Annotated in this window: 105 protein-coding genes and 1 pseudogene (1 of these 106 only partly in view); 59 read left to right on the top strand and 47 right to left on the bottom strand. The window is 64.7% G+C overall.

Features of this window, described 5'->3' with window-relative positions; translation table 11 throughout:
- The 8 genes in view from ACOJB8_RS26435 to ACOJB8_RS26400 are tightly spaced (at most 24 nt apart) and all read left to right on the top strand, a layout consistent with a single transcriptional unit that may run on beyond the window.
- Positions 1-139 carry the 3' portion of a hypothetical protein gene (locus ACOJB8_RS26435; RefSeq protein ID WP_475015086.1) on the top strand. The gene continues 752 nt to the left of window position 1, outside the view, so the window shows 139 of its 891 coding nt (coding positions 753-891); its start codon lies beyond the left edge, outside the window; it ends in the stop codon at positions 137-139.
- A complete protein-coding gene (locus ACOJB8_RS26430; RefSeq protein WP_069267143.1) occupies positions 136-666 on the top strand; it encodes a hypothetical protein in 531 nt (176 codons plus the stop codon). The genes ACOJB8_RS26435 and ACOJB8_RS26430 overlap by 4 nt, the downstream gene beginning before the upstream one ends.
- A complete protein-coding gene (locus ACOJB8_RS26425; RefSeq protein WP_368729522.1) occupies positions 663-1,229 on the top strand; it encodes a hypothetical protein in 567 nt (188 codons plus the stop codon). The genes ACOJB8_RS26430 and ACOJB8_RS26425 overlap by 4 nt, the downstream gene beginning before the upstream one ends.
- Positions 1,226-1,831, top strand: coding sequence for a hypothetical protein (locus ACOJB8_RS26420; RefSeq protein WP_475015083.1), 606 nt, complete (start codon positions 1,226-1,228; stop codon positions 1,829-1,831). The genes ACOJB8_RS26425 and ACOJB8_RS26420 overlap by 4 nt, the downstream gene beginning before the upstream one ends.
- Positions 1,832-4,075, top strand: a complete 2,244-nt coding sequence (locus ACOJB8_RS26415) for a secretin N-terminal domain-containing protein (RefSeq protein WP_475015081.1) — start codon at positions 1,832-1,834, stop codon at positions 4,073-4,075. It begins immediately after the preceding gene.
- A gap of 24 nt (positions 4,076-4,099) precedes the next feature.
- Positions 4,100-4,627: a type II secretion system protein gene (locus ACOJB8_RS26410; protein WP_069267139.1), complete on the top strand. Its 528-nt coding sequence runs from the start codon at positions 4,100-4,102 to the stop codon at positions 4,625-4,627.
- A 9-nt stretch (positions 4,628-4,636) separates the two neighbouring features.
- The gene (locus tag ACOJB8_RS26405) at positions 4,637-5,026 is read left to right on the top strand and encodes a type IV pilin protein (protein ID WP_069267138.1); all 390 of its coding nucleotides are present in this window, start codon (positions 4,637-4,639) and stop codon (positions 5,024-5,026) included.
- Positions 5,023-5,661 carry a type II secretion system protein gene (locus tag ACOJB8_RS26400; protein ID WP_475015079.1) on the top strand — a complete coding sequence of 213 codons (639 nt, stop codon included), beginning with the start codon at positions 5,023-5,025 and terminating at the stop codon, positions 5,659-5,661. Before ACOJB8_RS26405 ends, ACOJB8_RS26400 begins: the two co-directional genes overlap by 4 nt.
- A 97-nt stretch (positions 5,662-5,758) precedes the next feature.
- Here the strand turns inward: ACOJB8_RS26400 and ACOJB8_RS26395 are convergent, their stop codons facing one another.
- The gene (locus ACOJB8_RS26395) at positions 5,759-6,601 is read right to left on the bottom strand and encodes an alpha/beta fold hydrolase (RefSeq protein ID WP_475015077.1); all 843 of its coding nucleotides are present in this window, start codon (positions 6,599-6,601) and stop codon (positions 5,759-5,761) included.
- Positions 6,602-6,680: 79 nt separating this feature from the next.
- On the opposite strand from ACOJB8_RS26395, the gene ACOJB8_RS26390 reads away from it, so the two are divergent.
- Complete coding sequence (locus ACOJB8_RS26390) at positions 6,681-7,109, top strand: winged helix-turn-helix transcriptional regulator (RefSeq protein ID WP_368729519.1); 429 nt, start codon at positions 6,681-6,683, stop codon at positions 7,107-7,109.
- A 19-nt stretch (positions 7,110-7,128) separates the two neighbouring features.
- Here the strand turns inward: ACOJB8_RS26390 and ACOJB8_RS26385 are convergent, their stop codons facing one another.
- On the bottom strand, positions 7,129-7,995 hold the full coding sequence (locus ACOJB8_RS26385) for a LysR family transcriptional regulator (protein ID WP_475015075.1): 867 nt from the start codon (positions 7,993-7,995) through the stop codon (positions 7,129-7,131).
- Positions 7,996-8,162: 167 nt separating this feature from the next.
- On the opposite strand from ACOJB8_RS26385, the gene ACOJB8_RS26380 reads away from it, so the two are divergent.
- On the top strand, positions 8,163-8,723 hold the full coding sequence (locus ACOJB8_RS26380; protein ID WP_475015073.1) for an NIPSNAP family protein: 561 nt from the start codon (positions 8,163-8,165) through the stop codon (positions 8,721-8,723).
- 51 nt (positions 8,724-8,774) lie between these two features.
- On the opposite strand, the gene ACOJB8_RS26375 is transcribed toward ACOJB8_RS26380, so the two are convergent.
- The 3 genes from ACOJB8_RS26375 to ACOJB8_RS26365 form a co-directional block, all read right to left on the bottom strand.
- Positions 8,775-10,052 carry an SUMF1/EgtB/PvdO family nonheme iron enzyme gene (locus tag ACOJB8_RS26375; protein WP_475015071.1) on the bottom strand — a complete coding sequence of 426 codons (1,278 nt, stop codon included), beginning with the start codon at positions 10,050-10,052 and terminating at the stop codon, positions 8,775-8,777.
- A 134-nt stretch (positions 10,053-10,186) separates the two neighbouring features.
- Positions 10,187-10,939, bottom strand: a complete 753-nt coding sequence (locus ACOJB8_RS26370) for a helix-turn-helix domain-containing protein (RefSeq protein WP_083245469.1) — start codon at positions 10,937-10,939, stop codon at positions 10,187-10,189.
- A 185-nt stretch (positions 10,940-11,124) separates the two neighbouring features.
- Positions 11,125-11,586 (bottom strand): universal stress protein, encoded by a 462-nt coding sequence (locus ACOJB8_RS26365; protein WP_069267133.1) that lies wholly within the window; start codon positions 11,584-11,586, stop codon positions 11,125-11,127.
- 335 nt (positions 11,587-11,921) lie between these two features.
- Between ACOJB8_RS26365 and ACOJB8_RS26360 the strand changes: the two genes are divergently transcribed.
- Positions 11,922-13,484, top strand: coding sequence for an MFS transporter (locus ACOJB8_RS26360; protein ID WP_342946637.1), 1,563 nt, complete (start codon positions 11,922-11,924; stop codon positions 13,482-13,484).
- A 137-nt stretch (positions 13,485-13,621) separates the two neighbouring features.
- On the opposite strand, the gene ACOJB8_RS26355 is transcribed toward ACOJB8_RS26360, so the two are convergent.
- Positions 13,622-14,212, bottom strand: coding sequence for an acyl-homoserine-lactone synthase (locus ACOJB8_RS26355; RefSeq protein ID WP_069267131.1), 591 nt, complete (start codon positions 14,210-14,212; stop codon positions 13,622-13,624).
- A gap of 168 nt (positions 14,213-14,380) precedes the next feature.
- Here ACOJB8_RS26355 and ACOJB8_RS26350 point away from each other — a divergent pair, with 168 nt between their 5' ends.
- Positions 14,381-14,695: a helix-turn-helix domain-containing protein gene (locus ACOJB8_RS26350; protein ID WP_035514098.1), complete on the top strand. Its 315-nt coding sequence runs from the start codon at positions 14,381-14,383 to the stop codon at positions 14,693-14,695.
- On the opposite strand, the gene ACOJB8_RS26345 is transcribed toward ACOJB8_RS26350, so the two are convergent.
- Positions 14,679-15,383 carry a helix-turn-helix transcriptional regulator gene (locus ACOJB8_RS26345; RefSeq protein ID WP_028206371.1) on the bottom strand — a complete coding sequence of 235 codons (705 nt, stop codon included), beginning with the start codon at positions 15,381-15,383 and terminating at the stop codon, positions 14,679-14,681. The genes ACOJB8_RS26350 and ACOJB8_RS26345 overlap by 17 nt on opposite strands.
- 462 nt (positions 15,384-15,845) lie before the next feature.
- Positions 15,846-16,304 (bottom strand): DUF3005 domain-containing protein, encoded by a 459-nt coding sequence (locus ACOJB8_RS26340; protein ID WP_083245468.1) that lies wholly within the window; start codon positions 16,302-16,304, stop codon positions 15,846-15,848.
- A gap of 307 nt (positions 16,305-16,611) precedes the next feature.
- Between ACOJB8_RS26340 and ACOJB8_RS26335 the strand changes: the two genes are divergently transcribed.
- Both ACOJB8_RS26335 and epsC read left to right on the top strand, forming a co-directional pair.
- Positions 16,612-16,845, top strand: coding sequence for a hypothetical protein (locus ACOJB8_RS26335; RefSeq protein ID WP_069267130.1), 234 nt, complete (start codon positions 16,612-16,614; stop codon positions 16,843-16,845).
- Positions 16,846-16,970: 125 nt separating this feature from the next.
- Positions 16,971-17,900 (top strand): serine O-acetyltransferase EpsC, encoded by a 930-nt coding sequence (gene epsC, locus ACOJB8_RS26330; protein WP_254355650.1) that lies wholly within the window; start codon positions 16,971-16,973, stop codon positions 17,898-17,900.
- A gap of 47 nt (positions 17,901-17,947) precedes the next feature.
- Here the strand turns inward: epsC and folE are convergent, their stop codons facing one another.
- Positions 17,948-18,640, bottom strand: a complete 693-nt coding sequence (folE, locus tag ACOJB8_RS26325) for a GTP cyclohydrolase I FolE (RefSeq protein ID WP_342946275.1) — start codon at positions 18,638-18,640, stop codon at positions 17,948-17,950.
- A 90-nt stretch (positions 18,641-18,730) separates the two neighbouring features.
- Complete coding sequence (locus ACOJB8_RS26320; protein WP_342946274.1) at positions 18,731-19,654, bottom strand: LysR family transcriptional regulator; 924 nt, start codon at positions 19,652-19,654, stop codon at positions 18,731-18,733.
- 311 nt (positions 19,655-19,965) lie between these two features.
- Here ACOJB8_RS26320 and ACOJB8_RS26315 point away from each other — a divergent pair, with 311 nt between their 5' ends.
- The 5 genes from ACOJB8_RS26315 (at position 19,966) to pcaC (ending at position 24,054) form a co-directional block, all read left to right on the top strand.
- Entirely contained in the window at positions 19,966-20,673 is a 708-nt protein-coding gene (locus ACOJB8_RS26315; protein WP_028206365.1) for a 3-oxoacid CoA-transferase subunit A, read from the top strand.
- A 17-nt stretch (positions 20,674-20,690) separates the two neighbouring features.
- Complete coding sequence (locus ACOJB8_RS26310; RefSeq protein ID WP_042260188.1) at positions 20,691-21,350, top strand: 3-oxoacid CoA-transferase subunit B; 660 nt, start codon at positions 20,691-20,693, stop codon at positions 21,348-21,350.
- A gap of 129 nt (positions 21,351-21,479) precedes the next feature.
- Positions 21,480-22,832, top strand: coding sequence for a 3-carboxy-cis,cis-muconate cycloisomerase (locus ACOJB8_RS26305; protein ID WP_342946273.1), 1,353 nt, complete (start codon positions 21,480-21,482; stop codon positions 22,830-22,832).
- Between the two features lie 44 nt (positions 22,833-22,876).
- On the top strand, positions 22,877-23,665 hold the full coding sequence (pcaD, locus tag ACOJB8_RS26300) for a 3-oxoadipate enol-lactonase (RefSeq protein ID WP_342946272.1): 789 nt from the start codon (positions 22,877-22,879) through the stop codon (positions 23,663-23,665).
- A complete protein-coding gene (gene pcaC / locus ACOJB8_RS26295; protein WP_069267124.1) occupies positions 23,665-24,054 on the top strand; it encodes a 4-carboxymuconolactone decarboxylase in 390 nt (129 codons plus the stop codon). Before pcaD ends, pcaC begins: the two co-directional genes overlap by 1 nt.
- 37 nt (positions 24,055-24,091) lie before the next feature.
- Here pcaC and ACOJB8_RS26290 read toward each other — a convergent pair whose 3' ends face one another.
- The 3 genes from ACOJB8_RS26290 to aptA form a co-directional block, all read right to left on the bottom strand.
- Complete coding sequence (locus ACOJB8_RS26290) at positions 24,092-25,159, bottom strand: NAD(P)/FAD-dependent oxidoreductase (RefSeq protein WP_254315518.1); 1,068 nt, start codon at positions 25,157-25,159, stop codon at positions 24,092-24,094.
- 44 nt (positions 25,160-25,203) lie between these two features.
- Entirely contained in the window at positions 25,204-25,452 is a 249-nt protein-coding gene (locus ACOJB8_RS26285; protein ID WP_069267122.1) for a hypothetical protein, read from the bottom strand.
- 226 nt (positions 25,453-25,678) lie between these two features.
- A complete protein-coding gene (aptA, locus tag ACOJB8_RS26280; protein WP_342946271.1) occupies positions 25,679-27,007 on the bottom strand; it encodes an omega-aminotransferase AptA in 1,329 nt (442 codons plus the stop codon).
- Positions 27,008-27,178: 171 nt separating this feature from the next.
- Between aptA and ACOJB8_RS26275 the strand changes: the two genes are divergently transcribed.
- A complete protein-coding gene (locus tag ACOJB8_RS26275; RefSeq protein ID WP_342946270.1) occupies positions 27,179-28,582 on the top strand; it encodes an aminotransferase-like domain-containing protein in 1,404 nt (467 codons plus the stop codon).
- A gap of 21 nt (positions 28,583-28,603) precedes the next feature.
- On the opposite strand, the gene ACOJB8_RS26270 is transcribed toward ACOJB8_RS26275, so the two are convergent.
- The 6 genes and pseudogenes from ACOJB8_RS26270 to ACOJB8_RS26245 all read right to left on the bottom strand — a co-directional run bounded on the left by ACOJB8_RS26270 (position 28,604) and on the right by ACOJB8_RS26245 (position 35,912).
- Positions 28,604-30,979: a DNA polymerase II gene (locus tag ACOJB8_RS26270; RefSeq protein ID WP_342946269.1), complete on the bottom strand. Its 2,376-nt coding sequence runs from the start codon at positions 30,977-30,979 to the stop codon at positions 28,604-28,606.
- A 72-nt stretch (positions 30,980-31,051) separates the two neighbouring features.
- Positions 31,052-31,669 (bottom strand): LysE family translocator, encoded by a 618-nt coding sequence (locus ACOJB8_RS26265; RefSeq protein WP_475015063.1) that lies wholly within the window; start codon positions 31,667-31,669, stop codon positions 31,052-31,054.
- Positions 31,670-31,868: 199 nt separating this feature from the next.
- The gene (locus ACOJB8_RS26260; protein WP_083245467.1) at positions 31,869-33,323 is read right to left on the bottom strand and encodes a DUF2252 domain-containing protein; all 1,455 of its coding nucleotides are present in this window, start codon (positions 33,321-33,323) and stop codon (positions 31,869-31,871) included.
- Between the two features lie 57 nt (positions 33,324-33,380).
- The gene (locus ACOJB8_RS26255) at positions 33,381-33,902 is read right to left on the bottom strand and encodes an STAS domain-containing protein (RefSeq protein ID WP_475015150.1); all 522 of its coding nucleotides are present in this window, start codon (positions 33,900-33,902) and stop codon (positions 33,381-33,383) included.
- Between the two features lie 160 nt (positions 33,903-34,062).
- Positions 34,063-34,977 (bottom strand): annotated as a pseudogene (locus ACOJB8_RS26250) (SulP family inorganic anion transporter); the annotation flags it as partial.
- A 134-nt stretch (positions 34,978-35,111) separates the two neighbouring features.
- Positions 35,112-35,912, bottom strand: coding sequence for a potassium channel family protein (locus ACOJB8_RS26245; RefSeq protein ID WP_342946266.1), 801 nt, complete (start codon positions 35,910-35,912; stop codon positions 35,112-35,114).
- Between the two features lie 640 nt (positions 35,913-36,552).
- Between ACOJB8_RS26245 and ACOJB8_RS26240 the strand changes: the two genes are divergently transcribed.
- From ACOJB8_RS26240 to ACOJB8_RS26175, 14 genes are all read left to right on the top strand, one after another.
- Entirely contained in the window at positions 36,553-37,053 is a 501-nt protein-coding gene (locus ACOJB8_RS26240) for an outer membrane lipoprotein (protein ID WP_475015060.1), read from the top strand.
- A 58-nt stretch (positions 37,054-37,111) separates the two neighbouring features.
- The gene (locus ACOJB8_RS26235) at positions 37,112-37,354 is read left to right on the top strand and encodes a hypothetical protein (RefSeq protein ID WP_406952401.1); all 243 of its coding nucleotides are present in this window, start codon (positions 37,112-37,114) and stop codon (positions 37,352-37,354) included.
- 163 nt (positions 37,355-37,517) lie between these two features.
- The gene (locus ACOJB8_RS26230) at positions 37,518-38,591 is read left to right on the top strand and encodes an efflux RND transporter periplasmic adaptor subunit (protein WP_342946636.1); all 1,074 of its coding nucleotides are present in this window, start codon (positions 37,518-37,520) and stop codon (positions 38,589-38,591) included.
- Positions 38,588-41,665, top strand: coding sequence for an efflux RND transporter permease subunit (locus ACOJB8_RS26225; protein WP_475015058.1), 3,078 nt, complete (start codon positions 38,588-38,590; stop codon positions 41,663-41,665). The genes ACOJB8_RS26230 and ACOJB8_RS26225 overlap by 4 nt, the downstream gene beginning before the upstream one ends.
- A gap of 81 nt (positions 41,666-41,746) precedes the next feature.
- Positions 41,747-42,274 carry a Na+/H+ antiporter subunit E gene (locus tag ACOJB8_RS26220; protein WP_069267112.1) on the top strand — a complete coding sequence of 176 codons (528 nt, stop codon included), beginning with the start codon at positions 41,747-41,749 and terminating at the stop codon, positions 42,272-42,274.
- Complete coding sequence (locus ACOJB8_RS26215; protein ID WP_069267111.1) at positions 42,267-42,551, top strand: MrpF/PhaF family protein; 285 nt, start codon at positions 42,267-42,269, stop codon at positions 42,549-42,551. Before ACOJB8_RS26220 ends, ACOJB8_RS26215 begins: the two co-directional genes overlap by 8 nt.
- Entirely contained in the window at positions 42,548-42,841 is a 294-nt protein-coding gene (mnhG, locus tag ACOJB8_RS26210) for a monovalent cation/H(+) antiporter subunit G (RefSeq protein WP_069267110.1), read from the top strand. The genes ACOJB8_RS26215 and mnhG overlap by 4 nt, the downstream gene beginning before the upstream one ends.
- Positions 42,838-43,782 carry a hydrogenase subunit MbhD domain-containing protein gene (locus ACOJB8_RS26205; RefSeq protein ID WP_406952403.1) on the top strand — a complete coding sequence of 315 codons (945 nt, stop codon included), beginning with the start codon at positions 42,838-42,840 and terminating at the stop codon, positions 43,780-43,782. Before mnhG ends, ACOJB8_RS26205 begins: the two co-directional genes overlap by 4 nt.
- Positions 43,779-44,129 (top strand): NADH-quinone oxidoreductase subunit K, encoded by a 351-nt coding sequence (locus ACOJB8_RS26200; protein ID WP_133184712.1) that lies wholly within the window; start codon positions 43,779-43,781, stop codon positions 44,127-44,129. Before ACOJB8_RS26205 ends, ACOJB8_RS26200 begins: the two co-directional genes overlap by 4 nt.
- Positions 44,126-45,640 (top strand): complex I subunit 5 family protein, encoded by a 1,515-nt coding sequence (locus tag ACOJB8_RS26195; RefSeq protein ID WP_475015054.1) that lies wholly within the window; start codon positions 44,126-44,128, stop codon positions 45,638-45,640. Before ACOJB8_RS26200 ends, ACOJB8_RS26195 begins: the two co-directional genes overlap by 4 nt.
- Positions 45,637-47,277, top strand: a complete 1,641-nt coding sequence (locus ACOJB8_RS26190) for a proton-conducting transporter transmembrane domain-containing protein (RefSeq protein ID WP_475015052.1) — start codon at positions 45,637-45,639, stop codon at positions 47,275-47,277. Before ACOJB8_RS26195 ends, ACOJB8_RS26190 begins: the two co-directional genes overlap by 4 nt.
- 70 nt (positions 47,278-47,347) lie before the next feature.
- A complete protein-coding gene (locus ACOJB8_RS26185; protein WP_475015051.1) occupies positions 47,348-48,814 on the top strand; it encodes an efflux transporter outer membrane subunit in 1,467 nt (488 codons plus the stop codon).
- Between the two features lie 119 nt (positions 48,815-48,933).
- Positions 48,934-50,505, top strand: coding sequence for an alpha/beta hydrolase (locus ACOJB8_RS26180; RefSeq protein ID WP_342946259.1), 1,572 nt, complete (start codon positions 48,934-48,936; stop codon positions 50,503-50,505).
- Positions 50,506-50,718: 213 nt separating this feature from the next.
- Positions 50,719-51,501 carry a hypothetical protein gene (locus ACOJB8_RS26175; RefSeq protein WP_342946635.1) on the top strand — a complete coding sequence of 261 codons (783 nt, stop codon included), beginning with the start codon at positions 50,719-50,721 and terminating at the stop codon, positions 51,499-51,501.
- Positions 51,502-51,599: 98 nt separating this feature from the next.
- Here the strand turns inward: ACOJB8_RS26175 and ACOJB8_RS26170 are convergent, their stop codons facing one another.
- Positions 51,600-52,556, bottom strand: coding sequence for a cation diffusion facilitator family transporter (locus tag ACOJB8_RS26170; RefSeq protein WP_342946258.1), 957 nt, complete (start codon positions 52,554-52,556; stop codon positions 51,600-51,602).
- Between the two features lie 98 nt (positions 52,557-52,654).
- Positions 52,655-54,070: a basic amino acid/polyamine antiporter gene (locus tag ACOJB8_RS26165; protein WP_069267102.1), complete on the bottom strand. Its 1,416-nt coding sequence runs from the start codon at positions 54,068-54,070 to the stop codon at positions 52,655-52,657.
- A 293-nt stretch (positions 54,071-54,363) separates the two neighbouring features.
- On the opposite strand from ACOJB8_RS26165, the gene ACOJB8_RS26160 reads away from it, so the two are divergent.
- From ACOJB8_RS26160 to ACOJB8_RS26145, 4 genes are all read left to right on the top strand, one after another.
- Positions 54,364-54,825, top strand: coding sequence for an outer membrane lipoprotein (locus tag ACOJB8_RS26160; protein ID WP_254315497.1), 462 nt, complete (start codon positions 54,364-54,366; stop codon positions 54,823-54,825).
- Between the two features lie 89 nt (positions 54,826-54,914).
- Entirely contained in the window at positions 54,915-56,339 is a 1,425-nt protein-coding gene (locus ACOJB8_RS26155) for a basic amino acid/polyamine antiporter (RefSeq protein ID WP_069267100.1), read from the top strand.
- 174 nt (positions 56,340-56,513) lie between these two features.
- On the top strand, positions 56,514-57,704 hold the full coding sequence (locus ACOJB8_RS26150; protein WP_475015146.1) for an arginine deiminase: 1,191 nt from the start codon (positions 56,514-56,516) through the stop codon (positions 57,702-57,704).
- A 187-nt stretch (positions 57,705-57,891) separates the two neighbouring features.
- Positions 57,892-58,743 (top strand): mechanosensitive ion channel family protein, encoded by an 852-nt coding sequence (locus ACOJB8_RS26145; RefSeq protein ID WP_475015047.1) that lies wholly within the window; start codon positions 57,892-57,894, stop codon positions 58,741-58,743.
- Positions 58,744-58,763: 20 nt separating this feature from the next.
- Here the strand turns inward: ACOJB8_RS26145 and ACOJB8_RS26140 are convergent, their stop codons facing one another.
- Both ACOJB8_RS26140 and shiA read right to left on the bottom strand, forming a co-directional pair.
- Complete coding sequence (locus tag ACOJB8_RS26140) at positions 58,764-59,534, bottom strand: IclR family transcriptional regulator domain-containing protein (RefSeq protein WP_475015045.1); 771 nt, start codon at positions 59,532-59,534, stop codon at positions 58,764-58,766.
- A 97-nt stretch (positions 59,535-59,631) separates the two neighbouring features.
- A complete protein-coding gene (gene shiA / locus ACOJB8_RS26135; protein ID WP_069267097.1) occupies positions 59,632-60,939 on the bottom strand; it encodes a shikimate transporter in 1,308 nt (435 codons plus the stop codon).
- A gap of 327 nt (positions 60,940-61,266) precedes the next feature.
- Here shiA and ACOJB8_RS26130 point away from each other — a divergent pair, with 327 nt between their 5' ends.
- Complete coding sequence (locus ACOJB8_RS26130) at positions 61,267-62,394, top strand: 4-hydroxyphenylpyruvate dioxygenase family protein (RefSeq protein WP_475015043.1); 1,128 nt, start codon at positions 61,267-61,269, stop codon at positions 62,392-62,394.
- 179 nt (positions 62,395-62,573) lie between these two features.
- On the opposite strand, the gene hutC is transcribed toward ACOJB8_RS26130, so the two are convergent.
- The 7 genes from hutC to ACOJB8_RS26095 form a co-directional block, all read right to left on the bottom strand.
- Positions 62,574-63,323: a histidine utilization repressor gene (hutC, locus tag ACOJB8_RS26125; RefSeq protein ID WP_069267095.1), complete on the bottom strand. Its 750-nt coding sequence runs from the start codon at positions 63,321-63,323 to the stop codon at positions 62,574-62,576.
- 13 nt (positions 63,324-63,336) lie between these two features.
- On the bottom strand, positions 63,337-64,950 hold the full coding sequence (locus ACOJB8_RS26120) for an HAL/PAL/TAL family ammonia-lyase (protein WP_475015040.1): 1,614 nt from the start codon (positions 64,948-64,950) through the stop codon (positions 63,337-63,339).
- A 19-nt stretch (positions 64,951-64,969) separates the two neighbouring features.
- Positions 64,970-65,761, bottom strand: a complete 792-nt coding sequence (locus ACOJB8_RS26115; protein ID WP_069267093.1) for an ABC transporter ATP-binding protein — start codon at positions 65,759-65,761, stop codon at positions 64,970-64,972.
- Between the two features lie 25 nt (positions 65,762-65,786).
- The gene (locus tag ACOJB8_RS26110; protein WP_342946249.1) at positions 65,787-66,533 is read right to left on the bottom strand and encodes an ABC transporter permease; all 747 of its coding nucleotides are present in this window, start codon (positions 66,531-66,533) and stop codon (positions 65,787-65,789) included.
- 17 nt (positions 66,534-66,550) lie between these two features.
- Complete coding sequence (locus tag ACOJB8_RS26105; RefSeq protein ID WP_475015037.1) at positions 66,551-67,282, bottom strand: ABC transporter permease; 732 nt, start codon at positions 67,280-67,282, stop codon at positions 66,551-66,553.
- Between the two features lie 71 nt (positions 67,283-67,353).
- Positions 67,354-68,205: a transporter substrate-binding domain-containing protein gene (locus tag ACOJB8_RS26100; protein ID WP_342946248.1), complete on the bottom strand. Its 852-nt coding sequence runs from the start codon at positions 68,203-68,205 to the stop codon at positions 67,354-67,356.
- A 391-nt stretch (positions 68,206-68,596) separates the two neighbouring features.
- Complete coding sequence (locus ACOJB8_RS26095; RefSeq protein ID WP_368729456.1) at positions 68,597-69,331, bottom strand: ArsR/SmtB family transcription factor; 735 nt, start codon at positions 69,329-69,331, stop codon at positions 68,597-68,599.
- A 142-nt stretch (positions 69,332-69,473) separates the two neighbouring features.
- Between ACOJB8_RS26095 and ACOJB8_RS26090 the strand changes: the two genes are divergently transcribed.
- The 3 genes from ACOJB8_RS26090 to ACOJB8_RS26080 all read left to right on the top strand — a co-directional run bounded on the left by ACOJB8_RS26090 (position 69,474) and on the right by ACOJB8_RS26080 (position 72,932).
- On the top strand, positions 69,474-70,904 hold the full coding sequence (locus ACOJB8_RS26090) for an MFS transporter (RefSeq protein ID WP_475015034.1): 1,431 nt from the start codon (positions 69,474-69,476) through the stop codon (positions 70,902-70,904).
- Positions 70,905-71,021: 117 nt separating this feature from the next.
- Positions 71,022-71,426 (top strand): DUF302 domain-containing protein, encoded by a 405-nt coding sequence (locus tag ACOJB8_RS26085; RefSeq protein ID WP_069267088.1) that lies wholly within the window; start codon positions 71,022-71,024, stop codon positions 71,424-71,426.
- Positions 71,427-71,600: 174 nt separating this feature from the next.
- Positions 71,601-72,932, top strand: a complete 1,332-nt coding sequence (locus ACOJB8_RS26080) for a multidrug efflux MFS transporter (protein ID WP_368619064.1) — start codon at positions 71,601-71,603, stop codon at positions 72,930-72,932.
- A gap of 106 nt (positions 72,933-73,038) precedes the next feature.
- On the opposite strand, the gene ACOJB8_RS26075 is transcribed toward ACOJB8_RS26080, so the two are convergent.
- Complete coding sequence (locus ACOJB8_RS26075; RefSeq protein WP_368729459.1) at positions 73,039-73,296, bottom strand: hypothetical protein; 258 nt, start codon at positions 73,294-73,296, stop codon at positions 73,039-73,041.
- Positions 73,297-73,956: 660 nt separating this feature from the next.
- Here ACOJB8_RS26075 and ACOJB8_RS26070 point away from each other — a divergent pair.
- Positions 73,957-75,390 (top strand): cytochrome-c peroxidase, encoded by a 1,434-nt coding sequence (locus tag ACOJB8_RS26070; protein ID WP_475015031.1) that lies wholly within the window; start codon positions 73,957-73,959, stop codon positions 75,388-75,390.
- Positions 75,391-75,483: 93 nt separating this feature from the next.
- Here the strand turns inward: ACOJB8_RS26070 and ACOJB8_RS26065 are convergent, their stop codons facing one another.
- The 8 genes from ACOJB8_RS26065 to ACOJB8_RS26030 all read right to left on the bottom strand — a co-directional run bounded on the left by ACOJB8_RS26065 (position 75,484) and on the right by ACOJB8_RS26030 (position 81,526).
- A complete protein-coding gene (locus tag ACOJB8_RS26065) occupies positions 75,484-75,822 on the bottom strand; it encodes a cupin domain-containing protein (protein ID WP_475015029.1) in 339 nt (112 codons plus the stop codon).
- 9 nt (positions 75,823-75,831) lie between these two features.
- On the bottom strand, positions 75,832-76,260 hold the full coding sequence (locus ACOJB8_RS26060; RefSeq protein ID WP_042260258.1) for an OsmC family protein: 429 nt from the start codon (positions 76,258-76,260) through the stop codon (positions 75,832-75,834).
- A gap of 79 nt (positions 76,261-76,339) precedes the next feature.
- Entirely contained in the window at positions 76,340-77,137 is a 798-nt protein-coding gene (locus tag ACOJB8_RS26055) for a c-type cytochrome (RefSeq protein WP_368603544.1), read from the bottom strand.
- The gene (locus tag ACOJB8_RS26050) at positions 77,134-78,759 is read right to left on the bottom strand and encodes a b(o/a)3-type cytochrome-c oxidase subunit 1 (protein WP_342946242.1); all 1,626 of its coding nucleotides are present in this window, start codon (positions 78,757-78,759) and stop codon (positions 77,134-77,136) included. Before ACOJB8_RS26050 ends, ACOJB8_RS26055 begins: the two co-directional genes overlap by 4 nt.
- Positions 78,749-79,324, bottom strand: a complete 576-nt coding sequence (locus ACOJB8_RS26045) for a cupredoxin domain-containing protein (RefSeq protein WP_342946241.1) — start codon at positions 79,322-79,324, stop codon at positions 78,749-78,751. Before ACOJB8_RS26045 ends, ACOJB8_RS26050 begins: the two co-directional genes overlap by 11 nt.
- Positions 79,325-79,352: 28 nt before the next feature.
- Entirely contained in the window at positions 79,353-79,535 is a 183-nt protein-coding gene (locus tag ACOJB8_RS26040) for a hypothetical protein (RefSeq protein ID WP_028206326.1), read from the bottom strand.
- Positions 79,536-79,542: 7 nt separating this feature from the next.
- Positions 79,543-80,826 (bottom strand): c-type cytochrome, encoded by a 1,284-nt coding sequence (locus ACOJB8_RS26035; protein WP_475015143.1) that lies wholly within the window; start codon positions 80,824-80,826, stop codon positions 79,543-79,545.
- Positions 80,827-80,920: 94 nt separating this feature from the next.
- Positions 80,921-81,526, bottom strand: a complete 606-nt coding sequence (locus tag ACOJB8_RS26030) for a c-type cytochrome (protein ID WP_475015141.1) — start codon at positions 81,524-81,526, stop codon at positions 80,921-80,923.
- A gap of 532 nt (positions 81,527-82,058) precedes the next feature.
- Between ACOJB8_RS26030 and ACOJB8_RS26025 the strand changes: the two genes are divergently transcribed.
- Positions 82,059-82,799, top strand: coding sequence for a FadR/GntR family transcriptional regulator (locus ACOJB8_RS26025; protein ID WP_069267080.1), 741 nt, complete (start codon positions 82,059-82,061; stop codon positions 82,797-82,799).
- Between the two features lie 78 nt (positions 82,800-82,877).
- Here ACOJB8_RS26025 and ACOJB8_RS26020 read toward each other — a convergent pair whose 3' ends face one another.
- Positions 82,878-84,461: an aldehyde dehydrogenase (NADP(+)) gene (locus tag ACOJB8_RS26020; RefSeq protein WP_475015026.1), complete on the bottom strand. Its 1,584-nt coding sequence runs from the start codon at positions 84,459-84,461 to the stop codon at positions 82,878-82,880.
- A gap of 280 nt (positions 84,462-84,741) precedes the next feature.
- On the opposite strand from ACOJB8_RS26020, the gene ACOJB8_RS26015 reads away from it, so the two are divergent.
- The 4 genes from ACOJB8_RS26015 to kdgD all read left to right on the top strand — a co-directional run bounded on the left by ACOJB8_RS26015 (position 84,742) and on the right by kdgD (position 89,585).
- Positions 84,742-86,073, top strand: coding sequence for an MFS transporter (locus ACOJB8_RS26015; protein WP_475015023.1), 1,332 nt, complete (start codon positions 84,742-84,744; stop codon positions 86,071-86,073).
- 39 nt (positions 86,074-86,112) lie between these two features.
- On the top strand, positions 86,113-87,201 hold the full coding sequence (locus tag ACOJB8_RS26010; RefSeq protein ID WP_475015022.1) for a lactonase family protein: 1,089 nt from the start codon (positions 86,113-86,115) through the stop codon (positions 87,199-87,201).
- Positions 87,202-87,266: 65 nt separating this feature from the next.
- Positions 87,267-88,616 (top strand): glucarate dehydratase, encoded by a 1,350-nt coding sequence (gene gudD / locus ACOJB8_RS26005; protein WP_475015020.1) that lies wholly within the window; start codon positions 87,267-87,269, stop codon positions 88,614-88,616.
- A 51-nt stretch (positions 88,617-88,667) separates the two neighbouring features.
- Positions 88,668-89,585: a 5-dehydro-4-deoxyglucarate dehydratase gene (gene kdgD, locus ACOJB8_RS26000; protein WP_028206318.1), complete on the top strand. Its 918-nt coding sequence runs from the start codon at positions 88,668-88,670 to the stop codon at positions 89,583-89,585.
- A 103-nt stretch (positions 89,586-89,688) separates the two neighbouring features.
- Here the strand turns inward: kdgD and ACOJB8_RS25995 are convergent, their stop codons facing one another.
- Together ACOJB8_RS25995 and ACOJB8_RS25990 are read right to left on the bottom strand one after the other, a co-directional pair.
- On the bottom strand, positions 89,689-89,940 hold the full coding sequence (locus tag ACOJB8_RS25995; protein WP_475015018.1) for a hypothetical protein: 252 nt from the start codon (positions 89,938-89,940) through the stop codon (positions 89,689-89,691).
- An 85-nt stretch (positions 89,941-90,025) separates the two neighbouring features.
- Positions 90,026-90,730, bottom strand: a complete 705-nt coding sequence (locus tag ACOJB8_RS25990) for a cytochrome b/b6 domain-containing protein (protein ID WP_368729466.1) — start codon at positions 90,728-90,730, stop codon at positions 90,026-90,028.
- A gap of 174 nt (positions 90,731-90,904) precedes the next feature.
- Here ACOJB8_RS25990 and ACOJB8_RS25985 point away from each other — a divergent pair, with 174 nt between their 5' ends.
- A complete protein-coding gene (locus ACOJB8_RS25985) occupies positions 90,905-91,504 on the top strand; it encodes a TMEM175 family protein (RefSeq protein ID WP_475015015.1) in 600 nt (199 codons plus the stop codon).
- A 54-nt stretch (positions 91,505-91,558) separates the two neighbouring features.
- Here the strand turns inward: ACOJB8_RS25985 and ACOJB8_RS25980 are convergent, their stop codons facing one another.
- Complete coding sequence (locus tag ACOJB8_RS25980) at positions 91,559-92,128, bottom strand: DUF4142 domain-containing protein (protein ID WP_342946234.1); 570 nt, start codon at positions 92,126-92,128, stop codon at positions 91,559-91,561.
- A gap of 406 nt (positions 92,129-92,534) precedes the next feature.
- On the opposite strand from ACOJB8_RS25980, the gene ACOJB8_RS25975 reads away from it, so the two are divergent.
- Entirely contained in the window at positions 92,535-93,863 is a 1,329-nt protein-coding gene (locus ACOJB8_RS25975; RefSeq protein WP_368729468.1) for an MFS transporter, read from the top strand.
- An 86-nt stretch (positions 93,864-93,949) separates the two neighbouring features.
- Here the strand turns inward: ACOJB8_RS25975 and metE are convergent, their stop codons facing one another.
- On the bottom strand, positions 93,950-96,244 hold the full coding sequence (metE, locus tag ACOJB8_RS25970) for a 5-methyltetrahydropteroyltriglutamate--homocysteine S-methyltransferase (protein WP_475015013.1): 2,295 nt from the start codon (positions 96,242-96,244) through the stop codon (positions 93,950-93,952).
- 127 nt (positions 96,245-96,371) lie between these two features.
- On the opposite strand from metE, the gene ACOJB8_RS25965 reads away from it, so the two are divergent.
- From ACOJB8_RS25965 to ACOJB8_RS25955, 3 genes are all read left to right on the top strand, one after another.
- Complete coding sequence (locus tag ACOJB8_RS25965) at positions 96,372-97,280, top strand: LysR family transcriptional regulator (RefSeq protein ID WP_368603534.1); 909 nt, start codon at positions 96,372-96,374, stop codon at positions 97,278-97,280.
- Between the two features lie 218 nt (positions 97,281-97,498).
- Positions 97,499-98,449 carry a choline ABC transporter substrate-binding protein gene (locus ACOJB8_RS25960; RefSeq protein WP_368603533.1) on the top strand — a complete coding sequence of 317 codons (951 nt, stop codon included), beginning with the start codon at positions 97,499-97,501 and terminating at the stop codon, positions 98,447-98,449.
- A gap of 99 nt (positions 98,450-98,548) precedes the next feature.
- Positions 98,549-100,195 carry an APC family permease gene (locus ACOJB8_RS25955; protein WP_475015010.1) on the top strand — a complete coding sequence of 549 codons (1,647 nt, stop codon included), beginning with the start codon at positions 98,549-98,551 and terminating at the stop codon, positions 100,193-100,195.
- Between the two features lie 185 nt (positions 100,196-100,380).
- Here the strand turns inward: ACOJB8_RS25955 and betA are convergent, their stop codons facing one another.
- From betA to betI, 3 genes are read right to left on the bottom strand one after another with little or no spacing between them, the layout of a single operon-like run.
- Positions 100,381-102,114 carry a choline dehydrogenase gene (gene betA, locus ACOJB8_RS25950; protein ID WP_475015008.1) on the bottom strand — a complete coding sequence of 578 codons (1,734 nt, stop codon included), beginning with the start codon at positions 102,112-102,114 and terminating at the stop codon, positions 100,381-100,383.
- 11 nt (positions 102,115-102,125) lie between these two features.
- A complete protein-coding gene (gene betB, locus ACOJB8_RS25945; RefSeq protein ID WP_475015006.1) occupies positions 102,126-103,595 on the bottom strand; it encodes a betaine-aldehyde dehydrogenase in 1,470 nt (489 codons plus the stop codon).
- 19 nt (positions 103,596-103,614) lie between these two features.
- A complete protein-coding gene (gene betI / locus ACOJB8_RS25940; RefSeq protein WP_069267065.1) occupies positions 103,615-104,229 on the bottom strand; it encodes a transcriptional regulator BetI in 615 nt (204 codons plus the stop codon).
- A 346-nt stretch (positions 104,230-104,575) separates the two neighbouring features.
- Between betI and ACOJB8_RS25935 the strand changes: the two genes are divergently transcribed.
- The 6 genes from ACOJB8_RS25935 to ACOJB8_RS25910 all read left to right on the top strand — a co-directional run.
- The gene (locus ACOJB8_RS25935) at positions 104,576-105,718 is read left to right on the top strand and encodes a porin (RefSeq protein ID WP_475015004.1); all 1,143 of its coding nucleotides are present in this window, start codon (positions 104,576-104,578) and stop codon (positions 105,716-105,718) included.
- A gap of 203 nt (positions 105,719-105,921) precedes the next feature.
- Positions 105,922-107,307 (top strand): L-serine ammonia-lyase, encoded by a 1,386-nt coding sequence (locus tag ACOJB8_RS25930; protein WP_368684810.1) that lies wholly within the window; start codon positions 105,922-105,924, stop codon positions 107,305-107,307.
- Positions 107,308-107,345: 38 nt separating this feature from the next.
- On the top strand, positions 107,346-108,590 hold the full coding sequence (locus tag ACOJB8_RS25925; protein WP_042260300.1) for a sarcosine oxidase subunit beta family protein: 1,245 nt from the start codon (positions 107,346-107,348) through the stop codon (positions 108,588-108,590).
- Positions 108,591-108,603: 13 nt separating this feature from the next.
- Positions 108,604-108,906: a sarcosine oxidase subunit delta gene (locus ACOJB8_RS25920; RefSeq protein ID WP_368619081.1), complete on the top strand. Its 303-nt coding sequence runs from the start codon at positions 108,604-108,606 to the stop codon at positions 108,904-108,906.
- On the top strand, positions 108,903-111,911 hold the full coding sequence (locus ACOJB8_RS25915; protein WP_342946222.1) for a sarcosine oxidase subunit alpha family protein: 3,009 nt from the start codon (positions 108,903-108,905) through the stop codon (positions 111,909-111,911). Before ACOJB8_RS25920 ends, ACOJB8_RS25915 begins: the two co-directional genes overlap by 4 nt.
- The coding region (locus tag ACOJB8_RS25910; RefSeq protein WP_475015000.1) for a sarcosine oxidase subunit gamma at positions 111,901-112,434 on the top strand (534 nt) is incomplete at its 3' end. The genes ACOJB8_RS25915 and ACOJB8_RS25910, both read left to right, overlap by 11 nt.

The raw sequence follows: 112,434 nt of genomic DNA, 5'->3' as shown, positions 1-112,434 counted from the left end.
AGAGGACTGCACGATCTATCTGTTCGGCAACGACACCGACCCGGCGCCGTTCGAAGCGCGTTTTGCGGCCGCGGTTCGGCCGGCACAGCCGGCGACGGACAACTCGCCCGCGCGCCGGCTCATGGAGTATGCGCAATGATCCAGGTCCTCGATATCGACTTCGGCAGACGGCGTGCGCGCACCGGGACGAGCGGCCTGATCCTGCTGTGTGTCGCCGTTCTGCTGCTGCTCGGATGCGGCGCGCGGCTTTGGCGTGCCTATGCCGAGAGCGATCGCGTGCAGGCGCAGCTCGACGCCGTGCGCCATCGAACGTTCGCGCAAAGGCACGCGGTGAAGCCGCCGCCTACGCTGGCTGCGAGGCTCGCGGAAAAGCAGAGCCTGTCGATACTGCGAGAACTGACCGTACCGTGGCAGGACCTCTTTTCGATCGTGGAAGATTATCCGGACCATGACGTCGCGCTGATCGGCATCGACCAGAACCCGGCGCAGAGCCAGATTCGTATCACCGCCGAAGCGAAGAATGTCGACGCGATGATTGCGTATCTGAAGTATCTGCAGACGAGCGTGTTGCTGCGCGAAGCGGTACTCAACGACCATCTGGTGGAGAACAACGTGCCGGGCAAGCCGGTTCGTTTCCAGATCACCGCCGTCTGGAGGAAGTCATGAATGCGGCTCCGTTGCGCGACCGGCTACTGACACTGCGATTTGAGCTGCGGCGTCTGTTCGGCCTGCCTGGATTGATCGGCGTCCTGATGATTGGCGCGGCGGTACTCATGTGCGCCGAGATTGCCAGCGTGGAAGCCGATACGAAGGAGATGCAGGCCCCGGCCCATGTCGTCGAGGCGGCCCAGACGCGTCATGCAATCGGCAAGCACGATGCGCAGGTCGATGCGGTCGCGCTCGAGGCGTTGCCCGAACTGTTTCCGCGCTTTTCGCAGAGTGCGGATGATATCGCGTCCATCTTCGAACAGGCGCGCGGCAGCAAACTGACGCTAGGGTCTGCCGAGTATCAGGTGAGCACGGACGCGGGCGCGCGCTTCACACGCTACCAGGTGATGCTGCCCGTCAAGGATCAGTACAGCGCAATCCGGCATTTTCTCGCGTTGGTGCTCAACAACGTGCCGAATGCAGCGCTGCGGGAAATCCATGTCGAACGTCCCGCGGTGGACGGCAATATTCTCGATGCGCGGGTGCGCTTCGAACTGATTTACCGGAGCGCCCAGCCATGAAACCCGCTCTGCCCATGCGTGTGCTGTTGGTGTTTTGCGCAATCGCGGCCGCCGGGGCAGGGTATCGCGTGCTGGTCGCGGCGCGCCAGATGCCGGCGCAGGTCGTTGCGCTCGACAGCCAGCGTCGCATCGATATGCATGCGAGGCTGGATGCCAGGCGTCATACGCATGCCACCGAGGCGGCCGCGAAGGCAGCGGCGACTGCGACTGCGTCTGCGGCGCAGGCGTCGGCGTCGGCGTCGTCGGCGGCCCGTGCGAAGCTCGTCTCGTTGCGCGCGCCGCTTTCGCTCGAATCGGCCCACGATCCCTTCACGGCGTCATCGTGGCTTCCGCCGCCGCCCGTCGAAGTGCCGGCCGCGCCGGTGCGGCCCGCGCCGCCCACTGCGCCGCCCGTGCCTTTCGCCTACGTGGGGCAACTCGATGCCAAGGCGGCGAAGCCGCAAGTCTTTCTCAGCAACGCAGACCAGTTGCTGATCGTGTCGCCGGGCGACGTGATCGACAACCAGTACCGCGTCGAGTCCGTGTCGGAGTCGGACGTCGTGTTGACCTATCTGCCGCTGCACGAAAGACAGGTGGTCGCCATTCCACGAGAGGACAAGTAAATGAAAACCTCACGCACACGGGGTGCGGGCCGCGACTCAGGCAGCGGCCCAGCAAGACGCCTCTCGCCAGTCATCTGGCACCCTGTTCCTCGCCCGGACGCGATTCAGGTCGCGAGAAGACGAGCGCTTGCCATTGCGGTGTCCGTGCTCGCCTTTAGCGGCTGCATGCACGTGCCGAACGTGCATGACGATCCGACCGACGCCCAGGCGAAGGTCGACTATCTGAACCAGCGCAACGCCCAGGTCAACACGCTGCTCGACCAGGCCGATCAGTACCGCAAGAACTATCAGTACGACGAATCGATCCGCAATCTCTTCCAGGCGTACGACATCGACCCGACCAATGAGCGTATCCGCAAGATCGGCCTGCAGATCGATCAGGACCGCAAGGACCTGGCCATCCTCCAGGAGGCCCAACGCATGATGAAGCGCGGCGCGTATGCGCAGGCGGCCGAGCGGGTGCACCGCGTGCTGGTGGAGAACCCGACCAACACCCTTGCGCAGCAGATGCAGACTGAACTCAACGCCAAACTCAGCCAGCAGCGCGCGGATCGCGATGACAAGCTTGCGGCTTCGTCGATCATGCAGAAGCCCGTGACGCTGCAGTTTCGCGACGCGAACGTGCGCATGGTGTTCGAAGCGTTGTCGCGCACCACTGGATTGAACGTGATCTTCGACCGTGACGTCCGCGCCGATCTGAAGACAACGATCTTCGTGACGAACGCGTCGGTGCAGGACACGGTCGACATGATTCTGATGCAGAACCAGCTCGACAAGAAGCAACTCAACGCGAACACGCTGTTCATTTATCCCGCCACGCCTGCCAAGCAGCTCGAATATCAGGAGCTCAAGGTTCGCACGTTCCAGTTGTCGAACGTCGACGCCAAGCAGATCCAGCAGTTGCTCAAGAGCATTCTGAAGGTCAAGGAAGTCGTGATCGACGAGCGTGCGAATACGGTGACGGTTCGCGGCACACCCGACACGATCAAGGTGGCCGAGGAGATGATCGCCGCGCAGGATTTGCCGGACCCCGAGGTGATGATGGAAGTCGAGGTGCTGGAAGTGTCGCACGAGCGCCTCACCGATCTGGGTATCGACTGGCCCAATTCGTTCACGATGTCGACGCCGAGCACCGCGACGACATGGGGCTTGCTGCATCATCTGACGATCAATGAACTGAATGTCAGCAGCCTCTCGGCCACGGCGAACTTCAAGCTCACCGATACTGACGCGAATCTCCTCGCGAGCCCGCGTATCAGGACGCGCAACAACGAGAAGGCGCGCATCATGATCGGCGACAAGGTGCCGGTGATTTCGAGTTCCAGCACGCCGAGCACGAGCGGCCCGTCCTATACGCAAATGATTCAGTACCTCGATGTCGGCATCAAGCTCGAGGTGCAGCCACGGGTTTATCGCGACGGCGACGTCGGCATGCAGCTGAATCTCGAAGTCAGCAACATCACGAATACGATTTCGAGCAGCAATTCGAACGGCTTGAATTCGCTCGCTTATCAGATCGGCACGCGCAGCGCCTCGACGAGTCTGCGCTTGCGCGATGGCGAAACGCAGATTCTCGGCGGCCTCATCTCGGACGAAGACCGCAGGAACGCCAACAAGGTGCCCGGTCTTGGCCAGTTGCCGGTGCTGGGGAGGCTGTTCTCCAACCACCAGGGCGACCACGTCAAGACGGAGATCGTGTTGCAGATCACACCGCACATCGTCCGGCCGCAGCTTGCCGCCGATGCGGATACGCAGGAGTTGTGGTCGGGCACCGATGTCAACGTGCACGCCGATCAGCTCCGGCTGGACCCCGTCGTGGCGAACGCGGCAACGTCCATGGCGCCTGCGGTGAAGCCGATGCCGGGCATGGTCGGCGGCGGTACGGTTGGAGGCGCGTCGTCGCGAGGCGGCGCCGAGGCGTACCCCGCGCTGCCGTCGCCTTCGAACGGCGCGTTCGGGCAAATGGCCCCGCCGCCGCGCACGACGCCGCCCCCCGAACCGTACGGCGGACGCTTCTCGCGAACACCCACGCCGCAAGCGGCTCCCGCGCCGCAGTCCGGCCAGGGCGCGGCGCCGGCATCGGCCGAACCAACGGCCGCGGAGCAGGCGGGTGGCGAAGCTGCGGCCGCCGCGGCGCCACCGCCCGCAGCGCCTGCGCCCCCCGCACCGCCGCCGATGCTGACGATGCCGCCTGGGACGATGCCGAGCGATAACCCGCTTCGCCCCGTCGAGGGTGGGTACTGAGCCGTGGCTACCGGAACGGCCACGATGCGCCTGCGCGCCGCACGCCAGTTCGAGCAGCGTGGATTTACGCTGATCGAACTGGTCGTCACGCTCGCGCTCGTCGGCATTCTCGCGCTAGCAATCATGCCGTTTTCGGAGCTGATGGTGCAGCGTCAGAAGGAGCAGCAGCTAAGCGACGCATTGCGCGAGATCCGTACCGCGCTCGACGCCTACAAGGAGGCGAGCGATACCGGTCTCATCGACAAGGACGCCGAAGCATCCGGCTATCCGCCGACGTTGAGCGTGCTCGTGACGGGTGTGAAGAACGCCAGGGATCCGAAAGGCGGGCTGCTGATGTTCCTGCGTCACGTGCCGCGCGATCCTTTCTTTAGCGGCGACCCGGACACGCTTGCCGAGGATACATGGAGCGTGCGGTCTTATGGAGAGCCGCCGGATCAGGCAGCGGGCGGCGATCCGGGCATGAGCAGCGAACAGGCTGGCAAGGATGTGTTCGACGTGTCGTCGAAATCCGATCGCGTCGGCATTAACGGCGTCCCGTACAAACAATGGTGACGATGCATCATGAAACCCGCTCGCACTCACAAGGCCCGTGGCTTCACGCTGATCGAACTCGTCGTCGTAATGGCCATCATCGGGCTGCTTCTGACAATCGCGGTGCCGCGCTACATGCACAGCATCGAACGCGGCAAGGAGCAGGTCAGGCAGCAGAACGTCGCGGTGATGCGCAATGCGATCGATCAGTACTACGGAGACAACGGCCAGTATCCCGAGACGCTCGACGAACTGGTGGCGAAGCATTACTTGCGCGCCGTTCCTGTCGATCCGGTCAATGGCGACGAAAAATGGGCGGTAATCGCTTCGCCGGACGAAAACAAGCCGGGCGTCTACGACGTGGCGCCGGCGAGTGCTCCTCAGGGAGCGCCACCGCGCGCAGAAGGGAGCGCCAAATGATCCGCGCGGCCTGCACGGCACGTGTCGCCTCGCGCGCAAGAGCGCGGGTGAGGCGACGCTCGCGGCCGCGTGCCGCGCGTGAGGGCGGGCTGGTGCTGCTGACGCTCCTGATCGCGCTGATGCTGATGTCGATTGCCTTGGCGGGGGCGCTCGACGTGTGGTCGCTGCAACGCCGCCGCGAGCAGGAGAAGCAACTGCTGTTCGCCGGCAACCAGTACCGGCTCGCGATTCTGAGGTACTACCGCGTCGGCCGGGCTTATCCCGCATCGGTCGACGAACTGCTCGACGACCGACGATTTCCCAAGCCCTTGCATCATCTGCGCTTTGCCTATCCGGATCCGGTCACGGGCAAGAACGACTGGGTGCCCATGCTGCAGGGCGATCGCTTCTACGGGGTGTTCAGCCGCTCAGACGAGGCCACGATCAAGCGCGCCGGATTTCCGCGGCAGTACGAGGATTTCGAGGGGGCGCAGACCTACGACGGGTGGAAGTTCCTGTTTCTGGCCCCGGGCCTGCGAACCACGCAGAGCAATGCCGGCGGCCTTGCCGCGCCCAGTAAATCGACCGGCTTTCCTGCGCTTTCTGGCTTCGATGGCGGCTTCCTGCCGGGGCAGCGGGTGCCCGGGTCAAGGTAAACCGATCTTGCTCGCCATCGTGTCGCGACGGCGCTCATCCCGATAACCGGGATCACGCCGAAGCGGTGTGCCCCTGGCGAAAACCAATGGCGACCGGCTAAAGCGAATCGATCCATGAAGCCACGGCGGCGTTCACGTCATCGGGGCGGTCCTGCATGATCCAGTGACCCGCATTGGACCATGCTTGCACTTTCGATTTTGGGTGCGAGAACCACGGCCGCATCCTGTCGGCCTGGACTGGGTCGACACACAGGTGATAGAAGGGAACCTGCAAGCCCGCGCAGAATCGCGCGCTCGCGTCTCCAATGCCTGTCTGATCGTCGCCGAAGAACAAAGGGGCGAAGGATTCCCGTATGACGTGCAGCGGCATGGCTTGCAGCCGGCTCGCGTGCCGACGCTTGTGAGCCGGATCGGTCGCGGGCCCGTAGACGTGCTCGAACAACGCGGCGACGACCGCGCGAGGATCGCCTGTGTTCAATTCACGCGCAGTTTTCTCGAAGACCTCAGCGGCCTCGCTTGAAAATCCGAGAGCCCCGTCAACGGAGACGACGGCGCTGACCAGATCGGGCCGGCGTGCCGCGAGACGGGCTGCGACCTGGCCGCCCATCGAATGTCCCACGACGATGAAGCTCTCGTTCGGGTAGCGCGTCGCAATCAGCGCCTCGATGTCGGCTACATAGTCCTTCGGCGAATACGCGCCGGACGGCGGGACCTCGGACGCGCCGTGTCCGCGCAGGTCGACGGCGACGACGTGATACCTGCTCGCGAAGACGGGTAATTGCGCACTCCAATCCTGCGAATCGCAGGTCCAGCCGTGCAAGAACATCACGTTCTTCCCAGTGCCGCGATCTGATACAGAAAGTCGTGCTATGGATACGTCCGTTGGAGTGGCGAAATCGGCTACGTCGAGTAATGTTGAACTGCCCGGATCTGCTTCCATTCTGTATTCTCCGTGGTGATCGAGCGAAGCCATTCAGACTCAGGGCCCGAAGCAATTTGCGTGATAGTCATGGTATACGTTGGAGATCTACGGTCAACGCACCACGAAGTGCGTAGATATACAGGAGGATATCTGTATGGCTTGCGAGGTTGACGCCGTATTCTTTGCGGACTGTGCCGCGCGTTCGTTTTTCGATCAGGTGGCCAACAAGTGGTCGGTGATGATTCTTACGCTGCTCACGGAGAAGCCGACACGGTTCAATGAAATCAAGCGGCGCCTGGAAGGCATCACACACAAGGCGCTCACGCAGGCCCTGAGGCGTCTCGAGCGCAATGGTCTGATTGCGCGCGAAGTGATCAATGCTTCGCCGGTGGCGGTCGAATATTCGATTACCGAATTGGGGCGCACGCTGCAAGTTCCGTTCGGCGCCGTATATGATTGGTCGATCAAGCATCTGGACGAAATCGAGCAGGCTCAGAATGCCTACGACAGAAGGGAAGGTCAGTGACGTCGATTCGGCAGGAGGTTCAGGAATCTGCAAAATGCGGTTCGCGGCTAACACATTCCACCAGAAACGCCATCACGGCCTTGACGGCCGGCGTGCGACGGAGGTCGGGATAGGTCACGAGCCAAAGCGGTGTTTCCGGCGGCGCTGTTTTTTCGTCGACCCTGACCAGTGCCGTGTCGCCATCGCCGATCATCGTCGGCAGGAGCGCGACGCCGACACCGTTTCGAGCCGCCGCCTGCTGGCCGATCACATCGCCTGTTTCGAATACGATGGGCCGCCCTTCGAGATAGGCGCGCAGCCAGCGTTGATGACTCACATGGTCCAGTGATGCGTCATTGGCGATGAACTCCCATTGTGCCGCGGAGCGCGTGGCGTAATCATGGCTGGCATACAAGCCGAAGCGGATCGCCCCGATCCGCCGCGTGACCAGACTGGCCTCCCTGGGCTCGACCATCCGGATGGCAATGTCGGCGACACCGCGATCCAGTGGCGCGATGCCGGCGGCGCCTTCCATGACGATCTTCACCGTTGGGTTGGCTTCGCGGAACCCGCGCATGTGCAGTGCGATGCAATGGCTGCCGAGAGTGGGCGGCACGCTGATGCGTATCTTCCCGGACAACGAGGCGGAAGCACGCAACGCATAAGCCTCGATCGCCAGCGCGCCTTCGGTCATCGGCGCGGCCAGCGCGGCGATGGCCTTGCCGTCCTCGGTCAGGCGAACGCTGCGAGGCAACCGATAAACGAGCTTCAACCCGAGTGCCGCTTCCAGCGACGCGACACGCCGGCCGATGGTCGCGTGTTCGACCGACAGCGCGCCCGCGGCACCGGAAAGCGTTCCCACGCGCGCGAGCACGACAAAATAGCGTAGATCCTGCCAGTCGAACATGGCGATTTTCCGACAGAGTGTGTGAGAAAAGAGGGAATTCTCTTCCGGATGGGACCAGTCTAATCTCGTTCGTCAAGGACGTCCGAAGGGGCGTTCATGGACTCAGGAGATTCGCTATGCATTACGAACTAACTACGCTGTCGTCCCACATTCTGATGCTCCCCCATGTGATCGCGAATGCGCAGACGTGGCTCGATCGTCCGGTGGCCACGGGGCGCAGGCTCGGGATCTGGACCTCGGAAAACGGCCGGCTCGGAAGCGTGCGCGTTCTGCGCGGCTTCGCCGATGCGGAAGAACTGGCGCGCGAACGCCACCGCGAGTTGCACCATCCCGATCCGTTCGGGGCCGCCAGCAGTGCCTGTATATTCGAGAGCGAGAGCTACGCCGGTTTTCCGTTTCTCCCGGCCGTTGAGCCGGGAGTCTTCGGCAAGTACTACGAGTTCCGCACCTATTGGCTCAAGCCAGGCGGACTGACGCCGACCATCGAGGCTTGGGAGGCGGCGATGCCCGAGCGCTCAAAACGGTCGCCGCTGACGCTCAACATGTATGCGCTCGATGGCGCGCCGCGCATCACGCATATCTGGCCCTGGAACAGCCTCGATGAGCGCATCGCGATTCGCGCAAAATCGTATGCCGACGGCATCTGGCCGCCGAAGGGCGGGCCGGAGCAATTTTACGAAGCGACTTCCACGATCTGGATTCCAACTGTCGACTCGCCGCTTCGTTGACTGCGTCCGGTAGCTTGCCGATCGCGTTCTGCCGCGTGTTCGATTGGCGAATCAGTTGCGCACGCAACGAAAACCCGCATACACATACTGATAACGCGGCTGAAACCAGTTGCGGAACGTCGGCCGCAACATGCACTGGGCCGTGCGCGGCGAGCCGCCTTTCATTGTGTAGTGCTGACCGTCGAAGAAGTTTGCCGAATACCCTTCATAGAACGGGAACGCCTTGAAGCCCGGCAGCGGACCGAAGAGCGTGGAGGTCCATTCCCAGCCATTGCCGTACAGGCCTTCCACGCCCCACGTGCTGGCGCTGTCCGGCGTGGTGTCGACGGCCACCGGGTTCCAGTCGCGGAAATCGAAGTTGTCGCTGCGACCGGGCAGCGCGCCGTGCGCCGCGCGCTGCCACTGTGCCTCGCTTGGCAGCGCCATGCCGCGCCAGCGCGCAAAGGCGCTGGCTTCGGCGTGGCTCACATACACGGGCCACGCAAGCGGCAATGCGATGTCTTCGAACATCGTGCGCAGCGTCCAGCCTTCGGCGCCGCGCGACCAGAACACGGGGTGCGCCACGCGTGCGCTTTCCTTCCAGGCCCAGTCTTTGTCGTTCCAGAGTTCGCGCGTGTCGTAGCCGCCGTCGTCGATGAATTCGAGAAATGCGCCGTTCGTCACCATGTAGCGGTCGATCTCGAAGGCCGGCACGTCGACCTGCTGCTCGCCGAACTCGTTGTCCCAGCCGAACAGGCCGCGCTCGGCGGTCATGCCGAGTTCGGTGCGGCCCGCGGGCACCTGCACCGTTCCGGCCTTGACCGTACGGAGCGGGTCGGTGCGCGCGCCCGTAGCGGCGGGCGCCTGCTTTTGCTCGAACGGCAGCTGGTGGAGCATGTAGGCGAGCGTTTCGACGTGCATGAGTCGATGTTCGATTGCGACGTTCAGCAACTGGCCTGGCGTGTCGTGATTCGAGGCATCGGGCGGCAGGTCGAGCGTCGAGAGCTGCGCGTCGATGCGGTTGCGTGCATCGCGTCCGTAGGCCAGGACTTCGGCGAGGTCGGGCCAATCGGCGCGCACGTCGGTCGGCAGGCCGCCATCGACAGGATCGATGCCGAACGCGAACAGCTGGTCGAGGCGCGCATCGACGGAGGGCAGGTCGAACAGGCGCTTGTCGAAGAGGTTACGGTCAAATGCTTCCAGATGGCCGATATAGAAGACGATACGGTGCCGCTCCCGAATGGGCCGCTCGTACAGAAACTCGGGCTTGACGACGTTGAAGAGCGCGTCGCTGGCGCTGCGCGCCGCTTCGAGACGGGCTGCGAGCGTGGGGGATTGCGGGAGATGCATTTCGGCGATTCTCCTTGCGTGGGCGTAGTACGAAACTTTAACCCTGCGCAGGAGTTGTGCCAACGGCGTTGCCGCGCCAACGAGGGGCGGCGCGGGCGCCCCGGGCTGGCCAGCCGCCCGGGGTTTGCCGCGAATTACAGATGCCGCAGACCTTCGATATCGATGATACGGATCAGCTTGCCCTGTGCGTCGATCAGGCCGCGCTTTTGAAATCTCGACAGGGTGCGGCTCACGGTTTCGAGCGTCATGCCGAGATAGCTTCCCATGTCCTCGCGGGTCATGCGCAGGTTGAACTCCGCATGCGAATAGCCGCGCTGGCCGTTGCGTTCGGAAACGTCCAGCAGGAACGCGGCGACGCGTTCGTCGGCGGAGAGCGAGCCGAGCACCATCATTTGCGACGATTCGCGAATGAGCTGCTCGCTCATGAGGCGGTGCAGCCGGTCTTGCATGGCGCCGGTTTCGCGGCACAAATGCTTGAGGGCCGAGTAGGGGATGAGGCAGACCGAGCTGTCTTCGAGCGCCACGGCGCTGCAGGTGTGGAAGCCGGTGCTGATGCCGTCGAGGCCGAGCGGGTCGCCGGCCAGACGCAGGCCGGTGACCTGCTCGCGGCCGTCGCGGTGTGCCATGACCGTTTTGAGCGAGCCGGAGCGCGCGACATAGAGGGTGTCGAATGCGTCGCCGGCGCGATACAGGGCTTCGCCGCGCCGCACGCTGCGCGCGGAGCAGATCAAGGCTTCGAGCTTTGGCAGGTCGTCGAGCGTGAGGCCCTGGGGCATGCACAGGTGCCGCATGGCGCAAACCGAACAGCGCGTTGACGTGCGCGGCGCCGTTAGCGGCGCGCGATTGCTGCGGCGCACGGTGGTTTGAGAAGCGACGGTATGGTTCATCGTGGACAATGCTCCTTTGATTTCTGTCCAGGCATTGTCTACCGGGGTCGAATCTCAGATTAGTGGCAAAGCGACGCGCATTTAAGATGAATCGTTTTGAGGCTTGTCAGAAGCCGCTCGCGCGGCGTCTGACGGCGCGCAAGCGACTTTTCGATAACACGCAAAACCGCGTGCGCTCGACGCGACTACTCGCCGGCATTTCCGGCGGCCGAGGGGATGAGCAGGACAGGCAGCGTGGATTGCCGCACGCAGCGTTCGGCAACGCTGCCGAGGATGAGGCGCTGGAAGCCCCGGCGGCCGTGCGTGCCCATCACGATCAGGTCGGCGCCCGCGGTCTTCGCGGCGCTGAGCACGAGCGTCGGCACGTCGTCGAGCGAGGACGCTTCGCCCGTGACCATGGCGCCTTGCACGCCAAGCTCGCCCATCGCCTTGTCCATTTCTTCCGCGAGTTCGTTGCCCTGCGCAATCATCTGGTTGCGCAGGATCGACGGGTCGTAGCCGGGCGCGTCGAAATACATCGGCGTGTTCTCGATCACGTAGTACGGCTGCAGGGTCGCGCCCATCGCCTTCGCCAGGTCGAGCGCGGCTTCGAAGGCGCGGCGCGACGTGGCGCTGCCGTCGACGGCGACAAGGATGCGTTTGTACATAAGACCTCCTCTTTGAGTGGGATCGAGAATCGCGCGGCCTCGGGCGAAGCTGTGAGGAGGCGGGCGCGGCGTGTTGTGTCGTAACTGGCGAGAAGCTTAATGGATCGCAAGTAAAAACGCAGTCGGACTGTATGAAATGTGGAAGGTACTGGAAGGAAGATCAAGTGCCTTGCGTCGGAATACCGCAGCGCCGCCAGGTTTTCGTTTGCTATGCCGTTATGTTGCACGCGCACCGGCATCCCGCTATTGTTGCCTCTTTTTCGCTCCGCGCAGTCTCTTCCCCTCCCGTGAAACCTTCCTCCGCTAACCTGCCGTTTCGCGACGCGCTGCTGGCCATGCTCGGCATCGGCCTCGTCAACATGCTCGTCGCACTCGATCAAACCGTCGTCAGCACCGCTTTGCCCTCGATCGTCGCCGAACTGCACGGTTTCGAGTTCTACGCGTGGATCGCGAGCGCCTACCTGCTGGCCTCGGTCGTGACGGTGCCCGTGTTCGGCCGGCTCGGCGACTACTTTGGCCGCAAGCGCTTCGTGATCGCCGCGGTGATCGTATTTACGGTGGCCTCCGTGCTGTGCGGGCTCGCGACCGACATGCGTTTTCTGGCGGCGGCGCGTGCGCTGCAAGGCGTTGGAGGCGGGATGATGGTGGGCACGGCGTTCGCCTCGATTCCCGATCTCTTTCCCGACCCGCGCGCCCGGGTGCGCTGGCAGGTCGTGATGGCGGCCGCCTACGGCATCGGCACGGCAGCGGGGCCTTCACTGGGCGGCTGGCTCAGCGAGCACTTTGGCTGGCGCTCGACCTTTCTCGTCAATCTGCCGGTCGGCGCGCTGGCGCTCTATTTCATCTGGGCGCATCTGCCGCGCTATCAGCCGGCGCGTACCGGCGAGGTGCGCATCGACTGGACGGGCGCCGCGCTCGTCGCGCTGGTGCTGGGCGGTTTCCAGACCCTGATCGAGGCGGTGCCCAAAAGCGGCCTGACGCCCGGCAACGGCGCGCTCGCGCTGGCGGTCCTCGCCGGCGCGGCGGCGCTGCTGGCCTGCGAGCGCCGCGCGACGCACCCGATCATCCCGCTCGACCTGTTTCGCGACCCGCAGCTCGTCACCCTGTTTACACTCTCGACGCTTTCGGGCTTCGTGATGTTCTCGCTGATCTTTTTCGCGCCGCTCCTGCTACAGGGCGGCTTCGGGCTGTCGCCCCAGGAGGCGGGCCTGCTCGCCACGCCGATCGCCGCCTGTATCGCGCTAGGCAGCCTGATCAACACGCGCATCGTGATCCGGCTGCGCAAGCCCACGACCATTCTCACGGCCGGCTTCAGCCTGCTGGTCGCGGCTTCCGCCGGTCTTGCCTTCGCGTCCCGCCACACGGCGCACCTCTGGCTCGAACTGGCGATGTCGGCGGTGGGCATCGGGCTCGGCTTCATCCTGAACAACCTGAATATCTTCGGCCAGGAGATCGCCGGGCGGGAGCGTTTCGGCATCACGACTGCCTTGTTGCAATCCACGCGCATGGTGGGCGGCATGCTCGGCACCAGCGTCGTCGCGACCATCGTCAACCATCGCTATGCGGCCGGGGTGGGGGACGCGCTGGCGGTGATCGGCGCGCCGCTGCAGCAGCGCTGGCAACCCCAGCTCGCCGATCCACGCGTGCTGATCGACCCGTCGCTGCGCGAGGGTCTCGTCGCGCAGATGAAGGCGGCGGGGCTCGACGGCGCGGCGCTGATCGATGCGGTGCGCCACGTACTGGTAGATGCGATCCATCTGGGGATCGGCCTGACGGGCTGCGCGGCGCTCGCGGCGGCCCTGTGCGTGGGTCGGATTTCCCACATCCGCTTCCGCCGCAGCGCGTCGGCGGCGCAGAAAAGCGCGGAGGCGCGCGCCGACGAGGTCAAGGCCGATTAGGGCGCGCAGCGTTCGGGTGTAGGCCGCCGGCGCAGGTTTCGGTAATATTTGTCTGACAAAAACAACAATATGCCTGGCTGAGCGAGAAAGGCCGCGGCGCCCAGCCAGTGCGTATTTGTACCTGCGCGGCGTCGCCCTCAGGCGGCGTGGGCCATTGCCCCGAATAGCGCGTGGTGCGTTTGCTCGCTCATCGCGATTTCGAGCGCGACGGCGTTCTCCACGCCGATGCGCATCGGCGCGCCAAGCCGCGTCAGCTCGATGCCCGTGCGGCGCAGCAGGCGCTCCATCGGCGTCGTGGTCACCGTCACATAGCTGTTGATGCCCGCCCGGTCGGCGAACGAGACGACCGCGCGCATTGCGCTCATGGTCACGTCGGCGAAGCCGAACGCCTGGTCGTTGCCGGATTCGATGGCGAAGCGGCTCAGTTCCCAGATGTTGCGCGACGTAGGCGCAGCTTTGCCCTGCAGCAGTTGCGGGAACGTGTCGCGCAGCATGTTGGGGCCTTCGGTGGGCATCAGGCGCCAGCAGCCGCGCACGTGGCCCGCGCCGTCCTGGATCAGCATGTAATGAGGCCCGAGCGCGTCGTAGCCGTCGATTTCCATCCCCGCGATGGTGGGAATGTCCCAGCCGAGGCGGTCGCGGAACACGCGCGCGCGCAGCCGGTACATCTCGTTGATGTCCTCGTTGTCGAAGTCCTGTCTCAGTCCGATCCGTATCGCAGCTTGCATGACAACTCTCCCGATTTGTGTGGAGGCGCGGCAGTACGGTTCGAAAGCTATGCGTTATGAATATAAAAAAACACCTATCTAGATAGGTAGGTGCGCAGATAGGGCCTCTTAAGGAGAATCACTTCCGCGGCAGTCACTCATCAGGCATATCTGACAGCGAGAGTCATCATGGAACTTATGGGCAATCAATGGCACTCGGGTGCGAATACCATGTCGTCCCCGGGGGATCTGTCCTCGGTCGTCGACCGCGTCCTGATCATTGCGTATCGGAAGAAGAAGAAAGAGAGCCAGCGCCGCTTCTGGGCGCGCTTCGGCGTGACGCAGTCGCGCGGCAGCCGGTTCGAGTCGGGCGCGGAGATTCCGCCGCCGGTGTCGATCCTGCTCGGGCTGTATTTCAACAAGACGATTTCGGACGGCGACCTTGGCCGTGCCGAGCGCGTGCTGCGCGGCGAAGCACCGATGGTGCTTAGCCCGGGTCAATAAGACCCATCTGGGTTGCAATCACGGCTGCCGCTCGCCGTGAGTTCACGCCGAACTTCCCGCGAATGTTCTTCATGTGGAAGTTCACGACGGCCTCAGAGCAATTCAGGATGTGAGAAATTTCCCAAGTGGACTTGCCTAGTGCAGTCCACTTGAGGCATTCCTTTTCCCGTGGCGTGAGCTTGGGAATCAGCGACTGGACATGGTCGTTCAGATGCCGCTGGCTCGTGTCCAGCACGAGGTCGCGCAGCAGGACGAGATTCGGCAAGGCGCGGTTCACGTCGTCCCAGAATTTGTCCGTGGGATTCGCGTCGTTGACGAAGCAGAGCATGCCGATTTCCTGGCGCGGGCCATGGATCGGCAGGGTGATGCCTGCGCGCAGCCCGTACGAGCGGGCCTCCTCGTACATCGATTGTTGCTGTTCGGTCGCGAACAGCTCCGGCGACCAGATGAGCGGCGCCGAGCGCGTTGTGCAGTGCGACACGGTCGGGTCGAAGTAGGCCATCCCGTGGTCGTTGTACGTCTGCCGCCAGGCGGCCGAGTAGTTCGTGCGGATGAACGCATCCTCGAGCCTCATGCCCGGGCGCGGCAAGATAGCCAGCATGAGCTGGCTGAATCCCCACGAGCTGGCGAGCTTCGCCACCGCGTCGAACCACGCTGCCTCTTCGGGCGCGTCGAGTACGGGCGACATCTGCTCAATAAAATGTAGAGGCACGTTCAACACTCTCCATCAGCGCTGGGCGAGATCGCGGGGCAAGCCCTCAGACACTCGCTCCTCGCTTCTTATGATGTAAGAATTTATCACTAAATTCCTATCCGATCCCACCTCGTCTGCAATCCTCCCGCTTTGCCGGGGTCATTTCTGTCAGATTTCGGTGACATCGGAGAGAATTCTGCGTCTCCTGAACAAGCGCACGGGCCTGCACGAAAAAAGTGCATTGCGGAGCCGAAATAAAGCCGGACGCCATTTCGAAGGCAAAAGCGCGCAGCTCGCCGGGATAATGCCGGCGATTTATCGGCTTTCATTATTTTTCAGGCTTTTCATTGCGAGTTTTAACTGCACTCGACTGGATACTGTCTGTATCCGCCATTGCTGCGATTTCGCCTGGATAATCGCAAACGATTCGCCGCATGGTGAGCGGCGAACCGTTGTTCAGGGCTTGCGCTGCAACTCGATCACGCGGGTCGGCCGCAGGTGGTTCAGCGCGAAGTGCAGCCGTCCAGGGCTGCGGCGCACGCCCTCTTCGCGCGCGGCGTTGCGCTGCCACTCGGCGTCTTCGGGCTCTTCGGGTGCGCTCATGCCGAGGTCGACGACCTCGTAGCCGGACTCCAGCGCGATAGGCAGCCGGTGCACGCCCTTGCGGCTGTCGAAACCCGCCAGCCCGTCATCCGCTTCGGCCACGCTGTTGACGAGCGTCGCATTGCTGGTCGTCACTTCGTCGGGGCCGATGCAGCCTTCGCCCGCCAGGCGTGCCGCCTCGCGGTTCTTGCCGTCCGTGTCGACCGAACTGTCGTGTGTGCGGTCGTTATGGAGTTCGGCGCTGCGCGGCCGCGACGGCGACGCGCTCACATCTCCCGCATTCGGTTTCTGCATGTCGTCGGGACGATTCATGATGCTTCCTCCTTGGAAGATCTGGGTGCCTGCGTTCAGCAGGCCATTCCGCAAGCGCCGTTCCGCTGCAGCGCCGCGCCCTTGAATCGGGGTGAAAAGCAAGCCGGTTCGCCAGGAGAACGCCTCCAGCGATGTTGCATTTTTTTCGTTGGTTTGGGCTTTTTCCCAGGAGTATGATCCTCTTTCAACGAGTTGGCGCGCTTTCGATTAATGGGCCGGGCGAGGGCTCATGCTGTGGCTTTGCCGCACGATCCTGAATGCACGCGCCAAATAAAATGGACGAGGCAGTCAGGGGCGGGTGACACACATGCACTTCGACGCTGCATTTACGCATCGTGGCTATTTGCTGAATTGCGCACCGGCGCGTGCCGGTGACGGCACGTATCAGCCGTATGTGGTGATTTCGCGCTCGAGCGACGGCGAACTCGTTGCCAACCGATTTTTCCCTGCCGAATTGCGCTTTTCCGATGAAGGGGCCGCCATCGCTCATGCGCGCGACTGGGCCGTGCGCTGGATCGACGCGAGCACGGTCACGCTGTGAAGGCGCGCGCCTCGCGTGCGTGGATCGGCGCCGAGGGCGCTTCGGCGAACTCCGGCAAAACGCGGTAATCTCTGGGGTCGATACACTCACTCCTGCGGAGACTCTGCGTCTGCTGCCGCATCACCATGTCCAAAGCTGCTTCCCCCGACTGGGGTCTCGAACAGATCGTCGCCGATCTGCGTGCGTCGCGTGAAGAGCGGCACCGCACGCGCCATCCGCTCGGCATCCGCGAACTGCCGTCACGCGATGCGGTCGTCAACATCGTGGCGGGCCTGCGCGCCGCGCTCTTTCCCACGCATTACGGCGCGCCCGATCTGACCGACGAGAGCATCGATTACTACGTCGGCCATACACTCGACAGCACGTTGCGGCTGCTTGCCGAGCAGATTCGCCGCGCGCTGCGCTTCCTGCCGGAAAGCTCGCAGGCGAGCGACGACGAACTGCGAGCGCGTGCATTCGACGTGGCGCGCGAGTTCGGCCGGCAACTGCCCGATATTCGCGCGCTGCTCGTGAGCGACATTCAGGCGGCGTTCACGGGCGACCCGGCCGCGCAGCACATCACCGAGATCCTGCTGTGCTATCCGGGCGTGTGGGCCATGACGCATCATCGGCTCGCGCATGCGCTGCACCGCCTCGGCGTGCCGCTGCTCGCGCGCTTCATCAACGAGATCGCGCATTCGGCAACGGGCATCGACATTCACCCGGGCGCACAGATCGGTTCGAGCTTCTTCATTGACCACGGCACGGGCGTCGTCATCGGCGAGACGGCGATCATTGGCGAGCGCGTGCGCGTGTATCAGGCCGTGACGCTCGGTGCGAAGAGTTTCGCGGCCGACCTCGACGGTACGCTCGTGAAGGGCAATGCGCGCCATCCGATCGTCGAGGACGACGTGGTGATCTACGCCGGCGCGACGATTCTCGGCCGCGTGACGATCGGGCGCGGCTCGGTAATTGGCGGGAACGTGTGGCTCACGCATAGCGTGCCGCCGGGCAGCAGCGTGCGCCAGGGCAAGATTCGCGAGATCGAGCGAGGCGACGAAGGTCCGCTCAAGTAAGGAGGGGAACGGGACACGCGGTCCCGTTCTTTATCTGTGCGTTGCGATCAGGTATTCGAGACGCTCATTGCGCTCGGATTGCCGACGATCGCGAGAAACTCGCGGCGCGTGGAGGGATCGGTGCGGAACGTGCCGAGCATGCGCGACGTCACCATCGCCACACCCGCCTTGTGCACCCCGCGCGTGGACATGCATTGATGCGCCGCTTCAAGTATCACGCCCACCCCCTTGGGCTGCAGGATTTCATTGAGCGTGTCGGCAATCTGCGCGGTCATCTTCTCCTGGATCTGCAGGCGCTTCGCGAATGCGTCGACGAGACGCGCGAGCTTCGAGATGCCCACCACGCGATGCTCGGGCAAATACGCCACGTGCGCGCGTCCGATGATCGGCACCATATGATGCTCGCAGTAGCTCTCGAAGCGGATGTCCTTCAACACGATCATTTCGTCGTAGCCATCCACCTCCGAGAAGGTGCGCGACAGGATTTCGCGCGGATCGACCTCATAGCCCGCGAAGAATTCCTCATAGGCGCGCACGACGCGGCCCGGCGTATCGAGCAGCCCTTCGCGAGCGGGGTCGTCCCCGGCCCAGCGCAACAGCACGCGCACGGCGTCCTCGGCTTCGGCGCGTGACGGACGCGCGACGGTCGCGCTCGCTGTGTTCTTGCGTTGCTTCGCGCTTTGGGTCGCGCTTTGCTTCGCGAGTTGCTTCGATTTCCCGGCCTTTTTTTCTTCGCTCATGCATGGGCTCCTGTCATGTGGGAGTACGCCGCTTTGGCGTGCACCACGAGCGCCCATTGTTTCATGTTTTGCCGTGCTTGGCGCGAGGGGTCATTTGGGCCATTCGTCCATGGCGTCGTTGAACAGTTCCGCCACGATGCTGCGCAGCCATTCGCCACGCGGCGCATTGTGATACTTGCGATGCCAGTGCTGCTTGAGATCGAAACGCGGCAACTGCAGCGGCGGCTCGACGAGCGTGATCGATGCATGCTCGGACACGTAGGCGAAGCCGATTGCATGCGGCACGGTGGCGATGAGATCGGAGCGCGTGAGAATGAACGGCAGGCTCATGAAGTGAGGCGTTTCGAGCACGGCGCGTCGGCGCATGCGCCTTTTCTCCAGATACTGCTCCAGCACTTCCTGGCTGCGTCCTTCGGCGCGCACGACGGCATGGCCCATGGCAAGGAACTGCTCGATCGTCATGGCCTTGCCCGCGAGCGGATGCCCGCTGCGCATCATGCAGATGAAGCGGTGCGTGAAGAGGCGCTGCTGAAAGAAGTTGTTGCCGCCGAGGTCGGGGAAATAGCCGACCGCGAGATCGATGTCGCCCGATTCGAGACCGCGCTCGACCTGGTTAGGCGGCAGCGACACCGAACGCAGGTTCGCGTTGGGCGCGCGCTCGGAGAATACCTGCAGGAGGCGCGGCAGAAACACGATCTCGCCGACGTCGGAGAGCGCAATGGAGAACGTGTGCGTGCTCGTGACGGGATCGAAGTCCTGCGCCTGCAGCATGCCTTTCTCGATGTGCACCAGCGCGTCGCGCGCGGCGGGAATGAGGGCGAGCGCGCGCGGTGTGGGCTCCATGCCGCGCGAGGTGCGCACGAAGAGCGGATCGCCGAAGAACTCGCGCAGCTTGCCGAGCGCCGTGCTCACGCGCGGCTGGCTCACGCCGAGCCGCTCGGCGGCGCGGCTCACGTTGCGCGTTTCCTCCATGGCCACGAGATAGGGGATGAGATTCAGATCGAGGTCTTGCATGAAGGCGGGCGCGGCGGCGCTGACTATGTCGAAATCGAATAAAGACTAGACGATGAATCGCAATTCCGGATACTGGGGTATGTGCCCACGGGCGCGCGTGGCCTGAAGGGCGGGCGGTGCGTGCGGTCGAGCGCGCATCGGCGTCGACATGAAGTAGATTGCCTGTGTGGGTAGACCCGCCTTGACAAGCGCTTGAATCCACTCCGATAATGCGCTGGACGTTCGCTAAACGAATCAGTGTTCGTATATAGAACTTTTCGCGATCGAGTGACGTGGACCTTCCGCGATGCGCATCGCTTTCAGGAACAGGCATGATCAACAAGATTTTCGACTCGCTTCAAGCCGCCGTGGCCGATGTGCATGACGGCGCCACGGTGATGATCGGCGGCTTCGGCACGGCCGGTATGCCCGCCGAACTGATCGACGCGCTCATCGAGCAGGGCGCGCGCGACCTCACCATCGTCAACAACAACGCAGGCAACGGCGACATCGGCCTGGCCGCGCTGCTCAAGGCGAAGCGTGTGCGCAAGATCATCTGCTCGTTCCCGCGCCAGACCGACTCGTATGTGTTCGACGCGCTCTATCGCGCCGGTGAAATCGAACTCGAACTCGTGCCGCAAGGCAATCTGGCCGAGCGCATCCGCGCCGCCGGCGCCGGCATTGGCGGCTTCTTCACGCCCACGGGCTACGGCACGAAGCTGGCCGAAGGCAAGGAAACGCGCCTGATCGACGGTCGTCACTATGTGCTCGAAGCGCCGCTGCACGCCGACTTCGCGCTCATCAAGGCGTACAAGGGCGATCGCTGGGGCAACCTCGTCTATCGCAAGACGGCGCGCAACTTCGGCCCGATCATGGCAAGCGCGGCGAAGGTCGCCATCGCGCAGGTTTCGGAGGTCGTCGAACTCGGTCAGCTCGATCCGGAAAACATCGTGACGCCCGGCATTTTCGTGCAACGCGTCGTGGCAGTGCCGCAAGCGGCGCATCAAGCGCACGCCGACCAAAGCGGCCAGGCAGCCTGAAGGAACGGAGAGAGGCAATGAAACGACTGAATCGCGACGAAATGGCCAAGCGCGTGGCCGCGGACATTCCCGAAGGCGCGTATGTGAATCTCGGCATCGGCGTTCCGACGCTGGTGGCCAACCACCTCGATCCGAGCAAGGAAATTTTCCTGCACAGCGAGAACGGCCTGCTTGGCATGGGCCCGGCGCCCGCGCCCGGCGAGGAAGACGACGAACTCATCAACGCGGGCAAGCAGCACGTCACGCTGCTCACCGGCGGCGCGTTTTTCCACCACGCCGACTCGTTCGCGATGATGCGCGGCGGCCACCTCGACTACTGCGTGCTCGGCGCGTTCCAGGTGTCGGTGAACGGCGACCTCGCGAACTGGCACACCGGCGCGCCCGACGCGATTCCGGCCGTGGGCGGCGCGATGGACCTCGCACTCGGCGCCAAGCAGGTGTTCGTGATGATGGAACTGCTCACCAAGCAGGGCGAAAGCAAGCTCGTGAGCGAATGCTCGTACCCGGTCACGGGCGTGGGCTGCGTGGGCCGCATCTATACCGACCTCGCCGCGTTCGATGTCACGCCCGAAGGCCTCGCGGTACGCGAGATCTATTCGGACATCGATTTCGACGCGCTGCAGAAGCTCGCCGGCGTGCCGCTGATCGACGCGACGCAAAACCGTCGCGCAGCGTAAGCTGTCTGTAGACGTGCGCATCGTTCGCACGTGAGTGGCGCGGCAACCCTCGGCATTCGTCGACGGTTGCCGCGCCCGCTTCGTTCCGGCTGTATCGGAACGCCTGCTTTTTTCCGCGCGCCACACTCCATGATTGAACGTCTCACGAGCCTGATCTGCGGGACCGAACCGATGAACGCGGTCTGGTCTCCCGATGCCACGCTGCAACGCATGCTGGACGTCGAAGCGGCGCTCGCGCGCGCCTCGGCGGCGCATGGCGTAATTCCGCACTCGGCCGTGGCCGCGATCGTCGCGGCCTGCGCGGCGGATCAGCTCGACGCCCCGGCGCTCGCGCGCGACGCCGCGCTGGGCGGCAACCTGGCGATCCCGCTCGTCAAGCAGCTCACGGCGCGGGTAAAGTCCGCCGACCCCGAAGCTGCCAAGTACGTGCACTGGGGCGCCACGAGCCAGGACATCATCGACACGGCAACGGTGCTGCAGTTGCGCGATGCGCTCGCGTTGATCGAACGCGGCATCGACGCGCTCTGCGCGACGCTGGCGGACCTCGCGCGCATGCATCGCGCGACGCCCGCGGTCGGGCGCACGTGGCTGCAGCAGGCGCTGCCCATCACGCTCGGATTGAAGTTCGCGCAATGGCTCGACGCGGTGCTGCGCCATCGCGAACGCCTCGTCGTGCTGCGCGAGCGCGCGCTCGTGCTGCAGTTCGGCGGCGCGGCCGGCACGCTCGCGAGCCTGCGCGACGCCGCCCCGGCGGTGAGCGCTGCGCTCGCGCAAGAACTCGTTCTCGCGCTGCCTGCGTTGCCGTGGCACACGCAGCGCGACCGCATTGCCGAAGCCGCATCGTTCTTCGGCATGCTCATCGGCACGCTCGGCAAGATCGCGCGCGACATCTCCTTGCAGATGCAGACCGAAGTCGGCGAACTGGGCGAACCGGCGGCGGCAGGCAAGGGCGGTTCGTCGACCATGCCGCACAAGCGCAATCCCGTGGGTTGCGCAGCTGTTCTGACGGCTGCCGCACGCGCGCCGGGCCTCGTCGCGACGGTGTTCGCCGGCATGGTTCAGGAACACGAGCGCGCGCTCGGCGGCTGGCAAGCCGAGTGGGATGCGCTACCCGATCTCGCGCGCCTCGCCGGCGGCGCGCTCGCGCAGATCGAACAGATCACGGCCGGACTCGAAGTGCGGCCCGAACGGCTCGCGGCGAATCTCGACATCACGCACGGACTCATTCTCGGCGAGGCCGTGATGCTCGCGCTCGGCGACCAGATCGGGCGCCTGGACGCGCATCATCTCGTTGAGCACGCATCGAAATCCGCGGTGCAAAGCGGCCGTACGCTGTACGAAGTCCTCGCGGCGGATCCCGCCGTCACGAGGCACCTGGACGAAGCGCGCCTCGAGGCGCTGCTCGATCCGGCCAACTACGTGGGCCAGGCCCACGCATTCGTCGACGCGGTGCTCGCGTCGTATGAAGCGAAAGCAAAGTAACGCACGCCCCATTGATTACAGAAGACACACGAGGAGTAACACGCATGCCATACGCAGCCGTCAACGACACGCATTTGTTCTACCGCATCGACGGTGCGGAGAACCATTCGGCGCCATGGGTGGTTCTGTCGAATTCGCTCGGTAGCGACGTGTCGATGTGGACGCCGCAGATCGTCGAGTTCACGAAGCATTTCCGCGTGCTGCGCTACGACACGCGCGGTCACGGCCACTCGGCGGCGCCGCTGGGCCCGTACACCATCGAGCAACTGACCGGCGACGTGATCGGCCTGATGGACCAGCTCGGCATCGAACGCGCGCATTTCGCGGGCGTTTCGATGGGCGGCCTGACCGGCGTCGGCCTCGGCGCGCGTTACGCCAACCGCATCGATCGTCTCGTGCTGTGCAATACGGCCGCAAAGATCGGCTCGCCGGAGGTGTGGGTGCCGCGTGCGGCGAAGGCTCGCAGCGAAGGCATGCTCGCGCTCGCCGAAGCGGTGCTCCCGCGCTGGTACACGCCCGAATTCATCGCCAACAATGCACTCGTGATGTCGCAGGTTCGCGACGTGTTCGTGCATACGGACAAGGACGGCTATGCTTCGAACTGCGAAGCGATCAACGCCGCCGATCTGCGCGGCGAGGCGCCGTCTATCAAGGCGCGCACGCTCGTGATCTCGGGTATGCACGATCTGGCCGCGACGCCCGCCCAAGGGCGCGAGCTGGCCGAATCGGTGCCGGGCGCGCGCTATGTCGAGCTGAACGCCGCGCACATCTCGAACGTCGAGCTGGCGGACGAGTACAACAAGATCGTGGTCGATTTCCTGCTGGGGGCGTGATGAACGACGAAGACCGCTACGAAGCCGGCATGAAGGTGCGCCGCGCGGTGCTGGGCGACGCGCACGTCGATCGCTCGCTCGCCAACCGCACCGAAGTGACCGAGGAATTCCAGAACTTCATTTCGCGCTACGCGTGGGGCGAGATCTGGACGCGCGATGGCTTGCCGCGCCACACGCGCAGCCTGCTGACGATCGCGATGATGGTCGCGCTCAACCGCAGCGAAGAACTCGCGCTGCATCTGCGCGCCGCGCGCAACAACGGCGTCACGCGCGACGAGATCAAGGAAGTGCTGCTGCAGACAGCGATTTACTGCGGCGTGCCGGCGGCGAACTCGGCGTTCCATCTCGCCGACCGCATCTTCCGCGAGCAGGACGCCGAGCAGGGCTGATCGTGTGGTAACAACGCGCGGGGCATGCGCCCCGCGTTCAGTCGAATACCGGCGACTCCACGCCGAGCACCTTGTGCAGGCGCGTGCTGGTCGTCGTGTACTGCAGATGGATTTTCTTCTCGGGAAACACGTGATGCGCCGCGCCGAACGCAGCGAGCGCGGCTTCGTGAAAGCCGGAGAGAATCAGCTTCTTCTTGCCCGGATAAGTATTGATATCGCCGACGGCAAAGATGCCCGGCACGCTCGTCTCGAAGCGCGCCGTATCCACGGGCAACTGCTTGCGCTCGATCTCGAGGCCCCATTGCGCGATCGGCCCGAGTTGCGGCGACAAGCCGTAGAACACGAGCAGGTAGTCGAGATCCAGCGAGCGCGTGACGCCGTCGCCGCCCGTCACCTTGATGCGTTTGAGCTTGCCGCCTTCGTCGTCGAAGCCGGTCAGCTGGCCGACGATGGACTGCATGCGCCATTCCTCGCATAGCGCGTGCATCTTCGCGACGGTTGCCGGCGCGGCGCGATAGCCCTCGCGCCGGTGCAGCAGAATCACGCTCTGCGCGACGTCCACGAGCTGGAGCGCCCAGTCGAGCGCCGAATCCCCGCCGCCACACACCACGACGTCCTTGTCGCGAAAGGGTTCGACATCGCGCACGCGGTAGAACAGCTGCGTGTCGCGGTAGCGCTCGATGCCGCTCAGCTTGAGCGTGCGCGGCTGAAACGAGCCCACGCCCGCCGCGATGAACACCGTCTTCGCCAGAAACTGCGTGCCCTTGCTCGTCTGCACAAAAAAGCGGCCGTCGGCGCGCGGCTCGACGATCTGCACTTCCTGGCCGAGATGGAACGTCGCGCCAAAGGGCTCGATCTGCTGCATCAGCGCATCGACGAGCTGTTGGCCGGTGCACATCAGCACCGCCGGAATGTCGTAGATCGGCTTGTCGGGGTATAGCTCGGCACACTGGCCGCCCACCACCGGCAGCGAGTCGACCACGTGCGCGTGGATTTCCATCAGGCCCAGTTCGAATACCTGGAAAAGTCCCACCGGCCCGGCGCCGATGATGAGCGCATCGGTTTCGATAAGCTGCGGCGGGAAGCGATCGTTGCGCTCGTTCATCGGCGAGCTCTCCTTGCAAGAGGCAGGGACAATGATCAAGAGTCCTATTCTTCCGGCTGCACGTCGGCTACGTAACGACGCAGGCAGGCGAGCAGCGCGGCTTCCTCGGCGCGGCTCGCTGCGTCGCTGGCCGAACCCGCGTCGCGCTCTTCGCCGAACATGGCTGCGGGCGCGGGGATCGTGTCGACCACGCGGCCGTCACGGAACACACGGATTTGATGGGTCGCTTCCATATACTCGGCGATCCAGTGGACGCCCTCGATATGCGTGCCGATGCGGACTGGCATCTTCATGAGATTCCCTCCTGGCCAGCGCACGTCGGTCGATGCGCGCTCGCCGCAATCGCGTTTCTTATGGCGGATAGGGCAACGATACGCCGATGGCGCGCGCTGTGCTTGAACCGGGTCCTCGCGCGCCGACGGCCGGAAAAAGAAAGGGCGGCCCGAGCCCGGGCCGCCCTTGCGGCGGATTACCAAATGAAAGCAGGCGCGCGTAAGCCGTTAGCTCGCGCCTCGCGCGTTACTGCACCGTGGCGAGCACGTCGCGCACCGTGCCGAACAGGCGTGCGATTTCCTCTTCGGTCACGATGAGCGGCGGCGAGAACGCCAGGATGTCGCCCGTGAAGCGGATCAGCACGCCCGCCTCGAAGCACTTCACGAAAACCTCGTAAGCGCGCGCGCCCGGTGCGCCGTCGCGCGAGTCCAGTTCGACGCCGGCAACGAGGCCAAGATTGCGCACGTCTTTCACGTGCTTCTCGCCGCGCAGCGCATGCGCGGCGGCCTCGAACTTCGGCGCGAGCGCGTCGGCGCGCTCGAACAGGCCCTCGCGGCGATACAGATCCTGCGTCGCGATCGCGGCGGCGGCGGCGAGCGGGTGCGCCGAATAGGTGTAGCCGTGGAACAGTTCGATTGCGCCCTGCGCGCCGCTATTCACGATCGTGTCGTGAACCGCGCGGCTCGCGGCCACGCCGCCCATCGGCACGGCGGCGTTGTTGATCGCCTTGGCCATGGTGATGATGTCCGGCGTCACGCCGAAATACTCGCTGGCCGTGGCCTTGCCGAGGCGCCCGAAGCCCGTGATGACTTCGTCGAAAATCAGCAGGATGCCGTGCTTCGTGCAAATCTCGCGCAGACGCTGCAGATAGCCTTGCGGCGGAATCAGCACGCCCGTCGAGCCTGCCACGGGTTCGACGATCACGGCGGCGATGGTCGAGGCGTCGTGCAGCGCGACGATGCGCTCGAGGTCTTCCGCGAGATGGGCGCCCCAGGCCGGCTGGCCCTTCGAGAACGCGTTGTGCTCGAGATTGTGCGTGTGCGGCAGATGATCGACGGCGGGCAGCAACTGGCCCGAAAACGCCTTGCGATTCGGCCCGATGCCGCCCACTGAAATGCCGCCGAAGCCCACGCCGTGATAGCCGCGCTCACGGCCGATCAGCTTGGTGCGCTGGCCTTCGCCGCGTGCGCGATGGTAGGCGAGCGCGATCTTCAGTGCGGTGTCGACCGACTCGGAGCCGGAGTTCGTGAAGAACACACGGTCGAGGCCGGCCGGCATGATTTCGGCGATCTTCTGGGCCGCTTCGAACGCGAGCGGGTGGCCCATCTGGAACGTGGGGGCGAAGTCGAGCGTAGCGGCCTGCTGGGCGATGGCCGCGACGATTTCCTCGCGCGCATGGCCCGCGTTCACACACCAGAGGCCCGCGCTGCCGTCCAGCACTTCGCGGCCGTCGGTCGTGCGGTAGTACATGCCCTTGGCCGATTCGAGCAGGCGCGGCGCGGCCTTGAACTGGCGATTGGCGGTGAAGGGCATCCAGAACGACGAGAGATCGTCGATGACGGGGCGCGAAGTCATGCGTGCTTCTCCTCAGGTAGGTTTGGCTCAACTGTAGCGCCGAGGCTTGAACGACGGCATAGACAGTCTCTATACTGATCTGCAAACCGTGCTGGACAATTCTCGCCAACTGTATTGGTCGGCACCGGGAATCGTACGGGTTTTCCCTCGCACTATACGCTTGCTTTCCCGATGATCGAACTCGAACTTGAGCGCGGCCGCGGCGTCACGACGACGCTTGTCGAGCAGCTCGTGCAGGGCTTCGCGCGCGCGATCGAAGCGCAAACGCTGCGCGCCGGGGCGCTCCTGCCCTCGGTGCGCCAGCTCGCGCAATCGCACGAACTATCGACCTATACAGTGACCGAGGCGTACAACCGTCTCGTTTCGATGGGCTTCGTCGTCGCGCGGCGCGGCTCGGGCTACCGCGTGGCGCCCCGCAGCGAGTCGGCGCGGGCGAGCGCGACGGGCTGGCAGCCGCCCACGCTGACGGCGACCTGGCTGCTCTCCGACGTGTTCGCCGATCATTCGGTGCCGATCAAGGCGGGCTGCGGCTGGGTGCCCGGCGAATGGATCAACGAAAGCGGCCTGCAGCATGCCTTGCGCGCCATGAGCCGGGTGCCGGCCGTGCGTCTTGGCGACTATGGGCACCCCTACGGTTACGCGCCGCTGCGCGAGCGCATCGCGGCGCAGCTCGATCGTCAGGGGCTGCCTGTCGAGGTGTCGAACGTCCTGCTCACGCAGGGCGCGACGCAGGGGCTCGACCTTATCGTGCGTACGCTGCTGCGGCCCGGCGACACGGTGCTCGTGGAAGACCCCGGCTACTGCAATCTGCTGCAGATTCTCAAGCTCGCGGGGCTCACGGTGCATGGCGTGCCGCGTACGCCGGCAGGGCTCGACATCGAGGCGCTCGAGCGCCAGGTGGCGGCGCACCAGCCGAAGGCGATCTTCGTGAACACGACGCTGCAGAATCCCACCGGCGCGACGTATGCGATGTCGAACGCCTTCCGCTTGCTGCAGATCGCCGAGCGCCAGCGCATGTGGGTCGTGGAGGACGATGTGAGCCGCGAGCTTGCGCCGCCAGGCGCGCCGTTGCTCGCGGCGATGGAAGGCTTGCAGCGCGTGCTGTACGTCAGCGGCTTTTCGAAGACGGTCACGCCTTCGCTGCGTTGCGGCTATGTGGTCGCCGAGCGCGATGTGCTGCGCGAACTGGCGCGCGCGAAGATGGCGGTGGGGCTCACTTCGTCGGCGACCATCGAGCGCATGGTCGACAAGGTCTTGCTCGAAGGACGCCACGCGCGCCACGTCGAACTCGTGAACGAACGGCTGAAGGCCGCGCATGCCTGCGTCGAGGAGCGGCTCGACGCGCTGGGGCTCGAGATATTCCACCGGCCGCGCGCGGGGCTGTTCGTGTGGGCGCGCCTTGCCATCGAACCCGAACGGGCCGGCGCGATTGCGACGGCGGCGTTGCGCGACGGCATCTGGCTCGCGCCTGGCTCGTATTTCAGGCCCGACGACGAACCGAGCGCGTGGTTTCGCTTCAACGCGCCATATTCGACGGACGATGCGTTGTGGCGGTTCATCGAGCGCGCGCGCTAAGGCGCGCGCGACGGCGCACGCTTAAAACAGACTCTGCTGCCCCGACATCAACGTATCGAAATCCTCGCGCAGGAACGGCAGAATCGCGTCCGCAACCGGCTGTAGCTGGCGGCTCACATAGAACGCGTAGTCGAGCGGCGAACTCAGCGTTTCGAGCGGCTCGGGGCCGGCCGTCGTCATCACGTAGCTGATCCAGCCGCCGTTCTGATACTGGAGCGGACGGCCTTTCGCGCGATTGAACTCGTCCGCGACGCGGGCTGCCCGCACGTGCGGCGGCACGTTGCGCTGGTACTCGACGAGCGGCCGCCGCAGGCGCTTGCGGTAGACGAGCTGATCGTCCAACTCGCCGTTGAGCGTGCGCCGCACATAGTCGCGGATGTACTCCACGTAGGGCTCGCGCTGGAAAATGCGTCGGTACAATTCGCGCTGGAATTCCTGCGCGAGCGGCGTCCAGTCGGTGCGCACGGTTTCGAGGCCCTTGAACACGACTTCTTCGCCGCCGTTCTTCGCGAGTGTGAGGCCGGCGTAGCGCTTCTTGCTGCCTTCTTCCGCGCCGCGCACCGTGGGCATGAGAAAGCGCGAATAGTGGCGCTCGAACTGCAGCTCCAGAGCGCTTTGGAGACCGAAGCGTTCCTGCAGTTCGGCCTTCCACCAGGCGTTGACGTGCTCGACGAGCTGCTTGCCGGTGCGCGTGGCGTCGGCTTCGCTGTGCGCGTGCTTGAGCCAGACGAAGGTCGAGTCGGTGTCGCCGTAGATCACGTCGTAGCCTTGCGCCTCGATCAGCTGACGGGTTCTGCGCATGATCTCGTGCCCGCGCATCGTGATCGAAGAGGCGAGGCGTGGGTCGAAAAAGCGGCAACCGGTCGATCCGAGCACGCCGTAAAACGCGTTCATGATGATCTTGAGCGCCTGCGAAAGCGGGGCGTTGTGCTGCCGCTTCGCATGTTCGCGGCCCTCCCACACCTGGCGCACGATTTCGGGCAGACAGTGCTTCTCGCGCGAGAAGCGCGCGCCGAGAAAGCCGGGCACGGACGCTTCGTCGCTGGGATCGTTCAGACCTTCGATGAGCCCGACGGGATCAATCAGGAAGGTGCGGATGATCGAGGGGTAGAGGCTCTTGTAATCGAGCACGAGCACCGAATCGTAGATGCCGGGGCGCGAGTCCATGACGAAGCCGCCGGGGCTGTTTTCGCCCACCACGTCGCCGAGATTCGGCGCGACGTAGCCGAGGCGATGCATTTTCGGCAGATACAGATGCGTGAACGCGGCCACCGAGCCGCCGCTGCGATCCACCGGGAGCCCCGTGACCGATGCGCGTTCGAGCAGAAACGCCATCAGCTCGGTTTTCTCGAAGACGCGCGTGACCAACTCGCAATCCTTGAGGTTGTAGATGGCCAGCGCGGGTTTGTCTTCGTCGAAACGGCGCTGGATCTCGTCCATGCGCTGATACGGATTGTCGATCGACTTGCCCTCGCCGAGCAGCGCCTGCGAGACGTATTCGAGGCTGAACGACGGGAAGCTCCAGGTGGCCGAGCGCAGCGCCTCGATGCCGTCGATGATGAGGCGCCCCGCGGCGCCCGCGAAGAAGTGATTCTCCCGCATGCCGTGTTCGCGCCACTCCATCACCTCGCCGCCGCGCCCAAGACGCAGCGGCACGCCGGTTTGCTGGGCGTGCGCGTGCAACACGCGCAGATCGAACTGCACGAGATTCCAGCCGATGATTGCGTCGGGATCGTGCTGCGCCATCCATGCGTTGAGGCGTTCGAGCATCTGCGCGCGGCTTTCGCAGTATTCGAAGTCGAAGTCGATCGGGCTCGCATCGCCATTTGCGGGGCCGAGCATATAGACCTGGCGCTGTCCGCAGCCTTCGAGCGCGATCGAATAAAGCTCGCCCTGGGCGCTCGTTTCGATGTCGAGCGACACCAGTTTCAACTGCGGGCGATAGCCGTTGGCGGGTTTCATCTCGCCTTCGAGCAGCACGCCGCTTTCTTGCGGGCTGCCCGCATCGCCGCGAAACAGCACGGGCGCCGTGATGAAGCGCTCCATCATGTAGCGCTCCGGCGGCTGGATATCGGCTTCGTAGACGTCGACGCCCGCTTTGGCGAGGCGCTTTGCGTGCCCGGCCAGGGCGCGATATTGCGGGGAATAGAGCCCAAGCACCGGGCGGCGCTGGAAGTCGCACAAATTGAGCGGGCGTAGCTCGGCGCGTGCGTCGCCCTTCAGCGCGGCGCGGGCCGCGGCTTCCTGGGCGGCCGGCACGAACGCGACAGAGGGCTGGGGGCGCAGGCGCAGCTGGCGCGGCCCCGCGTCGGTCGCGAGCCAGAAGTCGACCTCGGTGTGTTCGCCCGTATCGCGCCAATGGCGGGTGAGAATAAAACCCGCTTCAAACTCAGACAAAGTGTGACTCCGCCGCCCATGTTTCCCGCTTGCGATTGTAGCGTTTGAACGGGTGAAGGGCGGCGGGTCGTCTTAATGTTGAAGCAAATGCGCAAACATCGGATACAGCGAGACGAGCAGCGAAAGTGCCATGAAGACATTGAAGGCGCGCAGTCGTCGCGGATTCGACAGAAAACGCCGCATGCTGGTGCCGAACGCGGCCCAGATGCAGATGCAGGGCAGACCAATCACATAGAACAGGAAGGCCATCGCCATCGTGTTGGTGCCGAAGTTCGTGGAAAGGCGGATCGTGGTGGCGGCCGTGAGCACCATCATCCACGCCTTGGGATTCACCCACTGGAACGCGATGGCTTCGTGAAAGCGCATGGGACGGTGTTCGCCGCTCTTCACCTTGATGTCGCCCGCGGTGCCGATTTTCCACGCCAGATACAGCAGGTACGCAATGCTCGCGACCTCCAGCACGGTATAGAGCGACGGGATGTGCCTGAACACCTGACCAAGCCCGAAGCCCACCGAGAGCATGAGCACGACCACGCCCGCGCTGATGCCGAGAATGTGCGGCAGCGTGCGACGAAAACCGAAGTTGACGCCGGAAGCGAGCAACATGGTGTTATTGGGGCCGGGCGTGATGGTCGTGACCACGACGAAAAGCATGCCGGCGGGCAGCGCACTGAGCATTTCGGGCAGCATGATGCGAGGGGCTCCGGAAAGAGAAGACAGATTCGACGGAACCCAGTTTATCGACAGTTCGCGGTACAGTACCGGTACAGTTGTGGAGACGCTCAACGGTACGGATTGGGGGCATGAAGGGCTGAGTGGCGGCTACGGAACCGGCGCGCAGGGCATCAGCGGCGCGCGTCACCGCTCCGGACTGAACGGCGCTGGAATCCTATTGACGAATGACCTGAATGCGTCCCGCCTTGACTGCCGCTTTCAAAACCGCCCAGTCCCGCTCATTTTGTTCTGCGTAGGCGAGCGAGAATCGCACGATGGCTTCGTCGAATACCGCTGACTTGCCCGCATATCCGCTGAGCAACGCGGGATCGCCTGCCTTTGCCATCGAATGGGCCAACGCGTGGGCGCAGGAAACCGCATACTCGCCGAGATCTTCGACGTCGAAGGTCGTGAAGTCGAAGGCGCCCTTCATGTCGCGCAATTGCCTCACGTAGAAGTCGTTGCCGGTGTGGCGCATCTTCGACCATCCGAGGAAGATGTCACTGGCGGACTGCAGCAGACGCTGCCCGTTGACCACACGTTGACCATGGTTGGGGTAGCGGCTCGGCGGCAGATAGCCCTCCAGCACGGAAGCGCGCGCCTCCTTGAGTTGAAGGAAAAGCGGGCAATCGCCGTCGGCCATGAAAAGCGCCTCATAGCAACGCGTTCCAACCGAGCCGATGCCCACCACACGAATGGCGACATCCACCAGTTCATATCGGTCGAAGAGTGCGCGCCTGTCGTCGGGAAGCGTCAGCCGGTAGTCGGCGAAGAAGCGCCGTACCATCGCGTTGTACTGCTTGCTGTCACTCGCGCTCTCCAGCGGTACGTGATACACGAGGGGCGGGACATCCTTGATCCGCAGCTTGCCGTTGATCACCTCGGTTGCATGAGTCAGCACGGTACGCGACGACTGTTGTCTTGCCTTTTCGATGACGGCCAGTTCCTTGTTCCTTTCTTCGACGGAATCGGCAATGGCCAGCATGCTCGCCGCCTTGAACTGGCAGTACCAGACGTCGAGCGTGTCCATGCGGCTGAAGTCGGCGAGCCGTTGGCGGAAGGTTGCGCACAACCGGCGCACGATGCGTTGCTGGTCACGCAAGGTAAATCCGCGCTCGCGCGCAGCGATCACGAACGATGTCGCGAGTCTGCGTACGTCCCAGTCGAATGGTCCAGGCAGCGTCTCGTCGAAGTCGTTGGGGCCGAACAGAACGCGCCGCTCGGGGCTCGCGAACAGACCGAAGTTGGCCAGGTGCGCATCGCCACCCAGTTGCACGATCACGTTGGAATGCGGCAGCGTCGACAGATCGTGCGCCATGAGCGGCGCCGCACCGCGATAGAACGCGAACGGACTCGCGACCATCCGTCCATAACGGATGGGTATCAGTTCGACTACCCGCCCCACATTGGAAGCGTCGAGGAGTGCGATGGGATCGCGATCTGCAATCCGGCATTCGGCGAGCTTCTCGCGCGGCACTTCCTTGCGAGCCGTCTTGCCCCGTCTGACGCGATCGGCCAGCGAGCCACGCCCCGCAAAGAGTGTGGACGGGTCTTCCTGCACCGTCGGCGTAGCCGGGTCAGCGAGGACTGCGCCGGGGGCGGCGCGCTTTGTGTTAGCGGGATCGGGCACGCAGCACTCCTTTTTTCGATTCAAGGCCGGATCGGACCTGTGTCATTTCAGGTCGCTTCATTGCGGCTTGGCGTCTTGAGAAGTTGAGGACGTAGACGGCGAAATGTCACGTAGCGCCTCGATTGCGGCATCGACGGTTGCAAAGACCTCGCGATGTACGCCACTCACACGCAGTGCCTTGTACCGCTCGATTTCGTGTCGGACGCCCGAGGGGAGGGCGACCGCGGCTATGCCCACACCGTGCTTGTCGAGTTCGCCGCCTAGCTGGATCAAGGTCTTGCCTGCCGTGTAGTCGATGTTGCTGATCTCCGATGCGTCGATCACCACCCAGCGCAGCCCCGGACTCGCTTCGTTGACAAGCTTGAGCACCTCTTCCGTGAATCGGCCGGTGTTCGCATAGAACAGGTCTGCTTCGAAACGGTAGACGACGATCCCAGGTGCGGCGAGCAGATCGGGCTCGACATGTCGCGCGATCCAGCTGTCGCCGGGGCCTCGCGTCAGCACCCGGGTCCGCAGGCGGTAGCTGTGGCGTGCATGCGCGATCAGGGAAAGCACGACGGCAGCAAGAATGCCGTGCATCACGTCGACGAACACGACGACGCCCGCAGTCAGCAACGCCACGACGAGCTCGTCCTTCTGCATGCGATACAGTTCGATCATGCCTTTCACGTCGATCAGACTTTACGCCGATCAAGAAGACGATGGCCGACAACACGGCGGCAGGGAGCAGACTCAGCGGTCTCGTGAGAAATAGCAGCACCAGCAGCACGATGGCGGCAGTCGTGAGATGGGCGACCTGGGTGCGTCCGCCCGCGTCGTCGAGCATCTCGGTCTTGGTCGGGCTGCCGTTCACGACGAATGTTCCCGTGAAAGCCGCCGCCGCGTTGGCGGCCGCGAGCCCGATGATATCGGCGTTGTCGTCGCCCCTTTCGTTATAGCGATTGGCGTACGCGCGTGCCGTTGCTGCGCTCTGGGCAATGATGACGATGAAGCATGAGGCGGCGGTGATCAGTACCTGGTTGATCTCGCCCATATGCAACGGTGGGAGGAACAATGACGGGAGTCCCCCCGGTACTTCGCCCGTCACCGCGATGCCATGTCCGGCAAAATTGAACACGCCGCTTGCCACGATGGAGCCGATCACGGCGATCAGCGCACCCGGTGCGCGCGGCACGAAGCGCTTGCAGCCGATGATCACCACGAGCACGGCGATCGAGAGCATCGTGGTCGGAAGATTGGCCTGGGCCACGCGTTGCAACGCGGACGCGATCTGCATCAACGGCCCATGCCCTTGCCTGGCGAGTCCGATCAGGCCGGCAAGCTCGCCTCCTGCGACCTGGATGCCGACGCCGGTCAGGAAGCCGATCAACGCGCTGCGGGAAAGAAAGTCGGCCAGAAAACCCAGACGAAAAGCACGCGCGATCACCAGCATTGCGGCGACCGTCAAGGCGACTGTACTCGTGAGAGCGACATAGTCCTTGCTGCCGAGTGCGGCGACGGCCGTCAAGGTACCCGCGAGAATGGCGGCAGTGGCCGAGTCGGCGGCGACGACCAGTTGTCGCGACGCACCAAATACTGCGAACGCCACGAGCGGCAGCAGGATCGTATAGAGGCCCGTTACGGTGGGGGTGCCGGCAATTTTCGTATATCCCATCACTTCGGGAATGCCGAGCGCCGCCAGCGTAATCCCGGCGATGATGTCGTGCGGCAGTTGCGCGGCATTGAAGGGCAGCAGTCCCTGCAGGAAAGGCAGGTGAGGGAGGCGGTGCGAAGCAGGAGCGGCGGGCTTCATCGTGCGGCCTCCGCTGCAGTCGTAATCCGGGTGACCAGTGCTTTGGCGATGATGTCGTCGGCGATGACGACGTTGGTCGCGCCAGCGTTCTCCAGCAGCCCTTTTCGCAAGGGGTTTTCGCCCGGTACGGCAATGGCGAGCGACGGGTTGAGCGTATGGGCCAGCAGGGTGATTGCCAGATTGTTATTGCTGTCGGGTGTCGTGACGAACATGGCTTTCGCGCTGTCGAGTCGCGCACGCTTGAGCACTTCGTCGAAGGCGTCCGGCGAGCCGAGTACGACCAGATGCCCGCAATCCGTTGCCCGGTTGGCCTGATCCTGATCGCCCACGAGTACGAGCACGGTGTTTCCCTCCCCATGCAGGTAGTCTGCAACCCGCTCTCCGAGAGAATGGAATCCAACCACCACGACATGATTGGCGAGCTGCTCGAGCTTGCGTTCCATGATTCTGTTCTCCCGATAAGCCATCACGTCATCGCCCGAAAGCATGCCTGTGAGTCTCGAAACTGCGAACCCGCCGATCAGCAGTGTCGCGACCATGGCCAGAAGCATGAAGCCCTTTTGAGGCGGACTGAATTCGCTGAAGGCGCCGAGTGTCGTAATGAGATTGACTCCGTTCCAAAGAGCCGTAAACAGTTTGTCGGGGAAAGCGTTGCTGGACTGATCGAGGGCGATCAGCCCGATGGTGGCGCCGCCCAGCAGCATGACGAGAAGGCCGATGGTGTGATGCGCGCGACGGCGCCATTCTCGAATACGGATGACCCCGAGACGAGGTTCATCGACACGGAAGATCCACATGGTTACCTCGGATTGTTGGTCTGATCGAGACAACAGCGAACCTGATGCCAAGGGATACGCTCTCCCTTTTTGTGCCCGTAGTCAATAGTAAATAATCAGGAGCCCAATATATTGAACGGCTGAGCGACGACGCAATGCGGCAACGTGTTTCAGACGATTAAACAGATCGGAGGAAAGAGAAAACTTTATAGCCGCTAACGCATCTCGTGGTAGTTAGCCGATCAAGAACCAGGCGACGCGTCGCAATCGCGATCGAACCCGGCTTGTCATTGCCGTCGACGCATTGTGCTGGAGATCGACCAGCGCACCTGTCTATACCTGAGGCAAAGTCGCTCCGCTTGCGCGACGAAAATGAGGGCGCAATCGGCGTATTGCCGTTTCCAGAACTGCACCGGGCGTGGATTTGATCAGCACCGGCAAGAGACGTAAGCCGAAGCAGTTGGATAAAAAATGCGCGCCACATTGAATCGCTGAACCATTTTCGAACGAATGGCACGTTGAATACATCTGTGCGGATCGTATTCCATAATGTTCGTCAGGTATTCGGAGGATGGACGGCAAAAGACAATGCTCCGCGTACGTATTGGCTGAATGTTCGCTAATGACTATGCGTGGAATCGTTAGCAAACAGGCCGAATGAATGAGCGAATCCGCAATGCGCCGCATTAGGGGAAATGTCATGCGTTTTCTCGCTGCAACACTTCTTGGCTCTGTAGTCGCCTCGTTCGCGCTTTCCGGTTGCGAGGCGCCAACTTCGGGCTCTGTCTTCTCGCCGGCCCAGGCGCAGCAGGTGATGGTGGTCGAACTCGGTACGGTCGAATCCGTGCGGCCCGTCACGATCCAGCCTGGTCCAACGGGCATTGGCGCAATAACCGGCGGCGCGCTTGGCGGCATCGCGGCTGGCAGCAACATCGGGCGCGGCACGGGTGCCGTAGCGGCGGGCATCGGCGGCGCCGTGCTGGGCGGCGCGGCGGGCAATGCCGTCGAGCAGCGCGTCACGCAGCGGCAAGCCCTTGAAATCGTCGTGCGTCTGGATTCGGGGCAACTGATGTCGATTGTCCAGGATGCGGATCAGCAGTTCGTTCCGGGTGACCGCGTGCGTGTGCTGCTCGGCAACAACTCGGTGCGCGTGACGCGATGAAGTGAACGCAGGTGTCGTTGACCTCTCGATAAAACGAAGTATCGAACCGAGGAAACCGATGGCCGATACCGGGCAGAAAATGAGTCGCGTGCAGTTGACCGCGAGGGGAGTCGGCGGCGTGGTGGGCGCGGCCATCGTCGTGGCGTCGGCTGACATCTCGCTGTTTCATTTCCTCATTCTTCGCGGCGTGAAGCAGGCCGCGTTCATCAACGCCATCGTGACGTTCGCCAACGTCATTCCGATCGTGGTGTTCATCGTCAGTCTGGAACGTCGCCCGGTGTCGTCGAGTTCTAGCGCTTGAATCGTCGTTGTTTTCGGATGAATACACCGGCACGCCCGGCGGGGCCGCAACAGGGCGCGAAGCCATTTCACGGTGGACACGGGCAACCTGTCCAGGGATCCAGAGGAATACGCCAGTGTTTGCGAATCATGCTGCAGGTCGAATGGTGTCGCGGCCTTTGGCCGTGACGCTGTGTGCGCTGTGTCTAACGGCGGCGGGCGGACTCCTGGCGGGCTGCCGTAAGGGCGAAGAGGCGCAGGTGACGGAAGTGCGCCCGGTACGCGTCGTCAGGATAGAAAAGCAGGAGGCCGGAGCGACCATCGCCTTGACCGGAAGATTGCAGGCGCAGGCCGAGATCAATCAATCGTTCCGTATCGACGGAAGAATGACGTCCCGCAACGTCGATGTCGGGGACCGTGTCAAGGCGGGCCAGGTACTGGCGCGGCTTGACCGGATGAACGAGGAAAGCAGCCTGCAGTCCGCTCGGGCACAGTTGGCCGCCGCGCAGGCACAGGCCCTGGAAGCGCGCACCATGTTCACCCGCATGCGCGATCTGCTTGCGGAGCATGCCGTGTCGCGTGCTTCGTTCGAGCAGTCGGAAGCGATGGCAAAGATCACCCAGTCGCAAGTCGATTCGGCGCAGTCGTTGGTCAACATCGCGCAGAACCGGCTGAGCTATACCGACCTCGTTTCCGACGTAGCCGGCGTGGTGACGGCGCGCGGAGCGGAGCCGGGCGAGGTGGTTCCGGCTGGCCGCATGATCGTGCAGATCGCTCGCGAGGGCGCGGTGGATGCCGTATTCGATGTGCCCGCCGCGATCAAGGACGTCGCGCCGGCCAGTCCCGACATCGTCATCGCGCTTGCCAGCAACCCCGAGGTCACCGCCGTTGGTAAGGTGCGCGAAGTATCGCCCCGCGCCGATCCGGTGACCGGAACCTTTGCGGTCCGGGTTCAAGTCCTCAATCCGCCGGCAGCCATGCGCCTTGGCAGTACGGTCATTGGCCACATGACGCTCCCGCGCGCGGCGGCCATCGAAATTCCTTCGAGCGCCCTGATCCAGCCAGGAGGGAAGCCGGCGGTCTGGGTGGTCGATACGAAGACAGGGACGGTTTCGGCGCGTGAGGTCGAGCTTCAGGCGTATGGCGAGGACCGCGTTGAGGTGTCGCAAGGTCTCAACACGGGCGACGTGGTCGTGACTGCCGGCGTGCAGGCATTGCGGCCGGGACAGAAAATTAACTGGACCGAGGCAGCCAGGTGATTGGCCCGAATCTATCCGAGTGGGCGCTTTCGAAGCGCCCCCTGGTCGTGTTCCTCATGATCGCTGCGCTGGTCGCGGGAACCCTGTCATTCTTGGGGTTGGGGCGCGCCGAAGATCCGGTCTTTACATTCCGCACCATGGTGGTGGCCGCTGCGTGGCCGGGGGCCACTGTCGACGACACGCTCTCGCAGGTGACCGAGCGGCTCGAACGCACGTTGCAGGAGACCCGTCACCTGGATCGCATACGCAGCTATACGACAGCGGGTCAGACGACAATCTTCGTCGATCTTCTGCAGTCCACGCCACCCTCCGAAGTCCAGGACGTCTGGTATCAGGTTCGCAAAAACGTGGACGATATGCGACAAACGCTCCCGGCGGGAACGCTCGGGCCGTTCTTCAACGACGACTTCGGCGACACCTACGGCATCATCTACGGCTTCACCGCCGACGGCTACAACATGCGCGAGTTGCGCGATCGCGTCGAGGCGATTCGCTCGCGCCTGCTGCTGGTGCCGGACGTCTCGAAGATCGAGGTCCTGGGCGCTCAGGACGAACAGATTTACATCGAATTCTCGACCACCCGTCTGGCGGGCTTGCGTCTGGACTACCCGACCATCGTCGCCGCATTGAGAGCGCAAAATCTCATCAGGCCGACCGGCGTCCTGCAAACCGGGCAGGAGCGGGTGTTCTTCAGGGTGACGGGCGCCTTCGATTCCGAACGCGACATCGAGAATGTCAACCTCGTGCTGGGAGGGCGCATCGTTCGCCTCGGCGACATCGCCACCGTGAGACGCGGTTTCGCCGACCCTCCACAGCCAATGTTCCGCGTCAACGGCAGGCCGGCCATCGGCCTCGCGATCGCCATGCGCGATTCGGGCGACATACTGGCGCTCGGTCGCAACCTGAAGGCCGAGATGGCCGACGCCACCGCGAACCTGCCCGCTGGCATCGAGCCGTTCCTGGTCGCCAATCAGTCAGATACCGTCGACGTGGCGATCAACGACTTCATGGCGTCGCTCTGGCAGGCGATCATCATCATCCTGGTGTGCAGCTTCGTGAGTCTGGGCATACGGCCGGGGACGGTAGTGGCATTGTCTATCCCGCTGACGCTGGCGATTGTCTTCGGGATCATGGACGTCGTGCACATCGACCTGCACCGGGTCTCGCTGGGCGCGCTGATCATCGCGCTGACCTTGCTGGTCGACGACGCCATGACCACCGTCGACGCCATGATCAACCGCCTCGCCGCCGGTGACAGCAAGGATCAGGCGGCGACGTTCGCGTACCGTACGCTGGCCGCGCCAATGCTGATCGGCACGCTCGTGTCGATTTCCAGTTTCGTGCCGATTGGCTTCGCAAAAAGTTCGGCCGGCGAATATACGTTTTCTATTTTTGCGGTAGTCGCCATCGCGCTGCTCGCGTCGTGGTTCGGTGCGGTGATTTTCTCGCCGCTCGTCGGTGTGGCAATCCTGAAAGCGCCCAAGGCCGAAAAGGAGCCGCGCAAGCCCGGCAAGATGCTCATGGCCTATGACCGCTTCCTGCGCGGCGCGCTGCGGCTCAGGTGGTTGACGATTGCCGTCACGCTTGCGGCGTTCGTGGTGTCGATCTTCCTCGTCCGGTTCGTGCCGCGGCAGTTCTTTCCCGCCTCGGACCGGCCGGAGCTGACGGTGGATCTGACCTTGCGCCAGAACGCGTCCATCCACGCGACCGCGGACCAGGTCGCGCGACTCGAAGCCATTCTGAAAAACGATCCCGATGTCGATCACTTCAGCAGCTATGTGGGCCGCGGCGCAGTGCGCTTTATTCTTACCCTCAATGTTCAGCTGCCCAATCCGTTTTTCGCACAGGTCATCGTGGTCGCGAAAAGTCTCGAGGCGCGCGACCGGCTGCAATTGAAACTGGAGAAGACGCTGAGCGAGCAGTTCCCCGGTATCGTCGCCCGCGTGTCGCCGCTGGAACTGGGACCGCCGGTGGGGTGGCCGCTGCAGTATCGCGTCTCGGGGCCCGACCCGGCGCAGGTGCGCAGGGCCGCACTCGATCTGGCCGGTATCGTGGGTTCCGACGAGCGAACACGCCACATCAATTTCGACTGGATGGAGCCGGCCCGGCAGATCCGCATCCACATCAACCAGGATGAAGCGCGTCAGCTCGGCGTGAGTTCCGCCGCGCTGGCCGCCATCATGAACACCGTCATTACCGGCACGCCACTCACGCAGATACGCGACGACATCTACCTCGTCAACGTCGTGGCGCGCGCGCAGGAAGAGCAGCCGCTGACGGTGCAGTCACTGAGTACGCTGCAGGTGCCCACGCCGAGCGGGCGCATGGTTCCACTCAGTCAGTTCGCGACGTTCACGGAGGAACAGGAGTCGCCGCTGATATGGCGGCGAAACCGTGTGCCGACGCTCACGGTGCGAGCCGACGTGATGCATGGCGAGCTGCCCGACGAAGTCGTCGCAACGCTCGCGCCGAAAATCGATGCGTTCAACGCGAAGCTGCCCAAGGGTTACCACGTCGCGACTGGCGGCATCTTCGAGGAAAGCGCGACTTCGCAAGCCTCGGTATTTGCCGTGGTCCCGGTGATGATCGTGCTGATGCTGACGAGCATGATGCTGCTGCTGGTGAGCTTCAAGCGCCTGGCCATGGTGGTCTCGGTGATGCCATTGGGCCTGATCGGCGTGGTGCTCGCACTGCTGGTGTTCAACCGGCCGCTTGGTTTCGTCGCCATTCTGGGCATTCTTGCGTTGATCGGCATGATCGCCAAGAACGGCCTGATCCTGATCGTGCAGATCGAGACTTTTCGACACGAGGGCATGGGCGTACTCGAGGCCGTTGTCGCTTCGGGCACATCGCGCATCCGGCCAATGATGTTGACCTCGATCTCGACCGTGCTTGGCCTGATCCCGATCGCGCCTACGGTGTTCTGGGGCGCCATGGCCTTCGCGATCATGGGCGGCTTGCTGGTGGCGACGCTGCTGACCCTCGTGTTCCTGCCGGCCCTGTACATGGTGGTGTTTGGCAAGGAAGACCGGCCGCCGTCGCAGTCTTCGGGGATGGCGAGCGGGGCGACGTGAGCCGCCGGGGCCTGACGCCATCCGGCAGACGCCCGCCGTTTTCGCGCTCGCTGGTTTTTCGATAGAGGAGGCGTATCTTCCATGAGCTCACCAACGCTTCGTGCTTTCCTGCTCGACTGGCGTTCGCACTGGCGCGTCGCGCTGACACGCGCGGTTTGCTTTCTCGCGCTATGGATCATCCTGATGCCGAGCGTCAAGCCGGCCGATCTCGTCTGCGGCCTGATCGCGACGCTCGTCGCGACGCAGATGAGCCTGCGGCTCCTGCCTCCCGTCGCGGGAAGGGTACGGCTCGGCGCCTTACTCGTCTTCGTTCCGCATTTCCTCTTGCAGTCCCTGCTCGCGGGCATCGACGTGGCGCGCCGCGCGTTGGACCCGCGCCTGCCTTTGCGGCCCGGTATCGTGGTCTATCGTGTCGGTTTTCCGCCGGGAACGGCGCGCAATGGATTCGCCATCATCACGAGCCTCTTGCCGGGGTCGCTGCCGGTAGATGAGACCGCGGACGGGCTCGTTTACCACTGCCTCGACACCTCGAAGCGGGTCGACGAACAACTGGCGGACGAAGAACGGCGCCTCGCGGGCGCGCTGGTCAGCGGTGAACGTCATGGCTGACGTGCTCATCGCCGTTTGCGCGCTGGTGCTGCTGATGGTGGCCGTGGGCCTGCTGTCGGTGCTGCGCGGGCCCACGCGCGCCGACCGCATGATGGCCGCGCAACTGTTCGGCACGGGAGGGATCGCGGCGTTGCTGCTGGTCGGCACGGCAAGCGGCGTCGAGGCTGTCGTGGATGTGGCGTTGACGCTCGCCGTGCTTGCGGCGTTCGCGTCGGTCGCCTTCGTCAAGGCCGATCGTCAGGCAGAAGGCGATATCGCGAAAGAGGACCGGAAATGAAAGCCGCAGCCGATATTTTCACGATCATTGCCATGCTGGCCGGCATTGTCTTTTTCGTGGCCGGCACAGTCGGGCTGTTGCGGTTCCCGGACACGTACACGCGGCTGCACGCGTTGACCAAGGCCGACAATCTAGGCCTGGGCATGGTGGTGCTGGGGCTGTTGCCACAGACGGGTCACATCGTAATCGCCCTCAAGCTGATCGTGGTCTGGCTGCTGGTGATGCTGACGTCGTCCGATGTGTCGCAGCTCATCGCGCGCGCCGCGCGCCGGCAGGAGGAGCGTGCATGATCGCCGCGATCTCCGTCGGTATCGGCATCCTGTTGCTGGGGCTTGCGCTCTGGACGGTCGTCGTGCGCGATACGTTCGCCGCGGTCGCCGGATTCATTCCTTACGGCCTGCTGCTCACGCTGGCCTGGCTAGTGCTTCGTGCTGTCGACGTCGCGTTGACCGAAGCGGCCATCGGTGCGGGCCTGACCGGCGCGCTGCTGATCCGCGCGGCGTCGCGGCTCGAGGTCACTGAAGCGGCGGCCCAGGCAGAAACGCCGGGCCTCGCGATGCGTGTCGCGGCAGGCGTGGCCGCCACGGCGGTCGCCGTCGTGATTGCCGTGAGCCTGTTGAGCTTGCCGGACCCCGCGCCGAGCCTGGCGCCCGAGGTGGCGCGACACATTCAGGCCACTGGCGTCGGCAACCCGATCACGGCCGTCCTGCTGTCATTCCGCGCGATCGACACGCTGCTGGAAGCCATCGTGTTGCTGTTCGGCGTGGTCGGCGTCTGGTCGCTGGCGCCGGACCGCTGCTGGGGCGGCAGGCCGGGACTGGCGCAGGGGGTGAGTCCCAACGACATTCTGGTGTATCTCGCGCGTGTATTGCCGCCGATCGGCGTCGTGATCGGCATCTACATTTTCTGGGTCGGCGCCGATCATCCGGGTGGCAAGTTCCAGGGCGCCACGGTGATTGCGGCCATGTGGCTGCTCGTCATGATGTCCGGTTTGCGCGATGCGCCGCCGGTCAGCCGGCGCTGGCTGCGCGCCGTCCTTATCGTCGGGCCGGCGGTGTTCATCGCGCTTGGCCTGCTCGGCGCCGTCGTGGCGGGAGCGTTTCTCGCGTACCCCGATGGCTGGGCGAAGCTGTGGATCATCATCATTGAAGCCGCGCTGCTGCCTTCGCTTGCCGTGACCCTGGTCCTCCTGCTCGTCGGTCCACCGCAGCGGCCGGAGGTGAGCCCATGAACGTCTCGCAGTTGTTCGGCTTGACCGCCGCTGCCCTCGTGGGTCTCGGCCTCTATGGCCTGATCGTCAACCCGCAGCCCTTGCGCAAGGTGCTGGCCTTCAACCTCACGGGCAATGGCGTCTTTCTGGCCTGTGCCGTGATCGCGCATCGGGGAGCTGGCGCCGGCATGTCCGGCGACCCGGTGCCGCAGGCGCTATTGATCACGGCGATTGTCGTGTCGTTCGCCGCTTCCGCGCTCGCAGTCGGACTCATGCTGCGCAGGTTCGCGGAAACGGGCTCGAATTCTCTGTCGGCGGACGGTGATGCGGCGTCGGGCGGTGCCCGCGCCAATACGGAGGCGAGGTGACGACGCTGGCGCTCACGGGGCAATCGACGCCGGGCGGGCTGCTGCTGACGCTCGTCGTGTTGTTGCCTTTTGCCGGGATGCTGGCGGGGTTGGCGCTCGGAGGACGCCACGCGCAACGCGTGGCCTGGGTGACGATCGCCTTCGGTTTCGGCCTCGTGCTGGAGATTGCGGCGAGGCTGCTGGTCTCGGGCGACGCATTGCGCTATCTGCTGGGCGGCTGGGCGCCGCCGCTGGGCGTCATGCTCCGCGCCGACGGCCTCTCGGTGTGCATGATGCTGGTGGTTGCCGTGGTGGTGGGGGCGGTGGCGATTTACGCCAATGGCGACTTCGGCACACCGTCCGGCACGAACGAGGCACGCGCGCCGCTGGCGTTCTGGCTGTTGCTGCTGGCGGTATGGGGAGCGCTCAATCTGGTGTTTGTGAGCGCAGACATTTTCACGCTCTACGTCGCGCTCGAACTGCTGACTTTTGCGGGCGTTCCTCTCGTGTCCCTCGATGGCCGCGCCGAAACATTGCAGGCTGCGTTGCGTTATCTGTTGTACGCGCTGATCGGCTCGATGCTTTATTTGCTGGGGGTTTTTCTGCTCTATGGCGCCTATGGCACGCTGGACATTGCGCTGCTTGCCGCGAGGATCGGGGCGCAGCCGCTAGCCTGGGCCGCGTTGGGCTTGATGACGGCCGGCATGCTCGCCAAAACCGCGCTGTTCCCGCTGCATCTGTGGTTGCCGCCTGCGCACGCGGGCGCACCGGCCGCCGCGAGCGCGCTGCTGTCGGCATTGGTCATCAAGGGATCGTGGTTCGTGGTGGTGCGGTTGTGGGTCGACGTCTTCGCCGGCATCGCAAGCGGGTCCTGCTCGCAACTCCTCGCAGGCCTCGGGGCGCTCGCGATCCTCTTCGGCAATGTGGTGGCGCTGCGCCAGATGCGGCTGAAGCTCCTGATCGCTTACTCGACGGTCGCGCAGATCGGCTATCTGTTCCTGCTGTTCCCGCTTGCCGTGCAGCACGAAAGTGCTCGAGCCGTCACGGGTGGCCTGTTGCAGGCCGTATCGCACGCGAGCGCAAAAGCGGCCATGTTCCTCGCGGCCGGTCTGATCTATAGCACGCTGGGGCATGACCGTCTGGCCGACCTGCGCGGCGCGGGGCGCGCCCTGCCCATGACGCTGACCGCTTTCGCGCTGGCCGGCGCCACGTTGATCGGCTTGCCGCCTTCCGGGGGCTTTCTGGCCAAGTGGCTGCTGATGTCGGCGGCACTCGCGACGGGGCAATGGTGGTGGGCGGTGGTGATGCTGGTCGGCGGCCTGCTCACGAGCGTCTACGTTTTCATGGTGGTGGTGCGCGCGATGGAGCCCGCTGCGCCCGGCTGGTCGCCGCAAAAGCAGGTGCCTCGTTACCAGCAGCTCGCCGTGCTTGGCCTCGCAACGTGTTCGTTCCTGCTTGGCCTCGCCGTGCTGCTGCCGGTCGACGTGGCCCAGATTGGCCGCACGGTGATGCCGCCAGCGGGGCTGCCATGAACGTCTCCCAGGCTCTGCTCGTCGCAGCCGTCGGGTTGCCATTGCTGATGCTGCTGCTCTGTGCGTCGGCGCCGGTTCGCAGGCGCCTGCCTTCATGGTTCGCGGTCGCTGCGCTGCCCGCGCTGGCCGCGGCCGTCGGCGTCCATCAGAGCGAAACCCTGATGCTCGGCCACAGCCGGTTCGCCCTCAGTTTCGCGCTCGATACGCCAGGCGCGGTGTTGCTCGGCACGGCGGCGCTGTTGTGGTTCTTCGCCGGAATCTATGCCGCACGATATGTACGCGGTCGCGAAGATATCGATGGGTTCGTCGCCTGCTGGCTCATGGCCTTGACCGGCAGCGTGGGCGTGTTCCTGACGGCCGACCTGATTGGCTTCTATCTGATGCTGGCGGTGTTGAGTGTCGGCGCCAGCGGGCTGGTGCTCCAGGGCGACGGGCCCGAAGCCCGATACGCGGGCGCGCTTTATCTTGGCGTTGCATTACTGGCCGAAGCTTTCGTGCTGGGAGGATTGGTCCTGCTCGCACAGGCCACGCCTGGCGGCAGCCTGCTGATTTGCGATGCGGCTGCAGCGTTGCCGGGCTCGCCCTGGCGCAACGCCACGCTGCTATTGCTCCTGGTTGGCCTCGGCATGAAGGCCGGGATGGTGCCGCTGCATGTCTGGATGCCGCACGCCTATCGCGCGGCGCCTGTTCCGGCGGCGGCGGTGCTCAGCGGCGCGGTGGTCAAGGCCAGCGTGATCGCATTGGTTCGTTTTCTGCCATTTACTTTCAACGACGCATGGCCGCACTTTGGCATCCCTTTCGCGGCGCTGGGCATGGTCGGCGCGTTCTACGGCGTGGCGATCGGTATCACTCAGGCCCAGCCGAAAGTCGTGCTTGCGTACTCGAGCGTCAGCCAGATGGGCTTCCTGATGGCCGTGATCGGCATGGGGTTCGCCGCAGGCGACCCCGCTACCGTCGTGGCAGCCGCTTACTATGCCGCGCACCATCTGCTCGTCAAAGGCACTTTGTTTCTGGCCGTGGGCGTGGTCGCATTGACGGGTGCCGGATCGTTGCGACGAGTGCTGCTGCCCACGGCGGTCATCGCGCTTGGACTGGGCGGATTGCCGTTGACGGGCGGCGCACTGGCCAAGTACGCGGCCAAGGACCTGCTGGGCGGCGATCTGGCCGGGTCGTTGGCTGCGGCGTCTTCAGCCGCGACCACGTTGCTGATGCTTCATTTCGTGCGCTGTCTGGGTGCAGTGGCCGCGACCGATTCCCACGCGCGCGCGCCGGGGCCGTTCAGGGGGGCATGGCTGGCAATGGTCGTGGTCTCGCTCGCCGTTCCGTGGGTGGTGTATCTGCGTATCCCGGCAGGCTCGCTACCCGAGGCCCTGGCGCCCGCGGCGCTGTGGTCGACACTCTGGCCGGTACTCGTTGGCGCGGCGCTCGCGATTGGCTGGAACCGATGGGGCAAGACGGTGCCGTCCGTGCCTGTGGGAGATATCTCTGGCTTCCTGCGCGGACTGCAACGCGGCAGCACGGGGGCCGCACGAATTGCTGTGTGTACGGATGCGTTCGTACGCGGATGGGCCGTCTCCTGTCTGACGCTGTTGCTCGCGGCGCTGCTGCTCGGCGGCCTGCTCGCGGTGGCGGCATGATGTGTGTGGCGCAACCGACCGCACCGCCTGCGCATACGGGACGCGGTCGCAGCAGAACCTGGAGTACGTCATGAGAACGCTGACGCGTGCTGCGATATTTGCCGCCGCTACCAGTTACCTGGCCGGCTGCATTAGCGTGGGGCCCGATTACAGTCGCCCCGAGGTGGCGGTGCCCGCAACGTGGCGGGTCGATTTGCCCGCGGCTGAAGAAGTCGTGGACACGGCGTGGTGGGATCAATTCGACGATCCGGTGTTGAACGACCTGATTCAAACCGCACTGCAGGGCAATCTGGACGTGCGTATCGCAGCGGCGCGTATCGACCAGTTCATCGGCTTGTTGCGCGCTGCACGCTCGCAGGGTCTCCCGCAGATCGGCTATGGCGCCAACGTGAGCCGCAACCGGACCAGCGAGGTCGGGATGCCACCGCTGTCCCCCTTGCTCGATCCCGTATTCAATCTTTATCAGGGCATGCTATCCGCTTCCTGGCAAATCGACCTGTTCGGCCGGGTAAGACGCCTGACCGAAGCCGCGCAGGCGCAGGTCTATGCCAGCGAACAGGCCCAGCGGGGCGTCGTGCTTTCGCTGGTGACAGGCGTGGCGACCAGCTACATCACGCTGCGCGGGCTCGACCGGCAACTCGAAGTCGCACGGGCCACGGCGAGTAACTTCGGCGAAACATTACGCATATTCGAGTTGCGCTATCGCGACGGCCTGGTTTCCCAGACGGAGCTGTCCCAGGTGCGCTCGCAGTACAAGCTGGCTCAATCCGCGATACCGGCCATCAAACAGCAGATCGCCATCGTGGAAAACGGCATTTCTATTCTGCTGGGACGTAATCCCGGGCCCATTGCGCGAGGCAAGTCGGTGAGCGAGCTGGTGCTTCCTGTCATTCCGGCGGATCTGCCTTCGACATTGCTCGAGCGGCGGCCCGATATTTTGCAGGCCGAACAGAATCTGGTCGCGGCCAATGCGAATGTCGGCGCCACGCGTGCGCTTTACTATCCCACCCTCTCGCTGACGGGGGCGCTGGGTTCGGTCAGTACCGCGTTCGGCGACTTCCTTTCCGGGCCCGCCTCGCTCTGGTCGGTCGCAGCAGGACTCACCGGGCCGATCTTCACGTCGGGTGCGATTGGTGGCCAGGTGCAGTCAGCCGAGGCACAAAAGCGCCAGGCCGAACTGGTCTACAGGCAGACGGTGCTGGGCGCGTTCAACGACACCAATAATGCGCTCGTCAGCTCACAAATGACCATCGAGCAGACCGCGCTTCAGCAGCAGCGCGTCGATGCTTTGCGCGAATATGCGAGGTTCTCGCGGCTCAAGTTCGAAGACGGGTTGATCGGCTATCTCGAAGTGCTGATATCCGAAAACGACCTGTTCTCCGCCGAGCTTGCGCTCGCCAACTTGCAGGCCTCGCGCTATAACCAGGTGATCAGCGTGTATCAGGCCATGGGCGGCGGCTGGGTGGATATCGCCGATTCGCGTACGCCCGTGTCCCTGAGCGCCGACCGAAAGGGCAATGCCTCACAGGGCAGGTGACACAGGCCTTAAAGACATAGGGCCAGGCTGCGCATCACGAAGCATCCGGTCGAATTGATACGCAGCAGAAGAAGGTCAAGGTCACTCTGTGTTTTGAAGTTGCTTCCAAGAGAAAACCCATGCTACGCACGTCGCTGAAGGTAATAAAAATATGCGTGTCGATCCTGGTCGTGCTCGCGTTACTCGCATTGGGTTTGCGGGCATGGTCTTCGCTGCGCGGCCCGCAACTATCGGTCTGGCACACCTACGTGCCGCGGGAGATGACCGTCGAAGCAATAGACGCCGGCGACTGGAGTGCGTACATGCGGGAGGAGTCGCGGCTTTTCGAGGATGTGCGCGTCAACGTCGTCGAAAAAATCGACGCATCCGAGCGTGTCCCGTCGAACCGATACTACGAAGGCTCACCGATCTATCCAGAGCACTTCGCTCAGGACTGGAACCGCTCGTACATACTGGAACCTCCCGGACCGCCGGTGGGAGCGGTCGTGCTGCTGCACGGCATGACGGACTCGCCCTACAGTTTGCGGCACATCGCGCGCAACTATCGTGACCGGGGCTTTGTCGCGATCGCCATCCGTTTGCCTGGACACGGTACCGTGCCTGCGGGACTGACCAATGTCACATGGCAAGAATGGGCCGCAGCAACGCGCCTCGCGGTTCGCGAAGCGCGCCGGCGCGTGGGCCCGGACAAGCCGCTGGAACTGATAGGCTTCTCGAACGGCGGCGCGCTTGCCCTGCAATATGCAATGGACGCCATCGAGAACCCCGCGCTCACGCGTCCCACCCGGCTCGTGCTCATTTCGCCGATGATCGGAGTCACGCGTTACGCGCGGTTTGCGGGCCTCGTGGGACTACCCGCGATGTTGCCCGCGTTCGCGCGGGCCGCCTGGCTTGGCATCGTGCCGGAATTCAACCCCTTCAAATTCAACTCGTTCCCGGTGAACGCAGCGCGTCAGTCCTGGTTGCTTACCCGCGCGATCCAGGAGCAGATGGCGAGGCTCGAGCGTGAGAATCGGTTGAATTCGCTCCCTCCCGTGCTGACGTTCCAGTCGGTGACCGATTTCACGGTCAGCACCCCTGCTGTCATGTCGTCGTTGTATGACAAGCTTCCCGCAAACGGCAGCGAAATCGTGTTGTTCGATGTGAACCGCAGCGTGAGTTTCAGAACCTTCCTGCGCGTCGCGTCCTATTCGGCGCTCACACGGCTGCTGCGCATCGGGCCGCAGAACTATCGCACCACGGTCATTGCCAACGCCTCCCAGGATTCGGCTCATACGGTCGAACGCAGTGTCGATGCCGGCAGTGTGGCAACTCACGTTCGCCCTTTGGAAATTGACTATCCTCCGGATATTTTTTCCTTATCGCATGTCGCGATTCCATTTCCCGTGACGGACGCACTCTACGGCATCGAGCCGGGCGACGACGAGAACTTCAATGTCAACCTTGGTACGCTCGCGCCGCGCGGAGAACGCGGCACGTTGATTCTGACGCTCGACTCGATGTTCCGGATTGCATCGAATCCGTTCTTCCCGTATCTCCTGCAACGCGTCGACGAGGGCATCGGCAAGATGCCTCCGCCAATTGTCGATTCACCGAGGCGCACTCATGAGACCGCTGCCGGGAAGCCGGAGGATCCCGCAGAAGCGTTGAGGGAACTGGAGCAGGCCGGAGATGATTACGTCGAGCCGTAAGCCGACGCCTGCAACAGCAACTCGACTGGAAGAATCGACAGCATCCAGACACCGGGTCGGCCGACCTTGTTACTGAGCCCGGTTTGTCCGATGATACGGGCAGGGTGCGCAAGCTCGCATGGGGCCGCCGTGGCCACCGGCTGGTCAGACGTACTCGTGGAGCACCGGCACCTGTTGAGTGTTGCGTCATACCCGGAGACGAGCACCGTGAACATGACCCGATTGCTGCTCGGCAGCATCATGCTCTTCGTGGTGGGTACGGTGTTGCAGCTGGTATGGCCGCTGGCGCAGGCGGCGTCGTATCACCACTTCGCCGACCAACGCGCGCTGGGTTTGATACCGCATGCCGCGGACGTGCTGTCGAATCTCGTCATCCTGGCGGCAGGGATCGCCTGCCTCAGTTGGGCGAAGCGCAATGCGTCGCGGCAGCCGCCAAAATTCCCCGGCATGGTAGTCGCCGGATTCGGGCTCGTGCTGACCGCAATCGGGTCGGCCTACTATCACTGGGCACCTTCCGACGCGACGCTCGTCTGGGATCGCCTGCCGATGACAATCGTCTTCGCCGGCATACTGGCGATGGTCTGGACGTCGAACACCGGGCAGCGCGTAGGCTGGGTGCCGTTGCTAATCCTGGTTGCGGTATCGCTAGGCACGATCGAGTACTGGCTCGCACTCAACAGCCTGTGGCCGTACGCGATCCTGCAGTTCGGCGGGCTCATGTTCATCGTCGGCTTGACGCTTACGCGCAAGGTGGACAGCGTATTCGGCTGGACGATGGTGATCGTTTTCTACGGGCTGGCCAAGATCTTTGAGAGCCTTGACTGGCAGGTGTGGGAGCTCACTCGCCATGTGATCGCGGGGCATGCGCTGAAGCACGTATCGAGCGGCCTGGCCGGTGCCGCCCTGATTCTGGTGGCGAACGCGGCACCGCGCTTTGCAGTCGGCCCGGTTCCACCGCAGCCGGGAGCGATCGACCATTCCCAGTCGCCGCGCTGACGTGTTCGGATGACAAAGTTTCCGATGGCCGCCAGGATGGAGCCGGACACGCCGCTGGAATACTCGCCTTCTTCGAGCGCGCTCAGGTGAGGCGCGCGTTATCCAGGCTGGCGTCCGTCTTCCCAGCGCGGGTCCGCGGTAATCTGCACAATGAGCCGGCTTTCCAGCGGATTCGCGCTGAGCGTTTCCCAGATGCGTTCGCGCAATTCGTCCTGCGAGGCGAGATCGCTTAGCGTGGACGTTGCACCGACGAGCACGCTGACTTCGACAAAATTACGCCGGCCCGCCTGGATGACGTGTGTGTGATGGCGCAGAATGCCAAGTTCGCGTTCGAGCTTCGAAAGCGCCATCTCGATCTCCGAACGCGGATTGTTCTCTTCGGGGCTCATGTGCAGCAATTCAGCAAAGCTCGTGCTCACGATCTTCACTGGCGCAAAGAAAAAAATCAGTGAGAGCCCCGCGGTCATTGCACTGTCGACATAGCGCGCCCATAGATAGTGAAAGCTTTCGGGCAATATCGAATACACGAAAAAGCCGAGCAGTGTGGCTGCGCTGAACGAGAATTTCATGATCCATTTCCAGCCGTCGGTTTTGAGCAGCTTGGAATTGATCTGCGCGGCCGCGCGCTTTTTATAGACCACCATGGCAAAGCTGATCACGCAACTCGCGGCGCTGATCAGCATGACGCCTTGCGCATTCACCACGTGGCCGCCCGAACGTATCCCCTCAATCCCGTTCACGAAGCCATATACGCAAACGAGCAGCATCATGAGCCCGTTTATGCCGTTCACGAGCGGCTCGAGGAACCAATACCCGTATTCGAAGCGAGTCGTCGCGGGCCGGCTCACCACGGTGGCCACGAGCAATCCAAGCGCGGAACTCGCGAGATTGAGCAGATAGAAAATGGCGGTGAGCAGCAGCGTATCGGATTGCACGAAGAAGCCATAGCCGACGTTGGCCGCGAAACCGAGGCACACGACGTAAATGGAAACCTTCATCGTGCGCTGCTCGACCGCTGCGAGCCGCGCCTTGCGGAGCGCGTAGCTGATAGGCATGGTTCCTCGCTGTCGAACTTTGGAACGTTTGGATGGCAGCGGTGAGGCGAAACGCAGTCACGAGGCCGATGGATGCGGGCAGGCGCCGTGGCGCGCGGCTAACGCCACGCCGGGGTGCTCAGCCCAACGATCGCGGCGAGTCCGCCGCCCATCACCACGAGAAACGCGCACCACTCGGGCCGCGAAAATAGCGCCTCGCCACGCTCGCGACGCGCCCACATGTACAGCAGGCTGCCGGGTCCATAGAGCAGTGCGGACATGACGAGCAGTTCCAGCCCGCAAGCGTAAAGCAGGAACAGTGTATAAATCGTGGCGATGCCCGCTGTGGCATAGCGCAGTGTGCGCGTTCGCGCGCTCATGGCCGCTTGCGGCAGTGCGCGGATGGCCTTGAGCCCGAAGGTCGCCACGAAGAAGTAGGGGATGAGTGCCATCGCACTCGTGAGGCGCAGCATGAGCGAGAAGGCGTCGGTGGACCAGTAGGTGCTGATGACGAAGGCCTGTACCACGCCGCTCGTGAGCCAGATCGCGGCGGTGGGAAGCTGCCGGGCGTTGCGGCGCGCGAAGATGGCTGGCATGGCGTCCGCTTTCGCGCTCGCATACAGCACTTCCGCGCAGATCAGCGACCACGCGAGGTAGGCGCCGAGAACGGAGACGATGAGCGCACCGCCGATGAACACCACGCCCGGCGAGCCGATTACGGCGCCAAGCACCGACGCCATCGAAGGTTGCCGCATGACGGCGATATCCACGCGCGGGAGATGCGCATAGGGCAGCAGCGTCACGAGCACGAGCAGCAACAGCACGAAGGCGAAGCCGAGTACCGTTGCCGCGCCCACGTCCGAGCGCTTCTTCGCGTAGCGCGAATAGACGCTTGCGCCTTCGATGCCGAGAAACACGAATACCGTCACGAGCATGGTCCCTTTGACCTGCGGGGCAAGCCCTCGAGCGCTTTCCGCGAGATTGTCCGTGAACGGCTCCGCACTCGCATAGACGCTCAAAATGCCGATAAAAACGAAAATGGGCAGAATCTTGACGACAGTAAGAATCGCATTGATGAGCGTGGCCTGCTGAATGCCGCGCAACAGCATCCAGTGAAATGCCCATATGCCGACCGACGAAACGGCAATGGCAATCGGTGTATTGCCGTTTCCAAACGCCGGCACGAATGCGCCGAGCGTGGATTTGATCAGCACCCAATAAGAGACATTGCCGAAGCAACCTGCCATCCAGTAGCCGAACGCGGAGAGAAAGCCGGCGTAGCCGCCGAAGCCGTCACGTGCATAAGCAAAGATGCCGGAGTCGAGGTCGGGCCGGATTTCGGCGAGAAGCTGGAAGACGCGGGCCAGCATATACATGCCGCCTCCCGCAATGCACCATGAGATGACGGCGGCCATTGGGCCCGCTTCGAGCGCGAAGTTGCGCGGCAGCGAATAGATGCCGGCGCCGACCATGGAGCCCACGACCATGGCCGTCAGGACCGGCAGCGACAATTTCTGGTCATCCGTCGATTTCATGTTCGAGCCTTTTTCTGATCTTTGACCGGTCGTAATGCAAGCGCGGGAAATCGCGGATAAAAAATGCGCGCCACATTGAATCGATGAACTATTCTCGAACGAATGTCACGTTGAATACATCATGTGCGAATCGTATTCCATAATGTTCGTCAGGTGTCCGGAGGATGGAAAGCAAAAGGAGAATTACCGGGAACGTATTGGTTGAATGTTCGCTAATGACCCTATGTGTAATCGTTAGCAAACAGGTCGAATGAATTAGCGAATCCGCAATGCGCCGCATTAGGGGGAATCTCATGCGATATCTCGCAGCAACACTTCTTGGCTCCGCAGTTGCTTCGCTCGCGCTTTCCGGCTGTGAGGCGCCGACTTCTGGCTCTGTCTTCACGCCAGCCCAGGCGCAGCAGGTGTTCGTGGTCGAACTCGGTGCGGTCGAATCGGTTCGGCCCGTCACGATCCAGCCGGGCCCAACGGGCATCGGCGCGATCACCGGCGGCGCGCTTGGCGGCATCGCGGCAGGCAGCAACATCGGGCGCGGCACCGGCGCTGTTGCAGCGGGCATCGGCGGCGCCGTGCTGGGCGGCGCGGCGGGCAATGCCGTGGAGCAGCGCGTCACGCAGCGGCAAGGCCTTGAAATCGTCGTGCGTCTGGATTCGGGACAACTGATATCGGTGGTCCAGGATTCGGATCAGCAATTCGTCCCCGGTGATCGTGTGCGTGTGCTGATGGGCAACAACTCGGTGCGCGTGACGCGGTGACCCGGCAGGCGCCCGAAGCCTGAACGGCGGCGCAGCGGTGCGCCGGCCGCCCGATAAAGCGCAGTTCCAAACAAAAAGCGAGGAAACCGATGGCCGATACCGAGCAGAAGATGAGTCGCGTGCAGTTGACCGCGATGGTAGTCGGGGGCATGGTGGGCGCCGGGATCTTTTCTCTGCCGCGAACCTTCGCCAATGCAACGGGGCCGGTCGGCGCGGCGATTGCGTGGCTCGTGGCGGGCGTGGGCATGTACACGCTCGCGCGCGTGTTTCAGGCGCTCGCGGAGCGCAAGCCGAATCTCGACGCCGGTGTGTTCGTCTATGCGAAAGAGGGCTTTGGCGATTACCCCGGCTTCCTCTCGGCGTTCGGTTACTGGATCGGCAGTTGCATCGGCAACGTTTCGTACTGGGTGCTGATCAAGTCCACGCTGGGCGCGTTCTTCCCGATTTTCGGCGACGGCAACACGGTCACGGCCATCGTCGTCGCGTCGATCGGCATCTGGCTGTTTCACTTCCTCATTCTGCGCGGCGTGAAGCAGGCCGCATTCATCAACACTGTCGTGACCTTCGCCAAGGTCATTCCGATCGTGGTGTTCATCGTCATCCTCCTGTTCGTATTCAAATACGGGACCTTCCACCTGAACATCCAGTCCGCGGCGCAAGAGGGCGGCCTCATCCAGCAGATTCGCGCGACGATGTTCGTCACCGTGTTCGTGTTCATCGGCATCGAAGGGGCGAGCGTGTATTCGCGCTATGCGAAGGAGCGCACGGACGTGGGTCGTGCAACGATCTTCGGCTTCGCCGGCGTGACCACGCTCATGGTGCTCGTTTCCATGCTGCCTTTCGCCGTGCTGCCGCGCGCGGACGTGGCGGGCATGCGCCAGCCCTCGATGGCGGCCGTGCTCGAAAGCGTGGTCGGTCCGTGGGGCGGGATTTTCGTGAGCATCGGCCTGATCGTTTCCGTGCTCGGCGCGTATCTGGCGTGGTCGCTGATCTGCGCGGAGGTGATGTTCGCGGCGGCGCGCAATCAGGACATGCCGGCCGTGTTCGCGCGCGAAAACGCCAACAACGTGCCGGCCAATGCGCTCTGGATCACCAATATCGTCGTGCAGTTGCTGGTCGCGAGCACGTATTTCTCGCGCGATGCGTTCTCGCTGATGCTCAACCTCACGAGTTCGATGTCGCTGATTCCGTATCTGTTCGTCGCCGCCTACGGGTTCATGGTCTCGAACCGCGGCGAGAGCTACGAGGTTCGGCCCGAGGAGCGCAGGCGCGATCTCGCGCTGGCCACGGTCGCCGTGATCTACACGTTGTTCATGATCGTGGCCGGCGGTCTCAAGTTCATCCTGCTATCGGCGATTCTTTACGCGCCTGGCACGGTGCTGTATTTCCTCGCGCGGCGCGAGCGCAAGCTGAAGGTTTTCCAGCGTACGAGCGACTGGGTCATTTTCATCGTGGCGGCCGTAGCAGCCATCGTAGGCGTCGTTGCGCTGGCCACGGGCACCATGGCGGTCTAACGAGAACGAGCGGAGATCGATATGTCCAAGTCGAAGGGCGGTGGCAAGAGTGAAAGGGGCGAAAAGGTAGAAAAGGTAGAAAAGGCGGAGAAAGCCGCGAAGGGCGGCAAGGGCAAGGCGAAGGAAGGGAGCGCGCTTGGCGTGTACTCGGAGGTCGGGCAACTGCGCAAGGTGATGGTGTGTGCGCCCGGCATGGCGCACTCGCGTCTCACGCCGAGCAATTGCGACGAGCTGCTGTTCGACGACGTGCTGTGGGTCGACAACGCGAAGCGCGACCATTTCGACTTCGTCACGAAGATGCGCGACCGCGGCGTCGAGGTCGTGGAAATGCACAACCTGCTCGCCGAAACCGTTGCCGTGCCAGAAGGCAAGAAGTGGATTCTCGACAACCAGATCGTGCCGAACCAGGTCGGGCTGGGGTTCATCGACGAACTGCGCAGCTATCTGGAAGAGCTCGAGGATCGCAAGCTGGCCGAGACCTTGCTCGGCGGCCTCTCGATCCACGATTTCCCCGAATCGCATGGCGGCGCGGCGCTCAAGGTCGTGCGCGAAGCGGCCGGGTCCACCGAATATCTGCTGCCGCCGCTGCCGAACACGATCTACACGCGCGACACCACCTGCTGGATTTACGGCGGCGTGACGCTCAATCCGCTGTACTGGCCCGCGCGGCACGAGGAAACGATTCTAGCCGCGGCGATTTACCAGTTTCATCCGGATTTCGCGGGCAAGGTCAACGTATGGTGGGGCGACCCCACACAGGACCACGGCATGGCGACGCTCGAAGGCGGCGATGTCATGCCCATCGGCAACAAGACGGTGCTGATCGGCATGAGCGAGCGCACCTCGCGCCAGGCGATCAGCCAGCTCGCCGCCACGCTCTTCAAGAAGGGCGCCGCCGAGCAGGTGATCGTGGCGGCGATGCCGAAAATTCGCGCGGCCATGCACCTCGATACGGTCTTCACCTTTGCCGATCGCGACTGCGTGCTGATCGCGCCGGATTTCCTCGCACGCACGCGCACCTTCACGTACCGGCCCAGCGATCAACCGGCGGGTGTGGAGCTGCGTCAGGAGAAGAAGTCCTTTGTCGAGGTGGTGAGCGCGGCGCTCGGCATCAAGAAAATGCGTGTGGTGGAAGCGGGCGGCAACGACTACCAGCGTGAACGCACACAATGGGACAGCGGCGCGAACCTCGTTTGCACCTCGCCCGGCGTGGTCTTCGCTTACGACCGCAACACCTATACGAACACGCTGCTGCGCAAGGCCGGCATCGAGGTCGTGACGATTGTTGGCGCGGAACTGGGGCGCGGGCGCGGCGGCGGCCATTGCATGACGTGCCCGATCATTCGCGACGCAGTGGACTTCTAGCGTCGCAGGGCGAGGAGATCGTTGCGGGCGCAAGCAGCGGCGGCATCTCCGCGCCGCAATGGTGCCGGATCGATGGGGCGTGGAAGTCGAGACTTTCAAAGCTTACGGGCATGCGGACTGCTACGCAGTCCTGTGGGGTGCGCCATGCGCGCATCTCGCCCCCATCGCAACCATCTGATCCCCGATCATGGACGATTTCCTCAACCGCCTTTTCCATCTGCAACCCTCGCTGCTCGCCACGATGACACACGACGTGATGAATGTGATCGTCGCCGTGCTGATACTGGTGGTTGGGTGGTGGGTTTCCAATCGCGTGGCGCATGTATTCGCGAGCATGCTCGCGCACTCGCACGCCGATCCCACGCTCGCACCGATGCTCGCAGGTATGGCGGCATGGACCGTGCGCGTCATTGCGCTCGTTGCCGCGCTCAGCGAGGTGGGCATCGCCACGGCTAGCGTGCTCGCCGCGCTGGGCGCCGCCGGTCTCGCCATCGGCCTCGCATTGCAAGGCACGCTGCAAAACATCGCTGCCGGCATCATGCTGCTGATGCTGCGCCCGTTTCGCGCGGGCGACGTGATCGAAGGCAGCGGCGCGGCGGCGGGCATCGTGTGCGAAGTGGGGCTGTTCACCACGCGCATCGAGCGCGGCGACGGCAACGTCGTCTTCGTGCCGAACAGCCAGATCTGGAGCAATCCCGTCATCAACTACAGCAGCGGCGGCACGCAGCGTATCGACGTCACGGTCGATCTCGCGCGGCGCGACGAGGTGGACGCCGCCATCGGCAAGCTCAAGGAGATGGTTTCCGCCGAACCGCGCGTGCAGAACGGCACGACGCTCGCGCCGACGGTCGCCGTGGACAGCTACCCGTCCAGCGGCGGCGCGCGCTTGCTGGTGCGCGCCTGGGTGCGCAACGCCGACGCGCAATACGCCGTCGACGACATCCGCGGACATGCGCGCGAAACACTCGCCACAGCGGGACTCGCCGTGGCGGGCAACGCGCGCATGGCGGCCGACCATGCGGCGCTCACGCGCTCGTGAGCCGTTGCTCAAACGTAGCGTTAAAGCACGTTGAGCATGGCGAGCGCGCTTTCCTGCAGATGCGGCAGAACGCGCTGAAGGGCCACCTCGGGACTTTCCTCGCCCATCGGCATGTTGGTGCTGAGCGCGGCGACGACTTCGCCGTTGCGATTCCTGAGCGGCACGGCAATGCCGCGCACGCCCACCTGCAACTGCTGCTCGATGAGCGCATAGCCGTCCACGCGTGCGCGCCCGATTTTCTCGCGCAAGCGCGCGCCGCTCGTGATGGTATGCGGCGTGAAGGGCGACAGTTCGACCGTATCGAGCCACGCTGAAACTGCGCTTTGATCGGCCTCGTGCGCGAGCAGCACCACGCCTGGCGAGATGAGCGGCGCGGGCACGCGCGCGCCGAGTACGAAGCCAGTCGTCATGACGCGCGACACGCCATTGCGCGCGATCACGACGAGGTCCCAGCCGTCGAGCACGCTCACATAGGCCGACTCGTTGAGCGTCGCGCTCAGCTGCTGCAGATAGGGCTGCACGGTGCGCGGCAGACGCGCCGAATCGAAATAGGACCAGCCTACCCGCAGCACGCGCGGCGTAAGGCCGTACAGCCGGCCGTCCGTGTACACATAGCCCAGCGATTCGAGCGTGAGCAGATAGCGGCGCGCGGCGGTGCGCGAGAGGCCGGTGCGCTCGGCCGCCTGGGTGGGCGTCATGCGCGCGTGCTCGCTGTCGAAGGCTTCGAGAATCGCGAGGCCTTTTTCGAGCCCGGCGATCCAGTCGCGCCGGTCCAGTGGCGGTTTTTTCATCGGCGCGCAAGACCCTGTGCTGCACGGTGGTCAAAACAATGGAAAAAGCCGCAAGCGCGAAACGCCTGCGGCTTGCGTGCGAACGATCGGCTCTTGCTCACTCCGGCTTCATGCGCGCCGCCACGATCAGCGAGATCAGGCAGCCAATCGCGAGGTACGCGGCGACGAGGTGCCACGAACCGCCGCCGAAGCCCACCAGCGCCACGGCGATGAACGGGGTGAAGCCGCCGCCCACCACGCTCGCGAACTGGTAGCCCACGCCCGCGCCGCTGTAGCGGTACTCCGCGCCGAACAGCTCGGTGAAGAGCGGTTGCTGCACGCTCACGACCATGTCGTGGGCGATGTTCGCGAGCATCACGGAGAAGATCACGATCCAGATCGTGGCCCGCGCCTCGAGCGCGAGGAAGAACGGCACGGCGCTCAGAAGACCGATGAACGCGCCGATCAGATAAATGCGGCGCAGCCCGAGGCGATCGGCGAGCCACGCGAAGCAGGGGATCGTCACGCAGGAGAGCGCGCCGACGAACAGGCCGATGCCGAGAAAGAGATCGCGCGACATGCCGAGGTTGGTGGTCGAATAGCTCAGCGCGAAGGCGGTCACGATATACATCGTGAAGAGTTCGGCAAGGCGCAGCGCGATGATGTACAGGAAGGCCTTCGGGTGACGCGTGAGCGCTTCGAGCACCGGCATCTTGAGCTTGCGATGACCGTGCTCGACTTTCTCGACGAACTCGCGCGACTCGTCCATGCTCGAGCGCACCCACAGGCCGACGAGCACCAGCACCACGCTGAAGAGGAACGGCAGACGCCAGCCCCACGAACGGAACGCCGCGTCGCCGAGCAGGTGGCTCAGGAGCGCCACGAGGCCGGTGGCTAGCACGAGGCCCACGCCGTAGCCCACCTGCACGCCGCTGCTATAGAACGCCTTCTTGCCGCGCGGCGCGCTTTCCACGGCCATCAGCGCCGCGCCGCCCCATTCGCCGCCCACGGCGAAGCCTTGCAGCGCGCGCATCGTGACGAGCAGCACGGGCGCCCACCAGCCGATGGTCGCAAAGGTCGGCAACAGACCGATGGCCACGGTGGAAAGGCCCATCATCATGACGGTCAGAACGAGCATGCGTTTGCGGCCGAGCCGGTCGCCGAAGTGGCCGAACACGACGCCGCCGAGCGGCCGGAAGAGAAAGCCCACACCGAAGGTCGCGAACGCGGCGAGCGTGCCCATGGTCCTGCCGACCTGCGGGAAGAACGCCACGTTGAACACCAGCGCGGCGACGATGCCGTAGAGCAGGAAGTCGTACCAGTCGACGACCGCGCCGACGAAGCTGCCGAGCGCCGCCTTGCGGGCCTGGCTGCGCGACGGGGCGAAAGGGGCAGCGTCGCCGGTGGTGTCGAGGCTTGGGGTCATCAGTTGTCTCCAGACTGTTGCGCATGTGCCATGCTGCTGCAGTATTCAGGATGCGCGCTAAACGTGAGACGCAGCATAGGGCGGCCCTCGCGGTCCGGCAATGCGTGGTGGCGCCGTTTTGCGCGATTATCGCCCAAGTGCGTGCGATTATCGAACGCTTTGCGGGTTTGCACCGAGATGGCGCGTGGACCGACCGCGCACGGCGGTCTTCGTCAAAATGAACGAAATGGTTAAAATCGGCCTGCCTCATATGCCAGATTCGCGGCCTCGAAGTCGCGACGGGGCGGCGAGGTGTCCGTTTCAGCGCTTGCGTCAGGAGCCCACTGCATGTCCAGCCCCTCTAATCCTCCGCCGCAGGCGGACAATCCGCTCGGCATGGCGGGACTCGAGTTCGTCGAGTTCGCCGCGCCCGAACCCGCCGATCTCGGCCGCCGTTTCGAGCAGTTCGGCTTCAAGGCGATCGCACGCCACGTGAGCAAGGCGGTCACGCTCTACCGCCAGGGCGAGATGAATTTCCTGCTGAACGCCGAGCCCGACTCGTTCGCCGCGCGTTACGCGCAGGAGTACGGCATGGGCATCTGCGCGATCGGCGTGCGCGTCGACAATGCCAGGCGCGCCTTCGAGCACGCCATCTCGCTCGGCGCGTGGGCGTTCGAAGGCGAGCGTCTCGGTCCCGCGGAGCTGCACATTCCCGCGATCCAGGGTATCGGCGACTCGCACCTCTATTTCATCGACCGCTGGCGCGGCCGCGGCGGCCAGCGCGGAGGCGTGGGCGACATTTCGATCTTCGACATCGACTTCCGGCCCATCGACGTCGCCACGGCGCATACCGATCTCGATCACGGCGGCACCGGCCTCACGCGCGTCGACCATCTCACGCAAACGGTGGGGGCGGGGCGCATTGCCGAATGGCTCGACTTCTATCGCGACCTGCTGCATTTCCGCGAGATCCACGAAATCAACGCGAACTGGCACGTGTCCGAGGAGTCCCGCGTGATGGTTTCGCCCGATGGCGAACTGCGCATTCCTGTTTATGAGGAAGGCACGCGGCGCACGCAGCTATTGCACGACTATCTGCCCGAGCATCCCGGCGAAGGCGTGCAGCACATCGCGCTGGCGAGCAACGACATCCTCGCGAGCGTCGATGCGCTCAAGGCCAATGGCGTGGAGTTCGTCGAACCGCCGCCCGCTTACTACGACACCGTGGATGCGCGTTTGCCAGGCCACGGCGTGGATCTGGAAGCGCTGCGCAAGCGCCATGTGCTGATCGATGGCGAGATTGGCGATGACGGCGTGCCGCGGCTCTTTTTCCAGACCTTTGCCAAACGCCATCCCGGCGAGATCTTTTTCGAAGTCGTGCAGCGCAGCGGCCACCACGGTTTCGGCGAGGGCAATCTCGACGTGCTCGCGCGGGCGCGCGAGGCGGCCGCGAAGCTGGGCCAGGCGCCCGGCTAAGTCCCACCGTGCACGACGTCAGCGTTCAACGCGTGACTTCGCGGCTGCGCCCGTTGTCTTGCGCGTGCGCGCGGTAGCGAGCGCGGCGGCGCGCGGCGAGACCATCGTGCGGCAGCGATGGCGAATTTCCTTGCTGAACGCGGTGCACGCCTGAGTCATCAGGTCGGTGGCACCCCGTGTCATGTCGAGACTTTGCCGACCAGATGAAAACGCGACGAGGGATGCCAAAGCTCGACGGCGGTCGCCACGGCACTGCCGACCCACGTACGCCGCCACATCAGCAGGCAGGGCTCGCCAATGTTCATCGCAAGATGGCGTCGTATATCCGCATCCGGTTTTTGCGCGTAGATCCGGAACTCCGCCCGTTGAACCGGCGCGAGCCGCATCATGTAGTGGTTCGGTGTTTCCCGTGTGAAGTCCTGTTCGAGATAACCCGGAAACACATGGGGGTTCACGTAGCGGTCCTCGTACAGAATCGCTTCGTCTTCCTCGTAGTGGACGATACGCGAGTGGAACACGGAACCGCAGCCGAGCTCGAGCGCGGCCATCGCCTGATCGTTCGAGCTTGCGCCCAGCGTCAGCACCCGCGCGCTGTGCCGGTGACCGCGCGCGGCGATTTCGTCGGCGATGTTGCGAACCTCGAGGACGGTCGATTCGACGTCGCGCGAGGCGACGAACGTTCCCGCGCCCTGAACGCGTCTGAGCACATGCTCGGCCGACAGTTCGCGCAGCGCGCGCGATACGGTCATTCGCGCGACGCCGAATTCCTTGACGAGCTCTGTCTCCGACGGAATGGCCTCACCGGGCTTCCAGGTCCCGTCCGTGATTCGATCGACCACGTAGCGCTTGATCTGCTCATACGCTGGAGCGGCCTTATGCGCTGTCGCGGACTGCGTCGAGTTGTCGATCAGCGAAGATGGCGCGTTCATACCTGACCTCGCTTCAGACGCCGACCGTGCCGGGAACCGCGCGGCTCGCCGGCGCCGCCGTACTGCGCGCGATTGGCGGCATATCCGGCGCCGGTTCCCGCGAGACGGTCATGGCGTCGTCTCGTGCCGTGCCGGGAAGTGGCGGAGGGGCGCCGTCGGCAACGAGGCGAAACGCGAAAGTCATGTCGTCGGAGAGCGGGCGGTCGTCGCGATAGGTCGGCAGCGTGGCGCGCACGCCGGCGTAGAGCGCGTCCGTATAGGGCGCGCGCGCCGCGTCGAGCGGCTGCAGATCGTAGGCTTGTGCCGCGGCGAGCAGTTCGATGCCGAGGATGCGGTTGCTGTTCTCGATGACCGCGAGCGCCTTCAGCGCGGCCGGCGTCGCATGGCACAAATGGTCTTCCTGCAGCCCCGATGTCACGCCGCCGTCGAGACTCGCGGGAGCGGCTTCACGGCGGTTCTGCGCGACGAGCGACGCGGCCGTGTACTGCGCAATCATGAAGCCCGAACGCGTGCCGCATGCGTGCGCGAGGAAGGCCGGCAGGCCGCTCACGAGCGGGTTGACCAGACGGTCGAGGCGGCGTTCGGCCATCGCCGCGACCTGCGCAATCGCGGTAGCGAGACTGTCCATGGCGAGTGCGATCGAGGCGCCGACCGCATGCGCCTGGGAGTACACCCGGGGCGATTCCGGCGTGCCGGCAACGATCGGATTGTCCGTCACCGAGGCAAGCTCGCGGTTCACGACTTCGGCCGTTGCCGCGAACGTGTCTCGCGCGGCGCCGTGCACGTGCGGTATCGTGCGGACGCTGAGCGGGTCCTGGGTGCGCCGCCCGAGCGAAATTTCGAGCAGCGCGCTACCGGCGAGCGCCGCGCGCAGACGCTCGCCCACGTGGGCGAGGCCCGGCGACACACGAAATGCAAGTGAACGGGTGTCGAACGCCGCGATCTGCCCGCCCAGATTCTCGAAGCTCATTGCGGCGACGACGTCCGCCCAGTCGAGCAAGCGCTCCGCGCGGTGAAGCGCGAGCGCAGCGAGCCCGGTCACGCACGGCGTGCCGTTCACGAGGCTCAATCCCTCCTTCGCTTGGAGCGACAGGGGCTGCAAGCCGAGCCGCTGCAGGGCCTGAGCGCCGCTCACGCGCTCGCCGTTCCAGCGCACGTGTCCCGCGCCCACGCAAACGAGCGCGATGTGCGCCATATGGCTCAGATAGCCGACGGAACCGAACGCGGGCACCTCCGGCAGGCAATTCGCCTCCAGCAGCGTGGCGAGACGCTCGACGACTTCGAGGCGCACACCCGAGTGTCCATGCGCGAAGTTATTGATGGCCGCAGCCATGATCGCGCGCGTCTCGTCTGCCCCTAGCGGCTCGCCCACGCCCACTGCGTGGCTCATGAGGATGTTGTGCGACAGGTCGTGCTGTTCGTCTTGCGAGACGATCACGTCGCACAGCGCGCCCACGCCCGTGTTCACGCCATACGCGCGGATGCTGCGCGCGACGATCTGTTCGACGAGCACACGGGCGCTGCGAATGTTCGCCTGCGCATCGGCGCCGAGGATCAGCGGCTCGCCTGCGGCGACGCTAGCGATCGCGCGCCAGTCGAGTGGATTCTGGGTACGGGTGATGGCCATGGGAGTGCGTGGTGCGGGTTTAGTGAGCGTTGCGATCCTGGTGGCTCGACACGAACTGGCGGAAGCGGTCCGACTTCAGTTCGCCGAATACCTCGTCCGGCGTGCCGTCCGAATCCACCTGGCCCTGGTGCAGGAACATCACGCGATTCGAAACGTGGCGTGCGAAGCCCATCTCGTGCGTGACGACGAGCATCGTGCGGCCTTCGTCGGCGAGCGTGCGCATCACGCGCAGCACTTCGCCGACCAGCTCGGGGTCGAGCGCCGAGGTCGGCTCGTCGAACAGCATCACCTTCGGATGCATCGCGAGCGCGCGCGCAATCGCCACGCGCTGCTGCTGGCCGCCCGACAGGTGTGCGGGGTAGTGGCCGCGCTTGTCGGCAAGGCCGACCTTGGCGAGCAGCGCCTCGGCTTCTTCGACCGCCTCGGCGCGGCTGCGCTTGAGCACGCGCATGGGGCCTTCGATCAGGTTCTCCAGCACGGTCATGTGCGACCACAAGTTGAAGTTCTGAAACACCATGCCGAGTTGCGAGCGCACGCGGTCGACCTGACGGCGGTCGCCCGGTTGCAGCTTGCCGTCGCTGCGGCGCTTCATCTTGAGTTCCTCGCCCGCGAGCGCGACCGAGCCGTCGTCCGGCGTCTCCAGCAGATTCAGGCAGCGCAGGAACGTGCTCTTGCCCGAACCGCTCGCGCCGAGAATCGAAATGACGTCGCCCTCGTGCGCGTCGAGCGAAATGCCCTTGAGCACGTGATGGTCACCGAACGACTTGTGGATGTTGCGCACCGACAGCGCAATGGGTGCTGACGTATTCATCAATCTCTCCAGGTAGGGCGGCGGGTCACGACGCGGCACGCGTGGCTTCGAGCGGCGCGGCGGGTTTGCGCGGGGCGGGCGGCGCCGCGCGCAGGTGGCGCGACAGCCGTTGCTCGACGAAGCCGATCACGCGCACGACCACGAAGTTCAGGAACAGGTAGATCAGCGCGGCGCACGTAAATACCTCGGTGGTGCGATAGGTCTGCTGAATGATCTGCTGCGCGACCCCCGTCACTTCCCAAACGGTGACAAGGCTAGCCAGCGCCGTCGACTTGACGAGCAGCACGGCTTCGGTCGAATACGCGGGCAGGCACTGACGCAGCGCGATCGGGCCGATCACGCGGCGCAGCAGGGCGAAGCCGGAAAGACCGATCGAGTAGCCGGCTTCGATCTGCCCGACGGGCACCGCCATGAGGCCGCCGCGGATGATCTCGGCCGTGTATCCCGCCGTGCACAACGCGAGCGAGAGGACCGCGCAGACATAGGGTTCGCGCAACACGGGCCACAGAAAGCTTTCGCGAATCACGCCGAACTGACCGAGGCCGTAATAGACGAGGAACATCTGGATCAGCAACGGCGAGCCGCGAAACACGAGAATGTAGGCGCGCGCAAAACGGTTCGGCAGCCAGTGCGGCGAGACGCGCATCGTGACGATCACGAGCGAGAGCAAGCCGCCCAGCACCAGCGACGCGAAGAAAAGGCCGAGCGTCGTCGGCACGGCGCCGATGAGCTGGCGCATCGTGTCGAGCAGGAACGCGAAATCGATATGCATGAGTGTGCGCTCCCCGATCAGTTGCGCGCGAAGTTGCGCTTGAACGAGCGGCCGACGACCGCTTCGGCGCGACCGAAGACACGGTTCGACACACCCGTCATGGCGAGATAGAGCAGACCGCCGACGACGAAGAAGAGGAAGTACTGGTGCGTCGAGCCCGCTGCGATCTGGCTCGCCCGCAGCAACTCGGCGAGCCCGGTGACCGAAATCAGCGCGGAGTCCTTGAGGCTCAGTTGCCAGACATTGCCGATGCCGGGCAGCGCGTAGCGCAGCACCTGCGGGATCAGGATCCGGCGAAACAGCGTGAGCGTCGGCATGCCTATCGCGCGAGCGGCTTCGAGTTCGCCGCGTGCAACGGCGAGCACGGCTGCGCGATAGACCTCGGCCTGATAAGCGCCCGAAATCATGCCGACCGCGAACGCGCCGACGGCGAAGGGCGGCACGCCGACGAATCCGTCGGCGCCGAACCACTGACCGACGGTGGTGACCAGGGAAGAGCCGCCGAAGTAGAACAGATAGATGACGAGCAATTCGGGCACGCCGCGAAAGACGGTCGTGTAGAAGTCGCCGAAAACGCGCAGCACGCGCAAGCGCGAGAGTTTTGCCGCGGCAATGAGCGCACCGAACACGGCGCCGATTGCCAATGCGGCGAACGTGAGCACGACGGTCATCAACGCGCCGAGGAGCAGAACGCTACCCCAGCCGTCCGGACCGAGGCCGAGTGTGTTGAATAGCGATAACAGAGACATGGCAGGGATCCAGGCGGGTCGGGAAGCGAAGGCGCGCGTCAGGCGCGGCGCGCGCCGCCAGGGTGCGATGCTTACGGCGTCACGTCGGTCTTGAACCACTTCAGCGCGAGCTTCTTCACGGTGCCGTCGGCGAGTGCCGCCGTGATCGCGCTGTCGAACTTCGCCTTCAGGTCGGCGTCCTGTTTGCGGAACGCGAGACCTTCGCCCGGTCCCCAGATCGGACCGGCAATCATCGTGCCGGCGATTACCACGGGCGACTTGTCGGCGTTGGCGGTGTAGTAGGTCACGTCGTCGAACGTGGCGTCGATGCGGCCGTTCGTGAGATCGAGATCACGCTCGGGCGCGGTCTTGTACACGCGCACTGACGCGACGTCCTTGAAGTTGGCGTTGATGAAGCCGGTGTACACCGTGCCCGACTGGATGCCGATCGTCTTGCCCTTCAGCGCCTTGCGCATCGACTCGATGGCGGGCGCGTTGCTGCGCGAGTCGGCGTCGAGCTTCAGAGGCGTCGTGTTCGGGCCGCCCTTGGGCAGGATCTTCGGATCGGAGACGGCGAAGGTTGCCGGGGTGGCCGCATAGGGCTTCGAGAATGCAATGATTTTCTCGCGATCCGGCGTGATCGAGATCGCATCCATCAGGACATCGAACTTGCCCGCCTGCAGGCCCGGAATCATGCCGTCCCAGTCCTGGGCGACGAGCTTGCACTGGATTTGTGCACGCGCGCACAGGTTTTCGACGAGTTCGGGTTCGAAGCCGCCAAGCTTGCCGCCCGGCAAGGTCAGGTTCCAGGGCGCATAGCTGCCGTCGAGTGCGATCGTCACGCTTTTCCATTCCTTCGCGCCGGCACTGCCGCTTCCAAGCAGCGTGACGCCGAGTGCTGCGCCAATCAGCGCTTTTGCCAGCCGGGTGTACTTCGCCTGCATGACCATGCTCCTTTGTCGGTGGGTACCGTGGACCCGTGGGGACGTTCATTCGTTCGTGCGACTTGCATAGACAAGCATGGAGAGAAAAGAATTTGAGCGCAAGAGAATTTCATAAATCCCGACTCATGGAAAACCCTGTGAACGGGCGTGGACTTTCGATGAATTCGCGCTTGTGGCAAGTCGAGTCGTCGTTGCGACATGGGCTGTTGCGGTCATTGGAATACCTCCTTAATTGTCTAGTCATTTCAAAAGTGAGACCTGCCTGGGAGTTCGGCGGCTGCATGGTGCACAACCCCGGCTACGACTTCAACGACCAGGTGCTGCCGCTCGGCGCGGCGTGCTGGGTGCGGCTCGCGCAGCGGTTTCTCGTCGCGTGACGCGGCGCAAGTCGTTAGTCGTTCGAATCATCGGCGTGGGCGGCCAGCAGGTCGGGCGTCAGGCCCAGCCGCTCGCGCAGATCGGCCCAGCCGCGCGGCGTGACCTGCACCGCGCGCGACGCACGCGTACGCCGCATCCAGCCGCGTTCGCACAGCAGCGTGAGAAAGGCCACGCCGAGCGGCCCGGCCAGATGATGCTGGCGCTCGGTCCAGTCGAGGCATTGGCGCGCAATGCCGTGACGCCCCGGCTTGAGCGCGGCGACGTCGAGCCCGAGTTCGCCGAACCATGTCTGCCCCGCGGGCGTCACCGCGAAGCGTTTGTCCGCTTGCGCCGTGATGAGCCCCGCATCGGTGAGGCGCTCTGTGATCGCCACGCCGACCTGGCCCGCGAGATGGTCGTAGCAGCAGCGCGCGAAACGCAGGTCCCGCGCCTCGCGGCCAAGCGGCTTGCGGCGCACCGGCGCGCGCGCGCCGACCGCCGCGAGGTTTTCGAGCAAGGTGGCGACCTGGGCGTCCGCGAGCCGGTAGTAGCGGTGGCGGCCTTCCTTTTCCACGGCCAGCAGCCCGCCGTCGAGCAGCTTCGCCAGATGGCTGCTCGCCGTTTGCGCGGTCACGCCGGCCGCGTAAGCCAGTTCGCCGGCGGGCAGCGCGCGGCCATCGGCAAGCGCCATCAGCATCGCGGCGCGCGCGGGGTCGGCGATCAGGAAGGCCGTGGCCGACACCCTCGGGTGCGTGTTCGTGCCATTCATGCGTTTCTCCAAAGCATACGCATAGCGTAACGCGCGAGCAGGCTCGCATGTTTCGATACGCATCGAAGCATCGCCACTGCCGCGCGTCCGATACTGGGCTCGTGCCCGGCGCCCAACGCGCGCCGGCGTAGCGGGAGAGCCTATGCAAATGCAGGAGACGCACCGGACTCAAGAGACGTACAGCCGGGAACAGCAACGCCGGGTGCTCTGGGCCACGAGCATCAGTTATGTCGTGGTGATCCTCGACACCTCGATCGTCAATGTCGCGCTCGAGCGCATCGGTGCGAGCCTTGCGGGCGGCGTGGCCGGCCTGCAATGGGTCGTGAACGCCTATACGCTCGCGTTCGCGAGCCTGCTGCTTTCGGGCGGCACGCTCGGCGACCGGCTCGGCGCGCGCCACGTCTACATGGCCGGGCTCGCCGTCTTCACGGCGGCTTCGGCGTGGTGCGGCGCCGCGCCGAGCCTCGCGCTGCTCACGCTCGGACGCGTGCTGCAGGGCGTGGGGGCGGCACTGCTCGTGCCTGCATCGATGGCGCTCATCAACGGCGCGTGCGCCAACGCGCGCGAGCGTGCCGCCGCCTTCGGGGTGTGGGCCGGGCTGGGCGGCGTCGCGATGGCGGCGGGTCCGTTGCTGGGCGGCGTGCTGATCGGGTTCGTCGGCTGGCGCAGCATCTTTCTGCTCAACGTGCCGGTGTGCCTCGCGGGCATCGTCATGGCCGCGCGCGTGGCGCCGCAGCCGCGTCCGGGCGCGCCGCGCCGGCTCGATCTCGCGGGCCAGGCCGCGGCCATCGCGGCACTGGCGCTGCTCAATGCCGCCATCATCGAGGCGCCTGCGCACGGCTGGCGTGCCCCGGTCGTTGCGGGCGGTCTCGTGCTGGCGTGCGGAGCGGCGATCGCCTTCGTCGTGCTCGAAAAGCACCGCGCGCAGCCGATGCTGCCGCTCGGCTTCTTCCGCGAGAGCGTGTTCAGCGCGGCCGTGCTGCTCTCGATGATTTCGGCGTTCACGTTCTACGGTCTGCTATTCGGACTCAGTTTGTATCTTCAGCGGGAGCGCGGCTATGCGCCGTTGCACGCGGGCCTCGCCTTCCTGCCGCTCACCGTGGTGGTGCCGCTCGGCAGTCTGCTGTCGCGGCGCGCCGTGGTGTGGCTCGGGCCGCGTGCGCTCGTCGCGCTCGCCTGCCTGCTCGCGGCGGCGGGCTATCTCGGCGCGGCGGCGTGCGGCACGACGGCGCGCTACGACTTGCTGGCCTTGCCGCTGCCGGCCATCGGTTTCGCCGCGAGCCTGATCACGCCCGCGGCCACGGCGGCGCTCATGGCGACGGTCGATCAGGGCCGCGCGGGCATCGCCGCTGGCGTACTCAACGCGGCCCGGCAGACCGGCGCGGCGCTCGGCGTGGCCGTGGCGGGCGCCATGATCGCGGGGCGCGCGTCGATCGGCGCGGGCATGCGCGTGAATCTGCTGATCGCCGCCGTGCTTTCGGCAGGCGCGGCGTGGATGTGGTGGCGTGCGTGGTCGCACCAGGCGGCGCACGGCGCCCGGTCGCATGGCGCGAAGAAGGCGCGTGGCGGGTAGCCTTGCGCCTGACGCCTCACCCGCGCGCCCTGGATCATCCGCTGCGGATTCTGGGATAAAGTGCCGTTGCATGCATCGCGCATTCGCGCGGACCGTGCGCCATAGGAGGAGTTTGTCATGGCCGAATACGGGCAACATCCCTCATCCGTGCTGGCGCTCAAGAGCGTCCACGACTTCGACACGACGATCGCGCGCCTGAAGACCGCGCTGGCCAAGGCGGGTGCGGATATCTTCGCCGACGTCGACCAGCGCGAAGCCGCCGAGACCGCCGGGCTCAGCCTGCGCCGCACGCGCCTCATCCTGTTCGGCAATCCGAAGGCGGGTACGCCCGTCATGGCGGCCAACCCGCACGCGGCGGTGGAGTTGCCGCTGCGCATGGTGATCTGGGAAGACAACGAGGGGCACACGCGGCTCGACTATCGCGACGTCTCGCAGACGCTCGGCCCGCTCTACGGCATCGACGCCGAAGTGCTCGTGCCGCTGCAGCGCGTGGTGGGGCTGCTGCAGACCGCCGTGCAATAAGCGGCAAACGAACTGCGCGCCTCACGCCAGTCCCTTGGGCCGGCGCCTGCGCCCCCATCTTCGGCAGGCGCTTAAAAAATTGACAGCCGCGGCGCGCTTCGCTTAACGTAGGTGCCTTGCGACTTCGCCCGGCAAGCGGGCGAACGCGTAGCCCGCCGCTGCCTCGATCCGCCGATGACCTCCCGCGCAGAAGACCCCGACGATCCGCCACGCGATCGCGCCGGGGCGTCCGACTTGACTCCCGCTTCCCCACTCACGGCATCGCCTGCGGCTGCCGCCACGCAGCGACTCCCCCGAAACCCGCACGATGCCGATGTCGAGCAACACTGGCGGCGCAATCTCGCGGTCTGCGTGGTGGGCTCGTTCACGACGCTCGTCGCCATGACGCTGATGCTGCCGTTCCTGCCGCTCTACGTGGAGGAACTGGGCGTGCACGGCCACGCGTCGATCGTGCAGTGGTCGGGCATCGCGTACAGCGCGACGTTCTTCACGGCCGCGCTAGTCGCTCCCCTGTGGGGACGCCTCGGCGACCGCTACGGCCGCAAGCCCATGCTCGTGCGCGCGAGCCTCGGCATGGCGGTCACGATGTCGCTCATCGGCATGTCGCGCAATATCTGGCAGCTCGTGGCGCTGCGTTTGCTCGCGGGTTTCGCCGGCGGCTATTCGTCGGGTTCGACCATCCTCGTCGCCACGCAAACGCCGCGTCACCGTTCGGCGTGGGCGCTCGGCGTGCTGTCGTCGGGCGTCATGGCCGGCAATCTGATCGGGCCGCTCGTGGGCGGCACGCTGCCGCCGCTCATCGGCCTGCGCGCCACGTTCTGGGTGGCCGGCGCAACGATCTTCGCGGCCTTCATCGCGACCTGCGTGTTCGTGAAGGAAGCGCCGCGCCCCGCGCGCGTAGCGCATGCGGCGCAGAAGGGCGGCTGGTCGGCGCTGCCCGACAAGCGCCCGATCGTCGCCATGCTCGTGACCGGCATGCTGCTGATGCTCGCCAACATGTCGATCGAACCCATCATCACCGTGTATGTGGCGACGCTCGTGCACGACCCCGCGCGCGTGACGTTCGTCGCGGGCCTCGCGATGTCGGCGGCGGCGCTCGGCAGCATCGTCGCGGCTTCGCGACTCGGGCGCGTGGCGGACCGTGTGGGGCACGCGAAAGTGATCGTCGCGGCCTTGGCGGCCTCGGCATTGCTGCTCGTGCCGCAGGCGTTCGTCACGGCGGGCTGGCAACTCGTCGTGCTGCGCTTTCTCATGGGCGTGTCGCTCGCGGCGCTGCTGCCGTGCATCGCGACCGTCATTCGCCACAACGCGCCGGACCATGCCGCGGGCAGCGTGCTCGGCTATTCGGTGTCGGCGCAATTCGCGGGGCAGGTGCTCGGGCCGCTGATCGGCGGCTTCGTCGGCGGGCATCTTGGCATGCGCGCCGTGTTCCTCGGCACGAGCCTGCTGATGCTGGCGGGCGCGCTGTTTACGTGGCGCGCGGTGGGTTTCGCCCGGCGCGCGTAACGCGGCGGCGATGCCGCGCGCAGGCATTCGAAGTGTGAGAGGCGAGGGCGGCGGATCTTGCGCGCCGCCGCCTCGGGTTCATCGGCGCTCGTTCAGCGGGCGCGCTTCAGTGACCAAAAAACACGTCGCAGTCGGGACGCGGCCAGCACATCTTGCCCGTGCGATGGCCCGAGGCACTATGCGTATCGGGCGTGCCGCCATACGACATGTCGGTGCTGGCCTGTGCCGAAGCATCGGCGTCGTCGGTCATCGTCTGATGCGCGCGTTCCTGCGAAACGGGTTCGTCCTTCGCGCGCGCCGTGCCGGGCGCAACGGCTGCCACGGCCGCCACGCATGCGGCGATCAATGCCAGGCGTAATGTCATATCAACCTCCTTTCTCGAGTTCGTGAGTGCGCCTTCGCGGCAATGACGACGTCACTGCGGGATAACGGCGGAATGAATCCGCGGCGAAGGTGCGCGCGAGCGAGAGGCAAAGCCTGAAGCCGCACACTCATCTGGAAAGTCGGGATGCCTGCGCGCAGCGCACGGCTGCCGAACGTCTTAGCTCACTGCTCACGAAAGAAGCGCGCCCACGCATTCGGGGGCGGCACAGCGCGGCGCGGCGCAAGAAGAAGGGGCGCGCGGGCGCAGAGAACATCCGCACTGTGCTTTCAGTTATAGCTCGCGCCGCACGGAGTGCAATCGGCTCAATCCCGGCCCCGCGCGCGGAGCGAATCCAGGGCCGAATCCAGAACCCCGCACACACCGCCCCTCCAGCGATTCTTTCGGTTCTGAAAATAACTGAAAGTATTCGGAAATTAAACGGTCGCCGTGTAGTCATCTTGCGATGCTGTAATGCGCTCGCTCTGATGTGAGAGGCGCATTGGCGCCCGTTCGCAGGATGGATGGGCGCCGCCTGTACGGCGCGGCGCCAGGGCGCACTGATGCGCGCCGCGTCTGAGGGACTCTACGCTGGGCACGCAGTTGAACTCCGCGGCGTTCGGCTTTTCCTTTTCGTGGTATTTCGCAAAGAAAGATCGAATCATGTCCGAGATTTCCACTTCGCCGACACCGTCTTCACCCAAACCGCGCAGTGCGGCGAGCCCCACGCGGGTCGTCCTGCGCGCCGCCGCTGCCGTGATCGCGGTCGGCGCACTGGGTTTCTGCGCCTACGCCGTGGCGTTTCCGGCCAACGTGCCCGAAGCCGTGGGCGAGGTCGTCGAGAACCTGACGGGCGCGAATCCGCACCCGGTGGTGCTGCAGCGCCCGCCAGTCGCACCGCTTTCGGCGATGGCGCAGCTCGGCAAGCAGCTCTTTTTCGATCCGGCGCTCTCGGGCTCCGGTCAGCAGTCCTGTGCTTCGTGCCATAGCCCCGACCGTTCCTACGGTCCTCCCAATGGGCACGACGTGCAGATGGGCGGCCTCGCGATGAACCAGCAGGGTTATCGCCCGCCGCCTTCGCTCATGTATCTGTACCGCCAACCGAACTTCAGCATCGGTCCGGACCAGGGTGAAGCCGATGACGCGCCGACGGTCGTCCAGCAGGCCAGCGCCGCCGCCGACGTCGTGAAGTCGCAGAAGGTGGCGGGCGGCGCATCGACCTCCGTGGAGATGGTGCCGCAGGGCGGCCTGTTCTGGGACGGCCGCGCCGACACGCTGCAGCAGCAGGCGTATGGCCCGCTGCTCAATCCTGTGGAAATGGCGGACACGAGCATCGAACAGGTGGCGACGAAGCTCGAGAAGGCGCCGTATGCGAAGCACTTCACGGAACTGTTCGGCGACCGGATCTTCAGCGACCCGAAGCTGGCCGTGGCGGAGGCGATGTTCGCAATCTCGCGCTACCAGGTCGAAGATCAGTCGTTCCACCCGTATAACAGCAAATACGATCGCTGGCTCGAAGGCCACGCGCGCCTCTCGCAAGCGGAGCTGCGCGGCCTGCGTCTCTTCAACGACCCGAACAAGGCGAACTGCGCGGGCTGCCACCTCTCGAAGCCCGGCAAGGACGGCCTGCCGCCCATGTTCACGGACTACCAGTACGAGGCGCTGGGTGTGCCGCGCAACAACAAGCTCGCGCAGAACAAGGACCCGCACTTCTTCGATCTGGGCGTGTGCGGCCCGTTCCGCTCGGACTTCAAGGACCAGACGCAGTACTGCGGCATGTTCCTCACGCCGACGCTGCGCAATTCGGCCACGCGCACGGTGTTTTTCCATAACGGCGTGTACCACAACCTCGACGACGTGATGGCGTTCTACAACGATCGCAATACGGACCCGGGCAAGTTCTATCCGCACGGCCCCGACGGCAAGATCGACAAGTACGACGATATTCCGCCGCAGTTCCGGAAGAACGTGGACGTGACCGATGCGCCGTTCGACCGCAAGTTCGGCGACAAGCCCGCGATGACGCCAGGCGACATTCAGGACATCATCGCGTTCCTCAAGACGCTCAACGACGATCCGGTGCCATCGAAGCAATGAGCGGGGCGGGGCAACCCGTCTTCGCAAAGTAAAAGGAGCGTGTCCGGCATTCGCCAGGACACGCTCTTTTTTTTACCTATGCGCCACCAGCCCTTACTTGTCCCCATGGGCAAGATGAATCGTGACGATCACGGAGGCGTCGTCGAGCGCTTCCAGCGCATGCGTTTCGCCGCCGCCGAGCAGCAGCATGTCGCCGGCGTGCATGGTGCGCGGGTCGCCGTTCACGAAGAAGCGGATCACGCCTTCCACGCACTGCACCGTGATCTCGCCGGGCACGCTGTGCTCGGGCAGACGCTTGCCAGCGGGCAGCACGATGCGCATGACTTCGAGTTGCTGCGCGCGGATCAGGGTGATCGACTTCGCATTCTTGAGCGCGCCGCCTAGCGGACGCACGTCGAAGACCTCACCCGGCGCGGCATGGGGGATGGCCATGACAGCCTCTCAAACGAGCTTCGCGTTGAGCGTGATCTTCGCGTTGTTGGCGAAGAGCTTCGACACCGGGCAGTTCTCCTTGGCGCCCTTCGAAAGCTCGTCGAACTTCGCTTGATCGATGCCGGGAATCTTTGCCGTCATGTCGAGCTGGCAGCTCGTGATGGCGAAGCCTTCGCCCACCTTGTCGAGCGTAACGGTCGATTTCGTCTCGATGCTCTCGGCCGTGAAGCCCGCCTGGGTGAGAAAGAGCGAGAACGCCATGGTGAAGCAGCCCGCGTGCGCCGCGCCGATCAACTCCTCGGGGTTGGTGCCGGGACCGCCTTCGAAGCGCGAGGCGAAACCATAAGGCGCTTCCTTGAGCACGCCGGTTTGCGTCGAGATCGTGCCCTGTCCGTCCTTGATGCCGCCGTGCCATTTTGCCGATGCCGTCTTTTGCATGATGTCGCTCCGCGAGGTTGGGTGAAGGACGTGCAGGGCGCGCAATTTGCGTACCGCCGCAAGTCCTGCAGGGTTGGGTTCAGGGTTGCTTCGGCTGCCATTCGCCCGCGTACCAGGCGGCGGCCGCGTCGATTTCCTCGGGCGTCATGTTGCGCGCGATGTTGCGCATCTGTTCGGAGATGTCGTTATGGCGCGTACCGTTCGCGAACGCGAGCAACTGCGCCTTCGTGTATGCGGCCGGGAGGCCGTCGAGCCACGGGCTGCCGATCTTGCTGTCCACGCCGCCATGGCAGGACGCGCATGCGGGAATATTGCGCAGTGGCGCGCCGTGCGCCACGATGGCGGGCGCGCCGCCATGCAGGTGCGCGATCGGCTGCAGCGAGGCGTAGTAGGCGGCGAGGTCGCGCATGTCCTGGTCGGACAGATCGCGAGCCATGGGCGACATCACCGCGTTCTGGCGGGCGCCCGTCTGGAAGTCGTGCAGCTCCTTGAAGACCACGATGGCGAACTGGCCCGCCAGATTCGGCGAATTGGCCATGCTGATGCCGCGCGGGCCATGGCACATCGTGCAGCGCAGGGCGAGCGTCGCGCCGCGGCCAACCGAGAGCGTCGTCGCGCCATCGAGCATGTGCGGCGTGAGTTCGACCTGGCTCAGCTGGTAGCCCGGCGGCACCGCCGATCCGACCGGGTGCCAGTCGCGCGGCACGCCGGCCGCGCTGCAGATCGCCGTCCAGATGCCCTGAAAATAGGGGTCGCTCTTGGCGGAAGGCAGCCAGATGAAGCCGATCAGCACGGAGACGACGAACACGACGATCGCCGTGCCCACGCCCGCGCGAAACCACACATTGCGAAACGAGAACAGGCGTTCGTCGCTCATCGCTGTGCTCCAATCGGGATCGCGGGCACGGCCGATTCGGGCGTTGCCAGCAGTTGCGCGATCGGGTAGCCATAGTTGGTGATCGTGAGGGCGACCATCAGCACGACCCACAGCCCGAAGCTATTGAGCGCCACCGGCAGCGTGGCCGACTCGTGCACCGGCTTGCTGAAGCGATATTCCTCGGGCGCGGCGGCCTCGCTGCGATGCCCCTGCAGCAGCACGAGGAAGAACAGCACCGCCGAGGTCACGAGGATCAGGCCGCCAATGGCCGAGAGCACCACGAGCGCGCCCTGGCCCGCGAGCGCCGGGTCGCTGTAGTCGTAATAGGCCATGCGCCGCGGCATGCCCATGAGGCCGACCAGGTGCCACGGGAAGGTCGTCACGATCATGCCGATGAACCACAGCCACAGCTGCCAGCGCATGAGGCGCCAGTTGTTGAGCGCGCGGCCCGTGATCTGCGGCCACAGGTCGTAGGCGATGGCGAAATACATGATGACGATCGCGCCGCCATAGATCAGGTGAAAGTGGCCCGTGATCCACTGCGTGTTGTGTACGGGCTGGTCGAGCTGGTAGCTCATGTTGATGAGGCCGCCCGCGCCGCCAAACCCGAGCATGACGAACGAGAACGCCACGGCCAGCATTTGCGGGTTTTGCCACGGCAGCTTCGCGATCCAGCCGAACGGCCCCTTGCCGCCGCGCAGCCGCCCGGCGATTTCGACCGACGCGCAGATCGTGAACACGGTGAGAAGCGTGGGCACCGAGACGAGCGCCGTGAACACCGACTGCACGAACTTGAAGCCCGAGCCCACCTGCGGATCGGTGAACAGGTGGTGAATCCCGATCGGCATGGCCACCACGAGAAACAGGATGAACGAGATGCGCGCCATCACATCGCTGTAGAGCCGGCCGCCGATCGCGCGCGGGACGATCGTGTAGTAGGCGATATAGGCGGGCACGAGCCAGAAGTAGACGATGGCGTGCAGGGTCCAGGAGAAGAACACGCGCGCGAGGCCCGCGTCGATCGTATTGCGCCAGCCGAAGGCCACGGGCAGGATCTGGAACAGCACTTCGATGGCTGCGCCCACCGCGGTCCAGCCCCACAGATACGCGCCCGCCGTAGTCGCGAACATGGCGAGCGGCAGCGGTTTGCCGGGATTCTCGCGTTTCCATTTCGCGGTGTTGATGCCCATCAGCGCGACCCAGACCCACGAACCCACCACGACGAGCACGACGCCCAGGTAATAGAACACGTTGCCGATCATCGGCGGGTAGAACGTGTAGAGCACGGAGGCGAGGCCGAGCGCCACGGGCACCGAGGCCGTGACGGCGCCGAGCGCGAGCAGGATGAAGCCAAGCCAGGCCCACTTCACGCCCACGAGCGGGCGCTTGAGCGCCAGTTCGCTGACCGCGTAGCCGAAGCCCATCGCGATGAGCGTGGGAAACACGTAACCCATCACGGTGCCGTGCTCCGTTACCGAGCGGTAGTACAGCTCGGGGTCGTTGAGCCACGGATGCAGCGGGCTGCGCACGAACATCTGCCACGCGCCGAGCAGCAGCGCCACGCCGAAGACGATGAACGCGAGCCAGAAGTGGGCGAGTACGAGTCGCTTGTTATTTAACACAGCTGAGTCTCCGCGCGGAATTGCCTGCCTGATTCGCCATCTGCATGAAGGCATCGCGGTCGATGACCTTCACGTGGGCCCACATGCCCTGGTGGCCCGTGCCGCAGTATTCGTGGCACGGCATGAGGTGGTCGGAGGGTTTGTCGAAAGTCGTGCGGAACGTCGAGATGTAGCCCGGCTCGACCATCGAGTTCAGGTTGGTGTCCGTGACGAGGAAGCCGTGCACGACATCGGCGCTCGTCGCGCGGAACGTAATGGGCGTGTTCGCCGGGACGAGAATGCACTGCGGCGTGAACGAATATTGCTGGGCGAGAATGCGCACCGTCACGGAGCCGTCGGTTTCCACGGCGCTGCCGAGGTTCGATTCGACGAATTCGCCGGACACGTGCAGCGTTTGCGGATTGACGAGCTCCACGCGCGAGGGCGGCATCATGGCCCAGTGCAGGCCCGTGAACACCACCATGGCCACGAGCAGGCAGACGAACGCCACCATGAGCGTCGCCCAGCGGCGCTCGACGCGCGCGGCGACTTCGGCACTGGCATGGTTATCGAGCGGATTCGACATGAGGCCGGCCTTTTCTTGTCTGTCTGATCTATTGGATGACGCCGCGCGGCAGGAACACGACGAAGTAGAAGATGAACCAGAGCGCGGCGACGATCGCCGTGGCGATGCCCGCTACCGCGAGCGCGCCGCCCGGGCCGCTGGCCACGATCTCGTCGACCTGTTCGTGTTGCGGGCGCTCGCCCGGTTGTTCGGGTACGGGAGTTTCGATCATCGCAGCCTCAGAAAAGCGGCGCGGAACGCAGCGCGTTCACTTCGTGTTCGGAAACCGGCGTGCCGTGATTGCCCCACGCCGTGCGGATATAGGTGACCACGGCCGCCACTTCTTCATCGGAGAGCGACTGCGCGAACGGCGGCATGCCGTAGGGCATCGGGTTCTTGCGCGTGCCCGGCGCGTAGCCGCCGTTGAGCACCATGCGGATGGGGTTCACGGCCGAGTTCATCTGGATCGACTGGTTGTCGGCGAGCGGCGGGAAATGCGGCGGCTTGCCCTGGCCTTCGGTGGCGTGGCAGACCGCGCACTGCGACTCGTAGATCTTCCTGCCGAGCGGCACGAGGCGCTGGGCTTCCTCCGTCACGAACGTGCTCTTGGGCGACTTGTCGACTTCGTTGTTGCGGCCCGGCAACGACTTCAGATACACGGCCACGGCGCGCACGTCGTCTTCGGTGAGGTACTGGAAGCTGTCGTAGACCACTTCGGCCATCGGGCCGTACACGGCGCCGCGCTTCGACACGCCCGCGTGCAGCAGATCGACGATGTCCTCGATGCTCCAGTCGCCAAGCCCCGCCTCCTTGTTCGAGGTGAGCGAAGGCGCGTACCAGTTCTGCACCGGAATCAGACCGCCCTCGAATGCCTTCGAGGGCGAGTTGCCGCCCAGCGCGTTGATGGCCGTATGGCACATCGTGCAGTGGCCGAGACCTTCCACGAGATAGGCGCCGCGATTCCATTCGGCAGACTGGGTCGGGTCGGGCTTGAACTCGCCCTCGCGGAAGAACAGCGTGCGCCAGCCGAGCAGCAGCGCGCGCTTGTTATACGGGAAGCGCAGGTCGTGCGGGCGGTTTTCCTTGTGCACGGGCTGCGTGGAAAGCAGGTACGCGAATATCGCGTCCGAGTCCGCGCGCGTGACCTTGGTGTACGACGCGAACGGCATGGCCGGATAGAGCAGCGTGCCGTCGCGCGACTTGCCCTCGTGCAGCATGCGGTAGAACTCGTCGGCGGTCCACGAGCCGATGCCGAAGGTCTTGTCCGACGAGATGTTCGGCGTGTAGAGCGTGCCGAACGGCGTTTCCATCGGTCGCCCGCCGCCGAACATCTGCTCGGAAGGCACCGTGTGGCACGCAATGCAGTCGCCGGCGCGCGCGAGGTATTCGCCGCGCGCGATCAGTTCGGCGTTGCTCGCGACCGGCTTCGCGTTGGCCGTCGCTGCCGCTGCGGCGGCTCTCGCCGCGTCCGCTGCGTTCGCGCTGGGCGCGGCCGTTTGCGCGAGCGCGACCGCGGCGCCCATGCAGAGCGTGGCGGCCGCGAGCGAGAGGCGCGTCGCGAGTGGCCTGGGCGATGACGGGAGAAGGGATCGAAGTCTGCGCACGTCGAGGCCCCGGCTAGTTATGGACGCTACCGCACGCGAGCGGCAGCGGCGAGGCCGCCGCCGGCGTCGTATCGGCGGGCGCGGGTTGCGACGAGAGCCAGGCCGCGATCGCGGTGATGTCGCGGTCGGCGAGACGGGTGGCGATGTCGTGCATGCAGTCGGGCGCGGCAGCCCGGCGCGTACCGTAGCGGAACGCGCCGAGCTGCGCGCTGATGTAGTTCGCATGCAGGCCCACGAGGCCCGGAATGGCCGGCTGCATGCCAGTGAGCGAGGCACCGTGGCAGCCTGCGCAGGCGGGCACGTTGCGCTCGCTGTCGCCGTTCATGACGAGCGTTTTACCGAGGGCGAGCGTGGCCGCGTCGACCGTGGGTTTGGCGGGCGGCGGATAGGGCGGGTGCTGCTGCGAGAAGAATTCCGCGATCTGCTTGAGGTAGGCGTCGGGCAGATATGCCAGCAGATAGTTCATGGGCGGGTAGCTGCGGCCGCCGTCGCGGAAGGCGACGAGCTGGTTGAACAGATACCCCGCTGGCTTGCCCGCGAGACGCGGGAAGTAGTCGTTGTCGGTGCCTTCGCCGTGTGCGCCGTGACAGGCCGCGCAACCCATCACGCGGGCTTGCATCGTGTCAGGCGCGGGCTCGGCGGGGGGCGCCGCGAGGAGCGGCGCCCACGGCAGCGCGAGCGTAAGGATGATCAGGACGATGCGGGTTCTCAATGATTCCCTCGTTGCGGATGGTAACGACACAAACGCGTTGCGATTCGATATCAGTTGAGGCGTCGTCCGTGGGGGATTTTCATTGTGCAAGACGGCCGGGCGCGCACCTTTTCGAGGAGATTATCGGAGAACGCCGACTTGTGCAGCCAGGATGTGCAAATAAATCTGCCGGATTATTGCATCGGCATATGTTTGCTAACACAACGACAGGCGCGTCTTGCTACAGATTATCGTGGCGCGAATTGCATCGGAATGCGAAATAAAATGAGGATCGTTTGAGGAGCGATCTCGTGTGGTCTTCGGGCCTGCGCGGGTGGAGTCCATTGTGTGGTCGTAGGATGTCCTCGGTCGCGTGTGTGCGCGCTTTTCCAGCGGTTGTCCGACAACGTATAATGGGATGACATGACTGACGCACGCATATCGAGCCAAGGAGATCCACATGGCGGAGTCGCTTGCCACGCCCATCGCCGCGCGTAGCCGCAATCTCGCCGAGCAGGTCGTCAACTTCATCAGCGAGCAGATCGCCACGCGCGCACTCAAGCCCGGCGACAAATTGCCCACCGAAAGCAACCTCATGACGCAACTGGGCGTGAGCCGCACGGTGGTGCGCGAGGCGATCTCGCGTCTGCAGGCCATGTCGGTGATCGAAACGCGTCACGGCATTGGCAGCTTCGTGCTGGAGCCGCGCCGCGAGCCGCTCGATCTCGACGTCGTCCCGGCCAGCACGCTGGACGACGTGCTTTCCGTGCTCGAGCTGCGCATCAGTCTCGAAACGGAGGCCGCGGGCCTTGCCGCCCAGCGTGCGAGCGAGCGCGACCTGGCCGGCATGCGCGGCGCGCTCGACACGCTCGACGTCGTCATCCGCACGGGCGGCGACAGCTCGGGCGCCGACCTCGAATTCCACATCTCGGTGGCGCGCGCCACGGGCAACCGCTATTTCGTCGACATCCTCACGCAGATGGGCGCGGCGTTGATCCCGCGCCGTCGCGTCGATTCGGCCGGCATCGCGCATCGCGATCCGCAGGCTTACGCCGAGCTGGTGAACCGCGAGCACGAGAGCATTTTCGACGCCATCGCCCGTCACGATCCCGAAGGCGCACGCGCGGCCATGCGCATGCATCTGTCGAGCAGCCGCGAGCGGCTGCGCCGCGCGGCGGCGGAGTCGGGTGAAAAGGCATAGCGCGTAGCGTGCATGGAAAAGCAGCGGCCGTTGGCCGCTGTTTTCATTGGCGATGGGCGTAGGTGATACCGAGCTAAGTCAGCCTCGCACCATCTCGCCATTCTTGCGCCGCCAGAGGTCGAGCGGATTGGCGTCCATCAGCGCCTGCGGCAGCAACTCGGCCGGGAAGTCCTGATAGCACACGGGCCGCAGGAAACGCTCCATCGCGCTCGTGCCCACCGAGGTCGCGCGGCTGTCGGACGTGGCCGGGAACGGGCCGCCGTGGACCATCGCATGCGTGACTTCCACGCCGGTCGGGAAGCCGTTCACGAGCAGGCGGCCGGCCTTGCGTTCGAGGATCGGCACGAGACGCATCGCGGCGGGCACGTCGGTGCGGTCCATCTGGATCGTCGCGGTGAGCTGGCCCGCGAAGTGTTCGGCCACGGCGAGCAGTTCGGCTTCGTCCTTGCAGCGCACGAGCGTCGAGGCCGGCCCGAACACTTCGTCTTCGAGGGCGGGTTGCGCAAGGAAGGTTTGCGCGTCGGTCACGAAGAGGGCGGCGAACGCCTGGTTCGGGCCGCTCGCGCTCCGGCCTTGCGCGAGGGCGCTCACGCCCTGGGTTTCGGCGAGGCGCCGCGCGCCTTCTTCATACGCCGCATGGATGCCCGCCGTGAGCATGGTCTGCGCGGGCTTGATGCCCAGCGCCTGCGCGGCGGCCTGCGCGAACTGGTCGAGCGCCGGTCCCTCGATGCCGATCGCCAGGCCCGGATTCGTGCAGAACTGACCCGCGCCGAGCACGAGCGAATCGACGAAGGCCTGCGCGATGGCCGCGCCGCGTGCCGCGAGTGCCTCGGGCAGCAGGAACACGGGATTGATGCTGCTCATTTCCGCGTAGACGGGAATGGGCTCGGGCCGGTTCGCGGCGATGCGCATGAGCGCCGTGCCGCCCGCGCGCGAGCCGGTGAAGCCAACGGCCTTGATGGCCGGATGCGCGACGAGCGCCTCGCCCACGGTGCGCCCCGCGCCGACGATGAGTGAGAACACACCCTCGGGCAGCCCCATCTCCTGGACGGCCTGCTGGATCACGCGGCCCACCATCTCTGAAGTGCCGAGGTGCGCGCCGTGCGCCTTGACGATGACCGGGCAGCCCGCCGCCAGCGCCGCGGCCGTGTCGCCGCCCGCCACCGAGAACGCGAGCGGGAAGTTGCTCGCGCCGAACACGGCGACCGGGCCGAGCGCGATCTTCTGCAGACGCAGGTCGGCGCGCGGCAGCGGCTTGCGCTCGGGCAGGGCGGCGTCGAGCGTGGGCGTGAGCCATAGGCCCTGGCGCACTTCCTGGGCGAACAGCTTGAGTTGGCCGATGGTGCGGCCGCGCTCGCCTTCGAGGCGCGCCTTGGGCAGGCCGGTTTCCGCGTGGGCGCGTTCGGTGAGCGCGTCGCCGAGCGCGGCGATGCCGTCGGCGATACGTTCGAGGAACGCCGCGCGCACGGCGAGGGGCAGCGTGCGGTACGCGTCGAACGCCTCTGCGGCGAGCTGGCAGGCGGCGTCGACGTCGGCGGCCGTGCCGCTGCCGAAGGCCGGCGCGGGGATCGCTTCGCCCGTGGCGGGATTGAAAGCCGCGAGCGGCTTTTCCGAGCCGCGCACGGCGCGGCCTCCAATGAGCATGTCGCCAGTGATTTGCATGGTGTCTCCGAGTCTCGTTGCAGTGAGTTAAGTCATCGTACAACTATCATACGCCAGGTTGTCGCCGCCGCACACCCGAGGCAGGCGCCTTTGGCAATCGGGAGGCGCTACAGGCGCGCAACTTCAAGCTTTGTCGGTTATGATTCCCGTTCCATGGCAGGGTAAACACGACATTGGCTCCGTCGGCGGGCAAGCCTAGAATGTCGTCAGACAACGTACCACAAAGCATTCAAACGCGATCCAATCCGCGCGCCGCCCGCGCCTAAAGGAGACAACCCCGATGTCCGCCCCCGCCAACCGTTATGAGGACCTGCTGGAGTCAGCCAGCGCCAAGGTCCTGAGGCACGTGCTCCCGCTCTTCCTCATCATGTTCATCGCGAACTATATCGACCGTGTGAACGTCGGTTTCGCCGGCGCGCACATGAAAGCCGATATCGGTCTTTCGGCGGCGGCGTATGGGTTTGGCGCGGGGCTATTCTTCGTGGGCTACGCGATCTTCGAGGTGCCGTCCAACATCCTCATGCAAAAGTATGGCGCACGCGCATGGCTTACGCGCATCATGGGTACGTGGGGCGTCGTGGCCGCCGCCATGGCGTTCGTGCACAACGACACCTCGTTCTACGTGCTGCGCTTTCTGCTGGGCGTTGCCGAAGCGGGTTTCTTTCCCGGCGTGATCTATTACTTCGCGCAGTGGCTGCCGCAGAAAGAACGCGGCAAGGCGGCGGCCGTGTTTCTCGCGGGGTCGGCGTTCGCCTCGGTGCTCTCGGGTCCGGTCACGGGCGCGCTGCTGTCGGTGCGCGGCCTCGGTCTCGCGGGCTGGCAGTGGATGTTCCTGATCGAAGGCGGCTTTTCCATCGTGCTGTGCGGCGTGAGCTGGGTGTTCCTGAAGTCGCGCATTCGCGATGCCCACTGGCTCACGAACGATGAGCAGGGCGCGCTCGAAACGTACATGGTTCGCGAACAGGCCGAGCGCGAAGCCGCCACGGGCGCGCACGTGCCGGTCCTGCGTCTCCTGAAGGACCCGCAGATCGTGCTGTTCTGCCTCCTCTACTTCGCAATCCAGCTCACGATCTACGCGGCCACGTTCTGGCTGCCCACGATCATCCGCAAGATGGGTGATCTCAGCGATTTCCAGGTAGGTCTCTACAACGCCATTCCGTGGATGATCGCGATCGTCGCGATGTACTGCTTCGCGCTGCTCTCGGCCAGGTACCGCTTCCAGCAGGCCTGGCTCGCCGTTGCACTCGTGATCGCGGCCTGTGGCCTGTTCGCTTCGACGTCGTCGGACCCGGTGTTCTCGTTCGTGGCGATCTGCTTCTCGGCCATCGGCTTCAAGGCGGCTTCGTCGCTGTTCTGGCCGATGCCGCAAGGCTATCTCGACACCCGCGTGGCCGCCGGCGTGATCGCGCTCATCAATTCGCTCGGCAACCTGGGCGGGTTCTTCGCGCCGGCCACCTTCGGCTATCTTCAACAGCATACGGGCTCGATTACGGGCGGCCTCTACGGCCTCGGCGTGACCTCGCTGATTGCGGCCGCCGCCGCGTTCCTCGCCCGCAACAAGCCGTCGCGCCGCGCCTTTGCCGACGATTCGGTTCGCAGCGGCGCGCATTGAGCCCGCGCGCACTCCTCAATCGAGAAGGAAACCCACACCATGAACCAGCCGAACCCCGAACGCTTCTTCGTCTACGTCGCGAATTCGAAAGACGGCGACATTGGCGTGTTTCATCTCGATGCGCGCAATGGCGCGCTCGCGCCGCAGGCCCGCGTGGCCGCGCAGGACAACGTGATGCCGATGGCGCTCTCGCCCGATCGCCGCCGCCTTTACGCGGCCACGCGCGGCGCGGACAAGCGCATCAACGACTACGCCATCGACGCGCAAAACGGCAGTCTCGCGCCGCGCGTGCAGACGCCGATCGAATCGAGCCTCGCGTATCTGTGTGCCGAGCCGCAGGGGCGTTTCCTGCTGGGCGCTTCGTACGGCGAGCATCGCGTGAGCCTGTATGGCGCGAACGAGCTCGAGAGCGGCAATGGCGCACCGCTGCAGGTGATCGACGATATCGAGCACGCGCACGCCGTGATCGTTTCCGCCGACGGGCGCTTCGCCTATGCGTCGTCGCTCGGCAGCGACCGCGTGTTTGCTTTCGCGCTGGAAGACGCGGGGCGCCTCGTCGAAATCGGTGCAGTCGATCTCGGTACGGGCTTCGGTCCGCGGCATCTGCGCTTTTCGCCCAACGGCGACGTGCTGTACGTGCTGAGCGAATTCCGCGCGACGGTCGCGGCTTTCACGCGCGACGCCGCCACGGGCAAGCTCGCGGCGCTGCACGTTTCGCCGCGCGCGCCGGTGCTCGCGCATCTGAACGACGGCTTTGCGCGCCCGAGCCCTACGGACCCCGTGCAGCCCGACCCCGCCGTGCTCGCGAAGCTCGTCTGGGCCGCCGATATCCACGTTTCGCCCGATGGGCGCTTCGTCTACGTGTCCGAGCGCACGACGAGCCAGATTCTCGCGCTGCGCGTGGCTCAAGACGGCGCGCTCGAATACGTCGGCGCGACCGCAACGGAAACACAGCCGCGTGGTTTTCGCATCGACCCGACGGGCCGGTTTCTCGTGGCGTGCGGAGAAAAATCGCAACACGTGTCGGTCTACGCGATCGATGCGGCGAGCGGCGCGCTCGCAGCCGTCTCGCGCGGCGAGGGCGGCAACGGCGCGAACTGGGTGGAGATCGTCGCCGCCCACGCTTGACCGCTTCAATCCAGGGTTTCGATTGTCAGGGCGCAGCGCGCCGCACTTTTACAGGTAATCCGTTCATGTCTACACAAACCGTTCAACCGAACGCCACGCCCGTTGTGACTGAGTTGCGCGTCGTGCCCGTGGCGGGCCGCGACAGCATGCTCCTGAACCTCTCCGGCGCGCACGGTCCGTTCTTCACGCGCAACGTCGTGCTGCTGCGCGACAGCGCGGGCAACACCGGCGTCGGCGAAGTGCCGGGCGGCGAGGCGATCCGCAAGACGCTCGAAGACGCGCGCGCGTTCGTGGTCGGCCAGTCCATCGGCAATATGCAGTCGGTGCTCAACACCGTGCGCAAGCAGTTCGCCGATCGCGACTCGGGCGGCCGCGGCCTGCAGACCTTCGACCTGCGCACCACGATTCACGCGGTCACGGCGCTCGAAGCCGCGCTGCTCGACCTGCTCGGCCAGCATCTGAACGTGCCCGTTGCCGCGCTGCTTGGCGAGGGGCAACAGCGCAGCGAAGTGGAAATGCTCGGCTACCTGTTCTTCATTGGCGATCGCAACAAGACCGATCTGGCCTACGCGAGCGGCGCCGATGGCCGCGACGACTGGGAGCGCCTGCGCACCGAAGAGGCGATGACGCCGGAGGCTGTCGTGCGCCTGGCCGAAGCCGCGCAAGCGCGCTACGGCTTCAACGACTTCAAGCTCAAGGGCGGCGTGCTGGCGGGCGACGCGGAAATGGAAGCGGTCACGGCGCTGGCCGAGCGCTTTCCCGAAGCGCGCGTGACGCTCGACCCGAACGGCGCGTGGTCGCTCGCAGAAGCCATCCGCCTGTGCCGCGACAAGCACGACGTGCTCGCCTATGCGGAAGACCCGTGCGGCGCGGAGAACGGCTATTCGGGCCGCGAAGTGATGGCGGAATTCCGCCGCGCCACCGGCCTGCCCACGGCCACCAACATGATCGCGACCGACTGGCGTCAGATGGGCCACGCTATCCAGCTGCAATCGGTGGATATCCCGCTCGCCGACCCGCACTTCTGGACCATGCAGGGCTCCGTGCGCGTAGCGCAGATGTGCAACGACTGGGGCCTCACGTGGGGCTCGCACTCGAACAACCACTTCGACATTTCGCTCGCGATGTTCACGCATGCAGCCGCCGCGGCGCCCGGCAAGATCACGGCGATCGACACCCACTGGATCTGGCAGGACGGCCAGCGCCTCACGCGCGAGCCGCTGCAGATCGTGGGCGGCAAGGTGCAGGTGCCGCAAAAGCCCGGCCTTGGCATCGAGATCGACATGGACGAGCTGGAAAAGGCCCACGCGCTCTACCAGGAGCACGGCCTCGGCGCGCGCGACGACGCGATCGCCATGCAATACCTCATTCCCAACTGGAAGTTCGACAACAAGCGTCCGTGCCTCGTGCGCTGAACGCCGTCTTCGACTGAACACCTTTACTGACTTCGCAACAGGATCAAGACCATGACCACGCCGCAAGAACTCAAGCAAATCGTCTCCGAAGGCCTGCTTTCGTTCCCCGTGACCGACTTCGACGCGCAGGGCAACTTCCGCGCGAGCACCTACGCCGAGCGCCTCGAATGGCTGGCCCCGTACGGCGCGAGCGCGCTGTTCGCAGCGGGCGGCACGGGCGAATTCTTCTCGCTCACGAAGAGCGAATACTCGCAGGTCATCAAGACGGCCACCGAAACCTGCAAGGGCAAGGTGCCGATTCTCGCGGGCGCGGGCGGCGCCACGCGCGTGGCCATCGAATACGCGCAGGAAGCCGAGCGCAACGGCGCGCAGGGCATTCTGCTGATGCCGCACTACCTCACGGAAGCGTCGCAGGAAGGCATTGCCGCGCACGTGGAGCAGGTCTGCAAGGCCGTCCCGAAGATGGGCGTGATCGTCTACAACCGCGCCAATTCGAAGCTCAACGCCGACATGCTCGAGCAGCTCGCCGACCGCTGCGAGAACCTCATCGGCTTCAAGGACGGCGTGGGCGAGATCGAGGCGATGGTGACGATTCGCCGCCGTCTGGGCGACCGCTTCTCGTACCTGGGCGGCCTGCCCACGGCCGAAGTCTACGCGGCGGCGTACAAGGCGCTGGGCGTGCCCGTGTATTCGTCGGCGGTGTTCAACTTCATTCCGAAGACGGCCATGCAGTTCTACCGCGCGATTGCCGCCGACGACCACGCGACGGTGGGCAAGCTCATCGACGAATTCTTCCTGCCGTACCTCGCCATTCGCAATCGCCGCGCGGGCTACGCGGTGAGCATCGTGAAGGCGGGCGCGAAGCTCGTGGGCCGCGACGCGGGCCCGGTGCGCGCGCCGCTCACCGATCTCACGCAAGAGGAAGTGGCGCAGCTCGACGTGCTGATCAAGAAGCTCGGCGCGCAGTAACGCGTTCGGTGTTCACGCCATGCTCGCGCCAGCCGGCGCGCGGCATGGCTGCTTGCGACAGGGGCCTTGCTGCCCTGTTTGCTCGTTGAGGGCGTGGCGCTGGTCAGGCGTTGTCGCCGAACAGGTCCAGATTGGCGCGCTCGCGCTTTTTGCCTTCGGTGCCTTCAGCCTTGCGCGTGCGGCGCGCGGCCTTTTCGCGGCGCGGCTTGCCGAACACCTCGTCGGGCGTGAAGCCGAATTCGGCGATTGCCTCGCGCACATTGGCCAGCGCCTCGTGCGCCGCTTCGGCGCGCGCGGCTTCGATGCGCTCGTCGAGTTCGCGCTTCTGGGCGAGCAATTCGAGGTAGGTAGCCATCGATGATTCTTGTCGAGTGAAAACGAGCCGCTGATTTTACGCGTTGTGCGGGCTTCGCGTGGGCTTTACACCGCAATTTCCGGCATCAAAGATACTCGGCGAGCAGCGCCACCACGACGCCCGACAGCCCCATCAGCAACGCCGCGAGCCACAGCGACCCGCGCGCTGGCGCGCGCACCGAGGCGGGCAGGCGCTTTTTCCCGCTCACCATCGGGCCGACCAGATTGTGGCCTTTCACGAGGGCATAGACGGCAATCGCGCACACGTGCAGCACGACTGCGGCCGCGAGCAGGTCCCAGCCCCACGCGTGCAGGCCGGCTATCGCATTGGCGATTTTCGCGGGCACGATTTCGCTGAGCGGGCCTTCGTCGGCGATGTCGTTGTTGTCGTAGAGACCGGTGAGCGTTTCGACCAGCAGCAGCGCGAGCAGCAGCAGAACCATCCAGCCGCCGGCCGCGTTGTGACCGACCTGGACGTCGGGCTCGCGCCGCAACAGATGGCGCAGATGCTCGATCGCCTTGCGCGGCGAGGCGACGAAGCGCGAGAAGCGCGCGGTCTCGCTGCCGAAGCACCCCCACAGGATGCGAAACAGCACGAGCGCGAGCAGCGTCTCGCCGAGGCGCACGTGCATCTGCATCCAGTTCATGCGCTGCGTGATGTAAGCGGCCGCCACGAGCACGACGGTCAGCCAGTGGAAGAGGCGCGTGGGCAGGTCCCAAACGGGCACGCGGCGCTCGGACCGCTCAGGGTGCTCGGGACGGTGGCGGGTTACGGAGGTCGTGGAGTTCATGATTCGAGGCGAGCGGCCGGGCGTGGCGCTCGAGGCCATCATAGGCCAGGAACGCGCGCGCCATGTACGGCGCAATATACGCGCCTGCGATCCCTCAGCGCCTACGTGGCGTCGTGCGGCGACTTCGGCGATACTTGCCGCTCGCCTTACATCTCTTGCAATTTGATTCCGCAGATGGAAAAGAACCGACTCGAAGCCTTCAGCGATGGCGTGCTCGCCATCATCATCACGATCATGGTGCTGGAACTCAAGGTGCCGCATGGCAATGATCTCGCTGCGCTCGCGCCGCTGTGGCCGGTTTACCTAAGCTACGTGTTGAGCTTCATCTACGTGGGGATCTACTGGAACAACCATCACCACATGCTGCAGGTGGCGCGCCGCGTGAACGGCTCGGTGCTCTGGGCCAACCTGCATCTGCTGTTCTGGCTGTCGCTGCTGCCGTTCACCACGGGCTGGATGGGCGAGAACGAGTTCGGGCGCTGGCCGACCGCGCTCTACGGCGTCAACCTGCTGCTCTGCGCGCTGGCTTACGTCGTGCTGCAATTCACGCTGGTGCGCTACCACGGCATGCAGAGCCCGCTTGCCGTTGCGCTGGGCAATGACGTGAAGGGCAAGATTTCGCCGGTCATGTATCTGGCGGGGTTTGCGCTCGCGGCGTTCGACTATCCGCGCATCGGCGCGATCTTCTACTTCATCGTGGCGCTGCTCTGGCTCGTGCCCGACCGGCGTATGGAACGGCTCGCCCTCGCTGCCGGCGAAAAGAAGGAAGAGTAAACAGCAGTGGGGCCGGCGCGCGCGCGGCCGGCCCCTTCGCACATCACATCGTCATCAGCCTGCCAGGTGCTTGCGCTTGGCGAGTTCCTGAGCCTTGGCATAGTCGGCCTGGATCACGGGCAGACCTTCCGTGGCAGCCTTCTTCAGGCCCGCGTCGCGGCCCGAGGCGATCTCCGCCTGGAATGCCGAAAGCGTCTTCTGCTGGCCGGCCAGCGCGACCTGCTCGATATACGTCTTGTCGAAGTCCGCGCCGCGCAGGTTATTGATGCTGCTGATCACGGCCGCATCCGGGTCGTTGCGCGGCACGTCCACGCCGCGCGGGCTCGCCGCGCGCATCGAGTCGGACAGTTTCGTATAGTCGGCCACCAGTTTTTCCGCGAAAGCTTTCACTTCGCGATCGGTCGAGCGCGAATCGGCAATGCGTGCGGCATCGCGCTGCGTGGCGACGGTTTGCGTGCCGTCCGCGATGAAGGCTTTGTCGGCTTCGTGCAGCTTGCCGGGTGCGGCCGAAGTCGAGGCAGAAGCCGCGGTGGGCGCGGGGGTCTGCGCATGGGCGCTCAGCGTCACGGCGCAAAGGCTGGCGGCCGAAGCCGCGATGAGCGAGGCAAGCGAGAGGCGAGTCATGTGAACTCCTTTCTGCGTAGTTGGTATCGATTGCCGCGCAGGGCTGTGTCATGCGGCTTTTCGTGCGGCTCTGCGCGGGACCGTTGTGGCGAGGCGCCTTGCTGCTCAACGGTCTGGGGAATTCTATGAAGTCGTTCGCCGTTCAGGTGAAACGATTGCTTCGCTTGTGTAACGGTTGGTAAGAGAGCATGCGACAGAGATAACGATCCGCGTATTCACATCGACGTCATGCGTTTATGCCAATACGGCGTTTTCCGTTCGCGCCAACCGGCGCACAATGTCCCTCGCGCGCGTCGTTGCTGCTACAGCGAAAAGTCCCACGATCTGGGCACGAACGCGGTTTGAGTCTCACGAGCGTGCGCAAAAGCGCACGCAAAAAAACGTAGGCCAACGAGGAGGAGACAGGATGGACGACGAGCTGGTTGCAACCGCATCCACCACACAATCGACTGCCGCAGCCACCACCGCCGCGAATTTTCGCTGGCGCGTGCTGATCTGGCTGCTGTTCGGCGGCATCATCAACTACCTCGATCGCGCGAATCTCGCGATCGCCGCGCCCGGCATGATTCACGACCTGGGCCTCACGCGCACGCAAATCGGCTTGCTGGGCACGGTGTTCGCGTGGACCTACGCCGTGATGCAGTTGCCGGCGGGCTGGATCATCGACCGCTTCGGTGCGAAGCGTGCCTATGCAGTGGGCATGATCTGGTGGAGCGTGGCGACGTGGCTCACCGGCGTCGTTGGGTCGATCTCGGGCCTCATCGTCATGCGCGTGCTGCTCGCCGTGGGCGAGGCGCCGTGCTGGCCGACCTCCGCCAAGATCACGGCCGCGTGGTTTCCCGCCAAGGAGCGCGGCTTCGCCACCGGCATCTGGGATTCGTCGTCGAAGTGGGGCCCCGCGCTCGCGCCCGCCGTGCTGGTAGCGTTGATGATTGCCTTCGGATGGCGCTCGCTGTTTCACGTGACGGGCGCCATCGGCATCGTCTTCGCCGTGCTGTTCCTGTTTCTCTATCGCAACCCCGCGCAAAGCAAGCGGCTCACGCGCGAGGAATTCGCCTATATCGAAGCGGGCGGCGGCGGCCACGAGCGCTCGCTCACCACGGCGCCCATTCGCTGGCGCGCGCTGTTCGCCTCGCGCAGCGTGTGGGGCATGATCTTCGGCTACTTCTGCGCGATCTGGCTGTGGAATATCTTCCTCGTGTTCCTGCCGCTCTATCTGCTCGATCGCTTTCATATTTCGTTCGCACAACTGGGTATCTACGCGAGCATTCCGTGGTTCGGCGGCGCGGCGGGCGAGATCGTCGCGGGCTGGATCGCGAAGAAACTCGTGGATCGCCGCATAGCTTCGCCCATGGTCGCCAAGCGCATGCTGATCGTGGTGGGTGCAATCGGTGCGGGCGTGTGCGCGGCGGCGCTGCCATTGGCGAGCACGATAGGCGCGAGCGTCGCGCTGATGACGTTGGGGCTGGCGTTCATCGCCGCCACCATTGGCAACGCGTGGGCGCTCGCGGCCGACATCGCCCCGTCGTCGATGGTCGCTTCCGTGAGTTCGATCCAGAATTTCGGCGGCTATTTCGGCGGGGCGTTCTCGCCGGTCGTGGCGGGCTTTATCGTCGACCGCACCGGATCGTATTCGCTGGCGTTCATCATGGGCGGCGCGATTGCGGGCTGCGCGGCGCTGTTCTACTGGTTCATGGCGCGCAGCACGGTGGGCCAGCCGGCGGACGCGGCTTGAGGAGACGAACATGAACGCCTGCGAACGCTTTCCATGGCGCGCGCATCGAGCCGAATCCCCGCCATGGCTCGGGGCGCTTCAGCGCCTTATTGCACCTGGCTGCGCAGCGCCTTGGCGGCAGCGACCATGTTGGTCAGCGCCGGAATGACCTCGGCCCACTGTCGTGTCTTCAGACCGCAGTCCGGGTTGACCCACAGGCGTTCTGCCGGAATGCGCCCGGCGGCCTTCTGCATCAATCGCACGATGTGCGCTTCGGTCGGGATGTTCGGCGAGTGAATGTCGTACACGCCCGGCCCGATTTCGTTCGGATACCTGAAGTCGTCGAACGCGTCGAGCAGTTCCATGTCCGAGCGCGAGGTCTCGATCGTGATGACGTCCGCGTCCATATCGGCGATCGACGCAATGATGTCGTTGAACTCCGAATAGCACATGTGCGTATGGATCTGCGTTTCGTCTTCCACGCCGTTCGCCGTGATGCGGAACGATTCCACGGCCCAGCGCAGATACTCGCCCCACTGCGCGCGGCGTAGCGGCAGACCTTCGCGCAGCGCGGCCTCGTCGATCTGGATCACGCCCACGCCGGCCTTCTCCAGGTCGAGCACTTCTTCACGAATGGCGAGCGCGAGCTGGTAGCACGAGACCGAACGCGGCTGGTCGTCACGCACGAAGGACCAGTTGAGGATCGTCACCGGGCCCGTGAGCATGCCCTTCATGGGCTTGTTCGTGAGCGACTGCGCGTAGGTGATCCACTCCACCGTCATCGCCTTCGGGCGGCTGATGTCGCCGAACAGAACAGGCGGTTTCACGCAGCGCGAGCCGTACGACTGCACCCAGCCGAACTGGCTGAACGCGTAGCCGTCGAGCTGCTCGCCGAAATATTCGACCATGTCGTTGCGCTCGGCTTCGCCGTGCACGAGCACATCGAGACCCAGTTGCTCCTGCTCTCGCACGCTGCGCTCGATTTCGGCGCGCATGGCGGCCTGGTAGCCCGCGTCGTCGAGCGCGCCGCTCTTGAACTGGCTGCGCGCCTGGCGGATTTCCGCCGTTTGCGGGAACGAGCCGATCGTGGTGGTCGGGAAGGCGGGCAGCTTCAGGCGTGCGGCCTGCTTCGCGGCGCGCTCGGCATAGGCGTGCTGACGATTGCCGAGCTGCGCATCGATGCGGGCGATCGCGGCCTTCACGGCGGGGTTGTTCACGCGCGGCGACTCGCGGCGCGCCTGAACGGCAGCGGCGTTCGCCGCGAGTTCGGCTGCGACCTTGCTGCGGCCGGCATTGAGCGCCGTGGCAAGCACCTTCACTTCGTCGAGCTTTTGCAGCGCAAACGCGAGCCACGAACGGATTTCGACGTCGAGCTTTTCTTCGCTCGCGAGATCCACCGGCACGTGCAGCAGCGAGCACGACGGCGCGATCCAGAGGCGCTCGCCCAGTTGCTTCGCGAGCGGCTCGAGCCATTCGAGCGTGGCGTTCAGATCCGTCTTCCAGATGTTGCGGCCGTTGATCGCGCCCACCGAGAGCACGCTCTGTGCAGGCAGCTTTTGCGCGGCCAGCGCGACTTCTTCGCGGGCGTTGATCGCGTCGATATGCAGACCGTCGACGGGCAGCGAGCACGCGAGGTCGAGATTGTCCTGCAGCTGGCCGAAGTAGGTGGCCAGCTGCAGCTTGACGCTACGCAGCTCGAAGCCTTCATACGCCGTCGCAAACGCGGCGCGCCAGGCCGGATCGAGTTCGGTCGCGAGAATCGGCTCGTCGATCTGCACCCATTCGACGTCCATCACGCGGAAGTAGTCGAGCAGTGCGCGATAGACCGGCATAAGGCGCGGCAGCAGCGCCAGCTTGTCCGAGTCGTCCTTGGCCTTGCCGAGCCACAGGTAAGTGAGCGGCCCGATGATCACGGGCTTGGCCTTCACGCCCAGTTCGCGGGCTTCGCGCAGTTGCTCGGAAAGACGCGAAGTGTCGAGGTTGAACTGCGTATCGGCCGTGAATTCGGGGACGATGTAGTGATAGTTCGTGTCGAACCACTTCGTCATTTCGCCGGCCGCGACGCCGCCGCAGCACGCGGCATGGTCCTCGGCGCCCGCCGCCGAGCGGCCACGCGCCACGCGGAAGTAGTTGTCGAGCTTGTCGCCGTGGAAGCCCTGCACGCGCTCGGGCAGGTTGCCGAGCGTGAAGCTCATGTCGAGCACCTGGTCGTAGAACGCGAAGTCACCGGCCGGCACGAAGTCTAGACCCTTCTGGTTTTCCCAGTGGCGCTTGCGCAGTTGCGCGCCGAGCGCCTTCAGTTCGTCGCGCGAGGATTCGCCTTTCCAGTAGCGTTCCAGACCGGATTTGAGTTCGCGTTTCGCGCCGATGCGCGGAAAGCCGAGATTGTGCGTGGTGACCATGTGCGGTGCCGTCCGAAATGAAAGTGCTGGAAACGATCCAGAGTGGCAGCGATGATAGACGTATCCGATGATGAAGAAAAATGGCATTATTTCATCCATCCATTAGTTTTTTTCATCTGGTCGCCTGATGCTCGAACGCGTTCACCTTGTCATCGTCCGCGAAGTCGCCCGCCAGGGCTCACTGACCGCTGCGGCGGAATCGCTTTTCCTCACGCAGTCGGCGCTGAGCCATACGGTCAAGAAGATCGAGCAGCAACTCGGCACCCAAATCTGGGACCGCGAGGGGCGCAGCCTGCGGCTGACGCAGGCCGGGCAATATCTGCTCTCGCTAGCCGAGCGGCTCCTGCCCCAGTTCGAACTCGCGGAAGAGCGCATGAAGCAGTACGCCGCGGGCGAGCGCGGCACGTTGCGCATCGGCATGGAATGCGCCCCGTGCTATCAGTGGCTGCTCAAGGTCGTTTCGCCGTATCTGGCGCGCTGGCCCGACGTCGACGTGGACGTGAAGCAGCGTTTTCAGTTTGGCGGCATCGGTGCGTTGATCGGCTACGACATCGACGTGCTGGTCACGCCCGATCCGCTCAACCGGCCCGGACTGCGTTTCGATCCGGTGTTCGACTACGAGCAGGTGCTGGTGGTCGCGGAAGACCATCGGCTCGCGAACGTGCGCTACGTGAAGCCCGAGCAGCTAGTCGACGAAACGCTCATCACGTACCCCGTGGATACCGACCGGCTCGATATCTACAACCAGTTTTTGCGGCCCGCGAACATCACGCCACGCCGTCACAAGACGATCGAAACGACCGACATCATGCTGCAGATGGTCGCGAGCCATCGCGGCGTGGCCGCGTTGCCGCGCTGGCTCGCGGAGGAATACGCAGACCGTATGCCGCTCGCGATCGTGAAGCTCGGCAAGCAGGGCATCGCGAAGCAGATCTTTCTCGGCACGCGCGAAGGCGACGCCGTGGTCGACTACCTGAAATCGTTCGTCGAATTCGCACGCGACCCGGTCTGGCAACAGCCCCGTGTGCGAGGCTGATGGGTCGCGTTTTGAAATTGAAAGGAACGTCGTACAAGTTCGTATATTGATCGTTCAATTAACTTAAAGTCGCTGTTCATCGGTACTCGCTGGAATCGCTTGTCGCTTCTGCGCAATTGCTCGTCGCAATTGCTACGTTAGTCGGCTTTTTGCCGGACAACCATGTGTCATGAGCCTTCATGACCCTGCGACGCAGTTCGATTCCTGAGGAGATGACGATGTGCCGATTCCCCCTGCTTAAGACAGGCGCGCTCGCGTGCGCCGCCATTCTCTGCACCAGTGCCTACGCGGCCGATCCCGCCGCGTGCAAGGACGTTCGCTTCGCCGACGTGGGCTGGACCGATATCGCGGCGACCACGGGCGTGGCGTCGACGATCCTCGGCGCGCTCGGCTATGCGCCGACCAAGACGATCGCCTCGGTGCCGATCACGTTCGCAGGGCTCAAGAGCAAGCAGATCGATGTGTTCCTCGGCTACTGGTCGCCGACCATGGACCCGATCATCGAGCCCTTCACGAAGTCGGGTTCGATCAAGGTGCTCTCGACGCCCAATCTCACGGGCGCGAAATACACGCTTGCCGTTCCCGATTACGTCTACCAGGGCGGCCTCAAATCGTTTCAGGACATCGCGAAGTACGCGGACAAACTGCAAGGACGCATCTACGGCATCGAACCCGGCAACGACGGCAACGCACTGATCCAGAAGATGATCGGCGCGAACCAGTACGGACTCGGCAAATTCAAGCTCGTCGAATCGAGCGAGGCGGGGATGCTCGTGCAGGTGAACCGCGCCGTTCGCGAGAAGCAGTGGATCGTGTTCCTCGGCTGGGAGCCGCATCCCATGAACGTGCAAATGAAGATCGACTATCTCTCGGGCGGCGATGCGGTGTTCGGGCCTGACTATGGCGCGGCGCGCGTGCTGACCGCGGAACCGCCCGACTATGCCGCGCGCTGCCCGAACGTGGCGAAGTTCGTCTCCAACCTGCAGTTCACGACTGCCATCGAGAACCATTTGATGGTGCCGATCGCCAACAAGGAGGACCCCAACAAGGCCGCCGCCGACTGGTTGCGCAGCAACCCGCAGGTGCTCGACAACTGGCTCGCCGGCGTGACCACCCTCGACGGCAAGCCGGGCCTGCCTGCCGTGCGCGCCTCGCTGGGCGTGCACTGACGTGCCGTTGTCCGCGGCGAAAGCCGCGGACAACCCTGCGGTACATCCCTATTTGCGCGGCAATTTTGGTTGATTAGCGTTCAAAAGAGGAGGAGGCAGATGGAGCAAGCAGGAATCGGTACGCATGGCGCAGAGGAGAGCGCCGCACGAGGCGGTCATGGCCATGCGCTGCAGCGCGGCCTCACATGGAAAGATGCGTTCTGGGTGACGAGCGGCGTGCCCGCGGGCGTGCTGTTCACGATTGGCGGCGTTTGCGCGACCATCGGCCAGCCGGCCTGGGCCATCTGGATCGCATCGATCACGATGGGCCTCGTGCAAAGCGCCACTTACGCCGAGATTTCAGGGCTCTTTCCGCACAAGTCGGGCGGTGCTTCGGTGTACGGAGCAATTGGCTGGGTCCGCTACAGCAAGATGATCGCGCCGGTTTCCGTGTGGTGCAACTGGCTCGCGTGGTCGCCCATGCTGGCGCTGGGCTGCGGACTTGCCGCCAACTACGCGCTCGCCACGCTGTTCGCGCCCGAAGCGGCCATCCTGCAGTGGCACTGGACGCTCGCCAACCTGGACTTCATCAAGCCGGGTCTCACGCTGCGCATCAACGCGACGTTCCTGATCGCCGCGGCGTTCCTGCTCATCACGTTCCGGCTTCAGCACAGCGGCGCTTCGAAGGCCGCGAAAACGCAGAAGGTTCTCGGCATCGCATCGCTCACGCCGTTGTTGATCGTCGGGCTCGTGCCCTTCGTCACGGGCGATGTTCCCGCCAAGCATCTGTTTCCGCTGCTGCCGCTCGGCCACGACGCGCACGGCAATCTCACCGCGGCGGTGTTCGGCACGTGGAACGGGCAGGGCGTGGTCATGGCGCTGGGCGCGATGTTCATGGCGGGATGGGCATCGTACGGCTTCGAAACGGCGGTGTGCTACACGCGCGAGTTTCGCGACCCGCGGCGCGATACGGCGCGGGCGATCTTCTGGTCGGGCGCGCTTTGCCTCGTGGTGATGACGCTCGTTCCGCTCGCGTTTCAGGGCTCGCTGGGTACGGCGATGATGCTCGATCCGCGCATCGGCGACGGCACCGGTGTGGGCACCGCGATGGCCGCGATGGTGGGCGGCGGCGCCTGGGTGGGCAACGCCGTGGTGGTGATGCTGATGCTTTCCATCTTGCTGATCGTGATGACGTCGATGATGGGTTCGTCGCGCACGCTCTATCAGGCTTCGGTGGACGGCTGGCTGCCGCGCTACCTCTCGCGCGTGAACGAGCACGGCGCGCCGACGGCGGCGATGTGGACCGATCTCGGTTTCAATCTCATCCTGCTCGCGATGTCGGACTATATGACGGTGCTGTCGATCTCGAACGTCTGCTACATGTTGTTCGTGTTCCTGAACCTTCAGTCCGGCTGGATTCATCGCATGGACCGTAGCGCCTGGGCGCGGCCGTTTCGTTGCCCGACGTGGCTGCTCACGCTCGGTGCGCTGTGCGGCTATGCGAATCTCGTGTTCGTGGGCGCGGGCGCCAATCTGCAAGGCGAGGGGACGCTGCGCGACGGCCTCATTGCCATGTTGCTGATCGTGCCGGTGTTTGCTTTCCGGCATTACTGGCAAGATCGCGGGCGGTTTCCGGCGGGCAGTGCGCTCGATATGGAAGTGAGCGTGCCGGTGCGCAGCCGGTGGTTGAGTCTTGCGCCTTATGGCGCGCTCGTTGCGGCGGCGCTGACGATTGCGGTTTCGCATTGGCTGGCCGCGTCGGTCTGAGTTGACTTCAGTGTTGGCGGCATCGTGCGGGCGGGGTGCTCGCGTGGTGCCGCGTTTTTTTTGGCTCTTCCTGTTGCTGTGCCTTTTACAGGACTGATCGCGCGCTGAATGTTCGATGAACCCGAAGAAAAAGCCAGAGTCGCTGCGCAGTTCCTTGCGCGCCGACTCTGGCCCATTAGGGTTGCTTAAAGCGTCACGCTATGTGCGCGTACTTTTGCCCCGCGCGACGCGCCATCCGCCGCGGAAAAATCCGGGCCCCGTGCCGGCGTCCCATTCGCCACAAAATACGGCGCATGCGAACGCGCAAGCGCTTCGCGCCCGCGTATGCGATCCGCGATCTTCTCCGCGATCATGATGGTCGGCGCATTGAGGTTGCCGGTGGTGATGCGCGGCATGATCGACGCGTCCACGACACGCAGGCCGTCGAGTCCATGCACGCGGCCTTCGCCGTCCACCACCGCCATGTCGTCGTAGCCCATCGCACACGAACACGACGGGTGATACGCGGTTTCCGCGCGGTCGCGCACGAAAGCATCGATCTCGGCGTCGGTCTTGAGCGCCGCGCCGGGGTTCAACTCGCGTCCGCGAAACCGGTCGAGCGCGGGCTGCGCAATGATTTCGCGCGTGATGCGAATTGCGTCGCGGAACTCGCGCCAGTCGAGCGCTTCGGCCATGTAGTTGAAGAGGATCGACGGATGCTGGCGCGGATCGCGCGAGCGCAGCTTCACGCGCCCGCGGCTCGGCGAGCGCATCGAGCCCACATGCGCCTGGAAGCCGTGCATCTTGATCGCATTGCTGCCGTTGTAGTTGATCGCGACGGGCAGGAAGTGATACTGAAGGTTCGGCCACGGATCGTCGTCGCGCGTGCGAATGAAGCCACCCGCCTCGAAATGATTGCTCGCGCCAATGCCGGTGCCGCGCAGCATCCATTCAAGGCCAATCGCCGGTTGATTGCGCATGAGGAGAGCAGGGTAGAGCGAGACGGGCTCCCTGCACTCGTACTGCATGTACATTTCCAGGTGGTCCTGAAGATTCTGCCCGACGCCCGGCAGATCGAGCACAATGGGAATGTCGAGTTCCCGCAGCCATGCACCGGGACCGACGCCCGAGCGCTGCAGGATCTGCGGCGAGGCGATCGCACCCGCACACAGCAGCACTTCGCGGCGCGCGTAGCGGGTCACACGCGCGGGCCCGTCGAGAAAGACGACGCCACATGCCCGCTTGCCGCTGAACAGAATGCGGTCCGTCACCGCGTGCGTGACGATGTCGATGTTGGGCCGATGCTTTGCCTGATCCAGATAGCCGCGCGCGGTGCTCGCGCGCCGGCCTTTGGCGGTCACGGTGCGGTCCATCGGCCCGAAGCCTTCCTGACGGTAGCCGTTGAGGTCGTCGGTGCGCGCATAGCCCGCCTGCACGCCCGCCTCGATCATCGCCTCGAAGAGCGGGTTCACGCCCGGCTTGCTCGTCGTCACGTGCATGGGACCTTCGCCGCCGTGATAGTCGTTCGCGCCGACGTCGCGCGTTTCGGCTTTGCGGAAATAGGGCAGGCAGTCCAGATAGCTCCAGTTCTCGAGCCCTTTGCGCTCGGCCCAGCCGTCGTAGTCGAGCGCATTGCCGCGGATATAGCACATGCCGTTGATGAGCGACGACCCGCCCAGCCCCTTGCCGCGTCCGCATTCCATGCGCCGGTTGTTCATGTGCGGCTCGGGATCGGTCTCGTAAGCCCAGTTGTAGCGGCGGCCTTGCAACGGGTAGGCGAGCGCCGCGGGCATCTGCGTGCGGAAATCGAAGCGGTAGTCGGGGCCGCCCGCTTCGAGCAGCAGCACCGTCGCGTCGCGGTCCTCGGTGAGGCGCGCGGCAAGGACGTTGCCCGCCGATCCCGCGCCGATGATGATGTAGTCGTACTCTTGCGCTGCCATGCAGAACTCCCTCAGAAAACGGGCTGATACGGTCCCAGTTCCACCTGGACGGATTTGAGGCGCGTGTAGTGCTCGAGCGTGGTGATGCCGTTTTCGCGGCCCACGCCCGACTGCTTGTAGCCGCCCACGGGCATTTCGGCGGGCGACTCGCCCCAGGTATTGATCCAGCAGATGCCGGCTTCGAGCCGATGAATCACGCGGTGCGCGCGAGAGAGGCTTTCGGTCACGACACCGGCGGCCAGGCCGTAAAGCGATTCGTTGGCGCGTGCGATCACTTCGACTTCGTTGGCGAAGGCAAGAATGCTCATCACCGGCCCGAAGATTTCCTCCTGCACGATGCGCATGTCGTCGCGGCAACCGGAGAACACGGTGGGCTGCACGTACTGGCCGCGCGCGAAGTCGCCCTGCGTGAGGCGCGCGCCGCCCGCGAGCAGCCGCGCGCCTTCGCGCTTGCCGCTCTCGATATAGCCGAGCACCTTGTCGAGCTGCGCGGCGCTCGCGAGCGGCCCGAAGTTGGTGGCCGGATCGGCGGGATTGCCCACGCGGATGCGCTGCACGCGTTCGAGCACGAGAGCCTCGAACGCGGCAATGACCGATTGATGGACGAACACGCGCGTGGCGTTGGTGCATACCTGGCCCGCGCTGAAGAAGTTGGCGGTCACGGCGATATCGGCGGCGCGCTCGAGGTCGGCGTCTTCGAAGACGATGAGCGGCGACTTGCCGCCCAGTTCCATCGTGACTTCCTTGAGCGTGGAGCCGCCCGCGGCCGCCATGACCTTCTTGCCCGTTTCGACGCCGCCCGTAAACGAAATCTTCTCGATGCCGGGATGCACGCTCAGCATGGCGCCCACACGGCCGTCGCCGTGGACCACGTTGAACACGCCAGGCGGCACGCCCGCCTCGATATAGATCTCGGCGAGCTTCGAGGCCGAAAGCGGCGTGATCTCGCTCGGCTTGAAGATCATCGCGTTGCCGGCGGCGAGCGCGGGCGCCGATTTCCAGCAGGCGATCTGCAACGGATAGTTCCATGCACCAATGCCCGCCGTGACGCCCAGCGGCTCGCGCCGCGTGTAGACGAACGCGCTTTCGCGCAGCGGAATCTGCTGGCCTTCGAGCGCAGGCGCGAGGCCCGCGTAGTACTCGATCACGTCGGCACCGGTGACGATGTCCACGCTGCGCGTTTCGGCGATCGGCTTGCCCGTGTCGCTGGTTTCGCGCGCCGCGAGTTCGTCGTTGCGTTCGCGCAGCAACTCGACCGCGCGCCGCAGCACGCGCGAGCGCTGCATGGCCGTCATGGCAGCCCAGACGCGTTGGCCGTTACGGGCCGACTGCACGGCGCGGTCGATATCGGCGGCGCTCGCGTGCTGGACCGTGGCGAGCCTGGCGCAGGTGGCGGGATCGTAGGTGTCGAACGTTTCGCCGCTGGTGGCGTCGGTATAGGTGCCGTCGATGAAGAGGCGTTGCAGGGGAAAGAGGGACATCGATTGGCTCCGGGCCGGGTTATTTGCCTGACTTGCCTGAGCGCGGCTTGGCGCGCGCTTCGAGCAGCAGGTCGATGTAGTCGTTGGCCACGCGCAGCGCGGCCTTCGTGTCGAACGGTTCGCCCGTGAGCGCGCCGCGCAGCCAGAGGCCGTCGATCAACGCAGCGAGTCCGCTTGCGGCGCGCCGGGCCGCGGCCCCTGGCAACACCTTTTCGAACTCCGCGCAGAGGTTCGAATGGAGCCGTCGCGTGTTGACGCGCTGCAGCCGGCGCAGCGCGGGCTGATGCATGCTCTCGGCCCAGAACGCGAGCCAGGTCTTCATGACGGGTGCGTTCACCTGCGATACGTCGAAATTAGCCGCGACGATGGCGCGCAAACGCGCACGCGGTTCGTCTTTCGCGGCGAGGCGACGCCGCACCGTGGCCTCCCAAAGGTCGTGCAGCACGTGGCGCATGGTGGCTTCGAGCAGGCCGTCCTTGCCGCCGAAATAGTGACTGACGATGCCAGTCGAAATCTTCGCGTGCTGCGCGACGGTGGCGAGCGTGGTGCCGGAGAGACCCGACTGGTCGATCGATTGCAAGGTGGCGTCGATGAGTTGCGCGCGGCGCACGTCGCGCATTCCGATCTTGGGCATGGTGATTCCGGGCGATTCGGGGAGGTTTCCACTCTAGGTATTTTTTATTGAATGTTCAATCAATAAAAACGTAGAAATGGCGGGATCGGCGGATTTTACAAAGTCCGCGTCGGATTACCGATGATCGCGTCGCCGGAACCCCTCGCGAGGCCCGCCAGATAACGGATTGCGCCTGTTTTACAGGGGTTTTTATGCCGCTCGCGTGTCGCGTTAGCGCCAGCGCGTGTCGTGTCTGCGCAAGTCGGTCGAGATTTGGACTTGTACGTTTTGATCCACCGCGCAAGGCGTCACGCGATGCCGGCGCGGCCCGACAACCTGTATCGCCAGACCAGAGAGACCCGACACCATGAGAAAACTGAATGCGGTGGCACTGTGCGGCATCGCGGTGGCATTGAGCGCCGTCTCGACAGAAAGCCATGCCCAAAGCAGCGTCACCCTGTACGGGATCATCGACGCGGGCGTGACCTACGTGAGCAATGCGGGCGGCTCGCATCAAGTGAAATTCGACGATGGCATTGCGCAGTCGAACCGCTGGGGTCTCAAGGGCACCGAGGATCTCGGCGGCGGGTTGAAGGCCGTGTTCCAGCTGGAGAGCGGCTTTCACCTCGGCAACGGACAGATCGCCAACGGCGGCTCGCTTTTCGGTCGCCTCGCTTATGTCGGACTCCAGAACGATTGGGGCACGCTCACGTTCGGCAATCAGGCCGATATGACGCAAGAGTTCGTCTACCTCTACAACGTCACGGCATGGGCGAGCGGCTATGCAATCAATCAGGGCGACTTCGACCGCATGAACGGCGACCATCTGCCGAACGCCGTGAAGTTCATGTCGAACACGTTCGGCGGATTCCAGTTCGGCGGCATGTACTCGTTCAGTAACACGCCAGGCGACTTTCACACCGGCAGCGCATGGAGCGTGGGCGCGCAGTACCAGAACGGCCCGTTCGCGATGGGCACCGCGTACACGCAGTTGAACAATCCATCGGGCATCTACGCGTTCGACCCGTACAACATGATTGGCGTGCGCACGTTCTTTGGCAGGCCGACTGTGAGCGTCGATCCCGCCACCGGCGCGGTTAGCTCGCTCTACTCGGAGACGCCGTTCCCCGTGGACAAGCAGGCCACCTTCGGCGCGGGCGCGAGCTACGCCATCGGCGACGTCACGCTCATGGGCGCTTTCACGTACACGCAGATCAAGGCGTTCGGCGAGAGCGAGCACATGCAGGTGGGCGAGGGCGGTGCGAACTGGCAGGTGACGCCCGCGTTGAGCGTGGCGGGCGGCTACCAGTACACCCACTTCGACGGCCACCACTGGAACCAGCTTTCGGCGGGGATGCATTACCTGCTTTCGAAGCGCACGGACGTGTACATCTCAGGCGACTGGCTCAAGGCCTCGCAGGGTGTGGACGCGGTGATCGGCTATAGCTTCGCGCCGTCTTCCACCACCACCCAGGCCGATGTGCGCATTGGCTTGCGTCATCAGTTCTGAGCATGCAGGCGGGTGTTTTCCCGCGGCAAAACGTCGGGAAAACCCGCGGTTAAACGCTGGCGTTGCGTCCGCCGGAGTCGCCCGCCGCCCCGGCTGGCGAGGCCGTCCAACGGCGATGGCGTTTTTGTTCTATCGGCTGCCACGGCCTCTTTGGTCTACTTGCACTCAAGCTCATCCATGCGCTCAGCGCGAAGGGAAGTCAGATGAACGTCAGCGTTTTCGACCTGTTCAAGATCGGGATCGGTCCGTCCAGCTCGCATACGGTCGGCCCGATGGTTGCCGCGTGCCGCTTCGCGTCCCACATCGAGGACGCCAATCTGCTCGCCTTTGTGCGTCGCGTCAAGGTCGAGCTGTACGGCTCGCTCGGCGCGACGGGCAAGGGCCACGGCACTGACAAGGCGGTGCTGCTCGGCCTCGAAGGCAACTTGCCCGACTCGATCGACCCTGACCAGATCGAGCCGCGCCTCGCTGCCATGCGCCGCGAGAAGACGCTCGTGCTGCTCGGCAAGCAGACCATCCGCTTCGACGAAAAGGAGTGCGTTGGCTTCTTTCGCAAGACGATGGGCGGCGCGAACACACTGCATCCGAACGGCATGCGTTTTCAGGCCTTCGACGAAAACGGGCAGCTGCTCGTCGAAAAGGAGTACTACTCGGTGGGCGGCGGCTTCGTCGTGAACCGCGACGGCGACCGCGTGAACGGCGTGCGCAGCGGACGCGAGGTGCCGTATCCGTTCCGCACCGGCGACGACCTGCTGCGCGTGTGCAACGAGAGCGGCCGGTCGATCGCCGACGTCACCTTTGCGAACGAATGCGCGGCACGTTCGCCGGAAGACGTGCGCGAAGGGCTGCTCGTGATCTGGCGCGCGATGGCCGCCTGCGTGGAGCGCGGCTGCAAGATGCATGGCGAGCTGCCCGGCCCGATGCAGGTGAAGCGCCGCGCCGCCGATCTCTCGGTGCATCTGCGTTCGCGCTCCGAGGAGTCGCTGCGCGATCCGCTGTCGATGCTCGACTGGGTCAATCTCTACGCCATGGCCGTGAACGAAGAGAACGCGGCGGGCGGCCGCGTCGTCACGGCGCCCACCAACGGTGCGGCGGGGGTGATTCCCGCGGTGCTGCACTACTACGTGAAGTTCGTGGCGGGCGCAAACGAAGACGGCATCGCCAACTTCCTGCTCACGGCCGCGGCCATCGGGATCATCTACAAGGAAACGGCGTCGATCTCGGGCGCCGAAGTGGGCTGCCAGGGCGAAGTGGGCGTGGCGTGCTCGATGGCCGCCGCGGCGCTCGCTGCCGTCATGGGCGGCACGCCGCGCCAGGTGGAGAACGCCGCCGAAATCGGCATGGAGCACAACCTCGGCATGACCTGCGACCCCGTGGGCGGCCTCGTGCAGATTCCCTGCATCGAGCGCAACGCCATGGGCGCGATCAAGGCGATCAATGCCGCGCGCATGGCGCTCAAGGGCAACGGCGAGCATTACGTCACGCTCGACAACGTCATCAAGACGATGCGCGAAACGGGTGCCGACATGAAGACGAAATACAAGGAGACGTCGCGCGGTGGTCTCGCCGTGAACGTCATCGAGTGCTAACTGAAGCTAATGGTAACGCGCAACAAGGGGTCTGCGAGATGAGCCGCTATTCGATATTCAGTCTGTTCCGCAACGGGTTGTCGTATCACGAGAACTGGGAGCGGCAGTGGAGAAGCCCGGAGCCGAAGAAGGAGTACGACGTGGTGATCGTCGGCGGCGGCGGGCATGGTCTCGCAACGGCCTATTACCTCGCGAAAGAGCACGGCGTGAAGAACGTCGCGATTCTGGAGAAGGGCTGGATCGGCGGCGGCAACACGGCGCGCAACACGACCATCGTGCGCTCGAACTATCTGTGGGACGAGTCGGCGGCGCTCTATGAGAAAGCGATGAAGCTCTGGGAAGGGCTCTCGCAGGACCTCAACTACAACGTGATGTTCAGCCAGCGCGGCGTGATGAATCTCGCGCATACGCTGCAGGACGTGCGCGATACCGAGCGCCGCGTGAATGCGAACCGCCTGAACGGCGTGGACGCGGAATTCCTCACGCCGGAGCAGATCAAGGAAATCGAGCCGACCATCAACCTGAACAGCCGCTACCCCGTGCTGGGCGCCTCGATCCAGCGCCGCGCGGGCGTGGCGCGCCACGACGCCGTGGCGTGGGGCTTCGCGCGCGGCGCGGACCAGCACGGCGTGGACATCATCCAGAACTGCCAGGTGACGGGCATTCGCCGCGACGGCGCGCGCGTGACCGGCGTCGATACGTCGAAGGGCTTCATCAAGGCGAAGAAGGTCGCCGTGGTGGCGGCGGGCAACACCACGACGCTCGCGGACATGGCCGGCGTGCGCCTGCCGCTGGAAAGCCACCCGCTGCAGGCGCTGGTGTCGGAGCCGATCAAGCCGGTCGTGAACACCGTCATCATGTCGAACGCGGTGCACGCCTATATCAGCCAGTCCGACAAGGGCGATCTCGTGATCGGCGCGGGCGTGGACCAGTACACCGGTTTCGGCCAGCGCGGCAGCTTCCACATCATCGAAGGCACGCTGCAGGCCATCGTCGAAATGTTCCCGGTGTTCTCGCGCGTGCGCATGAACCGGCAGTGGGGGGGCATTGTCGACGTTTCGCCGGACGCCTGCCCGATCATCAGCAAGACCGACGTGAAGGGTCTCTATTTCAACTGCGGCTGGGGCACCGGCGGCTTCAAGGCGACGCCGGGCTCGGGCTGGGTATTCGCGCACACCATTGCGAAGGACGAGCCGCATCCGCTCAACGCGCCGTTCTCGCTGGACCGCTTCTATACCGGCCATCTGATCGACGAACACGGCGCAGCCGCCGTCGCGCACTAAAGGAGCCCACAATATGTTGCTGATCGAATGCCCGTGGTGCGGTCCCCGCGCCGAAGTCGAGTTCACCTGCGGCGGCGAAGCCGACATCGCGCGTCCGCTCGACACCGACAAGCTCACCGACAAGGAGTGGGGCGACTACCTCTTCATGCGTCACAACCCACGCGGCGTGCATAAAGAGCAGTGGCTGCACGCGCAGGGCTGCCGCCGCTGGTTCATGGCGACGCGCGACACCGTCACCTACGAGATTCAGTCTTACGAAACCTTCGGCGCAGCAAATGGGGCGCAAGGCGACAAGCAAGGGAGCACGCAGCGATGAGCCAGAAGAACCGCCTCGGCGCCGGTGGGCGCGTGAACCGCGCGATTCCGCTGAACTTCACGTTCAATGGCCGCACGTATCAGGGCTTTCAGGGCGACACGCTGGCCTCGGCGCTACTCGCCAACGACGTGCATTTCGTCGCGCGCAGCTTCAAGTACCATCGCCCGCGCGGCATCATGACGGCGGACGTGGCCGAGCCGAACGCTATCGTGCAACTCGAGCGCGGCGCGTATACGGTACCCAATGCGCGCGCGACCGAAGTCGAGTTGTACCAGGGGCTCGTCGCGACGAGCGTGAACGCCGAGCCCAGCCTCGAAAACGATCGCATGGCGATCAACCAGAAGTTCTCGCGCTTTCTGCCGGCGGGCTTCTACTACAAGACCTTCATGTGGCCGCGCAAATGGTGGCCGAAATACGAGGAAAAGATTCGCGACGCCGCGGGTCTCGGCAAAGCGCCCGAAGTGCGCGACGCCGACCGCTACGACAAATGCTTCGCGCATTGCGATGTCCTCGTGGTGGGCGGCGGCCCCGCCGGCCTCGCGGCCGCGCATACGGCGGGCGCAACCGGCGCACGCGTGATTCTGGTGGACGACCAGCGCGAACTGGGCGGCAGCCTGCTGTCGTGCAAGGCCGATATCGACGGCCGTCCTGCGCTCAATTGGGTCGAGAAGATCGAAGCCGAACTCAAGCAGATGCCCGACGTGAAGATCCTGTCGCGCAGCACGGCGTTCGGCTATCAGGACCACAATCTCGTGACCGTGACGCAGCGTTTGACCGAGCATCTGCCGGTTTCCACGCGCCAGGGCACGCGCGAGCTGTTGTGGAAAATCCGCGCCAGGCGCGTGATTCTCGCCACCGGTGCGCACGAGCGTCCCATCGTGTTCGGCAACAACGATCTGCCGGGCATCATGCTGGCCTCGGCGGTCTCGACGTATATCCATCGCTATGGCGTGTTGCCGGGCCGCAATGCGGTCGTCTTCACGAACAACGACGCGGGCTACCGTTGTGCGCTCGATCTGAAGGCATGCGGCGCGACCGTCACGGTCGTCGATGGGCGCGCCCAGGGCAACGGCGCATTGCAGGCCACCGCGCGCCGCCAGGGCGTGAAGGTGATGTACAACGCGGCCATCAACTGTGCGCATGGCAAGCAGCGCGTGAGCTCAGTCGACGTGGTGGGCTACACGAACGGGCAGGCCGGCGCGCAGCAGGCCACGCTTGCATGCGATCTCGTTGCGGTGTCGGGCGGCTTCAGCCCGGTGCTGCACCTCTTCGCGCAGTCGGGCGGCAAGGCGCACTGGAGCGACGCGAAGGCGTGCTTCCTGCCCGGCAAGCGCGTGCAGGAGGAAGTGAGCGTTGGGGCGGCAGTGGGCGAATTCGGGCTTGGCCGCGCGCTCACGCAGGGCGTGGACGGCGGCATCGACGCGGCGAAGTCGCTCGGCTTCCCGCTCAAGCGGCCCGCTGTGCCCAGGGCAGCCGAGGTCGAAGAGACGCCGCTGCAGGCGCTGTGGCTCGTGGGCAGTCGCAAGGATGCGGCGCGCGGGCCGAAGCAATTCGTCGACTTCCAGAACGACGTCTCGGCAGCGGACATTCTGCTCGCCGCGCGCGAAGGCTTCGAGTCGGTCGAGCACGTGAAGCGTTACACGGCCATGGGCTTCGGCACCGACCAGGGCAAGCTCGGCAATATCAACGGCATGGCGATTCTCGCCAGCGCGCTCGGCAAGACGATTCCCGAGACGGGCACGACGACGTTCCGCCCGAACTACACGCCTGTCACGTTCGGCACGTTCGCAGGGCGCGAACTCGGCGACATGCTCGACCCGATCCGCAAGACCTGCATTCACGAGTGGCACGTGCAGCATGGCGCGGAATTCGAGGACGTGGGCAACTGGAAGCGCCCGTGGTACTACCCGAAAAGCGGGGAGAATCTGCACGCGGCCGTGAAGCGCGAGTGTCTTGCGGTGCGCAACAGCGTCGGTATTCTCGATGCTTCCACGCTGGGCAAGATCGACATTCAAGGCCCCGACGCCGCGAAGCTGCTCAACTGGGTCTATACGAACCCGTGGCTCAAGCTCGAAGTGGGCAAGTGCCGTTACGGTCTGATGCTCGACGAAAACGGCATGGTGTTCGACGACGGCGTGACGGTGCGCCTCGGCGAGCAGCACTACATGATGACGACCACCACGGGCGGCGCGGCGCGTGTGCTCACGTGGCTCGAACGCTGGCTGCAGACCGAGTGGCCCGACATGAAGGTGCGTCTCGCTTCCGTCACCGACCACTGGGCGACGTTCGCCGTGGTCGGCCCGAAGAGCCGCAAGGTGCTGCAGAAGGTATGCAAGGACATCGACTTCGACAACGCCGCGTTCCCGTTCATGTCGTATCGCAACGGCACGGTCGCGGGCGTGAAGTCGCGCGTCATGCGTATCAGCTTCTCGGGTGAGCTGGCCTATGAAGTGAACGTGCCCGCGAATGCAGGCCGCGCCGTATGGGAAGCGTTGATGGAAGCCGGCGCCGAGTTCGACATCACGCCGTACGGTACGGAAACGATGCACGTGCTGCGTGCCGAGAAGGGCTACATCATCGTGGGTCAGGACACGGACGGCTCGGTCACGCCTTTCGATCTCGGCATGGGCGGTCTCGTCTCGCAGACGAAGGACTTCCTCGGCCGCCGCTCGCTCAAGCGCTCGGATACGGCGAAGGAAAACCGCAAGCAGTTCGTCGGACTGCTGACCGACGATGCGCAATACGTGCTGCCCGAAGGCGGCCAGATCATCGCACCGGATGCGCAAGCGCGCGCCGACGGCACGACGCCGATGATCGGTCACGTGACGTCGAGCTACTACAGCCCGATCCTGCAGCGTTCCATCGCGCTGGCGGTCGTGAAGGGCGGCTTGAACAAGATGGGCGAGCGCGTGGTGATTCCCATGGCCGATGGCCGGCGCGTGAGCGCGCAGATCGCGAGCCCGATTTTCTACGACACGGAAGGAGTGCGTCAGCATGTTGAATGAAACGAAAGACCCCCTGCCGGTCGCGGAGCGCGTCGTCGGCGTGCGCCTTGAGTCGCCGCTCGTAGGTGCCGCGGATCTGGTCAAGGCGCAGGAGGGACGCGCCTCGAAAGCGTTCGCCATGCGTGAGCTGCCGTTTCGTGACCTCGTGAACGTGCGCGGCGAATTGAGCGACCCGGCGTTCGTCGCGGCGTTCGCCGGCGTGGTTGGCTGCGAGCCGCCGGCCGCGCCGAACACCGTCGCGCGCAGCGACCACTACGACGTGCTTTGGCTCGGACCCGACGAATGGCTCGTACGCTCGCTCGCGCCTGTGCAAACGGGCATGCTCGAAGCGAAGCTGACCCCCGTGCTCGGCGATGCCTATGCGGCGGCCGTGGACGTCGGCAGCGGCAACACGGTGATCGAGATCGAAGGCACGCGGGCGCGCGACGTGCTCTCGCGCGGCTGCCCGCTCGACCTGCATCCGCGCCTCTTCAAGCCGGGTCAATGCGCGCAGAGCGTGTATTTCAAGGCTTCGATCGTGCTG

The organism is Paraburkholderia sp. BR10141 (assembly GCF_056155635.1).
This window is presented reverse-complemented; position numbering and strand designations above follow the sequence as displayed.

What these genes read in the sequence shown, in the direction of transcription:
- ACOJB8_RS26060 (WP_042260258.1), bottom strand. Translation starts at nt 76,260, where the DNA reads ATGCAAAAGACGGCATCGGCAAAATGGCACGGCGGCATCAAGGACGGA.
- ACOJB8_RS26315 (WP_028206365.1), top strand. Translation starts at nt 19,966, where the DNA reads ATGATCAACAAGATTTTCGACTCGCTTCAAGCCGCCGTGGCCGATGTG.
- pcaC (WP_069267124.1), top strand. Translation starts at nt 23,665, where the DNA reads ATGAACGACGAAGACCGCTACGAAGCCGGCATGAAGGTGCGCCGCGCG.
- ACOJB8_RS26015 (WP_475015023.1), top strand. Translation starts at nt 84,742, where the DNA reads ATGTCCGCCCCCGCCAACCGTTATGAGGACCTGCTGGAGTCAGCCAGC.
- ACOJB8_RS25930 (WP_368684810.1), top strand. Translation starts at nt 105,922, where the DNA reads ATGAACGTCAGCGTTTTCGACCTGTTCAAGATCGGGATCGGTCCGTCC.
- ACOJB8_RS26175 (WP_342946635.1), top strand. Translation starts at nt 50,719, where the DNA reads ATGACCCGATTGCTGCTCGGCAGCATCATGCTCTTCGTGGTGGGTACG.
- ACOJB8_RS26035 (WP_475015143.1), bottom strand. Translation starts at nt 80,826, where the DNA reads ATGGGCGCCGCGGTCGCGCTCGCGCAAACGGCCGCGCCCAGCGCGAAC.
- ACOJB8_RS25920 (WP_368619081.1), top strand. Translation starts at nt 108,604, where the DNA reads ATGTTGCTGATCGAATGCCCGTGGTGCGGTCCCCGCGCCGAAGTCGAG.
- metE (WP_475015013.1), bottom strand. Translation starts at nt 96,244, where the DNA reads ATGGTCACCACGCACAATCTCGGCTTTCCGCGCATCGGCGCGAAACGC.
- ACOJB8_RS26395 (WP_475015077.1), bottom strand. Translation starts at nt 6,601, where the DNA reads ATGGAAGCAGATCCGGGCAGTTCAACATTACTCGACGTAGCCGATTTC.
- ACOJB8_RS26105 (WP_475015037.1), bottom strand. Translation starts at nt 67,282, where the DNA reads ATGTCTCTGTTATCGCTATTCAACACACTCGGCCTCGGTCCGGACGGC.
- gudD (WP_475015020.1), top strand. Translation starts at nt 87,267, where the DNA reads ATGTCTACACAAACCGTTCAACCGAACGCCACGCCCGTTGTGACTGAG.
- ACOJB8_RS26180 (WP_342946259.1), top strand. Translation starts at nt 48,934, where the DNA reads ATGCTACGCACGTCGCTGAAGGTAATAAAAATATGCGTGTCGATCCTG.
- ACOJB8_RS26155 (WP_069267100.1), top strand. Translation starts at nt 54,915, where the DNA reads ATGGCCGATACCGAGCAGAAGATGAGTCGCGTGCAGTTGACCGCGATG.
- ACOJB8_RS26345 (WP_028206371.1), bottom strand. Translation starts at nt 15,383, where the DNA reads ATGTCGCCCGTACTCGACGCGCCCGAAGAGGCAGCGTGGTTCGACGCG.
- ACOJB8_RS25990 (WP_368729466.1), bottom strand. Translation starts at nt 90,730, where the DNA reads ATGAACTCCACGACCTCCGTAACCCGCCACCGTCCCGAGCACCCTGAG.
- ACOJB8_RS26275 (WP_342946270.1), top strand. Translation starts at nt 27,179, where the DNA reads ATGATCGAACTCGAACTTGAGCGCGGCCGCGGCGTCACGACGACGCTT.
- ACOJB8_RS25995 (WP_475015018.1), bottom strand. Translation starts at nt 89,940, where the DNA reads ATGGCTACCTACCTCGAATTGCTCGCCCAGAAGCGCGAACTCGACGAG.
- ACOJB8_RS26425 (WP_368729522.1), top strand. Translation starts at nt 663, where the DNA reads ATGAATGCGGCTCCGTTGCGCGACCGGCTACTGACACTGCGATTTGAG.
- ACOJB8_RS26145 (WP_475015047.1), top strand. Translation starts at nt 57,892, where the DNA reads ATGGACGATTTCCTCAACCGCCTTTTCCATCTGCAACCCTCGCTGCTC.
- ACOJB8_RS26150 (WP_475015146.1), top strand. Translation starts at nt 56,514, where the DNA reads ATGGTGTGTGCGCCCGGCATGGCGCACTCGCGTCTCACGCCGAGCAAT.
- ACOJB8_RS26410 (WP_069267139.1), top strand. Translation starts at nt 4,100, where the DNA reads ATGCGCCTGCGCGCCGCACGCCAGTTCGAGCAGCGTGGATTTACGCTG.
- ACOJB8_RS26215 (WP_069267111.1), top strand. Translation starts at nt 42,267, where the DNA reads ATGGCTGACGTGCTCATCGCCGTTTGCGCGCTGGTGCTGCTGATGGTG.
- ACOJB8_RS26055 (WP_368603544.1), bottom strand. Translation starts at nt 77,137, where the DNA reads ATGAGCGACGAACGCCTGTTCTCGTTTCGCAATGTGTGGTTTCGCGCG.
- ACOJB8_RS25980 (WP_342946234.1), bottom strand. Translation starts at nt 92,128, where the DNA reads ATGACTCGCCTCTCGCTTGCCTCGCTCATCGCGGCTTCGGCCGCCAGC.
- ACOJB8_RS26335 (WP_069267130.1), top strand. Translation starts at nt 16,612, where the DNA reads ATGCACTTCGACGCTGCATTTACGCATCGTGGCTATTTGCTGAATTGC.
- ACOJB8_RS26420 (WP_475015083.1), top strand. Translation starts at nt 1,226, where the DNA reads ATGAAACCCGCTCTGCCCATGCGTGTGCTGTTGGTGTTTTGCGCAATC.
- epsC (WP_254355650.1), top strand. Translation starts at nt 16,971, where the DNA reads ATGTCCAAAGCTGCTTCCCCCGACTGGGGTCTCGAACAGATCGTCGCC.
- ACOJB8_RS26235 (WP_406952401.1), top strand. Translation starts at nt 37,112, where the DNA reads ATGGCCGATACCGGGCAGAAAATGAGTCGCGTGCAGTTGACCGCGAGG.
- ACOJB8_RS26220 (WP_069267112.1), top strand. Translation starts at nt 41,747, where the DNA reads ATGAGCTCACCAACGCTTCGTGCTTTCCTGCTCGACTGGCGTTCGCAC.
- ACOJB8_RS26405 (WP_069267138.1), top strand. Translation starts at nt 4,637, where the DNA reads ATGAAACCCGCTCGCACTCACAAGGCCCGTGGCTTCACGCTGATCGAA.
- shiA (WP_069267097.1), bottom strand. Translation starts at nt 60,939, where the DNA reads ATGACCCCAAGCCTCGACACCACCGGCGACGCTGCCCCTTTCGCCCCG.
- ACOJB8_RS26385 (WP_475015075.1), bottom strand. Translation starts at nt 7,995, where the DNA reads ATGTTCGACTGGCAGGATCTACGCTATTTTGTCGTGCTCGCGCGCGTG.
- ACOJB8_RS26140 (WP_475015045.1), bottom strand. Translation starts at nt 59,534, where the DNA reads ATGAAAAAACCGCCACTGGACCGGCGCGACTGGATCGCCGGGCTCGAA.
- ACOJB8_RS26205 (WP_406952403.1), top strand. Translation starts at nt 42,838, where the DNA reads ATGATCGCCGCGATCTCCGTCGGTATCGGCATCCTGTTGCTGGGGCTT.
- ACOJB8_RS26030 (WP_475015141.1), bottom strand. Translation starts at nt 81,526, where the DNA reads ATGCAAGCCCGCGTGATGGGTTGCGCGGCCTGTCACGGCGCACACGGC.
- ACOJB8_RS26110 (WP_342946249.1), bottom strand. Translation starts at nt 66,533, where the DNA reads ATGCATATCGATTTCGCGTTCCTGCTCGACACGATGCGCCAGCTCATC.
- ACOJB8_RS26365 (WP_069267133.1), bottom strand. Translation starts at nt 11,586, where the DNA reads ATGTACAAACGCATCCTTGTCGCCGTCGACGGCAGCGCCACGTCGCGC.
- ACOJB8_RS26115 (WP_069267093.1), bottom strand. Translation starts at nt 65,761, where the DNA reads ATGAATACGTCAGCACCCATTGCGCTGTCGGTGCGCAACATCCACAAG.
- ACOJB8_RS26355 (WP_069267131.1), bottom strand. Translation starts at nt 14,212, where the DNA reads ATGCAAGCTGCGATACGGATCGGACTGAGACAGGACTTCGACAACGAG.
- ACOJB8_RS26350 (WP_035514098.1), top strand. Translation starts at nt 14,381, where the DNA reads ATGGAACTTATGGGCAATCAATGGCACTCGGGTGCGAATACCATGTCG.
- ACOJB8_RS26090 (WP_475015034.1), top strand. Translation starts at nt 69,474, where the DNA reads ATGCAAATGCAGGAGACGCACCGGACTCAAGAGACGTACAGCCGGGAA.
- ACOJB8_RS26130 (WP_475015043.1), top strand. Translation starts at nt 61,267, where the DNA reads ATGTCCAGCCCCTCTAATCCTCCGCCGCAGGCGGACAATCCGCTCGGC.
- ACOJB8_RS26400 (WP_475015079.1), top strand. Translation starts at nt 5,023, where the DNA reads ATGATCCGCGCGGCCTGCACGGCACGTGTCGCCTCGCGCGCAAGAGCG.
- ACOJB8_RS26415 (WP_475015081.1), top strand. Translation starts at nt 1,832, where the DNA reads ATGAAAACCTCACGCACACGGGGTGCGGGCCGCGACTCAGGCAGCGGC.
- ACOJB8_RS25975 (WP_368729468.1), top strand. Translation starts at nt 92,535, where the DNA reads ATGGACGACGAGCTGGTTGCAACCGCATCCACCACACAATCGACTGCC.
- ACOJB8_RS26305 (WP_342946273.1), top strand. Translation starts at nt 21,480, where the DNA reads ATGATTGAACGTCTCACGAGCCTGATCTGCGGGACCGAACCGATGAAC.
- betA (WP_475015008.1), bottom strand. Translation starts at nt 102,114, where the DNA reads ATGGCAGCGCAAGAGTACGACTACATCATCATCGGCGCGGGATCGGCG.
- ACOJB8_RS26020 (WP_475015026.1), bottom strand. Translation starts at nt 84,461, where the DNA reads ATGCAAATCACTGGCGACATGCTCATTGGAGGCCGCGCCGTGCGCGGC.
- mnhG (WP_069267110.1), top strand. Translation starts at nt 42,548, where the DNA reads ATGAAAGCCGCAGCCGATATTTTCACGATCATTGCCATGCTGGCCGGC.
- ACOJB8_RS26080 (WP_368619064.1), top strand. Translation starts at nt 71,601, where the DNA reads ATGACCTCCCGCGCAGAAGACCCCGACGATCCGCCACGCGATCGCGCC.
- ACOJB8_RS26265 (WP_475015063.1), bottom strand. Translation starts at nt 31,669, where the DNA reads ATGCTGCCCGAAATGCTCAGTGCGCTGCCCGCCGGCATGCTTTTCGTC.
- ACOJB8_RS26340 (WP_083245468.1), bottom strand. Translation starts at nt 16,304, where the DNA reads ATGAATCGTCCCGACGACATGCAGAAACCGAATGCGGGAGATGTGAGC.
- ACOJB8_RS26320 (WP_342946274.1), bottom strand. Translation starts at nt 19,654, where the DNA reads ATGCAAGACCTCGATCTGAATCTCATCCCCTATCTCGTGGCCATGGAG.
- ACOJB8_RS26095 (WP_368729456.1), bottom strand. Translation starts at nt 69,331, where the DNA reads ATGAATGGCACGAACACGCACCCGAGGGTGTCGGCCACGGCCTTCCTG.
- ACOJB8_RS25965 (WP_368603534.1), top strand. Translation starts at nt 96,372, where the DNA reads ATGCTCGAACGCGTTCACCTTGTCATCGTCCGCGAAGTCGCCCGCCAG.
- folE (WP_342946275.1), bottom strand. Translation starts at nt 18,640, where the DNA reads ATGAGCGAAGAAAAAAAGGCCGGGAAATCGAAGCAACTCGCGAAGCAA.
- ACOJB8_RS26165 (WP_069267102.1), bottom strand. Translation starts at nt 54,070, where the DNA reads ATGAAATCGACGGATGACCAGAAATTGTCGCTGCCGGTCCTGACGGCC.
- ACOJB8_RS26310 (WP_042260188.1), top strand. Translation starts at nt 20,691, where the DNA reads ATGAAACGACTGAATCGCGACGAAATGGCCAAGCGCGTGGCCGCGGAC.
- ACOJB8_RS25925 (WP_042260300.1), top strand. Translation starts at nt 107,346, where the DNA reads ATGAGCCGCTATTCGATATTCAGTCTGTTCCGCAACGGGTTGTCGTAT.
- ACOJB8_RS26430 (WP_069267143.1), top strand. Translation starts at nt 136, where the DNA reads ATGATCCAGGTCCTCGATATCGACTTCGGCAGACGGCGTGCGCGCACC.
- ACOJB8_RS26375 (WP_475015071.1), bottom strand. Translation starts at nt 10,052, where the DNA reads ATGCATCTCCCGCAATCCCCCACGCTCGCAGCCCGTCTCGAAGCGGCG.
- pcaD (WP_342946272.1), top strand. Translation starts at nt 22,877, where the DNA reads ATGCCATACGCAGCCGTCAACGACACGCATTTGTTCTACCGCATCGAC.
- ACOJB8_RS25960 (WP_368603533.1), top strand. Translation starts at nt 97,499, where the DNA reads ATGTGCCGATTCCCCCTGCTTAAGACAGGCGCGCTCGCGTGCGCCGCC.
- ACOJB8_RS26370 (WP_083245469.1), bottom strand. Translation starts at nt 10,939, where the DNA reads ATGAACCATACCGTCGCTTCTCAAACCACCGTGCGCCGCAGCAATCGC.
- betI (WP_069267065.1), bottom strand. Translation starts at nt 104,229, where the DNA reads ATGCCCAAGATCGGAATGCGCGACGTGCGCCGCGCGCAACTCATCGAC.
- aptA (WP_342946271.1), bottom strand. Translation starts at nt 27,007, where the DNA reads ATGACTTCGCGCCCCGTCATCGACGATCTCTCGTCGTTCTGGATGCCC.
- ACOJB8_RS26070 (WP_475015031.1), top strand. Translation starts at nt 73,957, where the DNA reads ATGTCCGAGATTTCCACTTCGCCGACACCGTCTTCACCCAAACCGCGC.
- ACOJB8_RS26290 (WP_254315518.1), bottom strand. Translation starts at nt 25,159, where the DNA reads ATGAACGAGCGCAACGATCGCTTCCCGCCGCAGCTTATCGAAACCGAT.
- ACOJB8_RS26040 (WP_028206326.1), bottom strand. Translation starts at nt 79,535, where the DNA reads ATGATCGAAACTCCCGTACCCGAACAACCGGGCGAGCGCCCGCAACAC.
- ACOJB8_RS26240 (WP_475015060.1), top strand. Translation starts at nt 36,553, where the DNA reads ATGAGCGAATCCGCAATGCGCCGCATTAGGGGAAATGTCATGCGTTTT.
- betB (WP_475015006.1), bottom strand. Translation starts at nt 103,595, where the DNA reads ATGTCCCTCTTTCCCCTGCAACGCCTCTTCATCGACGGCACCTATACC.
- ACOJB8_RS26075 (WP_368729459.1), bottom strand. Translation starts at nt 73,296, where the DNA reads ATGACATTACGCCTGGCATTGATCGCCGCATGCGTGGCGGCCGTGGCA.
- ACOJB8_RS26185 (WP_475015051.1), top strand. Translation starts at nt 47,348, where the DNA reads ATGAGAACGCTGACGCGTGCTGCGATATTTGCCGCCGCTACCAGTTAC.
- kdgD (WP_028206318.1), top strand. Translation starts at nt 88,668, where the DNA reads ATGACCACGCCGCAAGAACTCAAGCAAATCGTCTCCGAAGGCCTGCTT.
- ACOJB8_RS25955 (WP_475015010.1), top strand. Translation starts at nt 98,549, where the DNA reads ATGGAGCAAGCAGGAATCGGTACGCATGGCGCAGAGGAGAGCGCCGCA.
- ACOJB8_RS26255 (WP_475015150.1), bottom strand. Translation starts at nt 33,902, where the DNA reads ATGCACGGCATTCTTGCTGCCGTCGTGCTTTCCCTGATCGCGCATGCA.
- ACOJB8_RS26025 (WP_069267080.1), top strand. Translation starts at nt 82,059, where the DNA reads ATGGCGGAGTCGCTTGCCACGCCCATCGCCGCGCGTAGCCGCAATCTC.
- ACOJB8_RS26010 (WP_475015022.1), top strand. Translation starts at nt 86,113, where the DNA reads ATGAACCAGCCGAACCCCGAACGCTTCTTCGTCTACGTCGCGAATTCG.
- hutC (WP_069267095.1), bottom strand. Translation starts at nt 63,323, where the DNA reads ATGAACGCGCCATCTTCGCTGATCGACAACTCGACGCAGTCCGCGACA.
- ACOJB8_RS25985 (WP_475015015.1), top strand. Translation starts at nt 90,905, where the DNA reads ATGGAAAAGAACCGACTCGAAGCCTTCAGCGATGGCGTGCTCGCCATC.
- ACOJB8_RS26065 (WP_475015029.1), bottom strand. Translation starts at nt 75,822, where the DNA reads ATGGCCATCCCCCATGCCGCGCCGGGTGAGGTCTTCGACGTGCGTCCG.
- ACOJB8_RS25935 (WP_475015004.1), top strand. Translation starts at nt 104,576, where the DNA reads ATGAGAAAACTGAATGCGGTGGCACTGTGCGGCATCGCGGTGGCATTG.
- ACOJB8_RS26170 (WP_342946258.1), bottom strand. Translation starts at nt 52,556, where the DNA reads ATGCCTATCAGCTACGCGCTCCGCAAGGCGCGGCTCGCAGCGGTCGAG.
- ACOJB8_RS26285 (WP_069267122.1), bottom strand. Translation starts at nt 25,452, where the DNA reads ATGAAGATGCCAGTCCGCATCGGCACGCATATCGAGGGCGTCCACTGG.
- ACOJB8_RS26085 (WP_069267088.1), top strand. Translation starts at nt 71,022, where the DNA reads ATGGCCGAATACGGGCAACATCCCTCATCCGTGCTGGCGCTCAAGAGC.
- ACOJB8_RS26160 (WP_254315497.1), top strand. Translation starts at nt 54,364, where the DNA reads ATGCGATATCTCGCAGCAACACTTCTTGGCTCCGCAGTTGCTTCGCTC.
- ACOJB8_RS26200 (WP_133184712.1), top strand. Translation starts at nt 43,779, where the DNA reads ATGAACGTCTCGCAGTTGTTCGGCTTGACCGCCGCTGCCCTCGTGGGT.
- ACOJB8_RS26100 (WP_342946248.1), bottom strand. Translation starts at nt 68,205, where the DNA reads ATGCAGGCGAAGTACACCCGGCTGGCAAAAGCGCTGATTGGCGCAGCA.
- ACOJB8_RS26120 (WP_475015040.1), bottom strand. Translation starts at nt 64,950, where the DNA reads ATGGCCATCACCCGTACCCAGAATCCACTCGACTGGCGCGCGATCGCT.
- ACOJB8_RS26245 (WP_342946266.1), bottom strand. Translation starts at nt 35,912, where the DNA reads ATGTGGATCTTCCGTGTCGATGAACCTCGTCTCGGGGTCATCCGTATT.
- ACOJB8_RS25915 (WP_342946222.1), top strand. Translation starts at nt 108,903, where the DNA reads ATGAGCCAGAAGAACCGCCTCGGCGCCGGTGGGCGCGTGAACCGCGCG.
- ACOJB8_RS26360 (WP_342946637.1), top strand. Translation starts at nt 11,922, where the DNA reads ATGCTCGGCATCGGCCTCGTCAACATGCTCGTCGCACTCGATCAAACC.
- ACOJB8_RS26045 (WP_342946241.1), bottom strand. Translation starts at nt 79,324, where the DNA reads ATGTCGAATCCGCTCGATAACCATGCCAGTGCCGAAGTCGCCGCGCGC.
- ACOJB8_RS26190 (WP_475015052.1), top strand. Translation starts at nt 45,637, where the DNA reads ATGAACGTCTCCCAGGCTCTGCTCGTCGCAGCCGTCGGGTTGCCATTG.